The organism is Psychrobacter sp. SCQQ22 (assembly GCF_015864605.1).
Taxonomy (GTDB): Bacteria; Pseudomonadota; Gammaproteobacteria; order Pseudomonadales; family Moraxellaceae; genus Psychrobacter; species Psychrobacter fozii.
Genome location: NZ_JADYWZ010000002.1, coordinates 190,324 through 305,666 on the forward strand (window position 1 = coordinate 190,324; position 115,343 = coordinate 305,666).

The 115,343-nt window shown below is 42.7% G+C and carries 89 protein-coding genes (1 of these 89 running past the window's edge); 41 read left to right on the forward strand and 48 right to left on the reverse strand.

Going from position 1 to position 115,343, the window contains the following annotated elements:
* Positions 1–188: 188 nt before the first annotated feature.
* Positions 189–1,397 carry a transglycosylase SLT domain-containing protein gene (locus I6E84_RS03575; RefSeq protein ID WP_197216189.1) on the forward strand — a complete coding sequence of 403 codons (1,209 nt, stop codon included), beginning with the start codon at positions 189–191 and terminating at the stop codon, positions 1,395–1,397.
* Positions 1,398–1,559: 162 nt separating this feature from the next.
* On the opposite strand, the gene I6E84_RS03580 is transcribed toward I6E84_RS03575, so the two are convergent.
* From I6E84_RS03580 to I6E84_RS03590, 3 genes are all read right to left on the reverse strand, one after another.
* Positions 1,560–4,559 carry a LysM peptidoglycan-binding domain-containing protein gene (locus tag I6E84_RS03580; RefSeq protein ID WP_197216191.1) on the reverse strand — a complete coding sequence of 1,000 codons (3,000 nt, stop codon included), beginning with the start codon at positions 4,557–4,559 and terminating at the stop codon, positions 1,560–1,562.
* 558 nt (positions 4,560–5,117) lie between these two features.
* The gene (locus I6E84_RS03585; RefSeq protein ID WP_197216193.1) at positions 5,118–5,612 is read right to left on the reverse strand and encodes a nuclear transport factor 2 family protein; all 495 of its coding nucleotides are present in this window, start codon (positions 5,610–5,612) and stop codon (positions 5,118–5,120) included.
* A gap of 508 nt (positions 5,613–6,120) precedes the next feature.
* Positions 6,121–7,272: a hemolysin family protein gene (locus I6E84_RS03590; RefSeq protein WP_370463028.1), complete on the reverse strand. Its 1,152-nt coding sequence runs from the start codon at positions 7,270–7,272 to the stop codon at positions 6,121–6,123.
* 711 nt (positions 7,273–7,983) lie between these two features.
* Here I6E84_RS03590 and yajC point away from each other — a divergent pair.
* The 6 genes from yajC (at position 7,984) to I6E84_RS03620 (ending at position 14,585) form a co-directional block, all read left to right on the forward strand.
* Positions 7,984–8,310 (forward strand): preprotein translocase subunit YajC, encoded by a 327-nt coding sequence (gene yajC, locus I6E84_RS03595; protein WP_110922992.1) that lies wholly within the window; start codon positions 7,984–7,986, stop codon positions 8,308–8,310.
* A gap of 320 nt (positions 8,311–8,630) precedes the next feature.
* Positions 8,631–10,508 carry a protein translocase subunit SecD gene (gene secD, locus I6E84_RS03600; protein WP_197216195.1) on the forward strand — a complete coding sequence of 626 codons (1,878 nt, stop codon included), beginning with the start codon at positions 8,631–8,633 and terminating at the stop codon, positions 10,506–10,508.
* Between the two features lie 9 nt (positions 10,509–10,517).
* Entirely contained in the window at positions 10,518–11,777 is a 1,260-nt protein-coding gene (gene secF, locus I6E84_RS03605; RefSeq protein WP_197216197.1) for a protein translocase subunit SecF, read from the forward strand.
* Between the two features lie 197 nt (positions 11,778–11,974).
* Positions 11,975–13,384 carry an MATE family efflux transporter gene (locus I6E84_RS03610; RefSeq protein ID WP_197216199.1) on the forward strand — a complete coding sequence of 470 codons (1,410 nt, stop codon included), beginning with the start codon at positions 11,975–11,977 and terminating at the stop codon, positions 13,382–13,384.
* A 102-nt stretch (positions 13,385–13,486) separates the two neighbouring features.
* Entirely contained in the window at positions 13,487–14,236 is a 750-nt protein-coding gene (locus I6E84_RS03615; RefSeq protein WP_413786932.1) for an AzlC family ABC transporter permease, read from the forward strand.
* Positions 14,226–14,585: an AzlD domain-containing protein gene (locus I6E84_RS03620; protein WP_197216201.1), complete on the forward strand. Its 360-nt coding sequence runs from the start codon at positions 14,226–14,228 to the stop codon at positions 14,583–14,585. The genes I6E84_RS03615 and I6E84_RS03620 overlap by 11 nt, the downstream gene beginning before the upstream one ends.
* Before the next feature lie 134 nt (positions 14,586–14,719).
* Here I6E84_RS03620 and purF read toward each other — a convergent pair whose 3' ends face one another.
* From purF to I6E84_RS03665, 9 genes are all read right to left on the reverse strand, one after another.
* Positions 14,720–16,255 carry an amidophosphoribosyltransferase gene (gene purF, locus I6E84_RS03625; protein WP_197133593.1) on the reverse strand — a complete coding sequence of 512 codons (1,536 nt, stop codon included), beginning with the start codon at positions 16,253–16,255 and terminating at the stop codon, positions 14,720–14,722.
* Positions 16,256–16,580: 325 nt separating this feature from the next.
* Entirely contained in the window at positions 16,581–17,078 is a 498-nt protein-coding gene (locus tag I6E84_RS03630) for a CvpA family protein (RefSeq protein WP_197216203.1), read from the reverse strand.
* A 104-nt stretch (positions 17,079–17,182) separates the two neighbouring features.
* Positions 17,183–18,217, reverse strand: a complete 1,035-nt coding sequence (locus I6E84_RS03635) for a quinone-dependent dihydroorotate dehydrogenase (protein WP_197216205.1) — start codon at positions 18,215–18,217, stop codon at positions 17,183–17,185.
* A 162-nt stretch (positions 18,218–18,379) separates the two neighbouring features.
* Entirely contained in the window at positions 18,380–18,955 is a 576-nt protein-coding gene (locus I6E84_RS03640; protein WP_227681287.1) for a DUF4870 family protein, read from the reverse strand.
* Positions 18,956–19,298: 343 nt separating this feature from the next.
* Positions 19,299–19,757, reverse strand: a complete 459-nt coding sequence (locus I6E84_RS03645) for a SixA phosphatase family protein (RefSeq protein ID WP_197216207.1) — start codon at positions 19,755–19,757, stop codon at positions 19,299–19,301.
* Positions 19,758–19,840: 83 nt separating this feature from the next.
* A complete protein-coding gene (locus tag I6E84_RS03650) occupies positions 19,841–21,136 on the reverse strand; it encodes an NAD(P)H-dependent glycerol-3-phosphate dehydrogenase (protein WP_197216209.1) in 1,296 nt (431 codons plus the stop codon).
* A gap of 113 nt (positions 21,137–21,249) precedes the next feature.
* Positions 21,250–21,894: a nitroreductase gene (locus I6E84_RS03655; protein WP_197216211.1), complete on the reverse strand. Its 645-nt coding sequence runs from the start codon at positions 21,892–21,894 to the stop codon at positions 21,250–21,252.
* Between the two features lie 47 nt (positions 21,895–21,941).
* Positions 21,942–23,048 carry a cell division protein ZapE gene (gene zapE, locus I6E84_RS03660; RefSeq protein ID WP_197216213.1) on the reverse strand — a complete coding sequence of 369 codons (1,107 nt, stop codon included), beginning with the start codon at positions 23,046–23,048 and terminating at the stop codon, positions 21,942–21,944.
* A gap of 248 nt (positions 23,049–23,296) precedes the next feature.
* Complete coding sequence (locus I6E84_RS03665) at positions 23,297–23,944, reverse strand: alpha/beta hydrolase (RefSeq protein WP_110923004.1); 648 nt, start codon at positions 23,942–23,944, stop codon at positions 23,297–23,299.
* Between the two features lie 376 nt (positions 23,945–24,320).
* On the opposite strand from I6E84_RS03665, the gene I6E84_RS03670 reads away from it, so the two are divergent.
* The 3 genes from I6E84_RS03670 (at position 24,321) to xseB (ending at position 26,773) form a co-directional block, all read left to right on the forward strand.
* The gene (locus I6E84_RS03670; RefSeq protein ID WP_197216215.1) at positions 24,321–24,689 is read left to right on the forward strand and encodes a hypothetical protein; all 369 of its coding nucleotides are present in this window, start codon (positions 24,321–24,323) and stop codon (positions 24,687–24,689) included.
* A gap of 230 nt (positions 24,690–24,919) precedes the next feature.
* Positions 24,920–26,482 (forward strand): exodeoxyribonuclease VII large subunit, encoded by a 1,563-nt coding sequence (gene xseA, locus I6E84_RS03675; RefSeq protein WP_197216216.1) that lies wholly within the window; start codon positions 24,920–24,922, stop codon positions 26,480–26,482.
* Positions 26,483–26,527: 45 nt separating this feature from the next.
* Positions 26,528–26,773, forward strand: coding sequence for an exodeoxyribonuclease VII small subunit (gene xseB, locus I6E84_RS03680; RefSeq protein ID WP_197216217.1), 246 nt, complete (start codon positions 26,528–26,530; stop codon positions 26,771–26,773).
* Between the two features lie 7 nt (positions 26,774–26,780).
* On the opposite strand, the gene pncB is transcribed toward xseB, so the two are convergent.
* The 4 genes from pncB to I6E84_RS03700 form a co-directional block, all read right to left on the reverse strand.
* Positions 26,781–28,007: a nicotinate phosphoribosyltransferase gene (gene pncB, locus I6E84_RS03685; protein WP_197216218.1), complete on the reverse strand. Its 1,227-nt coding sequence runs from the start codon at positions 28,005–28,007 to the stop codon at positions 26,781–26,783.
* Between the two features lie 225 nt (positions 28,008–28,232).
* Complete coding sequence (locus I6E84_RS03690) at positions 28,233–29,114, reverse strand: ATP-binding cassette domain-containing protein (RefSeq protein WP_197216219.1); 882 nt, start codon at positions 29,112–29,114, stop codon at positions 28,233–28,235.
* 123 nt (positions 29,115–29,237) lie between these two features.
* Complete coding sequence (locus tag I6E84_RS03695) at positions 29,238–31,178, reverse strand: glycine betaine ABC transporter substrate-binding protein (protein ID WP_197216220.1); 1,941 nt, start codon at positions 31,176–31,178, stop codon at positions 29,238–29,240.
* 350 nt (positions 31,179–31,528) lie between these two features.
* Positions 31,529–33,013, reverse strand: coding sequence for a coniferyl aldehyde dehydrogenase (locus I6E84_RS03700; RefSeq protein ID WP_197216222.1), 1,485 nt, complete (start codon positions 33,011–33,013; stop codon positions 31,529–31,531).
* Between the two features lie 419 nt (positions 33,014–33,432).
* Here I6E84_RS03700 and lipB point away from each other — a divergent pair, with 419 nt between their 5' ends.
* From lipB to I6E84_RS03720, 4 genes are all read left to right on the forward strand, one after another.
* Positions 33,433–34,263 carry a lipoyl(octanoyl) transferase LipB gene (lipB, locus tag I6E84_RS03705; protein WP_197216224.1) on the forward strand — a complete coding sequence of 277 codons (831 nt, stop codon included), beginning with the start codon at positions 33,433–33,435 and terminating at the stop codon, positions 34,261–34,263.
* Positions 34,264–34,461: 198 nt separating this feature from the next.
* Positions 34,462–34,992: an inorganic diphosphatase gene (locus I6E84_RS03710; protein WP_010198287.1), complete on the forward strand. Its 531-nt coding sequence runs from the start codon at positions 34,462–34,464 to the stop codon at positions 34,990–34,992.
* A 159-nt stretch (positions 34,993–35,151) separates the two neighbouring features.
* Positions 35,152–35,619, forward strand: coding sequence for a hypothetical protein (locus tag I6E84_RS03715; protein ID WP_197216226.1), 468 nt, complete (start codon positions 35,152–35,154; stop codon positions 35,617–35,619).
* 211 nt (positions 35,620–35,830) lie between these two features.
* On the forward strand, positions 35,831–36,394 hold the full coding sequence (locus tag I6E84_RS03720; protein WP_197216228.1) for a peptide chain release factor family protein: 564 nt from the start codon (positions 35,831–35,833) through the stop codon (positions 36,392–36,394).
* Between the two features lie 231 nt (positions 36,395–36,625).
* Here the strand turns inward: I6E84_RS03720 and I6E84_RS03725 are convergent, their stop codons facing one another.
* Entirely contained in the window at positions 36,626–37,567 is a 942-nt protein-coding gene (locus I6E84_RS03725; protein ID WP_197216230.1) for a lantibiotic ABC transporter permease, read from the reverse strand.
* 279 nt (positions 37,568–37,846) lie between these two features.
* Between I6E84_RS03725 and I6E84_RS03730 the strand changes: the two genes are divergently transcribed.
* Positions 37,847–38,443 (forward strand): tetratricopeptide repeat protein, encoded by a 597-nt coding sequence (locus I6E84_RS03730; protein ID WP_197216231.1) that lies wholly within the window; start codon positions 37,847–37,849, stop codon positions 38,441–38,443.
* A gap of 66 nt (positions 38,444–38,509) precedes the next feature.
* Here I6E84_RS03730 and truC read toward each other — a convergent pair whose 3' ends face one another.
* The 7 genes from truC to I6E84_RS03765 form a co-directional block, all read right to left on the reverse strand.
* Positions 38,510–39,277, reverse strand: coding sequence for a tRNA pseudouridine(65) synthase TruC (gene truC / locus I6E84_RS03735; protein WP_197216495.1), 768 nt, complete (start codon positions 39,275–39,277; stop codon positions 38,510–38,512).
* Positions 39,278–39,346: 69 nt separating this feature from the next.
* A complete protein-coding gene (locus I6E84_RS03740; protein ID WP_197216232.1) occupies positions 39,347–39,712 on the reverse strand; it encodes a glutaredoxin domain-containing protein in 366 nt (121 codons plus the stop codon).
* A gap of 390 nt (positions 39,713–40,102) precedes the next feature.
* Positions 40,103–40,990 carry an SDR family NAD(P)-dependent oxidoreductase gene (locus I6E84_RS03745; RefSeq protein WP_197216233.1) on the reverse strand — a complete coding sequence of 296 codons (888 nt, stop codon included), beginning with the start codon at positions 40,988–40,990 and terminating at the stop codon, positions 40,103–40,105.
* Positions 40,991–41,202: 212 nt separating this feature from the next.
* On the reverse strand, positions 41,203–42,234 hold the full coding sequence (gene dusB, locus I6E84_RS03750; RefSeq protein WP_197216234.1) for a tRNA dihydrouridine synthase DusB: 1,032 nt from the start codon (positions 42,232–42,234) through the stop codon (positions 41,203–41,205).
* A gap of 118 nt (positions 42,235–42,352) precedes the next feature.
* Entirely contained in the window at positions 42,353–44,398 is a 2,046-nt protein-coding gene (locus I6E84_RS03755; protein ID WP_110923025.1) for a BCCT family transporter, read from the reverse strand.
* Between the two features lie 416 nt (positions 44,399–44,814).
* Positions 44,815–45,258: an HIT family protein gene (locus I6E84_RS03760; RefSeq protein ID WP_197100234.1), complete on the reverse strand. Its 444-nt coding sequence runs from the start codon at positions 45,256–45,258 to the stop codon at positions 44,815–44,817.
* Between the two features lie 127 nt (positions 45,259–45,385).
* Complete coding sequence (locus I6E84_RS03765; RefSeq protein ID WP_197216235.1) at positions 45,386–46,405, reverse strand: hypothetical protein; 1,020 nt, start codon at positions 46,403–46,405, stop codon at positions 45,386–45,388.
* A gap of 204 nt (positions 46,406–46,609) precedes the next feature.
* Here I6E84_RS03765 and I6E84_RS03770 point away from each other — a divergent pair, with 204 nt between their 5' ends.
* The 3 genes from I6E84_RS03770 to I6E84_RS03780 all read left to right on the forward strand — a co-directional run bounded on the left by I6E84_RS03770 (position 46,610) and on the right by I6E84_RS03780 (position 50,945).
* Complete coding sequence (locus I6E84_RS03770; protein ID WP_227681288.1) at positions 46,610–47,413, forward strand: hypothetical protein; 804 nt, start codon at positions 46,610–46,612, stop codon at positions 47,411–47,413.
* A gap of 180 nt (positions 47,414–47,593) precedes the next feature.
* On the forward strand, positions 47,594–49,480 hold the full coding sequence (gene ilvD / locus I6E84_RS03775; protein ID WP_197216236.1) for a dihydroxy-acid dehydratase: 1,887 nt from the start codon (positions 47,594–47,596) through the stop codon (positions 49,478–49,480).
* Between the two features lie 217 nt (positions 49,481–49,697).
* Positions 49,698–50,945, forward strand: a complete 1,248-nt coding sequence (locus I6E84_RS03780; protein ID WP_194197451.1) for a cation:proton antiporter — start codon at positions 49,698–49,700, stop codon at positions 50,943–50,945.
* A gap of 17 nt (positions 50,946–50,962) precedes the next feature.
* Here I6E84_RS03780 and I6E84_RS03785 read toward each other — a convergent pair whose 3' ends face one another.
* The 4 genes from I6E84_RS03785 to I6E84_RS03800 form a co-directional block, all read right to left on the reverse strand.
* Positions 50,963–52,360: a serine hydrolase domain-containing protein gene (locus I6E84_RS03785; protein WP_197216237.1), complete on the reverse strand. Its 1,398-nt coding sequence runs from the start codon at positions 52,358–52,360 to the stop codon at positions 50,963–50,965.
* 164 nt (positions 52,361–52,524) lie between these two features.
* A complete protein-coding gene (locus I6E84_RS03790) occupies positions 52,525–53,109 on the reverse strand; it encodes a beta-lactamase hydrolase domain-containing protein (protein ID WP_197216239.1) in 585 nt (194 codons plus the stop codon).
* An 86-nt stretch (positions 53,110–53,195) separates the two neighbouring features.
* Positions 53,196–54,110: a MaoC family dehydratase gene (locus tag I6E84_RS03795; protein ID WP_197216241.1), complete on the reverse strand. Its 915-nt coding sequence runs from the start codon at positions 54,108–54,110 to the stop codon at positions 53,196–53,198.
* A gap of 347 nt (positions 54,111–54,457) precedes the next feature.
* Positions 54,458–55,858 carry a 3-oxoacyl-ACP reductase gene (locus I6E84_RS03800; RefSeq protein WP_197216243.1) on the reverse strand — a complete coding sequence of 467 codons (1,401 nt, stop codon included), beginning with the start codon at positions 55,856–55,858 and terminating at the stop codon, positions 54,458–54,460.
* A gap of 569 nt (positions 55,859–56,427) precedes the next feature.
* Here I6E84_RS03800 and I6E84_RS03805 point away from each other — a divergent pair.
* Positions 56,428–57,969 carry an acetyl-CoA C-acetyltransferase gene (locus tag I6E84_RS03805; RefSeq protein WP_197216245.1) on the forward strand — a complete coding sequence of 514 codons (1,542 nt, stop codon included), beginning with the start codon at positions 56,428–56,430 and terminating at the stop codon, positions 57,967–57,969.
* 184 nt (positions 57,970–58,153) lie between these two features.
* Positions 58,154–59,233: a polyphosphate kinase 2 gene (gene ppk2 / locus I6E84_RS03810; RefSeq protein WP_265090846.1), complete on the forward strand. Its 1,080-nt coding sequence runs from the start codon at positions 58,154–58,156 to the stop codon at positions 59,231–59,233.
* A 137-nt stretch (positions 59,234–59,370) separates the two neighbouring features.
* Here the strand turns inward: ppk2 and I6E84_RS03815 are convergent, their stop codons facing one another.
* The 10 genes from I6E84_RS03815 to rsmG form a co-directional block, all read right to left on the reverse strand.
* Complete coding sequence (locus I6E84_RS03815) at positions 59,371–59,718, reverse strand: PilZ domain-containing protein (RefSeq protein WP_110923035.1); 348 nt, start codon at positions 59,716–59,718, stop codon at positions 59,371–59,373.
* Positions 59,719–59,831: 113 nt separating this feature from the next.
* The gene (locus I6E84_RS03820) at positions 59,832–60,965 is read right to left on the reverse strand and encodes a DNA polymerase III subunit delta' (protein ID WP_197216247.1); all 1,134 of its coding nucleotides are present in this window, start codon (positions 60,963–60,965) and stop codon (positions 59,832–59,834) included.
* Positions 60,966–61,059: 94 nt separating this feature from the next.
* The gene (kdsB, locus tag I6E84_RS03825; protein WP_197216250.1) at positions 61,060–61,878 is read right to left on the reverse strand and encodes a 3-deoxy-manno-octulosonate cytidylyltransferase; all 819 of its coding nucleotides are present in this window, start codon (positions 61,876–61,878) and stop codon (positions 61,060–61,062) included.
* A 51-nt stretch (positions 61,879–61,929) separates the two neighbouring features.
* Positions 61,930–63,066 (reverse strand): tetraacyldisaccharide 4'-kinase, encoded by a 1,137-nt coding sequence (gene lpxK, locus I6E84_RS03830; RefSeq protein ID WP_197216252.1) that lies wholly within the window; start codon positions 63,064–63,066, stop codon positions 61,930–61,932.
* A gap of 76 nt (positions 63,067–63,142) precedes the next feature.
* Positions 63,143–64,930 (reverse strand): lipid A export permease/ATP-binding protein MsbA, encoded by a 1,788-nt coding sequence (msbA, locus tag I6E84_RS03835; RefSeq protein WP_197216254.1) that lies wholly within the window; start codon positions 64,928–64,930, stop codon positions 63,143–63,145.
* 90 nt (positions 64,931–65,020) lie between these two features.
* Positions 65,021–65,452 carry an ExbD/TolR family protein gene (locus I6E84_RS03840; protein ID WP_110923039.1) on the reverse strand — a complete coding sequence of 144 codons (432 nt, stop codon included), beginning with the start codon at positions 65,450–65,452 and terminating at the stop codon, positions 65,021–65,023.
* Between the two features lie 118 nt (positions 65,453–65,570).
* On the reverse strand, positions 65,571–66,293 hold the full coding sequence (locus tag I6E84_RS03845; protein ID WP_197216256.1) for a MotA/TolQ/ExbB proton channel family protein: 723 nt from the start codon (positions 66,291–66,293) through the stop codon (positions 65,571–65,573).
* An 85-nt stretch (positions 66,294–66,378) separates the two neighbouring features.
* A complete protein-coding gene (locus I6E84_RS03850; RefSeq protein WP_197216258.1) occupies positions 66,379–67,542 on the reverse strand; it encodes a ParB/RepB/Spo0J family partition protein in 1,164 nt (387 codons plus the stop codon).
* Positions 67,543–67,683: 141 nt separating this feature from the next.
* Positions 67,684–68,463 carry a ParA family protein gene (locus tag I6E84_RS03855; protein ID WP_194197440.1) on the reverse strand — a complete coding sequence of 260 codons (780 nt, stop codon included), beginning with the start codon at positions 68,461–68,463 and terminating at the stop codon, positions 67,684–67,686.
* 215 nt (positions 68,464–68,678) lie between these two features.
* On the reverse strand, positions 68,679–69,395 hold the full coding sequence (gene rsmG / locus I6E84_RS03860; protein ID WP_197100222.1) for a 16S rRNA (guanine(527)-N(7))-methyltransferase RsmG: 717 nt from the start codon (positions 69,393–69,395) through the stop codon (positions 68,679–68,681).
* 388 nt (positions 69,396–69,783) lie between these two features.
* Between rsmG and I6E84_RS03865 the strand changes: the two genes are divergently transcribed.
* The 3 genes from I6E84_RS03865 to I6E84_RS03875 all read left to right on the forward strand — a co-directional run bounded on the left by I6E84_RS03865 (position 69,784) and on the right by I6E84_RS03875 (position 74,643).
* The gene (locus I6E84_RS03865) at positions 69,784–72,612 is read left to right on the forward strand and encodes an ATP-binding protein (RefSeq protein WP_197216260.1); all 2,829 of its coding nucleotides are present in this window, start codon (positions 69,784–69,786) and stop codon (positions 72,610–72,612) included.
* A gap of 167 nt (positions 72,613–72,779) precedes the next feature.
* On the forward strand, positions 72,780–73,898 hold the full coding sequence (locus I6E84_RS03870) for a helix-turn-helix transcriptional regulator (protein ID WP_197216262.1): 1,119 nt from the start codon (positions 72,780–72,782) through the stop codon (positions 73,896–73,898).
* A gap of 100 nt (positions 73,899–73,998) precedes the next feature.
* On the forward strand, positions 73,999–74,643 hold the full coding sequence (locus tag I6E84_RS03875) for a TerD family protein (protein ID WP_197100219.1): 645 nt from the start codon (positions 73,999–74,001) through the stop codon (positions 74,641–74,643).
* Between the two features lie 104 nt (positions 74,644–74,747).
* Here I6E84_RS03875 and I6E84_RS03880 read toward each other — a convergent pair whose 3' ends face one another.
* Entirely contained in the window at positions 74,748–75,731 is a 984-nt protein-coding gene (locus I6E84_RS03880) for an ion transporter (protein WP_197100218.1), read from the reverse strand.
* Positions 75,732–76,420: 689 nt separating this feature from the next.
* Between I6E84_RS03880 and I6E84_RS03885 the strand changes: the two genes are divergently transcribed.
* Complete coding sequence (locus tag I6E84_RS03885; RefSeq protein WP_197100216.1) at positions 76,421–77,053, forward strand: OmpW/AlkL family protein; 633 nt, start codon at positions 76,421–76,423, stop codon at positions 77,051–77,053.
* Positions 77,054–77,292: 239 nt separating this feature from the next.
* Here the strand turns inward: I6E84_RS03885 and I6E84_RS03890 are convergent, their stop codons facing one another.
* Both I6E84_RS03890 and aceE read right to left on the reverse strand, forming a co-directional pair.
* Positions 77,293–79,023 (reverse strand): 2-oxo acid dehydrogenase subunit E2, encoded by a 1,731-nt coding sequence (locus tag I6E84_RS03890; protein WP_197216264.1) that lies wholly within the window; start codon positions 79,021–79,023, stop codon positions 77,293–77,295.
* A gap of 25 nt (positions 79,024–79,048) precedes the next feature.
* On the reverse strand, positions 79,049–81,862 hold the full coding sequence (aceE, locus tag I6E84_RS03895; protein ID WP_197216266.1) for a pyruvate dehydrogenase (acetyl-transferring), homodimeric type: 2,814 nt from the start codon (positions 81,860–81,862) through the stop codon (positions 79,049–79,051).
* Between the two features lie 609 nt (positions 81,863–82,471).
* On the opposite strand from aceE, the gene I6E84_RS03900 reads away from it, so the two are divergent.
* The 5 genes from I6E84_RS03900 (at position 82,472) to I6E84_RS03920 (ending at position 93,780) form a co-directional block, all read left to right on the forward strand.
* Positions 82,472–84,448, forward strand: coding sequence for a hypothetical protein (locus I6E84_RS03900; protein WP_197216268.1), 1,977 nt, complete (start codon positions 82,472–82,474; stop codon positions 84,446–84,448).
* Positions 84,449–84,756: 308 nt separating this feature from the next.
* Positions 84,757–85,224, forward strand: coding sequence for a hypothetical protein (locus I6E84_RS03905; RefSeq protein WP_197216270.1), 468 nt, complete (start codon positions 84,757–84,759; stop codon positions 85,222–85,224).
* A gap of 49 nt (positions 85,225–85,273) precedes the next feature.
* Entirely contained in the window at positions 85,274–87,421 is a 2,148-nt protein-coding gene (locus I6E84_RS03910) for a beta strand repeat-containing protein (protein WP_197216272.1), read from the forward strand.
* A gap of 131 nt (positions 87,422–87,552) precedes the next feature.
* Entirely contained in the window at positions 87,553–92,871 is a 5,319-nt protein-coding gene (locus I6E84_RS03915) for an SdrD B-like domain-containing protein (protein ID WP_197216274.1), read from the forward strand.
* 135 nt (positions 92,872–93,006) lie between these two features.
* The gene (locus I6E84_RS03920; RefSeq protein ID WP_197216276.1) at positions 93,007–93,780 is read left to right on the forward strand and encodes a hypothetical protein; all 774 of its coding nucleotides are present in this window, start codon (positions 93,007–93,009) and stop codon (positions 93,778–93,780) included.
* 105 nt (positions 93,781–93,885) lie between these two features.
* On the opposite strand, the gene I6E84_RS03925 is transcribed toward I6E84_RS03920, so the two are convergent.
* The 4 genes from I6E84_RS03925 to glpK form a co-directional block, all read right to left on the reverse strand.
* On the reverse strand, positions 93,886–94,584 hold the full coding sequence (locus I6E84_RS03925) for a TetR/AcrR family transcriptional regulator (protein ID WP_197216278.1): 699 nt from the start codon (positions 94,582–94,584) through the stop codon (positions 93,886–93,888).
* Positions 94,585–94,832: 248 nt separating this feature from the next.
* Positions 94,833–95,861 (reverse strand): endonuclease/exonuclease/phosphatase family protein, encoded by a 1,029-nt coding sequence (locus tag I6E84_RS03930; RefSeq protein ID WP_197216280.1) that lies wholly within the window; start codon positions 95,859–95,861, stop codon positions 94,833–94,835.
* A 295-nt stretch (positions 95,862–96,156) separates the two neighbouring features.
* A complete protein-coding gene (locus I6E84_RS03935) occupies positions 96,157–96,669 on the reverse strand; it encodes a hypothetical protein (protein WP_194197425.1) in 513 nt (170 codons plus the stop codon).
* A gap of 311 nt (positions 96,670–96,980) precedes the next feature.
* Entirely contained in the window at positions 96,981–98,564 is a 1,584-nt protein-coding gene (glpK, locus tag I6E84_RS03940) for a glycerol kinase GlpK (protein WP_197216282.1), read from the reverse strand.
* A gap of 453 nt (positions 98,565–99,017) precedes the next feature.
* Between glpK and I6E84_RS03945 the strand changes: the two genes are divergently transcribed.
* From I6E84_RS03945 to I6E84_RS03965, 5 genes are all read left to right on the forward strand, one after another.
* Positions 99,018–100,655: a TolC family protein gene (locus I6E84_RS03945; RefSeq protein WP_197216284.1), complete on the forward strand. Its 1,638-nt coding sequence runs from the start codon at positions 99,018–99,020 to the stop codon at positions 100,653–100,655.
* Between the two features lie 50 nt (positions 100,656–100,705).
* Positions 100,706–101,572 carry a YihY/virulence factor BrkB family protein gene (locus I6E84_RS03950; protein ID WP_197216286.1) on the forward strand — a complete coding sequence of 289 codons (867 nt, stop codon included), beginning with the start codon at positions 100,706–100,708 and terminating at the stop codon, positions 101,570–101,572.
* A 226-nt stretch (positions 101,573–101,798) separates the two neighbouring features.
* The gene (locus I6E84_RS03955) at positions 101,799–102,998 is read left to right on the forward strand and encodes an HlyD family secretion protein (protein WP_197216288.1); all 1,200 of its coding nucleotides are present in this window, start codon (positions 101,799–101,801) and stop codon (positions 102,996–102,998) included.
* 3 nt (positions 102,999–103,001) lie between these two features.
* Positions 103,002–104,288: an ABC transporter permease gene (locus tag I6E84_RS03960; RefSeq protein ID WP_197216290.1), complete on the forward strand. Its 1,287-nt coding sequence runs from the start codon at positions 103,002–103,004 to the stop codon at positions 104,286–104,288.
* Complete coding sequence (locus tag I6E84_RS03965) at positions 104,288–105,484, forward strand: ABC transporter permease (protein WP_197216292.1); 1,197 nt, start codon at positions 104,288–104,290, stop codon at positions 105,482–105,484. The genes I6E84_RS03960 and I6E84_RS03965 overlap by 1 nt, the downstream gene beginning before the upstream one ends.
* A 156-nt stretch (positions 105,485–105,640) precedes the next feature.
* On the opposite strand, the gene sthA is transcribed toward I6E84_RS03965, so the two are convergent.
* The 3 genes from sthA to I6E84_RS03980 form a co-directional block, all read right to left on the reverse strand.
* Positions 105,641–107,290: a Si-specific NAD(P)(+) transhydrogenase gene (sthA, locus tag I6E84_RS03970; protein WP_227681289.1), complete on the reverse strand. Its 1,650-nt coding sequence runs from the start codon at positions 107,288–107,290 to the stop codon at positions 105,641–105,643.
* 78 nt (positions 107,291–107,368) lie between these two features.
* On the reverse strand, positions 107,369–107,764 hold the full coding sequence (locus I6E84_RS03975; RefSeq protein WP_197216294.1) for a DUF4377 domain-containing protein: 396 nt from the start codon (positions 107,762–107,764) through the stop codon (positions 107,369–107,371).
* An 81-nt stretch (positions 107,765–107,845) separates the two neighbouring features.
* Positions 107,846–108,742: a pyruvate, water dikinase regulatory protein gene (locus tag I6E84_RS03980; RefSeq protein WP_110923067.1), complete on the reverse strand. Its 897-nt coding sequence runs from the start codon at positions 108,740–108,742 to the stop codon at positions 107,846–107,848.
* 579 nt (positions 108,743–109,321) lie between these two features.
* On the opposite strand from I6E84_RS03980, the gene ppsA reads away from it, so the two are divergent.
* The 7 genes from ppsA to I6E84_RS04015 all read left to right on the forward strand — a co-directional run.
* Positions 109,322–111,706 carry a phosphoenolpyruvate synthase gene (gene ppsA, locus I6E84_RS03985; RefSeq protein ID WP_197216296.1) on the forward strand — a complete coding sequence of 795 codons (2,385 nt, stop codon included), beginning with the start codon at positions 109,322–109,324 and terminating at the stop codon, positions 111,704–111,706.
* A gap of 126 nt (positions 111,707–111,832) precedes the next feature.
* Positions 111,833–112,816 (forward strand): RDD family protein, encoded by a 984-nt coding sequence (locus tag I6E84_RS03990; protein ID WP_227681290.1) that lies wholly within the window; start codon positions 111,833–111,835, stop codon positions 112,814–112,816.
* Positions 112,817–113,107: 291 nt separating this feature from the next.
* Positions 113,108–113,512 carry a 30S ribosomal protein S6 gene (rpsF, locus tag I6E84_RS03995; protein ID WP_045446907.1) on the forward strand — a complete coding sequence of 135 codons (405 nt, stop codon included), beginning with the start codon at positions 113,108–113,110 and terminating at the stop codon, positions 113,510–113,512.
* A 16-nt stretch (positions 113,513–113,528) separates the two neighbouring features.
* Positions 113,529–113,759 (forward strand): 30S ribosomal protein S18, encoded by a 231-nt coding sequence (gene rpsR / locus I6E84_RS04000; protein WP_010198808.1) that lies wholly within the window; start codon positions 113,529–113,531, stop codon positions 113,757–113,759.
* Positions 113,760–113,783: 24 nt separating this feature from the next.
* Positions 113,784–114,290 (forward strand): 50S ribosomal protein L9, encoded by a 507-nt coding sequence (rplI, locus tag I6E84_RS04005; protein ID WP_197216300.1) that lies wholly within the window; start codon positions 113,784–113,786, stop codon positions 114,288–114,290.
* A gap of 337 nt (positions 114,291–114,627) precedes the next feature.
* The gene (locus tag I6E84_RS04010; protein WP_197216302.1) at positions 114,628–114,852 is read left to right on the forward strand and encodes a hypothetical protein; all 225 of its coding nucleotides are present in this window, start codon (positions 114,628–114,630) and stop codon (positions 114,850–114,852) included.
* Between the two features lie 317 nt (positions 114,853–115,169).
* On the forward strand, positions 115,170–115,343 hold the beginning of the coding sequence (locus I6E84_RS04015) for a GntP family permease (RefSeq protein ID WP_197216303.1). The gene runs 1,185 nt beyond the window's last position; only the first 174 of its 1,359 coding nucleotides appear in the window; the start codon lies at positions 115,170–115,172; its stop codon lies beyond the right edge, outside the window.

The following is a 115,343-nucleotide window of genomic DNA, read 5'->3' on the forward strand; positions in this document are numbered from 1 at the left end:
CTCATGCTAATAAAGCAGCGATTAGCGGCATTGTTATTAAAGGCACTGTTATTAAACAAGTAATCTCACGCTTATACTATTAAAAAGCGTGAGATTGTTTAAATGTGACATCGATGTATGCCTTTATTATTAGCATGCATCCATGAACGTTTTACGGTAAGCAGGATGGCTAAAATCAGGAGACATCCATGCAGCGTATTACTTATCGTGTAAAAGTATCTGCGCAAGGGGCCAAACGCCGTATTTCTTATTTACTGCGTCCATCTAAACGCCTACTAAACACTAAAAGTAACATCGTTTCATCCGTTACCCCAATGACATCGGCCCATTTTGCCAAAACAAAAAAATTGGTGCAGTTGTCTAGTATTGCCCTTCTCTCTTTACCTGCTGAGAGTTTGACTATCATGGGTTCGCCAGTGCCAGCCTATGACAATGTCATGTTACAGAACACTTTAACCATTGCTGCTGTCCCAGGCGACAGCACTTATTTTGCAACCGATGGCTTTCAACATGGCTTCGGCTTTGACTTGGTACGTACCTATGCTGACGAGCTGGGCGTCGATGTCAATCTAAAAGCTTACGCCAACGAAGAATCGGCATTAAAAGCGCTAAGATCAGGCGAAGCAGACATGGCGCTGACAACGGCCAGCACCAAGCTAAAAAGCAGCTTTAATCTGTCATCGATTAACGTGAGCTGTGGTTATGATGCCAGCTTGACTAAAAACGGCTTACACCCAAAGGTCAGCTGGACGTTTAACTCGTCTAATGACCCGCTATCAGAAAAAGCCAGTTACTTCTTATGTGACAGTATTAAGCTGCAAAACACGCAAAAGCTTGCGGCCTTTTACAATCAAAACCTGCTAAAAGATGCCTACAGTCAGGACCATTTCCAAAAGACGCTAACTGAAAAGTTACCAGACTACCAGTCTTCGTTTGAAGAGCAAGCACGCAACTATAATCACGATTGGGAGCTGTTGGTAGCCATGGGCTATCAAGAGTCACATCTAGATGCGGATGCAGTGTCGCCAACAGGTGTACGTGGCCTAATGATGCTGACCAATAACACGGCCAAAGCAATGGGCGTATCAGATCGTGTTGATCCATACCAAAGTATCGGTGGCGGCGCACGTTATCTAGAGCAAATGAAAGATGACTTCGCCGATGTACCAAAATCGGATCGAATTTGGTTCGCGCTGGCGGGCTATAACATGGGGCCTAATGCCGTCAAAAGTATTCAGCGTACTTTACAAGCTCAAGGTGTTAATGATAAAAGCTGGGCCAATGTCTATGCATACCTCGCTGAAAACAGAGCGTCTAATAGCCGCTACGGTCAAGCGATGCACTATGTCAGTAACATCAGAAGCTACCTTGAGACAATTAAGACGCAAACGGTCTAGTTATCTCTGCTGGCTTAGACAACCATACAAACCTTGCAATAAAAAAGCTGCTCTTATTATAAGAGCAGCTTTTTTGTGGCTAACAATCTACTTTCAAGCAACTTGCTTTCAAGCGACACACTTTCAAGATGCTTGTGCTTATTTTTAGTAATAAGCTATTGCTTAGCGGTTAGGAACTGTCAAACGCTGACCACGTTGTAGCATGGTATCTGCTGCGATATTGTTCATATCTGCCAACTCCTGCGTAGATACGCCATATTTGCGTGCTAAGCCAATCAAGCTATCTCCTGACCCAACGGTATAGCTCACTGTGGCTTTTGGTACTTTGAGTGTCTGTCCACGCTGTAACTGCGCATTGGTCGCCAGACTGTTGGTCGCAGCCAAGTCTTCTACCGAAACACCAAATTGACGTGCTAAAGCAATCAGACCATCACCTGATTTTACTTTGTAGCTTTCCGTGTTGCTCAGCGTCTTACCACTGCTGCTCGCGGTGCTAGTGCTACTACTCGTAGCGCTACTGCTTTGACTACTACTAGACGCACTGGCGACACTTCCGCTAGCAGGAATGGTAATAGTGCGACCGAGTATGAGATTAGAGCTGGTATTCAAATTGTTCGCTGATGCCAAATCACTCAAACCAATATTGTAACGTTTAGCCACACCCGTCAAGGTATCACCTGACTTTACTTTGTAGCTGACGGCTTTATCATTTAGCTGACGATCAACCAACTCTTTAGAAGCGGGTACTTTGATGGTTTGGCCGCGTTGTAAGCGAGCTTTTGCATCGAAGTTGCTGTTTACTGCAGCAAGATCCGCCGCACTAACCCCAAGGTCGTTAGCAATCCCGATTAAGGTTTCACCAGATTTAACTTTATAGTTAGTAGTCGCCACTGAGCTTGAACTGCTTTGGCTACTAGCGCTGCTGCTAGTGCTGCTGCTAGTGCTAGTAGACGCCGAGCTAAAGTCAACGCTCGCTGGTACTTTAAGTGTCTGACCAACATACAATGAGCTTGTGGTACTGATGCCATTAAGACTGGCTAAGGTATCAGTAGACACATTAAATTGACGCGACAATGCAATCAGGCCATCGCCTGCTTTTACTTTATAGTTTTTAGTCGCAGTGCTTGATTTGGTCGGTTTGGTAGAAGGCGCTGCAGATGTGGTTGCAGGCGCAGTCACTTTACCTGGTATCAGCCATAGCTTTTGGCCTCTACGCAGATCCGAACGGCTGCTCAGGTTGTTATAGGTTGCTAGCTGAGTGACCGATAAACCAAAGCGATTGGCCGTACCAATCAGCGTATCACCACTTTGTACTGTATAACTTTCTGGCTGGCTATCTGTTGTACTACTCGCACTGCTTATTGGCTCGATGCTTTTTGCATTGTATAGGTACAAAGTGCTACCCGATAGCAAACTAGCGCTAGCATCTATTTGGTTCCATTCTGCGATATCACGCCAGCTCACGCCAGCACGACTGGCAATGTTAGATAACGTATCACCACGTTTGACGGTATAAGTGGTACGTGTGCCTTGTGGCTTCGGTTTACTTGCCGACGTCTGTGCAAAACTCAGCTTTTTCTCTGTGCCACTGGCTTCTAGAATCGATTGCTGCGTTTGAACTGCTGATAGATTGATATTGCCATCAGCATTGATGACGTTGGTTTCCGATGTGCTACTACGGATTTGATTGGCAATAAAATCACGCTCTGCATTACTTAGCGGTGGCTCTTGGACAATCGTATTGTTTTGCGTAATCTGCGCAGAGGTGGTTGGTAGACTGTTGCTGCTCTTAAGCTCAGCATTGATTTTATTGGTCTCTGCGGCACTTAATGGTGGCTCAGTACGTGCTGGCGTATTACCATACGAAGAGCTGCTGGTTGGTGTGACTGACGGCGAGATATAACTGGTCGTCTGCTGTGGCACACTCGCGCTAGCCGCATAATCAGCCAATGCGCTTCCCGTAGATGGCAATGAAGAACCACTGTACGGCTTATTGTTATAGCTTGGTGTGGTAGTCGTCGTACTTGGCGTGTTTGCTGCGGCCAGTACGTTGCCGGTACCGTTACCTCTTAGCGTGCTCAATTTGGCATCAGTCGTTAGGCTAACATCATTAGGAATGATAACGCGCTGCGGACCTGAAGAATCAACTCGTCCAGAGGTAAGTGCTGTATTTAACTTTTCTAGCTCGTCGTAAGTCACACCTGTCAATTGTGCTACTTCAGATAAGCTGACACCATAATTCACTGGCACACTACGGAAATGCTGACGGTTAGCAATAGCTGGTAGGTATACGCCATACTGTTCAGGCTTAGCGACGATTTCGGCCACTGCCAAAAATCGTGGCACATAGTTCATCGTTTCAGTAGGCAGTCTAAGCGACCAGTAGTCCGTAGGTAAGCCTTGAGCTCTATTGGCATCAATGGCTTTTTGAATACGACCAGGGCCAGCGTTATAGGCGGCCAATGCCAATTCCCAACTGCCAAACTGGTTATGTAGCGCGGTTAAGAAATCATAAGCAGCACGAGTCGATTCGATAACATCACGGCGGCCATCATAAGTACTGCTTTGGTTTAGACCGTAAATACGACCCGTACTTGGAATAAACTGCCACAAGCCTGCAGCCGCTGCACTACTGGTACCGCTTGGATCGTAGGAGCTTTCGATGACTGGTAGCAATGCAAGCTCAGTTGGAATATTGCGGCGCTCAGCTTCTCTTACCGTATGATAAATATAACGACTGGCACGCGCAGTTAAGCGGTTTAAATAATCCTGTCTACTGGTAAACCAGCTTTTTTGTCCTTCAATACGCTGATTATAAATCGGTTGGCCGCCATTCATACGGTAACCAGCACGCAGACGATTCCACAAATCACCATATTGCTGAATAGCAAGCTGATTGCCTTCTACCATTGTCATGTCAGAGGCTTCTAATAAGTCTGCCAATTCGTCTAAGCTATCTGCATCCAAATACGCAGTTGAGTAATCAGTACTCGTGGCAGCAGTCTGATTGGTGGCAGGCTTAGTAATAACCGATGAGCTATTGGTCGCACCATTGTTTTTTACCGTCGACGTATTGCTACACGCACTGATAAGCAAAGTCGAGACGGCAAGCGTTAATGGCAACGCAATAAATGAGCGAGAGGTTGATAGCACAGTAGACATGATATTAAGAGTTTCCTAACGACAAGAAGTGATGAGATAGAATTGCTTGATAGTATAATATGCAATATAAAGCAAAGACCAGTTAATATAAAAAGATAATAGTCATAAGTTGAGTCGACATCTAGATTGGTCTACTAAGGCGCCAGATTATTACGTCCATGCAGACAATCATGCAAACAACCAACATCGTACAGAATTAGCAGGCTTCAATAGATAATGATTGTCTTTTTAGTAGATAGTAACTGTCTTTTTGAATAAAGCAGATTTCTAAATAAACCCGTTCAATACCAAATTGGTGTTAATGACTGAATGGTTCATATAGCGTGCAATCGATGCTGAATCGCAAGAGCATGTCCTTAATTTTAGAACACGCTCTAGGGTGTGTCCGCATTTTAAAAATGGTGATAAAAATGAGATAAATTGCAGTCAAACAAGGAAAATAGCGCAAGTAATATCGAGATATTAGTTAGCTATTTGACACCGTTTGGCAAGATTTAGCCATTTTTAACCCATTTAGATTACTATCGATTAAATTGAGAACACGCCCTAATAAGCTGGCTAGTTAATCGTTATTTGTGATACCGCACGCAGCAGCACTGCATTGCCAGTTGATAGCGCCAAAGTCACTCTAGATGTGGTGACGAACGAGACCGTTTGACCGTCTTTTACCCAACTTTCGTTAGTGGTGACATTGGCTTTGGCCTGCTCGCCCGTAATGACAATGTTGTCTACAGAGATGTCATAGCGATAGTTAGAGGTGTCATTCCAGCTATTTTGTAGCAGTTTCAAATAAGCATCTTTGTCCAAGCTAGTAGACTTACCCTTTCTAGACAACGAAATCAGCGCATCATCAGAGACGAGACGAGCAACCTGACTGACATTTCGGCTATTTGCTGATGACTTCATTGCTGAGGCATAGTTCTGCACCAACGCTTCGGTCATGGGCGCCGCTTGCGCACTGATACTTACGGTACTTGCAATAGCTACCACAGCAGCCACGCCTGCGCCTTTGATTAACAACGCCAAAAGCCTTTTTCCCCATAATCGTTTCATGATAATCCTTAGCAATACAGTTTCCGTTGTTGTCATATATTGACGACTAACGTGTTTCTATCATTTGATTCAACATACTACCTAGTTATGTAATCATAAACTAAGCCAATGCTGTTGGCTCTCATGCTTTGGTTCAATAGCGATACTTCTTATTAGCTAATGAGACTTCTTAAATAGTGATACTTTTTATACAGTAATAATCTTCAGCTAGCTAGTGATACCTTGCAATAGCTGTCTTATCATAACCATATTTTTAATAGTCGTGACAGCGTTGTTGTATCATAGAGTGAGCCTATCATTTAATTCTCACAGCTATGTGACACCCTGTGTAATTATTGCGAATATCAAAACAGGCACAGTCATCGCCTTTAAAGTACGAGCAATATCATGATCTTATAATAAGTATGCATCAGCGCAGACTAAGTCACCTCTTTCGAACTACAACTCAATCTTCGCTTCAGCTTTAACGCCCTACCTATCAATCGATAACAACTCTGACGATGCTATTTTAAAGCCTGGTGTCTGTACTATTATTATCATAGCGCTCATCATCACTGAGCTTCATACCCAAACGCTCTACTCGTCTGTCCATCATTTGTCGAGCCAATGCCTGCATATCTTCAACGCGATCTATCTCATCAACAATCTCTAGACCCAATAAAGTCTCAAACACGTCTTCTAAAGTAACTAGACCTTTGACCTCGCCATATTCACCGACAGTAATCGCGATATGGATGCGGTTTTTTAGCATGAGTTCTAATAAATCAAACAGTTTCATTTTGGAGAATACAAAAGTGATTTCACGTTTGAACTGAGTCAATGGCTTATCTACAGCGTGGTTCACTTTTGCTAACAACATATCTGTTTTTAATACAAAACCAGTAACATTGTCCAAGTCACCATCGTAAATAGGTAATCGTGAAAACGTCAGCTTTGGGCGATCAACCAATAATTCGGCGACTGTTTTATTTTCCTCAAACGCGAGCATTACCGAACGCGGCGTCATAATATCTTCAACTTTAATGGCGCCAAATGCCAGTAAGTTACGGATGATCCGCGACTCTAAAGGATCAATTTGTCCTGACTCTTCACCAATACTTGCAAGTGCTGCAAACTCACGACGACTAAATGCCTGAGGTTCTTTGCCACGCACCAATAGTTTTGTCAAACGCTCTGATACCCAAATGAGTGGGTACAACAGCAGGATAATACCACGAACAAAATAAGCGACAATGCCACTCAACTGACGCCAATATACCGTACCTAGTGTTTTTGGAATAATCTCAGACAAGAATAATATGGCCAATGTCATAATGGCAGAGAATAGACCAAACCATGCACTACCAAAGACAATCGTTGCCTGAGCACCAGCACCGATAGAACCTAATGTATGAGCGACTGTATTCAATGTCAAAATAGCTGCCAACGACTGGTCGATATTATCAACCTTTAACCGTCTGAGCATATTTGCTTTTTTTGGATTGGTTTCTTGAACGTCAGCAATATAAGACGGTGTCATACTGAGTAATGCGGATTCTGCTAAAGAGCAAACAAACGAGATACCGATGGCCACAACCACAAAGAATATCAATAACAGAATATTGAGAGCTGTGGGATCTGCTGAAGCATCAGCAGCAAATGCCGGATAAGGTAGTAGCATTGCGAGTAACGCTAGTAGCCCAAAAATAGGCTTCATGCTTCTAAGACGCTTAAAATAGTGCAGCGTCGGAGGAGGTTTGGCTGACGCTTCTTTAAAAGCGCGCGGACGACATAAACGAGGTACAAACATAAAAGTGGTGAACAAGTTGGGTAACCTAAACAGAAAAGAGAAAAAGGAATTTTAAGCAAACAGCAACAGATATAGAGAGCAAATAACAGCACCAAAATAAAAATACATAACGGTATCTGCCAACACTTTCTAGATAGCTACTTAAAGCTAACTTTATACTGTCTATTAGGCTTAATGACATTCCAATAGATAGTAGGCTAAACACAGCCAATTATTGCCATTTGATAGTAGCACTGATGCTGATATTTCACAATAAGTCGCTTTTTTTAAGTCTTTGCTTTTTGATACCTTGTATTACGCTACTATTGCCTAATATCCACTGATATATCTGAAATTTGCTATAATTGCAGCACTTTGTCATCACTTATCGTATTACAACAAACACAACTTACGTATTGCATTAGAAATACTGTCGTCAGAAATACTGTTATCAAAAATACGGCCACTAGAAGTAATGACCGCTGGCTTGATGAAGACAGGAAGAAAAACGTGCTCAGGCTATGATTAACAGTTACCAAGTCTGGTATTTTTTGTTACTATGCGTTTAATTTTATTATTATCCATGACTTATTGAGAGAAACTATGTTCTTATTTATTCAAGCTGCTCATGCTGCCGAAACTGCAGGTGCTGCGTCACTATTTGGTCAGATTCTACTGCCTGTTGCTTTTTTTGCGATTTTTTACTTCTTGGTTATTCGCCCGCAGTCTAAGCGTACCAAAGAGCATCGTGCGATGGTCAATGCTTTGAGCGTTGGTAGTGAAATCATTTTTGCTGGTGGCTTAATGGGTCGCATTAAAAACCTAGAAGGCGACTACGCAGTGGTTAGCTTAAATAATAATACTGATATCAAAGTACAACGTGCTTCTGTTATCTCAGTATTGCCTGCTGGCACTATCGAAAGCATTTAAGCATCAATCATTGCTATGAATGATTGTTTGATGGTCGTATCATCAGTAGATGCCACGACTAAAAATGACCGTACATTATTTACGGTCATTTTTCGCTATAAAGAAATGAGACAAAGTAGTCTTATAGACTGCTGGATAGTCTATATTTACTCTTATTGAGTAGGTTGTTTTTATTTTTTGTTTTACTATCACCGCGGATGATCGCAACGGTACATAATGATGGCTTTTATACGCAGCATTAGACCTTTGCTATCGCTAACTTCCCATCTGCTAACTTGTGGCCTACGTCGCCAGTTGTTTATCAACTTAAAGAAGTGATTATGCAATATCCCGCTTGGAAATACTTACTTATTACCGTCGTGATACTCATTGCCGGTCTATATGCTGCCCCTAACCTCTATCCTGACGAGCCCGCTGTGCAGATTACGAGTGCTGCTGCAGGTACACAGCTGTCTGAAGAGATCTTAACGCAGTCTCAAAGCTTACTCAAAGACGCTGGTCTGGATAACCATGACGGCACATTTGAGGGCAATAGTGCGCTGGTTCGTCTTGATAATTCAGTCGATCAGCTAAAGGCGCAAGAAGTGCTACGTCAAAATTTGGGCGAAAACTATGTGGTCGCTCTTAACTTAGCACAGACAACACCGCAGTGGCTACGCGACATCGGCGCAAAACCGATGAAACTTGGTCTTGATTTACGTGGTGGTGTGCGCTTTGTACTCGAAGTCGATATGGACAAAGCACTTGAGCAGCGTCTGACCGGTGCTAGTAGCGACATGCGTCGCGAGCTACGTGCTGAACGCATTGCAGTCAAAGGCATCAAGACCGAAGATCAAAGCGTGGTATTGCATTTCGCTGATACAGACACTCGCAATCGTGCACAAAACATCCTACAAGGATCGATGGGCACCACGTTTAGCTTGCAATCTTCTATTGACGATCAAGGTCCTGCATTACTCTTATCGTATAACGATGCGACACTTGACGAAATCAATAGCTATGCCGTCAACCAAAACTTGACAACGCTACGCAACCGTATTGCCGAGCTGGGTGTTACTGAAGCCCTAGTGCAATCACAAGGTGCCAATCGTATCGTCGTAGAATTGCCAGGTGTACAGGATACTGCAGAAGCAAAACGTGTCCTTGGACGTACCGCAAACCTTGAATTCCGTATGGTGGCAGAAGATGCCGACAACTATACAGGTGGTATTCCTCCAGCGGGCACTGAAGCGTTCCCGTTTGAAACACTGGATGGCCCGCCTGTATTGCTCGAACGTCAAGCTATTGTCAGCGGCGATAAAGTGACCAATGCTCAAACTGGCTTGGATGAAAGCGGTCTACCTGAAGTAAGTATTACATTGGACAGTGCTGGCGGCAAGCTCATGCAAAACGCCACTCGTACCGCTGTTGGTAAACAGATGGCGGTATTGTTCATTGAAAACAAGCAAAGAATCACCTATGAAGAAGACCCAGTAACTGGCGAGACTGAAGAAATACGTACGCCTTATGCTGAAACCAAAGTCATCAACCGTGCCAATATTCAAGCGGTTCTAGGATCCTCTTTCCGTATTACTGGGCTAGACAGCAGTGCTGAAGCTGCTGAGCTTGCACTACTACTGCGTTCAGGAGCACTTGCGGCACCGATGTACTTTGTAGAAGAACGCACCATTGGTCCATCACTGGGCCAAGAGAACATTGAAAAAGGTCTATTCTCTACACAGGTCGGCTATCTACTAGTCTTTGCGTTTATGATTATCTTCTATCGTCTGTTTGGTGTCATCGCTAACGTAGCACTAGCAGTCAACGTGATTATCATCATCTCTATCATGTCAATCCTAGGCTCATCGCTTACCCTACCCGGTATCGCTGGTATTGTTTTGACCATCGGTATGGCAGTTGATGCAAACGTACTAATCTTTGAGCGAATACGTGAAGAGATTGCAAATGGAGTAAGGCCGAAGTCCGCTATCGTGGCAGGTTTTGACCGAGCTTTTAGTAGTATTTTCGATGCCAACATTACAACTTTATTGGTCGCATTTATCTTATTTGCGATTGGTACTGGTCCGATTAAAGGCTTTGCGATCACGCTAGCTATTGGTATTATCAGCTCGCTGTTTACGGCTATTCTGGTCACACGTGCGCTGGTACAAGTTGCTTATGGCAAGCGTAAATCCATCAAACGTCTGAGCATCGGTTAGGAGAACATTATGGCTATCGAGAATAAAAATCCTCTAGAACAGCAGAATAGTCCAGATCGAAATGGTTCAGGCGGCTCAAATGGCGATGGAAACAATGCAAGCACGCGCCGCCGCAACAAACCACGCCGTGATGGCAAAGGTAGCAATACTAAAACCAATAACCCTGTCACAGCGCAGCCGAGTAACAGTAAAGCTCGTCGCAGTGGTAAGGGTGCTGGTAAAGACAGTCAAGCACTGGCTACTCAAGCAACTGAGCCTAACCTAGCAACAGGTGATGCGGCAGATGATGCAGCGGCACAAGCTGAAGGTGGTATCAAAGCCATTGGCAACCAGCGTATCATTCCTTTTATGAAGATAGAAAAGCCCATGGCCATTTTATCTTTATTAATGGTTATTGGTAGTATCATTGCTATCGCCGTAAACGGTCTGAATTTGGGACTTGATTTCACAGGTGGTGTCTCAGCAGATGTGCGTTATGAGCAGTCTGTTGAACAAGTTGATGTTGTCAATGCCTTGTCAGACAATGGTTTTGATGATGCCGTCGTACAGTACCTAGGAACATCACAAGAGCTACTGATTCGCCTACCACCTCAGTCTGATAATGTTGATGGACTCAATACCAGTCTGACCAAAGCATTGACCTTAGCTGATAATAATGTTGAAATCAGTAACGTCAATATTATCGGTAGTCAAGTCGGTAGTGAAGTCTACTTAAACTCAGTGATGTCGTTAGCGCTAGCACTAGCCTGTATGCTTGGTTATGTCGCTTTACGTTTCCAATTCAAATTATCCCTTGGTGCAGTCATGTCGCTGTTTCATGATGCAGTAGTCACTATTGGTGTGTTTGCCTTATTTGGCTTTCCATTCGACTTAACTGTGTTGGCAGCTATTTTGGCCTTGATTGGTTACTCATTGAACGATACGATTGTTGTCTATGACCGCATCCGTGAGAATTTCCGTCGCGTCCGTGGTATCACGCCGCGCCAGACTATCGACTTATCTTTAACAGAGACGCTGCGCCGTACGATTATGACCATTTCAACGGTATTGTTAGTGGTATTAGCAATGCTATTCTTAGGTGGTGATGGTCTATACTGGTTCTCAGTTGCCCTCTTCATCGGTCTAATTGCTGGTACTTATTCATCAACTTATATCGCAAGTTCGATTCCATTACGTATGGGTCTATCTCGTGATGACTTTATTGTAAAAGTAAAACCAGAGTTTGAAGAAGAAATCGTTACTTTTAACGATCCAAAAATGTTTGAATAAATGTTTAATGGTATTATTTAATTTATATAAATTTGACTATAAAGTCTGCCATAAATAACAGTAGTAACGTTTAAATCAAAGCACCTGACTCATGAATAATGAGTCTAGGTGCTTTTGTCTTTGTAGCTGTGTTTGTCATAAATAGCAAATATGCTACGCTCAATCCTTGTTGGGTTTTAAGTATAAACGAGCCAAAAATGACTACTCCCATATCTAGTCCAATGCCGCCCATCGATACCCGTTATACGCGTATTATTGCCATCGCTTTGCCAGTATTATTGGCCAATCTGGCCATGCCTTTACAAAGCGTAATCGATACAGCGATCGTCGGTAATATGAATGATACCGCTAAACTGGCTGGTATGGGACTCGCGATACAGTTATTGTCATTGTTGCTCGTCAGTTTTAACTTCTTACAATATGCATCGTCCGGACTGTCAGCACAAGCAATGGGACAACTGGCCAATCATGCTACAGATGGTACGGCAACGTCAGTTAATACAGCCCCTTCGCCCCTACTGTCTATCTTACAACGTGCTTTACTACTGGCATTTGGTATCGGTGCTATTTTGCTATTAGCAAAGCCTTGGTTGATAGATTTTGGTTTGCAAGCGCTATCAGCCAATCCAGATAGTGGTCGTGCTGCACAGACTTATTTAGATGTTAGGTTTTGGGGCGTAATTGCTGAGCTGATGAACTTTGCATTTATCGGTTGGTTTGCTGGGCAAGGTAAAACCCGCTATATGCTATATCAACAAGGTTTTATTGCCATACTCAATATCGTCCTAACCTTGTTTTTTGTCTTTACGATGAAAATGGGTTTGGCCGGTGTGGCATTAGGTACGACCATTGCTTTCTGGTTTGGTGTGTTATTAGCACTGTGGTTAAGTCGTCATCATCTGCAAATATCTTGGCAGGCTTTGTTTACTGCCGATAAGCAATATTTCACTAAAGAGCGAATACTTAGGCTGTTCTCATTAAATAAAGACATCTTCATTCGCACACTCATCTTAACCTTGAGTTTTGCTTGGATTACTCGTCTTTCTGCTCAAAGCGGTGATGTCATACTGGCGGCCAATGCTATCTTACTTCAAGTCCTGAGTATCTCAGCCTTTGCACTTGATGGTGTTGCGGTATCTGCTGAAACGTTAAGTGGTCAAGCGGCTGGGCGCCGAGACTGGCCACGTTTTCGCATTATTATCAAGCGCACAGGTATTGTCAGTTACGGACTCGCCATCGCCTTGAGTGCTATATGGTGGCTTGCAATGCCAACATATTTAGGGTTTATGACCAATATCGAAACGGTTTTTACATTGGCATATAATTACCACCTTTATGCCGTATTACTACCCCTCGTCGGGGTCGGTGCCTATTGGTTAGATGGTATATTTTTTGGCTTAACAGCTGGTCATGTTATCCGTAATGCAGCCCTGATACTCGCCGCTATATTTTTCCCACTCAGTTGGTTTCTCTATCAGCAATGGGACATGACTGGTATTTGGTTGAGTGTGTGGTGTTTATTATTACTTAGGCTAATTATTTTAAGTGGCTTCTTGTACCACGCGCATCAAACCGGCAGCTACGAAAAACTACAGCCGGAAGCTTAATACCACTCTCAGCTACATGGTGTTGAATAACGTATTTTTATAAAGTGTTTGTAATATAGTTGGTTCAATTTAATTTGAACACAAAAACCATTAGGATATTCTGTGACTACTCGTTCAAAAGAATTACATCAGCCATATAAAATGCGCTATGACTGGGCTGAAGGCTTCAAAAAAAGCTTACCCGTGGCAATGGGCTACTTACCTGCAGGTATTGCCTTTGGTGTACTCGCGCAAGTTGCTGGTATCCCTGTGTGGGCTATCATTATGCTCAGTATCGTATTATATGCTGGCGCTGCGCAATATGCTTGTTTGCCCATGCTGAGTGCTGGTTTGCCGATTGGTAATATCGCGACGAATATTGCGGCTATTAATTTACGTCATGTATTCTATGGTATGCCTTTATTACAATATCTACCAAAGAACAAACTTGCTAAAATCTATTGTCTATTTGCGCTGACTGACGAGACATTTTCAGTCATGACCAGCTTGCCCAATGAGTCGCGACAGTCCCTGATACTACCAATCAGCCTCTTTAACCAAAGTTGGTGGGTACTGGCCAGTACGATTGGTATTATGATTGGCAGCACGCTCAGCGATTTGGTACCTCACTTGGATTTCGCCTTGGTTTGCTTGTTTGCGATTTTGGCTTATGAGCAGTTTCAAAGTATCAAACGCTATTTTCCAATTGGCATTGCCGTAGTCTCTCTAGCAGCAGCCTCGTTATTTACGAGTAACTGGTTACTATTGGTTGCGATTACCATTTGTATGTTGCTGATTTTAGCACGTGGATTTTGGGTACAGCGAGGCATGGAAGAAAAAAGTAACATGGCAGGAGAAACTGATGACCAGTAGTTATCTTATTTTCGCGACTTTTGCGATGGCCGCTGTTACCTTTATCACGCGTGCCCTACCTTCCTTAATACCCAGAAAACTATTAGACACACCTTGGTTGCATCGATTAAATGAAAGCTTACCGCTGTCCGTGATGGTGTTGCTCATTTTGACCAGTCTCTCTTATCAAGACCTGTCTGCGACCACGGCTCTGGATAGTGCCGAATTGCATCTATTGATGGCACAAATTGGTGCTCTACTTTTAGTCTTACTTGTCTACCATATCAGCCGTCAATTATTAGTCAGCATGATTGTCGGTATTGCTGCTATTAATGGTTTACTATGGCTATTAAATAACTTTCTAGGCTAAAAGCACTAGCTAGAATTCAGTGCCAAACAAAACGTTAAACAATATTTCAAACATAAAAAAGGCTGGATTCTATTAAGAATCCAGCCTTTTTCTAAGCGTACTGTTGTATAGAGCTAGTTAAGAAGAGTTGCTTCTTAAAGCTCCTCAACACCCATCATATCGACTGGGGTATCAGCCACGATTTGTACGCCTTTTTTACCTGTTTTAGCCGTGTCATTACGCTGCTCTTGTAGATGATCAAGATAGGCTTCATTGATCTGACCAGTGATATAGCAACCATTGAATACGGCACAATCAAAGCCTTCAACTTTGCTGTGTTTGGTATCTTTTACTGCATCAATCAAGTCATCCAAGTCCTGGAAAATCAAACGATCAGCACCGATGATTTCACGCACTTCTTCGACTGTATGACCTGAAGCAATTAGCTCGCTACGTACTGGCATATCGATACCATACACGTTTGGGTACTTAACCGGTGGCGCAGCACTGGCGAAAAATACTTTATTGGCGCCAGCGTCTCGAGCCATTTGAATGATTTCATGACATGTCGTACCGCGAACGATAGAGTCATCGACCAACAGTACGTTTTTACCTTTGAATTCTAACGGCACAGCGCTGAGTTTCTGACGGACAGATTTTTTGCGTTGTTGCTGACCTGGCATGATGAAGGTACGACCGATATAGCGGTTTTTCATAAACCCTTCACGGTACTTAACATTCATCTTAAGCGCCAACTCCATCGCAGAAGTACGCGAGGTATCTGGAATAGGAATAACCACATCGATATCGTGATCTTCGCCCCATTCATTCATGATCTTATCTGCCAGTTTTTCACCCATACGTAAGCGGGCTTTATAAACTGAGATATTGTCCATGATTGAATCTGGACGAGCGAAATAGACATATTCAAAGATACATGGTGTATATTCTTTTTGCTCTACGCACTGATGGGTGTGTATTTTATGATCGAGATCAATAAAGATAGCTTCGCCTGGTTTGACATCACGAATAATCGTAAATCCAGACCCCGTTAAGGCTACTGACTCTGAAGCGACCATATACTCAGTGCCGCCGTTTGGAGCCATACGCTTACCATAGATAAGCGGACGGATACCGTTCGGGTCACGAAAGGCAAGTAAACCATGGCCAGTAATAAGGGCGACAACACCATAAGCACCTTCAACACGACCATATACAGCCGTGACTGCTTCAAATATATCAGCAGGCGTTGCTTTGGTTTTACCCAAATTCTGCATTTCATGGGCCAGTACGTTCAAGAGTACTTCAGAATCTGAATCGGTATTAAGATGGCGGCGATCTTCGATGTACAAAGACTTGGCCAAGCTCTCAGCATTGGTCAAGTTACCATTATGCGCAAGGGTAATACCATAAGGTGAGTTGACATAAAATGGTTGAGCTTCAGCACTGCTTGACGTGCCTGCCGTTGGGTAACGAACGTGACCGATACCGAATTTACCAACCAGTTTCATCATATGACGATTCATAAACACGTCACGTACCATGCCATTTTCTTTACGTAGATAGAGTCGTCCATCTTGCAAAGTGACAATACCTGCTGCATCTTGCCCGCGATGCTGTAGCATCGTCAAACCGTCATAAAGTATCTGATTGACTGGTTCGTGAGCTGCAACTCCAATGACTCCACACATAATAGCTATATCCTATTTTGACCCATACATTAGTACTACAATAACGGCAAAAAATTAGACGGCACGCTATCTAAAATGCGTGCTGCCACTCACCGTCGACCTGATGATATTTGCGAAACATTAAACAAGCATTTATCTTTTTGGTTTTCAAAAAATCAGCATCCATCATTAATTGATGCTGATTTATGAGCCTTAACTGCTATCAAAAATTATTTTTTCAAGAATGAATTTTGAATACGATGTTATTGATGCTATAAAAGCTTGAGTGGTAAAAAAGACATGATAAAAATCATAGCGTTAATACTTAGAAATATGACGAGTTAGCTTATGATTGATTGATTTTATCCCAAGCCATACCAAGCACATCTGACACCAACGCTTTACCCATCGGTGCATAAGGCATTAGCTCTGGCGCTAGCACTGAGGTTTGCCATTGCGGCATCTGTACCAATAGTGGCGCACTGACACTCAGAACCACTAAAACCATTAATACGTTTTTGGCTGCACCAAGGACGCCACCTGCCATCTTATCAACGATATCCAGACGTAAGGTTTTGAGCACCCCTGAAAATACAAACGCAACTGTGTGCATGATGGCTAATATTACGATCACCACTAATAGAAATGCCATTGCCATTTGTAAGACAGGGTTTTCTACGATACCTGCTAATTGAGGCGACACAACACCCGCCAGACGCGTAGCAGCGACTAGCGCAATCAACCAACCGACCAAACCAATGGCTGTTTTAATCAACCCTACTTGAAAGCCGCGCCACAAGCCAACCAAGACAACAATAGCAATCACAATATCCAGACCACTCATTTTCTATGCCTCATACCCTATGGTATTTTTATCAAGTATTTACTTAAGTGTTTATGACAAGGTTAATCTTTGAGCATTCAATTTATAATAGGTTTATGGACAGTCTAGCTTTCCATGGCATCATAATAACCACCGATTGCCTGAATACAAGACTGTACCAATCCAGGTCCACGATAGATAAGCCCTGTATAGAGCTGTACCATGTCTGCACCGGCCTGAATCTTCTTGACGGCTTTCGCACCACTGTCGATACCACCGACACCGATCAAGGCGACTTTGCCCTCTAGCTGATCAGAAAACTGTTGTAAAATCTGAGTGCTAATATGGCTCACTGGACGACCAGATAGACCACCCATTTGATCACCATCACGTAAGTCTTCTACGCCGACACGGCTCAAAGTCGTATTGGTCGCAATCAAACCATCAATTTCAAAATCTATCAGCTGCTGTGAGATATAGTCTACTTGTAGAGGCTCTAAATCAGGAGCAACTTTCAGTACCAATGGCACATAAAAACCATATTCGGTCGCCAATTGGCTATGACGGTTTTTAATGGTATCTAAAAGCTGAGTCAATGCTTCACCGCTTTGCAGATCACGTAAGTTTTTGGTGTTTGGCGAAGAGATATTAACGGTAATATAAGAGGCATGCGGATAAGCACGCTCTAAACAATAGACGTAATCATCTGCTGCCTGCTCTACTGGCGTATCGGCATTTTTACCGATATTAATGCCAATATTGCCTTTGTATTTGCAACGTTTGACATTTTCGATCAGATAATCGACACCTTGGTTATTAAAGCCCATACGGTTAATAATGGCATCTGCTTGCTTTATTCTAAACAATCTTGGCTTGTCATTACCTATCTGTGGCCTCGGTGTGACCGTTCCGACTTCTATAAAACCAAATCCTAACTCAGCCAAGGCATCAATATAGTCACCGTTCTTATCCAATCCTGCGGCTAAGCCTACTGGATTAGAAAACTGTAAACCCATACAGTCTGTTGGCTGCATCGACTGACCGTACACCAAACCTAAAACACGCGCTTTATGAGCTTTATCCAATAAGGACAAGGTCATCTCGTGGGCGTGCTCGGGATCCATCTTAAAGAAAAAAGGACGAAGTAAGGCATAAGACATAGTAATGACAGACCCTGCTAAAAAGAAATAGTGAATAAAAAGTGCGAATGAAATCAGGCGCTGCGATTATATCAGCTTAACAGAAATAAGAGCAAAGTTTCCTGCGGTAAATTTCTATATTAAAACCACAGCCTATATAGATAAATAGCGATTAACTGGCTATCAAGGCACAGGACGACCATCCGTCAGAGCTATCCAACCACGTACGATACGGTATAGATGCCAGACAAAGGTAAATATCATAATTAAGAAGCCAAATCCAGCCAAGAGTAACGAGCCAATAGCGATATGATCACTATCAGCCAATATGCTGACACCAAAGCCGCCCAAGGCAAACGTTATAATAACGATGCCGATTAGAAACAAAACAATGCTGTACCAAAAAGTCTTAATCTGCCAATCAAAATGTGTGGCCAGCCATGAGCCATTTGCATCGTGGCGCTTGGCATAGTTCATCACAATCGGCACAATCCACAATAACCCAGCAGTGAAATAGCTAATCACGTATAGAAAATAAGTAATGTGGTTATAAGTGGTGAGAGAACGGCGCTTGTCGTTATTCATATTATCGTTATTCATACTGTCGCTCATCGTATTATCTTGTCGTTGCTGAGAGATACCATAATCAGACCGCTCATCATTAAAACTAGCCCCACCTGATTCATGATGACTGTTATCAGCAGTTTTTGTCTGTTTTTGCAAACGATCATCAGAATTGTGATTAGGAGAATGGTTCATAGTAAAGTTCCATAACTGATAGTAGCTAGTTATTATTTGATGGGAGCAGATGAGCTGCTTTTCAATGAGTCTCATGATAAACAGTGATTTGAAAGCAATGTATTAATAATACTGTGTTGGAAGATAGCGCATGCTTATAGAACACACAGGCATGAAATGGATTATTTACTCTGAATTCCTTTAAGAGTCTCTGGTAGATATTGTTTTGCGTATCGGTTTTATAATTATCATGGACAACTGCCATAAACAGCCAGTTTTTCGATCTTTCATATGGTACGGTCTGGCCGGAAATCAATCATTAATAATTGACTTATAACTGTAAAAAGATATATGAGTAAAGAGCTTAGTATGGTTGCTCAGGTACAAAACGCCCTATTTCATTTGCCATACCAGTCATCACAAACTCCATCTCAAATACTCTGGCTTCTGCCAAAGAAAACGATTCAGGATAATCACCCGTTAATAGACCAGCGATATAAGCAACGATAGACATATGACACACGACGACCAGACACTCAGCTTCGATATTAGCCAAATCCATAAGGGCCTGACGAGCATCATCAGAAGGTGTAATGTTTTTTAATATGACCGATGGTACTGTCGGTGCTCTCGACTGAAATTCTGCTAGTGTCTGCTGTGCTCTGTCATAAGGGCTGACGACAAAGTAATCGGGATTGTAGTGAGTCGTCACATACTCTGCCGTTTGTATGGCTTGCTGTTGACCAAAATCTGTTAACTGGCGCGCGCTGTCTGGGCGCGATTCATCTTCTGCTTGACCATGACGAACGAGTATAATTTTCATAACCTTCCTTTATACGTTGTCATGATGGCGTTGTTTGCAGAATAACCATTCTTAAAACAACGTCATCATTTAACATTGGAGTTTTACTTACTGTCAGTATCGCCACTTTCATCATCAGTGCTGTCGCTTGACGTTTTCATTTGCGCGGTAAGTGCCGCATTGCTGTGGTCATGCGCCATAACAAATTCGACATCACTGCGGAACCCTGCTTCCATAAGATGCAAAGCCACACCCAATGCTGCTTTATCTTCATAAATAACAGCATAAAGCGCATGCGTAATAGGCATATAAATGCCTTCTTTGGTGGCTTTCTCATGCACTTGCTGAATGGTGTTGACCCCTTCAGCCGTCTGGCCTAGCTTCTTCACCGCTGCATCGATGCTCATACCACGGCCAAGCATATTACCGATACGGTAATTACGACTCAACTCTGAGCTACAAGTGGCGTATAAATCACCAACGCCAGACAATCCTAAAAACGTTAGTGGATTCGCACCCGCTTCCACGCCAAAACGACTCATTTCTGCCAAGGCACGGGTCAGTATCATCGCTTTGGTGTTTTCGCCGACATCGTAAGCCGCCGCCATACCCATTGCAATCGCATAGATGTTTTTAAGCGCACCGCCCAGCTCCACACCTTTGACATCATCACTGGCAAACACTCGAAAGAATGCACTGTGTAGCGCTGCTTGTACTGCATGACGCAGTGGCTCAGACTCACTAGCGATGACTGTAGCAGACGGCATGTTTTTCATGATTTCTATTGCAAGGTTTGGCCCTGACATGACACCAAAATTCACTTCTGGCAAAACCTCTTTAATAATGTCGCTCATCATTGCAAAGGTGTCTTTTTCCATCCCTTTGGTCAATGACACAATAGACTGTCCACTGATAAATGGCGCAATATTTTTTAAGGTCTCTCGAAATGCCAAACCCGGCACAGCAATAAAAATAATATCTTTGTCTTTGACGCTTGCTGCCAAATCATGGCTGTATTTGAGACGATCATCAAGCTTATAACCTGGCAAGTATTTTTTATTGGTTTGGGTTTTTACCATCGCTTTTACGGTGCGTTTATTACGTACCCATAACGTGGTATCACAGCCATTGCGGGCCGCCAAATTTGCCATTGCCGTACCAAAACTACCACCACCTAAAAATGCCAAACGCAGCTTGGTAGGATTACTGTGAATATCCGCCATGTTTTTTGCCACTGCGGACTCTACCGCACTAGGATTCAGCTTTTTACGGCCAATACCTGATTTGGTTGCACGCTCGATGATACCTGCCAGCAGACTGTTTTGCTTTTCTGGCGTATTCTTATCTGTTTCGCCATTTTCGTGACTGGTTTTTTTATGGCTATTATTGGGGCTGGTCATATTCTTTTATCCATGTTGACTGACTTATTATTAATAGAACGTATCATGACTTAGGCATTTTGGGTGCTGAGGCTATCTGGCTTTTTTGGCTAAATAGGTGAGGCTCAGAGTCACTATGACTCAAACCGCACCAGCGACTCGATATCAATGGCTTTACGGAGTGCCTCGTCTTTAGGACTGGTCCCAGTATAAACAAAAGCCGTGACATAATCATCTGGACCAACATTAAAATATGCTTTGACAGCTGGTTCGTTACATAACAATCCAGTACGCCACACGGTACTAAACCCTTGCGCTTTTAGTGCCAAAATAAGATTTTGAACAGCCGCACCAGCACTTAGCATTTGCTCAAAAGGTGGGACTTTTTTATGCGCTTGTATTTTGGTGACGACAGTAATAATCATAGGCGCACGTAAAGGCATATTATGAGCTTTTTCGAGGTCTTTTTTATACAGCTCTTCTCCTTCTTGCACTGCTTTCACTTGGGCAGCTTCTGCTAAAGCATTGCCTAGCTCATGACGAGCATCGCCTTCAGTGACGATAAAACGCCATGGTTGTAGTTTCTTGTGGTCTGGTGCTGTTGCCGCACATCCGATCGCTGTTTCAACCTGTGCATGAGTGGGTGCTGGTGCATCCAGATTCCCCATGCTACGTCTTGAGTTGATCCAGCCAATCATCTCTTCACTGGTAATCGGCATACTGTCAGTGGTTACGTCTTTGATAGACAGTTTTTTATCATTGTTGTTAGATGTGGTCATTATCGTTCCTTATTTCTTATTATTTTTTATCCAAAAAACTGCTACCTTTATGCTGGAGCAACTTCGACACGATGCTCCATGCGCAAATAATCTTCTGACTGCATTTCAAGCAAGCGCGAACGTGTACGCTCAATCTCAAACGCTAGCTTCTCTCCTTGATACAACTCCAAAATGGATTGCTCTGCTCGCACCAACAGTTTTACGCGGCGATCATAAAACTCATCGACCAGATAAATAAAACGACGCGTTGGATCACGGTAAGTATCATCCTCTAATGCAGGCACAGCATTGACCAACACAGTACTGAACTGCTTAGCGATTTCAATAAAATCAGATGCTGAGCGTGGTTCCATGCACAAATGACGGAAGTCGCAAAATAGAATATCTTCGGTGCGAGCATTGATTTTTATTTCTCGTCCATTAATAGTGATTGGCTCATTACTAATTTTCTGATTATTAGACAAACTGGCAAAACGGTTGGCTAACCAATGGTGGTTGGCTTTGGTCATCGGCGACTCATATAACTCAGCCTGTTGTAACACGCGCAGACGATAGTCAATACCGGAGTCGATATTCATCACCGCCGTATGGCGTTCAACTTCAGCAATAGCCGGCATAAAACGGTCACGATGCAAACCATCTTTATATAACCCCGACGGCTCAATATTCGAGGTGGCGACCAACGTGATACCACGATTGAACAGCATGGTAAACAAGTCGCCCAAAATCATGGCATCAGAGACGTTAGAGACAAAAAACTCATCAAAACAAATGATGACTGCCTCTTCATAGATAATATCCGCCACTTTCTCTAATGGGTCACTCTCGCCTTGTAGCTTGTGTAGCTCTTGATGCACACGCTGCATAAAGTGATGGAAATGCAGGCGCATCTTGCGATCAATGGCCAATGAATCATAGAACATGTCCATCATCCATGTTTTACCGCGACCTACGCCGCCCCACATATATAGGCCTGTTGGTGCTACGGGCTTGGCTTTCAAAAAGCTAAAAAAACTTTTCTTTTGTGGCACACTATTGACGAGCTGATGATGTATCTCATCAAGATAGCTCATGGCCTTGAATTGTTGCTCATCTTGAGTAAACTCATCTGTACTGACGGCTTGCTCGTAACGTTGCAATGGAGATAAACTCATAATACGACTCATCATTAGGCTAGGGCGTGTCATCAATTAGTACATGAATACATTTAGTGGTCTTAAAATGGCTAAATTTTGCTAAACATCGTTAGAATTTTTGTCAATACGTGCATATTAACGGCAATTTCTTCCTTGTTTAGCTACAACTTTTCTCATTTTAAGCCTCACAATCTAATTGATGACACACCCTAAATAAATATTAAAATAATAGATAAATTTTACCTGACCACATTCAAGTAAAACCTTTAAATGCTGTGTTTTTCTAGCAAACCTTTCAATTCTGACAAACGCCCATGAAAAAAGTGACCTGCCCCGTCTACGATGCTCACAGGAATACCCAATCTATCAGCAAATTCCTGCATATTATTAGGGTCGATGACTTCATCCGCATTGCCATAAATCTCAAAGGTTTTATCAGCAGGTAAGCTAATATCGCTGCTATCATTTTTTTCAACTGATGGTGCGATCAGCGCAATGTTTGACACCTCAAAGTCACTCAGTCCCCATATATGGGAAGCCTCGATCACTTGCTCAGCCACACGCGCTGTCACATAACCGCCAAAAGAAAAACCACCTAGCCATAACTTGCGTGCATTAGTCTGTTCAGCAATCCATTGTAGCACGGTCATTGCATCCACCACTTCCCCTTCAGCATAATCATGCTCGCCAGTGGACTGCCCCACGCCGCGAAAGTTAAAACGCACCACATGCATCCCATTGTCACGGGCAAAACGATACATGGTCGTAACGACTTTATTATTCATCGTACCGTCAAATAACGGATTTGGATGGCAAAGTAGTGCCACGGTATCAGTATTTGGATCGTTAGGGTTGTCTTGTTGCCATAGTGCGTCAACTTCTAGCACGCCAGCAGGAGCAGGAATCAATTGCATACAATTACTTATTAATTAAGAGTGAATGGCTCAATTATCCTAGATATGGTTTTTATTTCAAGTGATTTGCTGTGACCAAGGACCGCTTTTTTTATTTTTGACCATGGTGAATGGCTGAAATTGGCTATATCTATAATATTAGGGTGTATGCTCATTTTGAAAGTAGCGATAGAAATGAGATAAACAATAGCCAAACAAGCAAAGCAGCTATGAAATGTCCCTGCAATATAGAACACAAGAACCGCCTAGACAGCCAAGAGTCGAATAGGTTAAATTCTTAAGCGTTACTGGACGACACATTAGTTGATATATTGCTCACATAATATCTGCTTAACATTGATATTTATGTTCGACTGACAGGGAATAAAAACTACTTATGAATACTTTTAATAAAACTGCCACCTTAACCGTGACTATGGCCGCCGCACTTGCTTTAAGTGCTTGCCAAAGTACACCTTCATCACCCGTTATCCAGCGCGCCAACTCTATTTATGAGACAACTGGCATCGCAGAGACCAAAGTAAAAGCACAGCAAAATGCGATAGACAGCGCGCAAAAAACCTGCCAAAGCAAGCAAGTCATTATCGTTGATGATACAGTAACTTATAACGGCATTTTAGATGAACGCACTGGCCGTATGGTTGGACAAGTGGGTGCAGTCGTCGGCTCAATTTTTGGTACAGGCTCGCCAGAGTTGTCACGTGATGACGATTATGAATACATGATTAATTTCCGCTGCCAATAATATCAATATCCTTCAGAAAAAGATTACTGTTTAGCATTTAGCCAACAAGTCTGCGGTTAATATATTATTCTTATCGCAGACTTGTTGGCTTCTCTTTTTGTGTGTACGCTTTTGGGTTAAACTACCCTATTCAATACTCAATAGCTTCTAGCCAATCTATAAGTTATCGGTCTATAGAAAACCAATAAACAACTCGCTTTTAAGCTTTCATCATCTTCGGTCTACTATTTATGCGCAAACCCAATCTTTCAAGTATCAAACAAGCGAAGGTAATAACGCCTGCTAAAGATTTGGCGACTTTAGAGGCTGAGTTAGCTGAGCAAGAAAACAACCTTGAGGTCAACTTAGAAGATACCGTATTGCGTCTGAGTGACTACTTATCAGCGGTTGATATGGTTATCAAACAAACCTTTAATCACCGCGTATGGGTAAAAGCAGAAATTCGTAACCTGTCTAGCAAAGGCGGACATTATTATTTTGAACTGGCAGAGAAAGATGACGACGGCAAGGTCATTGCTAGCTGCCGTGGTAATCTTTGGCGATTTAAAGCGGCACGTGTCTTAGCAAAGTTTGAGCGCGCAACGGGCATGCCACTCGATCGCGATTTGACCGTTTTATTAAAAGTATCGGCAGGTTTTCATGCGCAATATGGCTTCTCGCTCACCATTGAAGACATCGATCCTAGCTATACGCTAGGTGATCTGGCACGACAATATGCGGAAATGGTCGACCGTTTGACAGGCGAAGGGTTATTACATCTTAATCAGCAACTGCCTATCCCGTTTGATATAGAGCATGTGCTGGTGATTGCACCTGAAAAAGCCGCTGGACTAGGAGATTTTCAAGCAGATGCTGATCGCTTAGCCAGTACAGGTGCTTGTCATTTCCATTACCATAACGCCACTTTTCAAGGCAATCATGCGCCTGCTGAAATCCGCCAAGCTATCGTCAGCGCTCAACAGCAATTTTACGACACATATCAGCGACTACCAGATTTATTAGTCATTATTCGCGGTGGCGGTGCCGTTGGTGATTTGGCCTATCTCAATGATTATGAACTGGCCGCTTTGGTTGCTGAACAGCCTGTCCCTGTGTGGGTCGGCATTGGGCATGAACGTGACAAAGTTATCTTAGATGAAGTCGCGCATACTAGCTTTGACACACCCTCAAAAGTTATCGCTGCGATTAGCAGTCATTTGGCGCAACTCGTCTCTCAGACACTACAATATCAAGCGCAAATCAAGCAAGCTGCTCAGCGCCAACTGAATACTGCCGAGCAACAAACATCACGACAATTGAGCCAAATACAGTCGCAAACGATTGGACAGCTAACGTCCCTGAGAAAAGATAGCGATTATGCATGGCGTAATATCCAGCAAAGCGCACAGCGCCAAGTAAAGCAAGCCATCAGACTGACAGACGAACTACGTGTACAAACACAAACCTCTGCAAATCAGCAATTAGTCACGGCTGCTACTTATAGTCAGAATCATCAGAAATCTGTCATTCAAAATGCTCAGCAACAAGTCATACAAGCACAACGTGACAGTGAGCATCTACGTGACATTGTGCTACTGCATCGACCATCTCGTGTGCTTAAGCAAGGCTACACCATGCTGACTGACACAAAAGGGGAAAAGATACTGACCAGTAGCACCCAGCTATCTCCTGAGCAAACTGTGCATATCATCCTAAAAGACGGTAAGGCAAAAGCGCAGATTATTGATGTCAGTACGGATCAAAAAGCGACGGAAACCTCAGATATGCCAACTCAACCACATAATAATATTTAACGATTACCCATCTACTTATCTTACCTTTTAAAATTAGGAAACTTTATGACTACCCCTACTCGTCGACGTAAAAAATCCGCCCCAAAAACCTTTAAGGCGGCTTATGATATTTTAAAAACCAATGCCGCTGAATTACAGCAGCAAGACGAGCCTGACATTGACAACTTGATGACAACGGTTGAAGAGTCGATTGCGGCTTATCGCGTTTGCGAGACCCGCATCAATGCGGTACAACAAGCACTAGATGCCGCCTTTGCTGAAGACGTTAAATCTGATGAAGTAGACAGCTAAGTTACACTTACTCTGGTTCATCCACTTCAAAGACTTGGCGAAGATAGGCAAGATATGTGTCATTATTGATCATGGTCTTGCCTGGGCTATCAGAGAGTTTGGCCACTGGTTGCCCGTTACACTCAACCAATTTGAGCACAATATTAATCGGTGTGATACCCATATCATTGGTGAGATTGGTACCAATACCAAAGCTGGTTCTAATGCGATCCTTAAAGTATTGATGCAGCTCCCAAGCCTTGTTAAGATTCAAACCATCACTAAAGGTGAGTATTTTAGTCTTAGGATCTATCTTCAATTTCTCATAATGAGCAATCGCCTTATCACCCCAAATATAGGGATCACCACTATCATGACGTAAGCCGTCAAATAGCTTAGCAAAATACAAATCAAAATCACGTAAGAATGCATCCATTCCGACCACATCCGTCAATGCAATACCCAAATCACCACGATACTCATGTACCCATGCTTCAAGCGCTGCTTTTTGTGAATCACGCAAACGCACATCCAAGGCCTGAAATGCCTGCATGAACTCGTGCGCCATGGTGCCGATTGGCGTCATACCTAATTTTTTTGCTAGATACACGTTAGATGTGCCGCTGACGATTTTTGGTTCAGCGTGATGTAATGTCTGTACCACATGCGCTTGCCACGCTTTGCTAAATCGTCTACGAGTACCAAAATCAGCGACAATAAATGGTGGTGTATCACCGTTTTCTTTCGTCTGTTCTGCTGCATATTGATGCAATAAAACAACTTTTTCATCGAGCCTACGCTGACCTTCTTCAATCACAATGTCACTTGATAACGCATCAAAATACAGCTCATTTACAATGGCTAAGACGAATACTTCAAAAAACATCGCTTGAATCATCGGCCCTTCAATATCGATAAACAAGCGACCTTCTTCATCAGTACTGACAGTAATAAAGCGACGCTTTAGCTTAAACAGTTCTAGATAATCGACGAAATCTGAACGCATAAAGCGTAAGCCGCGCAAGTATTCCAACTCATCTTCTAAAAATCGTAGCTCGCACAAACTGTCTAGCTGCCTCTCTAACTGTTCTTTAATATCAGCCAATGGATAGAGAGCATCTTTATTATTACGGCAGCGAAAACGATAGACACCATGCGTCTGTGGAAACTGATGCAGCATAGCTTGTAACATCGTAAATTTATATAAGTCGTTATCGAGTAACGAGGTAATAATAGGTGCATAGGTAGCAGTCATGCTATGGCCTTAAAAAACACAAAAATAAGAAATAAACGCCACCTAATACTCAAAGCGACATCATATGCGAATAAGAAAAGATGAAGAATCATTAACAAGCCGTCAAGTATAACGAAGTTTGCCGTTCATTTCAGAGTTCACGATTAATTGCAGCAGAATTACTACGATTACTCACACCTTCCATAAATATACCGCACAAATCTATCAATAAATACTGAACAGGCTTTATGCTTTAGCACGCATAAACTGTGCAACATAATCATCCGCTGGGTTGTTGCGTAAATCGCTAGGTGTGCCCGTTTGCACTAAGCGTCCACCATTTAATATGCTGATACGCTGACCGACTTTGACCGCTTCATCTATGTCATGAGTGATAAAAACAATGGTCTTGTGTAGCCGCTCTTGTAGCTCAAGTAGTTGGTCTTGCAATTGAGCACGAATGAGTGGGTCAAGTGCAGAGAACGCCTCATCCATCAGTAAGATTGGATTATCAGTTGCCAAAGCACGTGCCAGACCCACACGCTGCTGCATGCCTCCTGACAACTCGTCCGGATAGCTATGCTCTAAATTAGGTAGCCCTACCTCATTTAGCCAATACCGCGCGACCTCGTGGCGCTGTTTGGTACTCATTTTTCGCACACGCAAACCGTAAGCGACGTTTTGCATAACCGTCATATGCGGCACGAGGCCAAAGTGCTGAAAGACCATACTGACAGTTTGCTGGCGATAATGCTGCAATTGTTTATCATTCAGCTCTAATACATTGATAGCCGCAGATGGTTTTTGATTAGCTGCAAGTACGTCATCTGTGATAGTGGTCTGCGCATCGATACTCGTATCGACCCATATCTTGCCACTGGTTGGATCAATTAGACGGTTGATATGCCGTATCAAGGTTGATTTACCAGAGCCTGACAGCCCCATAATACAGTGTAGCTCGCCCGCTTTAACGTCTAAATTAATATCATATAGCCCAACCGAATAGCCTGTTTGCTCTTTTACCGCAACACTATCCATACCTTCAGCCAATAATGCCATCACAGACTTTGCTTGCGTACTACTGGCATTATAAATCTTACTGATGTTTTCTAGCCGGATGTGATTCATTGCGGTTCTCGCTATTGGTATTTTTTATTGAGGCCTGTCTGCATTGTTAGCCCATTCAAATGTTCATCTTCAAACTCTCATATTCAAATGCCAGCTTAATTTCTTTTATAGTCGACCAAGACATTAACCAATCGAGTGTTTGCTCGCGTCAATCGTTTTTTGACGGGCACGCTTGCCTTGACCAAACGCCTGAGTAATACGGTCAATTATAATAGCAACGATGACAATCGCCGTACCGGCTTGTAAGCCTTGACCGATATTAAGGGTTTGAATAGATTGTAAGACATCTTCGCCAAGGCCAGGCGCACCAATCATAGAAGCAAGCACCACCATGGACAGCGACATCATCACCGCTTGGTTGACGCCCGCCATGATACTAGGCAATGCTTGAGGCAATTTAATCCAAATAAGTAACTGCAAATGTGTGCTACCAAATGAGCGCCCCGCCTCTACCATCTCATGATTGACTTGTGTAATGCCTAATGTCGTCAGACGAATTAATGGCGGCAGTGCATAAATAATGGTGGCAAACAATGCAGGCACTTTACCAATCCCAAATAACATGAGCACTGGTATGAGATAAACAAAGCTTGGCATGGTCTGCATAACATCTAGTATCGGTGTCACAATCTTGCGGAGCAGCTTACTGCCAGCCATCGCAATACCAATAGGAATCCCAATCACCACTGTGACCAATACTGATACGATGAGCAAGGCAAAAGTATCAATCAATGCGCCCCATAGTCCAAATGCACCAATGAGGAACAATCCTGCTCCACATGCCAGTGCAAACCAAACCTTACGCACGCCAAACCAACCCAATACCGTGACAAGCGCAATAATCAGCCATGGTGGAATTACCGTTAATAGGCGCTCAATGGGTAGCAATAAATAGGTTAATGCCATCGTACTGATGCTGCGAAAGACGTCGCCGTAATTTTGAACAACGCTTGCCAATGTATTATTAAGCGGTGTCTCCAGTGACCATGAGGGGAAGCTTGATGCGAGGCCGAGCTGGTTATCGTTGGCGGAATTATTATTAACAGCCGTACTGTCGATAGCATCGCCTGTTAAGCTGATACCTAACTTCGCCGCAAGATTGGTAGCAGCCTCGTCAGATAACCACGCTTGCCAAACATTTGGGTTCTCACGCAAAAACACCAATGCTTGCTCGTCTCCGCTACGTTTGCTTTCGCTCATCTCTAAGATAGCGCCATTGATATCATCAGAAGTGAATTGTATTTTTTTGAAGACATCTGCCAGCTCAGGATTAGACTCAATAAACGGCGTAGAGACTGCAATCCCTAAAGGCGATACAGGGAACCCAGAGACACAATCGACAGTACCATCAGCTCGTAATAAATCCTGCCAACAGGCAGCGTTATGAGCAGGAAACGCCAATGGCGCAAAGTCGTATTTTGCCATCAGACCCGTAGGTTGCCAGTAATAAAACAATAGTGGCTTATGCTGCTCAAAGGCAGAAGAGATTTCGGCATCAAGCGCAGCACCTGTACCAGGATGAGCATTGTTAAAGGTACTGTCTAGACCTGTGGTTTTTAGCAAACGGGTATTGAATATCTCACACGTCCAACCAGAGGGACAGTTCATAAAACGAGACTTTCTAGGGTCTTCAGGATCTTTAAACAGCTCAGCGTATTTGGGCAGATCCTGATAACTGCGTAGACCTGGATTTTCTTCTAATACATAGTCAGGAACATACCAACCTTGAGTTGCACCGCCCTTGAGCGTATCGCCAATGATTGCTACCTTATTCTGCTCAATGGCTTGCTCCATGATCGGTGAGCGACCAACCCACTGCTCCCCAATGACTTGGATATCATTTTGTGACAACGCCGTATCAAGCGCAGGGCCTGCCCCTGGTACCTCTTCAACTGTACAACCATAACCATCTTCAGCGATGTACTTGAGCACCCCTGAGGTAAACTGACCACTCTCCCATGTCAGCGCGCCAAATTTAATCGGCGACTCGCAAGCTGCTGACGCCGACACTGGCACTAACAGCACGCTCATACAGAGTAAACTTAACGCAATCCATTGGCGCATGGGGTGTCCTATTAATAATTGATACGGCACTAGAGCGATGACACGATACTTCTGTCTAGACTTATAACAAAGTGTAGCGACTTATCAGACTGATGACAAATGCTTATTTTTCGCTTAGTCAGCACCATTATCACGCTGCTAATAATATTGAAAATAGTGATTAAACCTTATCAATCTACTCATATTTTTGACAAAAAAATAGCACTTACCTAAGTAAATGCTATTTCTTATCATATTGTCTGTTTAGCATATCAATGATATGACCCTGATATAGTCAAAACAGCTGCTTAAACACAGTAATATTAAAAGCATCGCTATTTCAAACTTGAATATATCAATACTTCAAAATACTATTTTAAAAACAGTGCCATAGCCTTTTTGAACAATCCACCATAAGGTGGCAACAACAAATTCAGACCGTTGAGCTTCGATTGAACAAACACTGGTTTCATATGACTTAAACGCTCAAACCCTGCCTTACCATGGTAAACACCCGTACCTGACTCACCGACACCGCCAAACGGTAAATCATGCTGGGCCACATGTATCAATACTTCATTAATACATAGACCACCAGAGACCGTATTGTTACGCACTTTTTCGATACCACCATAGTTATTACCAAAAATGTATAAGGCTAACGGTCGTGGACGTGCATTCACAAACGCAATCGCATCATCAAGCGTCTCGTAATGCATCAATGGCAGTATCGGTGCAAAAATCTCATTTTGCATAACGGCACTATCAGGCGCAGGCTCACTCACAATCACTGGCGGCATTAGACGCGTTTCGATATTGGCCTCAACAGCAGTAAGCGGATGTATCTCACCGCCTGTCAACGAATCTAGGTAGCCTTTGACTCGTTTAAACTGGTCACCATTGATGATTCGCGAATAATCTGGATTGTTTTCAATATTAGGATAGTGTTTTTCCATCCATGCTTTTGCCAAACTGATGAACTGCTCATGATATTGACGTTGAATCAACACATAGTCAGGGGCAATGCAGGTTTGACCAGCATTTAATGTCTTGCCCATCATCACACGATTAACCACCGACTCTAGATTGGCATCATCCAATACAACCACGGGAGACTTACCACCAAGCTCAAGCGTGACTGGCGTCAAATTAGGCGCCGCCGCTGCCATGACTTTTTTGCCCACTGCCGTCGAACCGGTATAAAGCAGGTGATCAAACGGTAACGAGCTAAATGCCGCAGCGATATCGACCTCGCCTAGTACCACACAGACCATGTCTGGAGAAAAATAACGCGCAACCGCATCCGCAAATGCTTGGGCAAATTGCGGTGCTGCTTCACTCATTTTAATCATCACCCTATTGCCCGCAGTCAACGCATCAATCAACGGCCCTACTGCCAAAAACAACGGGTAGTTCCAAGGCACCATAATACCGACGACACCTAGTGGCTGCGGCTGGATTTCGTTGTGGGCAGGCATATACAATGCTGAAATAGAAGCACGTTGGGTTTTCATCCATTTTTTGCCGTGTTTTTTGGCATGGCTGATACCCGTAAAGCTCGGAAATAGCTCGGCAAACTGCGTCTCTGACTCACTGCGATAACCAAAATCTGCATTGATTGCCTTAGCAAAACTGACTTGATTATCGCTGAGCATGATCTCTAAGTTGTCGAGTTGCGTCTCACGCGTTGCCCAATCATTGTTTGGCTTCGTCCGGCTGAGTCCTTGCAGATGTGCAAACTGTGCTCGCATCTCATCAATAGTATTGGCGGTACTAAGCATTTTAGGCGCTCCTTGTGCTACTAGACTGGCATCCATTGAAGTCTGCTCACTGGTATTTTGGTTATTATCTGTCATTTAGCTTCCTTGTTATATGTATTGGCGTCACTATACTATGTTGGGTCATAGCTTCTATATTGGGTTAAAGACTCTATATTTCTAGTCAAGGGATTGCTGCAATGGCAACCTCTAAACGATAAATAATCGTGAGCTTCCATTCATTACATTCTAATGTAGCCTAGTCAATAGCCAATGAACAGCAGATTCAGTTGACTACTGCGTCTGTACACAGCTGGTCTTTATGAGTTTTACAGAAGCGAAATTTATAGAGTCTCAATTTATAGAGATACAGTTTACACAAGCACTTTTTACACAGGCACAAAATATAACCTTGGGTGGCAATCTGAAAAACTGCTACACTTCATATCAAGAAACGACACCTCCAAAATATTAATAATTCAAACTTTTAAACCAGAAACAATAAGACTGCTACTCTCATGGAAAATATCACGCAACCGCTCAATGAAACGCTGATCACTAAATATCTATCAGCAGCCGACTATAATCCAACCCATGATGCAATGCTTGAGCGTACGCTTGAGCGGATTGCCTTAAAAAAAGAGCAAGATATACGCACACCTGATGAATTATGGATTGTCGATCACAATGACGTTTACACACTTGGACAAGCAGGCAAAGAAGAGCACATATTACAGCGCACTGACACCCCAATTATCAAGACTGATCGCGGTGGTCAAGTCACTTGGCACGGCCATGGACAACTGGTTGTTTATTGGTTATTCGACTTGCACAGCTTAGGCTGGAGTGTGCGCAACTTGGTATCACATGCAGAACAAGCTATCGAAGATGTGATTAATGAATGCTTACAGGATTCAGAGGCCTCTAGTAATAATATCAGCGCCCACGCACGCCGTGATGCACCCGGTGTTTACTTATATGCGGATATGCCTGAACCAGATAGCAATACCGATATGCAAACCAACGACACACCTGATGATGATAAAATCATGCTAGGCAAAATGGCCTCGCTAGGCTTTAAGATTAAGCATGGCTTTAGTTACCATGGTATTGCTGTCAATTTAAATTGTGATTTGTCAGCATTCAATGCCATCAATCCTTGCGGTTATGCAGGGATGCAAATGCTACGACTGTCTGACTTTGTGACCATGCAGAAAGCGCCAAGTGCACAAGTAACTCAACAGATCAGCAACGCTTTAAGCTATGAGCAAGTGACTCAGAAGCTGATTGATAATATTGCCAAACGTCATGCTGGACTGATTGAGTTACGAGCACTCGCACCCAAATAGATGCTTTGAGTCCATTTTTGCATAATCTTTTTTTGCATAATCTCTTGCGCCCTTAGACTTAAGCAATATGAGAAAATTTGTAGCAAACTTGCTATAATCGCTGTCGGTACAATTGGTGCAGCGATGATATGACAATATCGCAGCCCAACCCTTATATATTATTCAAATATTTAAAACAAAATAAAACTGGAGCACCTTATGGCTGATTTTAATAAAATTCTAGATGCAGGCGACGTAGATGGCGGCATCATCAACGTAGTAGTAGAAATTCCAGCTGGTAGCAGCCACAAAATCGAATGGAATCGCGAACTAGCCGTATTTGAGCTTGATCGTATTGACCCACAGATTTTTGCTAAGCCTTGCAACTATGGCTTTATCCCACAAACACTTGACGAAGATGGCGATGAGTTAGATGTGTTATTGCTGACTGAGCAACCATTACCGACAGGTATTTTCTTAAAAGCCAAAGTAATCGGTGTCATGAAGTTCGTTGATGATGGCGAAGTGGATGACAAAATCGTTGTCGTACCTGCTGACGACCGTGACACAGGCAATGCTTATAACAGTCTAGCTGATTTGCCAAAACAGCTAATCAACCAATTAGAGTTCCATTTCAGCCATTATAAAGACCTGAAAAAACCAGGTACTACGGTTGTTGAATCTTGGGGTGATGTTGCAGAAGCCAAAGAAGTCATCAAAGAGTCAATCCAACGTTGGAAAGATTTATAATTTATCAAAGATTGGCAGAAATGCTGATAAAGATAGATATTAAAATACCGCAGTCATGATTATGATTGCGGTATTTTTTTGCTTGAATATTATGTCTGTAAAGCAGCTATAATAAACGCAACACCATATTTATATTTTTACGTCGCAATAAGGACAACCATGTTTAACGCCGACCCTAGCTCAAAACCAGTCAATACAAAGCTGCCAAAAGATATCACCATCATGATTGAAAAAAACAATCTGGTGATGGCCATCAAAACATTGGCATCTGACGAAAACATCAGCATGGATGAAGCCAAGGTACGGATTGACGCTTATGAGATGCAGTTAAAGGTAAAGCAGCAGCAGAAACTCAATACTATCGCAAACAAGCAAGGCATACCCAGTCAGGCTATTAGTTTTGATAGAGAACCAGAAACGGAAGATAAATCTGATAAATTGGTCAAAAATCGTCTCAAAGCCAATAAGACAGGTAAATCGTTTAAGAACCTGCAAGATGGTGTAGAGAGTCAGCTTGATGATTTAGGATATAAAAAACCACTACTGCCTTATTGGATGAAACGGTTGCTGGTTATCGCTGTCGTTATGGCAGGGTTGTTTTGGATATTATGGCAAGTTTTCGGTTAAAATTTTGTACCGAGGCATTACAGCTAATAAACGTGATTGTTTAAATAGTTGGTACTAAAACCTAACGAGGTCTGCTAGTTTAGACGGTCTATTATAAGTAGTTCCACAAATACAGTCTGTTTTAAGTGGTCTATTAATGGATTTGAAGGGTGAAATAGCTAGTTTCCTTGGGGTATACTCTACGCTAACTATAACTTCATAAGGATTTTAAATGCCAGATGCCTATATGGAAATTTACACCGAACATCAAAGTGAGACTTGCTTAGAATGGGTAAATAGCATGGTTAAAATGCTGATGGACTTCTACGAAAACACAAGAGGATTAAAATGGTCAGGGGTATATTCAGAAACTTACCAAGGTAAAGGGTACACTTTCGTCCATCTTTCTACTTTACTCAAACACAGTGAAAATGATGCTTATAAATTACTTTTTGATTTTATTCAAGAACGATGCCTGTTACTCATTAAAGATCGCCCTGATAACTGTCATATCTTATTAACTCCGCAGTCCTCAACAGATTACAAAGATGGTTTGGGTCTAGGTAATAGCCAGACTACTCAAAAATTCATCCAATTTCCTAATGTTGGAGTAACTACTTCAAGGTTTGCAGGTTATAGACGAATAGAGGTCATCATGGCACATAAAAAAACTGGGTTTAGTGTCATTGCTAACGATCATAGAAGTCAGATTGCCAATACAGAAATAGCAGGTCAGTATCTGTATTCTAGAATACAGTTTTATAAATATTTACCTAAGGAGGCTATTTGGCATTAGAACATTTTGATATTCAATAATTATACACTATCAATTCACACGACGAGTATCACTTGAAGTACACTGCCATTATTTAGATAACTCTAACCATTGCTATCACTAGCCTACAACCGAAGATTCAAGTCCTCACTAGGGAACCGAACCAGTGAAAGCACTTGATTGGTTCGCCATAGGCATACCCAAAACATACATTCTATACACGATAACTCATCTATTAATAGTCGGGGCAGTTCAGAAACCTGACTTTAAACCCATAGGTTGAGTTGTATGGCGTTTTGCCATATATTTGCCCAGTAAGGGTAAGCAAAATGCTGGTAATTGAAAAGCACCCAGTAAAGGTAAAAACACCGCACCCATAAAAGGTGCCGTTATGGTGTAAGCAAGTAATACATTGCGTCCACCACACACCAACGCAGCGATAATGGCATTTTCATAGCCAAAACGCCGATATATTACATAAGCTGTAAAATAAAACACCAATGCCAATACAGAACTTAGCGCCAGTAATAACAATGCTTGCCACGGATTATGGTCAAAGGTGTCACGAAATCCTGCCATCAACCCCAGTGGAAACAACATCAGCAGTAAAATATTAAACTGTCCAATTTTGGGATAATAACGTGACAAAATAGCAGGTGAAACGAGCCGACGTACCCCTAAAGCTAGCACCATTGGCATAACAATATAAACCAACAAGCGATTGATATAAGTGCCAATGTCTACATTCGCATTTTTATCGCCTAATAGCCACAATACGCCTAATAATGTACATGGCATAATGAGTGTAGCAGCGATGGTTTTTGCCGTCGCTAGTTGTGCATCAAACCCCACCGCATTGACCAATGCACCACTACCAAATAACGGGGCAGTGGCACCAAGACCTGCAATAGCCAACAGCCAATCGCCACGTACGCCGAGCGCATAAGCAATCAGTATTAAAACCAGACTCATACCCCCACTTTGCAACAAGGCAAAAACCCACACATAGCTTGTCGCTATACGCTTTAATAGCGCATATTGGTCGATACCCAGTAAAGTAAAAAACATTAAGAAAAACAGCATTTGGGGTAAATATACCAATACCGCGTTGGATACGTTTGGAAAAACAAAGCCAAAAATTGCGCAAACTGGCATAATTAATGTGCTATGACGCGCAATAAAACGAAGAAACATGACCTTTCCTAATAAAAAATATTCATATAAAAAAGGATATTACTCCCCTTTTTTACCATCCATTATGCAAATAATCCCCACATGATACTCTTTTAGTATTTTAATTACCTAATCATGCCATTGTTACGGTTTACTGCCTTTTTAGTCCAGTTAGATAACTATCGCTTGAATTAAGGACATGCCCTAGAGAGACGCTACCCCGAACGCTCGAAAATATATCTGCTATTATAGCAATAACCTACAAATGTATATCCTAAAGCAACTCTCTTGAGACTCACCATGATCTTTCTGAATACCTCGCTCACCAGCAAGATAACCCTCTTTTTAACAGCAGCAATTTTATCCGTGTCGGCACTGGCTGCTGATTTTAACCAAACCCAACATTTGGCTTATCAAGGGGATGCTAAGGCTCAATTTAATCTTGGAGTGATGTACAAGAAAGGTGAAGGTGTGCATCAAGATTATGCCAAAGCGGCTGAGTGGTATAAAAAATCTGCTAACCAAGGATTAGCTGATGCTCAATATAGCCTTGGAATACTGTACAACAACGGCCAAGGCATGCATCAGGATTATGCTAAAGCAGCTGCGTGGTATAAAAAAGCGGCTGATCAAGATAATGCTAAGGCTCAATACAATCTTGGAGTGATGTATCTCAAAGGCGAGGGCTTACGCCAGGATTATGCGAAAGCGGCTGTGTGGTATGAAAAAGTAGCGAATCAGGGCGATGCTAAGGCTCAATACAATCTTGGGTTGATGTATGACGCAGGCTTAGGCGTGCGTCAGAATTCTGAAACTGCTAAAGAATGGTTTGGTAAATCTTGCGACAATGGGAATCAAGATGGTTGTAATAAGTATCAACAATTAAATGCAAGATAGAGAATATTAAACCTTTTCAGACAAGATAAAGGGATTATCAAAAATAACCTCTCAACTTTATGTTGCTCAATCTTCAGCACTACTTACCCAACCAAACTCTTCCATGATACGCATCCACTGATCGTCTAATCCCGCTTTTAGCAACAACGGTTCACCAGTAACCGGATGGCTAAGCGCTAACGTTTGAGCATGTAGCAGCATGCGCGTACAGTCATATTGAGTACGAAAAAATCGTGTGTGACGTATATCACCGTGGCTGGTATCACCTACAATGTGATGGAATAAATGTCTCATGTGCCGACGCAGCTGATGTTTACGCCCAGTCTCTGGTGTCAAGCGCATGAGACTATAGCGGCTAGTATCATGCTTTTTTGACACTGCAAACGGCAACTCAATCTGTGCCAAACTCTGCCAATGGGTCACTGCTTCTTGAGCAGGTTTGTCCAAATTGGCAAACTTATCAGCGATGGCATCGGGCTTAAAGCTTAACGCATAATCAACACTGCCCTGCTCTGACATAAAGCCACGCACCACAGCTAAATATTGCTTGGTCACCTTGTGTGCAGTAAACGCTTCAGTAAGGCTGCGCGCCACGGCTGGACTCTTAGCAAATAACAACACGCCTGATGTAGGCTTATCTAACCGATGCACCGGAAATACATGACAACCGACCGCATCACGGGTGAGTTGCATGGCAAAGCGTGTCTCGCCTTTATCCAGCCAGCTGCGATGCACCAGTAGACCAGCCTCTTTATTAATCGCCACTAGATACTCATCTTCATAGATAATTTCTATTTGGTTAGCTTGGTTAGCGGTTTCGCTTTCGATATCCATGTTTTCAGTGCTCATACTTTAGCCGTTTTTAGCCCATTTAACAGTTTTTGTTCGAATTTTGGACATGCCCTAACCAAAACGCTGTTGCAAGTAAGCGTTGATATCATTAGATTCATACATCCATTGGACATCGTTGTTTTCTTGAATACGTAAACAAGGCACTTTTATTCGCCCACCGTTTTCAGCAAGCTCATTGCGAAATTGCTCATTGTTTTTTGCATCTCGAAGCTCAATAGGCACATTTAACTTATGAATTTGACGACGTACTTTTACGCAAAAAGGACAAGATTGAAATTGATACAACGATAAATCTTCACCAGCCTTATTAACAAGAGCTTGTTCTTCTTCAGTGCGTTTCATAGCATTACCTTGGGTCATGACACTTATACCAGCAATAATTCGTCCTAGACCTTCTCGTAGCAATTTAACTAACATTCTTACCTCTTCAAATTATCTTATGTGGATTTTTTAACACTCAGAGAATGAGTGCTTAATGTGCATTTGTGTGGCTGTTAGGATTTTTCGGATGTGCAAAGCTTAATTGGTAATCTCGTTGAGCATAGAAGTCGAGATGATTAAATCATGGCAAATCTATTCTACTATACTCTCAACCGCCTTGGTTAGCATCGTAAACGAGGCATCTATGCTGAGGTGCTAAAAACAAAATCTTAAAGCATCTAATAGTCTCGTGGTTCTGGTCATCGAATAGCTAAAAAGCACCGCTGTTCTACCCATTCATATAAGTATTAATATCTCTTCAGGTACTAAAAAAGGATACCGCAGTATCCTCTTTGATCTTATATCAGAGCCAATCAATCTACTGTTTTAATGATACTCACCAGGAAGGATTCTGGCAAAAGCACGCTGAGCAAGGTTTAACTTCTTATCAGTAGTCATTCCAGCGCGAGTACTTGGGAAAATACGATAACCTATCGATTGAATACCAACATTGATCGCTGGTGCCAATGAATAAGTAGCTGACGCAAACTTGCCCATATTACTGGCAATACTATTTGGCTTATCGACGATAGCTCTTGCGACCATCAACGCGGCTTCATCAGGCATTAACGCAGGCATGTAGCGGTATAGCTTGGTTGGGGCAATCATAGGCGTACGAACCAATGGCATAAAGATATTGGTAATCGTCACATTGTCCCCTTTTACTTCAGCAGCTAAGCAACGACTAAAAGCATCTAATGCTGACTTGGATGCGACATAAGCGGCAAAGCGCGGACTGTTTGCCAGTACACCAATCGAGGATATATTGACAATTTGGCCCGTCTGACGTTCAATCATCGTCGGCAAAAATCCAAGAACTATTTTAACGGCACCAAAGTAATTGATATCCATCGTACGCTCAAAATCATGGAAACGATCGACCGATTCATGAACTGAACGACGAATCGAGCGACCTGCGTTATTGACCAAGACATCAACATGGCCAAAATCTATCAAAATTTGCTCACTAACTTTTTCAATAGTATCCATATCAGTCAAATCACAAGGGTAATAACTGGCCTTGCCGCCCAGCTCCTCAATACTTTCTTTAACGGCTTTCAGTTTGTCTTCAGTACGTGCCAATAGGATAACATGAGCACCGCATTCGCTAAGCAAAAAAGCAGTACGTTCGCCAATACCACTTGAAGCGCCTGTAATAATAATGTTCTTACCTGTTACTGCTTTGGTTATCGCTTGTTTCGAGGGATTGGCCATAAAAATTCCTTTTTGTTTGTCCTATGCCTATGATCATCTCAATTATAGAATAGCAAGAAAGCATGGACTAAAGTGAATAAAACAGCCATCGCATCCAGATAATTTGACGACTTTGGGAATTCAAAAACTTATAATAGTGTGATTACTGCATTTGCGATTTCACCGATTCAATAACCCAATATTCCTTTGGCAGTAAACGCTTGCGCTATTTATCACTCATGGGCTTTTAAAAAACTCTCTACAACCCGAAACTGCCCAGCGGTACTCTCTTCACCATACATCGCTTGCCTAAAGGCATTAGAGTTTGGAATGCCTGTCGTATACCAAGCAATATGCTTTCGCGCGATACGGCAGCCAGAGTACTCACCATAAAAGCCATATAATTCTTGCAAGTGCGCCAACACAATCTCTTTTATCTCGCTCACACTAGGTGCTTCCAGAGTCTCACCAGTCCGTAAAAAATGCCCAATATCACGAAATATCCATGGTTGACCTTGAGCCGCACGCCCTATCATCACGGCATCACAGCCTGTTAGTTCATAAACACGTTGGGCTTTTTGTGCGCTATCAATATCACCATTGGCGATGACTGGAATACTGATGCTTTCTTTAACTTCACGTATCAGCTCATAGCGTGCTTCGCCCGTATACATATCCTCGCGCGTACGCCCGTGAATGGCAATAGCGGCAATGCCTGCTTGCTCTGCCCGCTTGGCCACTCGCAAGATATTTTCACGGCCATTTTCATAACCCAGTCGTGTCTTTAATGTCACAGGGGCATCGACTGCATTGACAGCTGCATCGAGCAAACGTGCAACCAAATCTTCATCTTGCAGCAACGCAGATCCTGCCAGCTTACGGCAAACTTTTTTGGCAGGGCAGCCCATATTAATATCGATAATCTGCGCACCATTATCAATTTGATAACGAGCAGCTTCAGCCAACTTATCCGGTTCCGCTCCTGCTATCTGCGCAGAAATAGGCGCAATTTCATTATCGAAATTGGCACGATAGAGTGATTTTTTGCGTGCATAAAGAGCAGTATCAGCGATAATCATCTCGCTGACTGCGTGACCTGCGCCAAATGACTTACACAGTCGGCGAAAAGGATTGTCTGTCACACCCGCCATAGGAGCCACCATCAGACGATTTTCAATCGTCAGACCACCGATAGTCAACGGCTGTAATAATGGATGCTCAGACACTGGCAAAGGAGAAGGTAAAACAGAAGAATCTATAGACATAAAAAAACGGCTTGATCTGCGGAGAAAACAAGCCGTTATTCTAAGGAATCCTGCATTTATTGCAAGCTATTAACGTGAATAACTTGCATCAATAAACACTAATTCATCATCAAGCCGATTATTTATCGAACACACTGCCCTGCTCTAATGTGATGTCTTCATCGTGCTCTTGCATACGCCATGGTAGGCTATCTGGAGACACGTTTAAAAAGTGCAGGTATTTTTCGAACTGGTCGATGATATCATTGATGACAGAGTCTGACTTATAACCATACAAATCATAGGTTTGACCGCCACGGCGCAGATATACTTCTGCACGGTGATGATGCTCTTGTGGCAAATCATTGGCCATTTTTTCAGTGTAATAATCAGGGGCATCATGCTCTGACAAGCGCACCTCATACCAGAATTCGACATCGTCACCGCGCTGTAGTTCCAGTATCGCGCGATTATTAATAGCATCATAATTCACAGATGGCTTCCAACCTGTTTCAGCGAACTTCTCTGAAACCTCAGTCATCGATGGCATGACTACGTTTTTGATATAGCTTAAAACTTTGTCTCGTGTAGGCTGATCGGTGATGTAATCAATACGATCGCGCCATGCTGATGAATTTAATAGATGCGGTGGTAGCTTGCTATTATTATCCAAACTTTGGTTACGATGACCTTCGATACGTAACGCACGCCACATACCAAACATCGCAATCAACATAATAACGGCAAATGGCAAGGCACTCACAATAGCGGCTGTTTGCAAGGCTTCTAGTCCACCAGCCAGTAACAGTGCTGACGCGACCGCACCTTCTGTAACGACCCAAAACGTCCGCTGCCACCATGGCGTATCACTACGGCCACCAGCTGCTAGCGCATCAATAACCAGTGAGCCAGAATCCGATGAGGTCACAAAAAAGGTAATAATTAATAAAACCGTCAATGAAGAGACGAATTGAGTAAATGGTAAGTTCTCTAATAGCTTAAACAAAGCAATCGCTTGGTTATTTTGCACGTCACCGATTAATGAGTTATAGCCATCAATCATAATCATGTTCAGCGCGGTGTCACCGAATACCGCAAACCAGAAAAAGGTAAAGAAAGTCGGTACTAACATCACCCCTAACACGAACTCACGAATCGTACGACCACGGCTAATTTTGGCGATAAACAAGCCGACAAACGGTGCCCATGCAATCGTCCATGCAAAGATAAATAACGTCCAGTTACCAATCCAGTCATTATGCTCATAAGCTTGCAGACTAAAGGTACGCTCAACAATATTACCCAAGTAGCTACCTGTATTTTCCATAAAGGCATTAAGGATAAATATTGTCGGTCCCACGATAAATACAAATAGCATCAAGGCGGTTGCCAATAGCATATTTAAGATAGACAGTCGCTTTACGCCTTTATCCATACCTGCCAGCACTGATGCCAGTGCAGCAGCGGTAATCACTGCAATGGCAATGACCTGAACGCCCGTACTAACGGGAACCAGATCTGGCATGAGATAATTCAGACCCGCGTTGATTTGCGATACTGATAGACCCAAACTGGTCGCGATACCAAACATGGTACCGACAATCGCAAACACATCGACCGCATGACCGATAGGGCCATGTATCTTATCGCCAATCAGAGGATATAGCGTGGATCGCATCGACAGCGGCAAACCATGGCGAAAGGAAAAATACGCCAGCGATAACCCTACTACTGCATAAATCGCCCAAATGTGAAAACCCCAATGGAAGTAAGCAATTTGCATCGCTTCTTTTGCAGCGGCAATGGTCTCTGGCGCAGACATGGGCGGACTGGCAAAATGCATGACAGGCTCTGCCACACCAAAGAAGAGCAGCGCAATCCCGTAGCCTGCCGAAAACAGCATGGCAAACCACTCTAGGAATTTATACTCAGCCTCTGCATGATCAGGTCCAAGCTTAATCCCGCCATAAGGCGAAAATGCTAATGCGATAATAAATAATAAGAACAATGCTACTGCCAGCATATAAAACCAACCAAACGTTTCAGTGGTAAAGTTCAGCACATCACTGAACAGCGCTCCCGCTGCATCAGGGTTGATAGCCGTACCAACCACCAATAACAGCATAATAATCGCTGCTGGTACAAACACTGGCAGTAAAATAGTCGAACGAGGTAATTTACTCATAAAAAATAATGTCCTCAAAATGAATCAAACGAACGTAGATAGGTATGATTTTTATCACACTCCTTTCAGAAACCCTAGGTAAGCACTGAATTCGTAACATTACTTCAAAGATTGTTACATGACTATTACCAAGCAATAAAAAAGGCAGCTTGTTAGCTGCCTTTTTATTGATATAGGCTTATTCGAGATTTATAACTGACATCTCAAGCGAGATTAATGCTTCTAGGGCGTGTCTTCATTTCAAAAATGGTGATAAAAATGAGATAAATTGGCGTCAAACAAGAAAAATAGCGCAGATAATATCGGGATATTAACCAGCTATTTGACGATGTTTGGCAAGATTTAGCCATTTTTAGCCCATTTAGATGACTATCGAGTGCATTGAAGACACGCCCTAATCTCTAATTGTATTTTATTTATTCAGCATCAATCACCGCCGCCAACTGCTTAGCCAAATTGGCCAACTGCTCTTGGTCAGCCATCACAGCAGCATGGCGACCCAGCTCATGAATACTGCTAGGAATCAAATGTATATGATAATGAAACACGGTCTGCCCTGCCTGCGCACCATTTAATTGCATTTGAATAATTCCTTCTCGCGCAAACACTTGGCGCTGGGCTTGCATGACTTTCTTAGACGTCATCAAAACAGCCGAGGCATACTCTGGCTCAAGATCTGCCAAATCAACAGCCTTTTGCTTCGGTATGACCAAAACGTGGCCTTCTGCTTGTGGCATGATATCCATAAAGGCAAGGGTTTTATCATCTTCATATACTTTATGATAGGGAATATCACCGTCTAGCATTTTGGCAAAAATGTTGTTGTTATCATAAGTAGTTTGTTGATTCAATTCAGTCATTATTTTTCCTTTGATTACATGATTATTAGATATTTCATTATATTTATAATGGTGCTGATCACTTTTTATATAGTGGACGAAATCCAAACTGAGTACAAGCCAACAATGTGAGATCAAGATTATTAAATCAATTATAACTGGCTTTATTAACGAGCTTTAAAAAAACACTTTTCCAAAAAACGAACCAGCCATAAAAAAATCGGATACCAAAAACGATAAACAGATATAAACCGTTGATATATAGATTATCGAACCATGCTTCTTGATCTATCAAGCCCAACGTAAACCAAGTGGTATTGGTCAAGAACCCCCACATACCAATCGCCATAAAAAATGCAAAAATAAGCGACCAAGCACAACTGCGTAAAAAAGACATGACACTGTGAATATTTCTAGGATCAATCTGCTGCATTCCCAGCCATTTCAGCGGCTTCCACAATACAATCGACAATGCCGCTAAGATAGGAACAAACATCATCACTCGGATAAAGTGGTAAAACATTGCGGCATCACCAAATGGAGAAGCCAAAAATGCCCATTCATCTCCAAAATATTTTTTCAGTATCTTTTCTTGTCCATTGTAATCACCAAATGACAAACTAAAGAGCTTCCTATTTTCGTTAAGTGGTGGTAGCGTCAAGTTATTATGTATCCAACCAATGCAGGCATTGACCCAGTCAGGCTGCCACACTAGGCTCAGATCTCTTATCCAGCAGCGGGTATACAATATATCGAAGAGTATGAATGCAAATAAAAATGCCAGTGATAGCGTTTCTAGTCGGTTAGGTGGCAACTTGCCATTGCTAGTAATCTGCTTATGTACCTGCTCTCTTTGCTCAATATCCTCTATGCTGTCTAACGTTTCATACACTTTGGCAGTAGCTTGAAACAGGTACGCATTTTTGCCTTTTATCAGCCGATACCAAAACTTAGGAACACTTAAGGCCACACATAAGAGCAAGAACCATACTGAGTTGAGGATTAGGTTTTGAATATCGTTGAATACTGGTATGCGTATACCAATAGAAAACAAACCAACGAAAAACCAAAATAGGCAGATGAGTAAGTAGTAGAAGAGATACTCTTCATAGAGACGGTCTGATGTCATCCATTCTTGGATAGATTCGTTATTGGAAGGGGTTTTCATTAGTTACTCTATCTGTGTGCTTATCTAGAAATTCGGTTGTATTCTACATTTTTTTAATAGACAAAATACGACTAGTTCATAATTAACTATTTACCCAATGATATTCTTTTATCAGCATACATCACTTCCTCAGATCACCAATTTATTAGCGAATCGCATCCTTAAAATGTTATATTAACACTCTATTTTAATAACATGATGTTTATGGACTCGCCTACCTTGACGACTCAATCAGATGACAATCACGCTCATTCCACACTCAATGACACGCCATCAATCTCTGTGTCCGATAACATAGTGTCAGCGAGCGATACGGAACAAACCAATGCTAATAATGGCGTGCAAACCAATGCTAATAATGGCGTGCAAACCCTTGCACCCAATACCATTATTTTGGCAGATGCTTTAACTGATAAAACAATCGCTTGGCGAATTCATAACTGTAAAATCAGCAAAAAAACCATTACTCAAGACTTGCCGCTGCCCTTTTTATATCACTATGACAGCTTAGACGATGTCATTAAACAGACGCATCCACTAACACCTGCTCTGTTGGCACAGTTCAATACCCCCATGACAGCACAAGCCGCTGCCAAGCTCATAGGAATTGATGCTGCACTACTCACTAGCCCTTGGCATGTCAAAGTCATTGGATCACTGGTTGTCTTCAGCGAAGCCTTACAACTAGCCATACGGCTACATTGGACCAACACAGGCAAAGACACTCAGCAGGTTTATACTAAAGACGACGCAGACGCGCTTACTACTGCGTTTAAAGAATGGCAGTTTTTTGGTCGTGTGGATGTGCTATATAAAAACACTCAGCAGACACTGGTCAGTATTGATGAACAAGCACTAGTCGCTAACGATCGAATCCTGAACATCGAGGTGAGTAGCGACTATCAGCTTTTGCCATCGACCCATGCGTTAGTGATTATCGCCAAACTGGAAGCTGATAAATCTGCCCTTCCTTGGTTTGAGACAGCGATATTAGAGCGTCTTGAATAGCACTTTTTTGATTCATCATTTATCATAAGCAACGAATTGTTTTTAGGTATTCATATCTAATGGTATGGTAACGACCTAGAATTATTCACTAGTCCTCACGCATCATAAAAAGCACACTATCAATATCACAGCTGAGGCTGCACATTTTCACAAACCTCGCCTATTTGTAAGGAATATCACATGGATTATCGCTCAAAAACCTCTACTGGTGGTCGTAATATGGCAGGCGCGCGCGCACTATGGCGTGCAACTGGCATGACTGACGGCGACTTTGGCAAGCCAATTATTGCCATTGCCAACTCATTTACCCAGTTTGTACCCGGTCACGTGCATCTAAAAGATCTTGGACAACTGGTCGCACGTGAGATTGAGCAAGCAGGCGGCGTTGCCAAAGAGTTCAATACTATTGCAGTCGATGATGGTATTGCCATGGGTCATAGCGGTATGTTGTACTCGCTACCTAGCCGCGACCTGATTGCTGACTCTGTCGAGTACATGGTCAATGCTCACTGCGCGGATGCGCTAGTGTGTATTTCTAACTGCGATAAAATCACACCGGGTATGTTGATGGCCGCCATGCGCCTTAATATCCCAGTGGTATTTATTTCAGGTGGCCCAATGGAAGCGGGCAAAATCTTAGCCAGTACCGTTGGTAAGAGTCACAATACTGATAGCAGTGACAGCAGCGCGGTTCGTAAACTCGACCTCGTCGATGCAATGATGGATGCCGCTGATGACAGTATTAGTGATGAAGATGTGGCCGCTATCGAAGCCTCAGCTTGTCCAACTTGTGGTTCATGCTCTGGTATGTTTACTGCTAACTCAATGAACTGCTTGACCGAAGCTTTAGGCTTGGCATTACCGGGTAATGGCTCACTACTTGCCACTCACTCACTACGTCGCGAGCTATTCTTAGAAGCGGGTCGTACCATTGTGTCATTGGCCAAACGTCGCTATGAGCAAGATGATGATTCAGTCTTACCACGCTCAATCGCTAGCAAAGCTGCTTTTGAAAACGCGATGACCTTGGATATCGCCATGGGTGGCTCGACCAATACTATCTTGCATCTGTTAGCGGCTGCTAATGAAGCAGAAATCGACTTTAAAATGCATGATATTGACCGTCTAAGCCGTGGTGTTCCTTGCCTTGCAAAAGTAGCCCCTGCCTCACAGAAATACCATATGGAAGATGTGCATCGTGCTGGTGGTGTCTTTGCGTTATTGGCTGAGCTTGATCGTGCCGGTCTCTTGAGCACTGACGTACCGACCATTCATAGTCCAACGATGAAAGCTGCGATTGATAAATGGGATATTATGAATCCTGATAACCTTGAGGCACGCGCACGCTTCCTGGCAGCGCCTGGTGGCGTACGTACCACTGAAGCATTTTCACAATCAAAAGAATGGTCAAATCTAGACGTCAACCGCGAGTCTGGTTGTATCCGTAGTGCCCAACATGCCTATTCTACAGATGGTGGTTTGGCCGTACTGTATGGCAATATCGCCGAGCGTGGCTGTGTGGTTAAAACCGCAGGCGTTGACGAAAGCATCTTAGTATTTACTGGTCGCGCGCGTCTATTTGAGTCACAAGATGATGCCGTCGCTGCGGTATTGGCTGATGATATCGTTGCCGGTGATGTGGTTATCATTCGCTACGAAGGCCCTAAAGGCGGCCCTGGTATGCAAGAAATGCTTTACCCAACGACTTACCTAAAGTCAAAAGGCTTAGGTAAAGAGTGTGCCCTACTCACCGATGGTCGCTTCTCTGGTGGGACATCAGGCCTATCAATCGGTCATGCCAGCCCTGAAGCAGCCGAAGGTGGTGCCATCGGTCTGGTTGAAGAAGGCGATACCATCCATATCGACATTCCTAACCGTACCATCAACATGCAAGTCAGTGATGCCGACTTGGCCGCACGCCGAGATGCGATGGAAGCACGCGGACGCGATGCATGGAAGCCTGTGAGCCGTGATCGTCATGTGACCCCTGCGCTACGTGCCTATGCTGCTATGACGACCAGTGCCGATACTGGTGCTGTCCGTGATGTGAGCCAAGTAGAACGCTAAAACGTGCAGACTGTGTTTTAAGGTAAATAAATTATCTTAAAACACATCAATCTACAGACCCATGAAAAGCCTGCATATCTTATGCAGGCTTTTTTTCACCAAAAAACAACGTAGCAGACGTTTTAATAACGATTTTTTGCGGTAATTGATTTTTTTTGGCGTCATGATAAGGGTTATCAAAACTGCCCCCTTAAAAACCACGACGTGCCTACTCCTTATGATCGAAAACTATAATTTATTCTTATTGATTTGCGGTGTCGCTTTCTTACTAGGAGCGTTGTTTCCTATTATGTTTAAACGCACGCCCGTCTCCTTACCTATGCTACAGGTCAGCTTTGGTCTAATCATGGGCTATTGGTGGACGAGCTTATCATTTTTAGATCCGATGGATAACGGTTTAATCATCGAAAAATTAACCGAAATCGTGGTGCTCGTGTCATTGGTAGGTGCTGGTATCAAGATTGATACCAAGCTGTCTTGGCGATTGTGGAGGCCGACAGTACGCCTATTACTGATTACCATGCCGATTGGTATCTTTGCGATGGCCATTTTGGGGTATTATGCGTTTGGTTTGAGCCTTGGAGCAGCTATTTTGTTAGGGGCTGTGCTAGCCCCAACCGATCCGGTATTGGCATCTAGCATTCAGGTAGGACCGCCTAATACGGGCGGCGAAGATACACCGAGATTTACCCTCACCTCAGAGGCAGGGCTTAACGACGGACTGGCGTTTCCCTTCGTTTATTTAGCAATAAAAATAGCGGAAGCATTTAGTGAAGGCAATCGTTTCACCAGTGAAATGCTCTGGTCATGGTTCACCCATGATGTACTGTGGAAAATTGGCGCAGGTTTGGTGGTGGGTATTGTCGTGGGTAAAGTCATGGCAAAGCTGGTATTTTCGAAATATAGCCAAGACACTACTATTTCTCAAGGTTATGTGGTCATCGCCCTGACACTCGTGGCATATGGATTAGCAGAGTTTGTACACAGTTATGGTTTTATCGCTGTCTTTATTGCGGCATTTGCCTTCCGGCGTTCAGAGCATGAGCACAGCTACCATCACAAACTCCATGATTTCGCAGAGCAATCCGAAGGTTTGCTTATGTCGCTCGTACTGGTTATGTTTGGCATTTTTCTAGGTCAAGGATTACAGTCAGGTGTGGAGCTGACGTGGCGTGTTTACATCGTCAGCTTCACCTTCTTATTATTGATACGTCCTATTGGTGGGTTTATCGCTTTATCAGGGCTGAATCTTCCTCGCACTGAAAAATACGCCATCTCAGCATTGGGCATCCGTGGTATTGGTACGTTGTACTATCTATCTTATGCGCTGAACCAAGGGTTCTTCGGTGATGAAGATGCACTCAAGTTATGGATTGTCTGCTCAATTGTGATTCTAGCCTCAATCTTCATTCATGGCTTGAGTGCAACTAGGCTACTTAAAATGACACCGAATAAGCCTCATTGAACTTATCAATAAGGTTTTTAAAGCGCTGCATCAATCATACTCAACACAGATTCCGTTAGCGCAAACTGACGGATATCATTGAGCATCGTTGAATCAAAATTATGGACAAAGGCAAATGACAACTGGCGCGCAGGGTCACACCAAGCAACTGAACCGTTGTAACCCATGTGTCCAAATCCTTGCTTGCTTGCATCCACCCCTTCACTAGCTTCGTTTTGACAAATATCAAACCGGCGATGATAACCCAAACGCCAATGCATCGCTGCTGGCATGACAGCATCTAGCCCTGTGACTTGCGGTGTAGATAGCTTCTCAAAGGTTGTGCTATCAATAAGTGTCTGTCCTTGCCACTCGCCGCCACTGGCAAGCATAGCATAAATGGTTGCCAAGGCCTGAGCTGAGGCGACACCATTGGCGGCTGGAATCACGGCCTGTAGCGTTTCACGACTATGATAATCGATCGCTTGTTTTCCAACTGGTATGAGCGCTGCCTTATAATTTTTTAGATTGAGCTTGCTCGTGTCAAAGTACAAACGATTAATATAAGCTGTGTCCAACTTAGGCAAGTTGGTTCGCTCATCAGCTTGACCAATATCTGCTGATGTTATATTCGCTAAGGCTTGCTGCTGCCAACATGCATAACTAGGCAGGTTTTCATAAGCACGCAAGACACTTTGCGAATCTACTTTTAAGGTTGGTTTTTGACGTTTACTACGCAGTTGTGCGTTTTCTTCATTTGATGACTCAAAATCTTTGGCCAGCTTTGCCACTTGGTTAACTTTGCTTGCTGGTACGCCAAAGTAACAGCTATCAGCAATACCTAAAGGCTCAGTGAGATAACGGAGCAGCGCTTCAGCTAAAGACAGTTCAGTAACGGCTTCTATGACACCGCCCAATACCCAACCATAGACTAAAGCACTATAGGCGCTGTCATATAGCTCGGCATGGTCTGGTGCAGTGATCGGCATTGCAGCAACCGTCTTGAGCATGTATTCCCAATCAAGCAAGGCTTCACTGTCTACCTCGATACTTTGAATGGAAAATAAATTGGCTTGGTGTGACATCACATGGCGTAGCGTAAGCTTACCTTTACCCTGTGCCGCAAATGCTGGCCAATAGTGTGCAATAGGCGTGTCATAATCAAGCACCTGCTGCGAAACCAATACATGTACCAACGTCGCCAATATACCTTTACCTGTCGAAAAGTTAATTGCTAAAGTGTAAGGCTGCCATGACATGTCTAAACGTGCCAACCCCGTACTTGCCTGAGCAACACACTTACCAGCCTGATAGACAACCACCGCACCACCTGCTGGGGCATCATCAAGCTGTAAATCGGTGAGCAGTTGCTGTAAGTGCTGCTGAAGTTGTGTATTAATCTGATTATTATGATCAGTTTTATTATTATCGGTCATAGTTTTCCTGCTTTGTTTTGTAGAATAGCTAAGTATAAAAAACCTTAGCGCTTAATATTATACCAATCCCAAAAAGTACGATTAGCGGTTTAAACTTGTTTTTATTTACTCAAAAAAAAGGCCACCTATCGGTCGCCTTTTTACTCGTCAAACATGCTTATACTTTAACGTGGTACCAATAGACGATTATGGACTTCTTCGGCAAGCTTAGTCAAACCATGACTGCGCCCACGTTCCATAGCAGTATCCATCTTACGCCCACGCAACCAACCTGCACGCAGGGCAATGGCCGCGCCTACTCTGTTACCAGTTCCGCAATGTACGGCGATTTTCTTGCCATGATTTTGGCGTAAAATGTTGTCAAACGCCAATATTTTCAGCTGTTTTAAATCCGCCGCGCCGCTAATAGGCAGATGCTCATAGTGCATACCTGCCTGCTCGACCGCTGATGATTCATCAAAGCTCAATTCATCATCAGGCTGCAAATTAATCACTAGCTCGACACCCGCTTTCGCTAAAGCTACCACCTTTTCGTCATCGAGTGCACCGCATACAATGGTGTTGTCATCAGGACGAAAATAAGGCTCAAAAATAGCAGCTAGATCGACACCATTATCAGGAGCGTCTTGGTCAGGTGTGACGTTTGTAGTCTCAGCCTCATTGTTAGCAACGTCGTTGTTAGCGACATCGTCATTGGCAGCTGAATTATCAAGTTGTTCTGGGCTTTTTGCTTCCGTATGTGCAGTCATAAGTATAAAGTTGTTCGTTAAGTTTGCTATTGAAATAGTTGTTAGTTAAACGGCAGTCATGTTACTGACTGTTATGCTAGCTTTTGTTAACTATCACTCTGTAATTTAACAATACCTGCCAAATGCGGCTTGTCATTCTTAGAGCTATATAGGCCAAACTCACAAGTGCCATCTGCGCTCTCAAGCTGCGCTACCGGATCAGCAATGAGTTCGACTTCTGCTGGCAAAAATATAGGCAGTTTGAACGATACATCAACGGTACAAGCGTCTGGCAACTCATCCATCATGGCAAGACACTTGGCCTTTGACCACATACCATGGGCGATGGCTTTAGGGAAGCCAAAAGCGCGCGCAGATAATGGATGTAAGTGGATAAGGTTAAAGTCGCCTGACACAAAGGCATAACGACGACCGATATCTTCTGGTACTTCAAAGATACTGTGTACGCCTTTTGGATTGACTGAGGGTTTGACCACGACTGGACGCGGTGTGCTTTTTTTGTCTTTGCTACGGCTTGGTTGTTTGCTACGTGACAGATAAGTCGATGTCCCTTCCCAAATCACCTTGTCTTCTGATTTTACCGTTGTCACAAAATCAAACTGCTGACCTTGAGCATGGTCACGCAAGTTATCAAAGGTGACAGACATAGCGACCGTTTCACGTTCACCAATTGGACGATACTGGGTCACACTGTTATCGACGTGTACCAACCCCAGCATAGCAAATGGGAACGGCTCTTTGACCATCATGTTCATTTGCAGCGTTTGAGACAGCACCGAAAAATACGTAATCGGGATATTGCCATTATCAGCAAAACCGCAAATTTTACGATAATCGTTTAAATTACCCTGATCGATGTGCAGATCGTCCACATAATAGGTCGATTGCGGCAACTGATCTCTACTAACTTTACCATTATTGACGATAGGCAATAAACTTTTGACGATATTGGCGTAGGTCGTATGCGCTTTTGGCAGCGCATCATAATGCTTGTCTGACATAATAAATCCTAAGTGGGGCTTGAGCAAATTTTCTTGGTGCATACAGAGATGCTATAAAGTCGTTCGTTAAGGCTTACCAGTAAACAGTATCTTAAGCGCTATACTCAATCCAAAGTATAAGTAATCTACGTGATTTTTAATACAAGTTACAAGCACTTATTATAACGAAACATAATTTGGCTGATGGTTTCTATGTTTTTATCATAAAAAAGCCACCCTCGGGCAGCTTTATTACGATTTATCAGCAATTTTTTCGTAAGCATACGTGAGGTAAATAATAAATAATTCACTATATTATATATTTATAATAGGCTTAATCATTACCTCTGTCTACTTAGAAATAGGTGTTAGGCCCCTAGTAAGCTCTGACCACAAACACGAACAACGTTACCGTTCAAGCCGCCAGAAGCAGGTGATGCAAACCATGCGATGGTCTCAGCAACATCTACTGGCAAGCCGCCTTGGCTCATTGAGTTCATGCGACGACCAGCTTCACGAATAGCAAATGGAATCGCTTCAGTCATTTGAGTTTCGATGAATCCTGGTGCCACTGCATTTATGGTCATACCTTTAGCATTGTTTTCTAGTTGCTTAGCAGTCGCATCAACCAGACCAATAACACCCGCTTTCGAGGTCGCATAGTTGGTTTGACCCAAGTTGCCAGCGATACCTGAAATTGACGACACACAGACGATACGTGCATTTTCTTTTAGCACGTCATTGTCTAGTAAGTAACGATTTAGCCTAGCAATACTGCCTAGGTTGATATCGATAACCATGTCCCATTTTTTCTCGTCCATGTTTGCCAATGTCTTATCACGTGTGACACCAGCATTATGGATAATAGAATCTAGACCGCCACGCTTTTGTGCTGCTTCAGCGATTTCTTTGCCTGCGTCATCACTAGTGATGTCAACGGTCACGACTGAACCACTGATTTCACTCGCGACTTTTTGTAGATCAGCTTGCTGCTGCGGCACATCGAGACAGATAACGTGAGCGCCTTCACGAGCCAACACACGAGCGATTGCTTCACCGATACCGCGACTTGCGCCAGTCACTAGCATGGTTTTGCCACCTAGAGGCTGCGTCCAATCTACTTCAACTGATTCGCCTTTGTTAACACGCACAACTTGTCCTGAGACATACGCTGAACGAGCTGAGGTGAAAAAGCGTAACGTCGAATCTAGATTTTGCTCTGCACCTTCTTCAACATAAACAAGCTGTGCCGTAACACCGCGCTTAAATTCTTTACCGACAGACTTTACAAAGCCTTCAAGTGAGCGCTGAGCCATTGCTGCTTCGATGTCAGTGATGTTTTCTGGTGTACGACCAACGATAATGACTCGACCAGACTTATCGACACGGCGAGCAACAGCATGGAAGAATTCATACACTTCTTTGAGCTGCTCAGCATTGACAATATTACTGGCATCAAACAATAGAACTTTGAATTTGTCATCGCCACCAGTATTGGCTTTTGCTTCGATGCTCGCATCAGCCAATTCATCTTTGATATCGTCACTGCTGTTCACATAAACGTCAGCATGTACATCTGACAAAATACGTGAGATCGATGCGCTAACGCTTTTATCCTCGCCCTTAGCACGACCAACCAACACACTACCGCGTACTAAATTCTCACCACTCTCGAAACGATCAAGAGTCACTGGTAATGGCAAACCCAAATTTTTGGCCACTTTTTTGCCAAGAGAAGACTGAACAAAATCACCGTAACGGTCTGACATAATATAATCCTTATAAAAATGATTAAAATAAAAAATGCAATGTGCCTATCATATAGACTCGGCAACATTATAATTATTGATATTTAGTAAGTGCGTACAAAACTGGCCTAACTATACACTGCCATCATAAACAAGTCCAAAAACTGACAATGTCCACAAAAATCTGTAAACAAGCAAGTACACAAGACGGCCGCTTTTTCTAGATTTAAAAACCATAACATTATGCTAAAATCAGACCTATAAGTTATGGTAAATAGAATTATCGATAACAATATATTATCAAAACAGCTTTTATGCAATGTTAATAGTCAATACCAGCCAGTCTACAAAAGTTATATTATTAACTGTTTTCAAAGCCAGTATCAACCTTATATATAAGTGTCACATAGTTTGCTAAAGATATACAGTAAGGTCGTAAAAACACTTTATCCTAAACAGCCATAACGCATAATAAATGATAATATTTACCTCTTATCTATTTTGAATCTCTTAACTGTATTTTTTAATTCAATTGAATTTTTTATTATTACCCTCTTTTTCTTCTACCCATATTTTTTAAGGATAATATTATGAGTAATAAAAATAACCACCCTGATAGCCCTGTTATCGAAAGCACTGTCGTAAAAACCAGTGATACAAAAAATGAAAACTCACAAGCAACCTCTACTGATAGCACTAAAAAAGAAACAGCTGTCAAAAGAACTGCAAGTGCTTCGGCTAAAGAAGCTGAAACGGTTGAGGACAAAAAAGTAACTGAGGATAAATCAGCAACGACTGTTGTCAAAACTTCTGCCACTGCTAAAAAGACCAGCAAAGCGAAGCCTGCTTCAAATCTAAACCGAGTGGCTATTCTAGGGGGCAACCGTATCCCGTTTGCTCGCTCAAACGGCTCATACGCTGATGTCAGCAACACAGACATGCTAACGGCTGCTTTAGATGGTTTGGTTGAGCGTTACAACCTACAAGGCGAGACATTAGGTGAAGTGGTATCTGGCGCTGTCATGAAACTGAGCCGCGATATCAACCTAACTCGTGAAGCAACATTAAACACAGCATTGAACCCGCACACGCCAACTTATGACATCTCACAAGCTTGTGGTACTGGCTTACAAGCGACCTTTGCCTCTGCAAACAAAATTGCACTTGGTCTGATTGATTCAGCCATCACTGGCGGCGTAGACACGACCTCTGATGCGCCTATCGCAGTTGGCGATGGCCTACGTAAAGTACTTATCAAACTGGGTGCCGCAAAAGACAACAAGCAACGCCTAAAAGCATTGATGGGTCTAAACCCAAAAGACTTGATTGATTCACCGCAAAACGGCGAGCCACGCACTGGTTTGTCAATGGGTGAGCACCAAGCGATCACGACGCTTGAGTGGAACATCAGCCGCGAAGCCCAAGATGAGCTGGCTTTTAATAGCCATCAAAACCTAGCACGCGCTTATGACGACGGTTTCTTTGACGACTTGATCACGCCTTACAAAGGTCTGACTCGCGACAACAACTTGCGTCCAGACACCACTTTAGAAAAACTGGCGAAGCTAAAACCAGTATTTGGCAAAAGAAACGCCAACCCAACGATGACTGCCGCCAACTCTACACCGCTAACTGACGGTGCTTCTTGTGTGCTATTGGGTACGGATGAGTGGGCAAAAGAGCATGGTCTAAAGCCATTGGCTTATATCGTACATCAAGAAACGGCTGCGGTTGACTTCATTGGTAAATCTGGCACAACGGAAGGCCTGCTAATGGCACCAGCATACGCCGTACCGCGTATGCTTGAGCGTGCTGGTCTGACGCTGCAAGATTTTGACTTTTATGAGATTCATGAAGCCTTTGCTTCACAAGTATTGTCAACACTTGCGTCGTGGGAAGATGAGAAATTCTGTGAAGAGCGCCTAGGATTAGAGGCACCACTAGGATCTATCGATCGTAGCAAACTGAACGTTAATGGCTCATCATTGGCTGCAGGTCATCCATTTGCTGCTACTGGTGGTCGTATCTTAGCAACTGCTGCTAAATTACTAGATCAAAAAGGCTCAGGCCGTGCACTTATCTCTATCTGCGCAGCAGGTGGTCAAGGTGTGACTTGCATTCTAGAAAAATAATCTGGATTGCATTTAGTTTAAAAAAAGAGATATGCTGATCTATTATTTTAATCAGTATCTGTCTGTAAAAAATGCCCTTTAAGTTAATTAAAGGGCATTTTTTATTGCCTATAGTTTGTTATTATAAAAGTGAACCAGGAGTAGTATCTTACAAAATCCAATATGCCAACCAAAGGTAATATTTATGGGTAAGACAAAATATTTATTAGAAAAACTAAGGGAAGTCATTTTTGGTTCTGAAAAATTTGTGATGTCAGAACCACGTACAACGACTGATTTTGAATCTTTAGCAACTAAAGAGCATGTAGATCAATACAATCGAGAACAAGCTATTCTTTCAGAGCGTATCGAGAAAGAAGTTCTGGATGATGAGTTGCGTCGAAAAATGCATCAAGATTTAATCGATACCTATGATGAAGAATTAGAAAATGAAATAGATGACTGTGCACGTGATTTTCGTTTTGATGGCCGCGAGATGAGCGAGCAGGAAAAGCTAGACCGACGAACATACTTTCATGAATTAGTCCGGCTACAACGCGAGCTTATAAAGCTACAAGATTGGGTTGTGGATCGCGGTGAGCGCATCGTCGTCATCTTTGAAGGGCGTGATTCTGCTGGTAAAGGTGGTGCCATCAAGCGTATTACTCAGCGTTTAAACCCTAGAGTGTGCCGTGTTGCCGCATTACCTGCTCCCACGGAACGCGAGCAGACGCAGTGGTATTTTCAGCGCTATGTCGCCCACTTACCAGCAGCTGGTGAAATTGTACTGTTTGACCGTAGTTGGTATAACCGCGGCGGTGTTGAGCACGTGATGGGCTTCTGTACAGATGCACAGTATGAAGAGTTTTTTCAATCAGTACCTGAGTTTGAACGTATGCTCGTACGCTCAGGTATTCGCCTAGTAAAATACTGGTTTTCTATTACCGATGACGAGCAACATGCGCGATTTATGAGCCGGATATATGATCCGCTTAAGCAGTGGAAACTCTCACCGATGGACTTACAGTCGCGCCGACGTTGGGAAGATTACACCAAAGCAAAAGAAACCATGTTTGAGCGCACTCACATTCCTGAAGCGCCGTGGTGGGTGGTCGAGGGCAATAATAAAAAACGTGCTAGGCTGAACTGCATTGCCCATTTACTCGAACAAATTCCTTATAAAGAAGTGCCACGTGACGAGGTCGAATTACCCAATCGAAAACGCGATGATGAATATTACCGTGAACCTATCCCAAACGACATGTATGTGCCACCGCGCTATTAGAACACTCTCACATTCCGCCAGTTTTTTATATTTTTGCTAAAAAGCAGCCTTATACCAAGTATAAGGCTGCTTTTCTATAGTGGCATTTGTTCAAAACTAATTATCGTAATGGATAAAAATATTAATGGTTGTAAAGACTACATCGTATAAGTCGCCTGCAAACCATCTACTTTACCAGCCAATAGTCGCTCAACTTCGTTTTTGATTCGCTGACCAGAAATATCTGTCCCAATCTGTACGGCAAAACCTGCTGGACGACCACCTTGTGTTTTAGAGTTTATCCAAACCACCTTACCGTTCATAGGTAAGCGCTCGCTAGAGTTCGGTAAGGTAACCGCGATAAACACTTCATCACCTAGCTGTTGATCTTGAGTCGAAGGTACAAACAATGCACCATTACTCACAAAGGATAAGTAGCTAGCATATAGCATTTCGATATTTTCAATATGGCAGGTTAATACCCCACCGCGTCCTGGCATCGCCATAGTTAGCTTCCTTTATTAATTGGGTTAAGTATATTTTTATGAGTGACTAACGGTATGTAGAGCAAAGCATTGCGTCAATTACCAAACGATAATAAAATGCCATAAAAATTGCTTTATAAATATGCCAGTTCTTGCATCAGCTTATCATAGGCAAATTTTTCTTGCACATTTTGTTGTAGTGCAATTTTGGTTTGCTGCAAGCTATTAGCGAATGCTTCCAACCCACTATCAGTCGGTTGATAACTCTCTAACAATGCTGATAAGTTGACGTCTTTTTGTAGCTCATCCAGTCCTAGACAAACACGGCGCATATCGAGCAGCATCAGCTCAGACAGTTGGATAAACTCTACGATGTTAAGCTGATTTTGCCAATAATCACTGGCTGCGATACTACTACGTTTGCCACTACGTAATGCTTGCCACGTCGTCAACCACAGTGAACGCTTACTATACCAAGGCACTTGTGCCAGTGCTATCGCTGCTAAAGGTGCGCCATTTGCCAGCTGAATAAGTTGATGAATAGCCGCGGTACTGACTGCTTCACGATTGATAGTATGGCCTAGCTCACCTGTTACATAGTCAACAGCTATCGCAGGCTCAATCGTTTGTAATGCCAGCTGTTGTACGCGGCTTTTAATGGTTGGTAGCAATTGGGCAGGCGTATCACTGATCAGAAACAGATGAACTTGTGCTTGTGGCTCTTCTAAGGTTTTTAGTAGGGCATTGGCTGCAGCAATGGTCATTTTCTCAGCATGGTCTAACACGCAAATCCGCATTCCTTGTCCACCTTGATAAATAAAAGGTTGTAAGGCACGGATATCATCAATTTTGGTCTTGAGAGCACTATTGCTAGCAGTTTTACTAGATTTTTTGTCTTTAGCGGTGCTGCTTGATTTTTCCTTATTATCTGCCTGCTCTGCACTGATAGGCATACTGACCAGTGGCAATACTTGCAAGCTCGGATGGGTGCCCGATCTCAACCATTGGCAGCTCTCACACGTGCCGCAAGCACCTGTTGGATGACTGTCACGGCTGCGACATAGCAACCAAGCGACCAGTCGCCATACAAAAGCACGCTTGCCCATTCCTTGCATACCTGCGGCTAGTAGCGCATGAGGTAAAGACTGCTGCTGTAATACTCGCTCTGTCAGTTGCGACCATAACGACTGCTGCCATGGCAATAAGGGTGCAAAATAAATGCCGTCGTTGATAGCTGCTGCACCCGTATTTCCTGTCACATCACTCATAGCTGTCGCCCTATAACATTGCTCGATTATTCAGGATATAGCGCGTTAATGACGCTTTAAATGAAAGGTATAAAATTTGAATTGGATTACTAACCTATAGACTACCGATAGGATTTAAAAAGTCAGCTAGGTTCATGCCATTTAAACGATCTAAATCTTCTTGCGTATCGACACCTGCTGGTAAATGACAAGCAGCGGCAGCAATGGCGATATATCCACCATTTTCTAACACACGTAACTGCTCTAAGCTTTCTAGCATTTCGAGCGGTGTCTGTGGCCAATGCACAAACTGCTGTAAGAGACGCACGCGATAAGCATATAAGCCCAAGTGACGATACGCATTTTTTGGTGGTTGTCTTTGATTATCCTCAGCCAACACGACATCACGATCACAAGGAATGGGCGCACGACTAAAATAAAGCGCACGCTGTAAATCATTGGATTGTTGACTGACAACCTTGACCACTGATGGGCGCATAAAAGTCTCATAGTCATCGATAGGCTCACATAAAGTGGCCATCACACTCTCATCATCTGCGACTAGAAGTGCTTTTACTTGCTCTAATAATAGCGGAGGTACCAACGGCTCATCGCCTTGCATATTGACCACAATATCATGGTCAGCCCAACCTTTTATAGCAGCCACTTCTGCTAAACGATCTGTGCCTGAGGCATGATCAGGGCTAGTCATTACGACATCGAATCCTGCATCCGTGCATACTTTAGCGATATCCGCATCATCAGTCGCAATACACATATCATCTGCAAAGTGTGCTGTCTGAGCCTTTTCAGCCACCCAAAGAATCATCGGCTTACCATGTATTTGTAGCAATGGTTTGCCGGGTAGTCGTGTGCTTTTGAAGCGAGCAGGAATGACAATATGTGTTTTGGCAGGTATGGCGACTGATGACATGGCTTGTTCCTATAAAATTTTGCGGCAATGTAAAATATTAGCGATTATCTATCACGTAGTTTTTATACTGATATCAGGATCAGACTGAATACCTAATATCTTTAGTTGCTCGTCTAGATTGTCATAACAACTATCAGAAAGTACGGCTGTCACTGGTAACACCCATAGTCTACTTGCCAGCTCCTCATACTCATCACTCAGTGCTTGCTTACTTGTATATTCGACTAGCAATGCTCTAATTTTCACTGCATCTTTGCTAGTGATAACAATGGGATAATCGCGATACTGCAGGAGCTCAGCCAAGCTAAAATCATAATGGTCAGAATAAGGATGACCGATTACCTCAAAGCCAATAGAATCCAAGGTACCGAAGAAACGCTGCGGATAACCAATCCCGCTGACGGCGTGTACCTGACTACCCTTTTCTGGCATGTCAATTTTCACTTTGGAGTCAGTAGCTTTAGCATCAGTTAATTTAAGTTGCCACAGGCGCTGCAACTTGTCAGGCATTAAATGCATAGTCGAACGACTGGCTAGAGGCAGAGTATTATTATCTTGATAAACTGCTCCTGTTTCTAACTTTTCATGATAAATGACATTTGCGCCTTCTAATCGTGACATTGGCTCACGTAAAAAGCCAGTGGGTAGTAGTTGCTCATTGCCAAAACCGCGTGCTGCATCAACGACAATCCACTCGATATCACGTTGCAATGCATAATGCTGCAAACCGTCATCTGCAATAATTAACTGTAAATCTGGATAAGCATCTAATAAGGTGGTCACTGCTTGCTGACGATTGGGACAAACTGCCATCGCGGCACCTGTCATGCTAACGATTAAACACGGCTCATCGCCAACTATATTAGGTAAGCTATCTATATTAACCAATGCTGGCATCTGACTGGTATCACCACCATAACCGCGACTAACAACCCCCACCTTGACGCCTCGTGATTGTAGCTCATTGACCAAAGCAATAATCAATGGTGTTTTACCGCTACCACCAACACTGATGTTTCCGATTACCATGATAGGAATGGGTGCGCGATAACTGGCTAACAAGCCAATTTTATAAGCTTGACGACGAAGTATAGTAATGAACCCATACAACCAACTAATGGGTAGTAATAGCCACAACCAAAGAGCTTGGCGTTGCCATGCACGTGTCACTATCGTTTCAATGCTCATGATTATGGACCACTTATTCTATAATATTCAGTACCGAAATATCATCCAATGTATATTGGAATAAAATCATATCAACCTATTCAAAATCGCGGTCATACATCTGTGCATAATAGCCTTGTAACTGCATCAACTCTGTATGTGTGCCTAGCTCGACAATCTGCCCTGCATCCAACACAGCGATACGATCAGCAGACTCAATAGTAGTCAATCGATGTGCAATCACCAATGTCGTGCGGTTTTTCATCACATTATCTAGCGCTTGCTGAATATAATGCTCTGATTCATTGTCTAGCGCACTGGTCGCTTCATCTAAAATTAGAATTGGCGCATCTTTTAATAGCGCACGAGCGATAGACAAGCGCTGACGCTGCCCACCTGACAATTGCAAACCTTCGGCACCGATTTCGCTTTGGTAGCCATTTGGCATCTTCATTATGAAGTCATGAGCAAAGGCATCTTTTGCGGCACGCTCAACGTCGGACTGACTTTTATTCGCTAAGCTACCATAAGCAATGTTGTTAAACACCGTCGTATTGAACAGCACCACTTGCTGATTGACCATCGCAATTTGAGCACGTAGGCTCTCTAGTTTGATATCTTCGATTGGTATACCATCTAAAGTAATTTGCCCTGCAGAAGTTGATAAGGTGCGTGTCAATAGATTTACTAAAGATGATTTACCAGCACCACTACGCCCTACCAGTGCAACGGTTTCTCCTGCACGTATATCTAACGTAAAGTCGCGCAGTGCCACTGTCGAATCCGGATAGATCAGACTGACATTATCAAGCTTCATCTCACCCGTTAAGGCTGAGCTGATCACGCCAGTGTCTTTTTCTTCTGGCTCATCTAGTAGAGCAAAAATTGACTCACCAGCCGCGATACCTTTTTGCAGTTTCTGATTAATATCCGTCAGTGAACGCACTGGTTTACTGAGTAATCCAGCAGCTGCAATATATGAGATAAACTCACCGGCCGAGATATTATTGATGACTGAAGGACGCAGTGCGAGCCACACCACAACCGACATGGCTATTGCCATCAGTAGCTGTACTGCTGGCGTATTGATACTATTAGTAACGACTACCTTCATACCTTGGAGCAAGTTCTTTTTTGACGTTTTGTCAAAACGTTCGGCTTCGTATGCTTGTCCGCCATAGTTTTTGACCACCTGATAGCCACCGATGACCTCATTGGTAATATGACTAACATCACCCATCGTCTCTTGAATACCCTTAGATAACCTGAGATAACGCTTAGATGCTATACGAATGAGCCATAATATCGGTGGTAGTACGAGGAATAAAATTAAAGTTAGACGCCAATTACTGTAGAGCAAAAATCCGATCAATGCTAATACCGTCAAGCCATCGCGCAATAAGGTCTTCATTGACTCTGTACTGGCTGCTGTGACCTGTTCAACGTCAAATATCAACTTTGATGAGATAGTACCTGCTGGGTTGGCAAGATAAAATGAGCTTGGCAAACGCAGCAATTTATTGAAGACTTCTACTCGCAACTCATATACCAAGTTACGTGAAACTAAAGCAGAATAGTAATTACCCAAAAAGCTACCCAAACCACGCACAAAGAACAATGTGATGATAAGCAAGGGAAACAAATTCTGTTTGCTTTGATCACCTTGATTGATAGCATCAGTGATGTACTGTAGAAGTTTGGCCACCCATATCTCTGTCCCAGCATTGATAGCGAAACCTAAAACCACTAATGCTAACGCCCACCAATATGGCTTAAGATAGCGTAACAGGCGCAATAATGTCGTACGCTTAGGTACATCTGATGGCTCTGCTGACAATTTTTTAGCAGATTTTTTTGTAGAGTCGGATTGATATGTTTGGCTCATAAAAGCCTCAATTTGGGTATCATGATATGAATAAACTGTACTCAAAGCACAGTTTTATAGGAGTATTTATGACACTAATATAGCCATACATTATTGCGGTAACGGTTGGCCAAGTGGTACAACCGTACTGATATTAAGGTTCAAAAACCCTAGTTTTCCTGCGACATCCATCACCCGTACCACAGATTGATGGGTAGCGTTAGCATCAGCAGCGATCACAAATAGCATATCACGATTACTACCCGCCTCTTGCTGTAGCATGCTGATCAATTCAGCCTCATTGCTACTGCCAAGGGTGATACCATTTACCAAATAGCTGCCGTCTTCTTGTACTGCCACTTCAATGCTGTTGTTTTGTTCTGTCAGTGCGACACCTTCAGCTTCAGGAAGAATAATATTCAAGCGACTAAAATGATTAAATGAGGTCGCAAGCAGCAAAAATACAATTAAAAATAATAAGCAATCAATCATTGGTGTTAGATTGATTTCAAGTGGTTCAACGGTTGGTTTTCTAAAGCGCATATCACTCTCTTTAATATTTTTACTATGCTTAAGGCGTGTTTAAAATGCAAATAGGATGACTAGATAATTCATCTGACCCTTAGTACTAAAAATAATACCAATAATATTAAAAATAGTGCTAAGAAGTCACTGTGACTCCGTCGCTTAAACTTACCGAATCATTACGTATAGTGCTATGTAATGAAGCATCAGGATTAAGCGTATCAAAACCAGAAGTATGCACATTTCCTAGCAACTGGTAGTCATACAACTCTTGAATCATCAATCCTGCTTGAGTTTCAAACTGGGCATTGATATCAATGATCCGGCGCTGAAAATAACGATAGCCAACCAATGCAGGAATCGCAACAATCATACCAGCAGCAGTTGTAATCAATGCCTGTGATACGCCAGCGGCAAGCATCGTTGGGTCTTGCATCGCGCCATCAGTAATCGCTAAAAACGAAGAGATAATACCCAATACCGTGCCCAACAAACCAAGCAACGGTGCAATCGCACCTATAGTACCAAGCATATTGATATTTTTTTCTAACTGATGAACTTGTACGCTCGCACGATTTTGCATATGCATCGTCATCGACTCTAAACCATACTGACGATAAAGCAAACCCGTTGCCAAAATATCACCCAAAGGTGTTTTTTCTTTCACGTTCATTAATTGTGTACGGCCGATACCGCCGTTTTCGCGTAGGCGCGTTATCAATTGTTCGCGCAATCTGTTAGGTACAATTTTGTTAAATTGTAAAGTATGGCTACGCTCAATGATGATAACCAATGCCAGTATTGAGCACACCACGATAGGCGTCATCAACCAACCACCCGCTTTTACCAACTCCCACATACTCGCTCTCTTTTATATTTTTATAAAAATAGTGGTAACCAAGATAGTTTAGACTTGTGCAGTCATTACAAACTGGATGAATACCTTAAGCCTGTGCTTCTATGTGCTTAATCAAGGCGGCCAACTGATCTTGATTTTGGAAAAATATCTCAACACTACCCTGTCCGTCTTTTTTATGCTTCAACTTTACTTCGGCCCCAAGCATATCCGTTAACCTTTGTGTCAAACGTTCCGCGTCATGAGACTGTGCTTGTTCAGTACGATTGGCTTTGGGAGCTGGCTGCAAAATTGACTTCACGAGCTTTTCAGCTTCGCGCACGGTCATGCCACCATCGATGATTTTTTGTGCAATAATCGGCTGCTGTTCAGAAGATAGAGCCAACAGCGTGCGGGCATGACCCATATCTAGCGCACTAGTGGCTAAATGATCTTTTACGGTATCGTGTAGCTGGTTCAATCGCAGTAGATTCGATACCGTCGTACGTGCCTTGCCCACAACTTCCGCAATCATCGCATGACTCATACCAAACTCAGTATGAAAGCGTTGTAATGCTGCTGCCTGCTCAATCACAGACAAGTCTTCACGTTGGATGTTCTCAATTAGTGCCAGTGCAATAGCCAACTCATCTGACAATGCGCGCTCAATCGCAGGTATTACTGCTTTACCCGCCATTTTTGCAGCACGCCAACGGCGCTCGCCAGCGATAATTTCATGAGTAACAAATGCTTCACTCTTGTCTTCATTTGCCAATAATGGACGGATAACAATAGGTTGCATGACCCCATGCTGTTCAATCGAAGAGGCCAATTCGGCAAGCGCAGTTTCACTCATATCACGGCGTGGTTGATATTTACCTGCTTGTAAACGTGTCACATCAATTTGTACCAGACTGATTTGATCTTCAGAGGCACTGTTATCTGTTCCACTAACACGATTTTTATTAGCACCAGTTTTGTGAATGCTGCTCTTATTCATCGTACGCGGCGCACGCGCCTTACGATTACCAGAATCAGCAGCTTCCACAGACGTTGGCTTTGCAGTCAGCTTTTCGTTGTCTTTTGCACGACCTGTTTGAGCGGGCGTGCTATCGTTTGGCATATCAGTATCTGGCGTTACAGCTGGCAAAGTATTATCACGCGCTGCCATATCATCTTGTAAGGCAGACGCAGTGATTTGCTTTTCTTTTTTGATTGACCCCAATAAGGCATCTAAGCCTCGATTGGCAGCCAATCCTCTTTTCTTCGCCATGATTACCTATCCTATAACGCTAAAATAAAAGCCAAATGATTGTGAATACGGCTTACTCATTACTCATAAATACGATATTTAGTGCTTTGTTATTTAATCTGGTTGATGCTTTTATCACCAAATTTTTATCTATAACCAAAACTAGCTGCTCTGCTTCATCACTTCAGCGGCCAGCTTTTGATAGGCACGTGCCCCTTTTGACCATCTCTCATATGCGATAACTGGCAAACCATGCGCAGGTGCTTCTGCTAAGCGAATATTTCTTGGAATATGAGTCTTATACATGATATCGCCAAAATGTGCTTCCAATTCAGCGGATACATCGCGAGCCAATGTATTACGCGCATCAAATAGCGTTCTCACCACACCGCGAATATAGAGCTTCGGATTCAGCTCCGTGAGTCGCTCAATCGTCTGCGACAAATCTGCTAGGCCTTCTAGTGCATAGTACTCACATTGCATCGGGATAATGACGCTGTCTGTGGCAACCAATGCATTGATCGTCAATAAATTCAAGCTGGGCGCACAGTCTATCACGACATAATCGTAAGCAGGTTTTTTAGCCGCTATCTGATCGTTAACCAAAGCCACCATCGCTGTTTTAAACAATTCATGGCTATTGGTCTTGTTCATCAAGGTGATGTCCATCCCAGCCAAATCGCGATTGGCACCGATGACATCGAACCCTGCTGGACTGGTAACAATAGCATCCGACAGTGATACACCATCGAGTAAAACATCAGCGATGGTCAGCGCGAGTTCATTTTTATCCACGCCCGTACCGCTGGTCGCATTGCCTTGTGGGTCTAAGTCAATCAGTAGTACATGCTTACGCTTTGCAGCCAAGCTAGCGGTCAAATTTACCGCCGTCGTGGTTTTGCCCACTCCGCCTTTTTGATTCGCAATCGCTATGATTTCCATACACTCACTCAGTTTAATTAGAATTTATTACTGTTATTTTTTTAGCTATACATTTAAAAAGCGAGGCATATTCAGTCATTCGTTGTACAAACGACTCGCTTTGTCTCGACACCATTTAAATATTATGTCATTTAATTAAAGACGTAAACTATGTTTCACAATCGGGCAGTCACTGTTTCATAGTTGCGATTTCATGACTGAAAGGTGCTCATAGCTTAGACATTTTTACGAGACAATTCAATTAAATGACGACTATCATGCAAACGTGGTACTTTTAGCTTGATTGTTTTTATGTGCCAATCACTATCCAATGCTTGCAGTTCTTCTTCACTCGGCGCCTTACCTTTCATAGCACATAAGTGACCATTATCTGCTAGTCTTGGCTGCGCCACATCGACGAAATCTATCAAACTGGCAAACGCTCTAGAAGTAACCACCTCATAGCTTGCTTCGTGCGCTTCGATACGAGAAGCAATCGGCTGCATATTACTCAAACCAAGTTCACTACTGATTTGCTTAATAAAACGTATTTTTTTCTGGTTACTATCAAGTGCCGTACATTGGCGCTCAGGCTGACAAATAGCAATAATTACGGCAGGCAATCCTGCACCCGTACCAATATCAAGCAATGACCCTGATGGCAAATGCGTTATAATAGCCAAACAATCAATCACATGCTTGATTAAAGCTTCTTCAGGATCAGTAATAGCGGTCAGATTATACGCTTTATTCCACAACAAAAGCTGGTCTAAGTACAATAATAGTGTGCGCTGCTGCGTCTCACTTAAGGATAGACCGAGCTCATGAATGGCTTTCGTCAGAGTATTGGCCAGCACTGGCAATTGTGATCCAAGCTTTACAAATCCAGTAGGATCAATATGGATAGTACCTGTACTAGCAGATGATGACGTGATTTTATCGGAAGCTGACATACAACGAGTTATCCAGTTTTAACATGTGAACCGTCTATTTTATCATGCACTCTGTCTATTGAATAGTTGCAGATTGCGCCAATGTGAGACATCTTATACTATCTAGGCCTGTATTGAGGTGTTATTCTCCTTTGATAGCAATAAACTCACTGTTAATTTGTCTCTCACTTATTCATCATACACACTGGTATATCTCATAATGATACAAAACTGCGTTTAATGATTTAGCTAAAACGTTGCTGCATCTTGTAAAATACCTTATAAAATATCTTGGTTAGCTATTCAATATAAAGTATAAAAAGTTCAGCATGAATGTGAATACCTGATAGCATAAAACCAATTATAGAGATCAACACTCCACCTTTTTAAGAAGATATCTCCTACGCCTATGACCGAACAGCCACACGCCCCTATCTCTAAAATATCAAGAGACGCTAATAAAAAAGACACCAATAATATGGCAACACCCATCGCTGAATTGACAGACACATTGACGAATGACAAAAAAGTAAAAGTACCGCACCCACTCTTTATTGAGGTAAAGCAGCGCTGCCTTATTAGCGCTGAGCAATTAAAGCGTTATAGTGAGCTAAGCGAGCTGCCAACAGACACACGTACGGCACCAGATTTAGATGTTGGGTTTGGTCAGGAGCGCGCGCTCAAAGCCTTAAACACAGCTTTAGACATCAAAGCCAGTGGCTACCATGTATTTGCAGCAGGTGAAAATGGCTTAGGTAAACGTACCGTAATCAGCCGCTTGCTGAAACGCATCGCAGCCGATGCGCCGACGCCTGATGATTGGGTCTATGTGCATAATTTTACCGATCCGCGCACCCCGTTGGCATTACGTCTGCCTGCCGGTCAAGCTTCGCTATTGCAGCAACAAGTCAATAACTTGTGGCAACAAGCCAAAAAGCGACTGAGTCAACGCTTTCGTAGTGACCAATACCAAAGTAAAATCGAAGCCATAAAAAATGACACGCATCAAAAAGAAAGTCATGCTTATGAAGTGCTCAATGCTGAAGGTAAACAGTATGACTTAGCGCTGACGTTCCGCTCTTTCGATAACAAAGCCATGTTTGTGCACCCAAGCAAGCTACCTACAGAAAATAGCGATGCTGATGTCAAACATGAAAAATCCTCTAACAATGATGAAGCTCCTTCGACGATAGAGGACAGTAGCACCGCTGATATTTCTAATATCAATACCAGTATTGACAACAATGACGATGACAGCACTAACGCATATGGCAACAGTGAATACGAAGCTGAGCTAAATAACTTTGTCCAAAAAAACCACATGCAAAAACGCTTGAGTCAGCTGACCATCGCGTTAGAGCAGTTAGAGGACGAAGCCAATGATGCGATAGAAGCATTACATCGCAATATTGCACGCCGCGCGCTACAACCTTTATTTACACCTGTTTATGAGCAATTTGCCAATCACCCGCTGATTATGGATTATCTCAAAGCGATATTTGCCGATATGGTCACTCATGTAGAGCGTATCGTTAATGGCGATGATGAAGAGTTTGTGACGGCTGTCCTGACCACAACACCTAGTCGTTATGCGGTCAATGTCATTGTCAGTCATACGCCTGACAGTGGCGCACCCGTTATCTTTGAAGATTTACCGACGCATTTAAACTTATTAGGGCATGTCGAGCAAATCACGCAACTGGGGACTGTCACCACTGACGTCAGTATGATTAGAGCAGGGGCTTTACACCGTGCCAATGGCGGCTATCTGTTATTAGAAGCCAGTCACTTACTAGAGCACCCATATGCTTGGCAGGGTCTCAAGCGAGCATTACAATCCCGTAAAATTAAACTCTCAAGTCTTGAGCAGATGCTCACACTCACAGGAAGCTTATCGCTAGCGCCTGCCCCTATTGACCTTGATATTAAAGTCATTTTACTTGGCGAAGCAGATTTATATTATGAACTGTTAGAGCTTGAGCCTGAATTTGATGCGGTTTTCAAAGTTCGTGCCGATTTCCACGATGATGTGGTTCGCACCAGTGAACACGAACTGGCATTGGTCGCGAAAATGGCTGACATTATTGATTATGCCAACCTCTATCCGTTCGATCGTAGTGCGCAAGCCACTCTACTTGAGCATTTGAGCTTACAAGCAGAAGACCAAGATCGACTCAGCTTGCACAGTGATTTATTGATTAAGCTGTTGCATGAGTCGAACCGCCATGCACGTTTGAGCGGTAAAAACATCGTCAATGCCAATCACGTCACCCAAGCCATCGAAGATATGGACGAGCGCTCAGGGTATTTACGTGATCTCTATTGGGATGAGCTCAAAAATGGTCAGCAACTCATACAAACACAAGGCAATGCCGTTGGACAAGTCAATGCGTTAACGGTGGTCAGCTATGCCGATAGTGAATTCGGCATGCCAGCACGTCTTACGGCCGTTATTCAGCCAAATATTGGTACTGGTGAGATTCTCGATATCGAGCGCGATGTGGACTTAGGTGGTAGCTTACACGCCAAAGGCATGCTAATTATGACCAGCTACTTGCGGGCCCTATTTAGTCAGCATCATGCCTTAAACTTTAGCGCGTCACTCGCTTTTGAGCAGAGCTATGCCCATATCGATGGTGATAGCGCCACCGTTAGCGAAGGTTGTGCGTTGTTATCTGCCTTAGCAAATGTACCGATTGATCAGTCATTTGCGATTACTGGCTCTATGAACCAGTTGGGTGAAGTGCAGGCAGTAGGCGGTATCAACTCTAAAATTGCAGGGTTCTTCGATGCCTGCCGAGAGCAAGAGTTAACGGGCCAGCAAGGTGTTGTCATTCCGATGGCCAACGTCAAACAACTCATGCTACGCGACGATATTATTGCTGCCGTCAGTGCCGATGAATTTCACATCTATGGTGTCCATACCTTGAGTGAAGCACTGACGCTGATGACTGGCCTACCTATCGATACCATGAACAAGAAAAGTCGCTATCGCAAAGAAACATTATTTGGAAAAGTCTTAAGCCGTCTGATGCTGTGGGACGAGAACCAAAATAGCGATGATGATATTGATGATAAAAAATCGAAAAAGAAAGACAAAAAGCAGAAAAAAGAAAAACGTCAAAAGAAAGCAGATAAGAGAAAAAAAGAAAAACGTAAAGAGAATGACAGCACGATAATCATTGATAGCGAAGCAGATACCCATAACGAACCAAGTACTCAGGATAGTGACACTTAGTGAGGTATTGACGCTATATAAGTTAATATACAGCAGAATCATTGAATAATCTCCGTTGCTAGACGCTACGGGGATTTTCTGCGATGATATAGGGTCACTGACCCGCCGCTAGCATTTAAAATTGCTCTATAAAAACTGACTCGATACTTCATAAAGGCTACTTCCTAATGACTGTACATCCGACTGACGCCGATCACATTCAAACTCAGACAGACGCTAACGAGCAAACCAAAGCGCTAGCGGCTGAGAGCAGTAGTACCTCGGAAGTGAGCAACGATAATCGACATGGCGCAGCGACGACTGCTCGCCAATGGCAAGTACTGTCGCAGCTACAACGCAATCGTTGGGTAGGCACCACGCATATCTACGAGCAGCTGATGATGGCAGGTTTTGATATCAGTCTACGCACGGTTCAACGTGATTTAAATGCGCTGGCAAAACGTTTCCCTATTGAAAAAAACAATGCCAATCCACAAGGCTGGCGCTGGTGCGATGACGCGCCGCTACAAAGCTTGCCGCATATGAACTTATCACAAGCGGTGGCCTTTAATATGGTGGAGGCTAATCTCACCCAATTACTACCCCCTGTTATTTTGGATGAACTGTTTCCTTGGTTTGACTTAGCACGGCGCCAACTTAAAAACAGCAAAGTCACCCATTCATGGATCGATAGAGTACGCATCGAACCTGCCACGCAGCCATTGATTGCCCCGCATATCGATTTGGATAGCAAAGACAATATTTATCATGCGCTATTTTATCAATTACAAATTAAAGCCTGCTATACACGCAGTGATAAATCGCAATCTAGTGAATATATCCTAAACCCTATTGCCATTATTCAACGTGGTGTCATTATTTACCTACTGGCAACTCGTACCGATGACCCAGAAACTGTCATTCGCACCTTTGCGCTACATCGATTTGCCAGTGTTGAGATACTCGAAAGCGCAGCAAAAACGCCTGACAATTTTCAACTCGATACTTACTTAGATGCAGGTGGCATGGGCTTTAGTCATCCATTATTCAGTGAACTGCCTGACCATGGTAAAAATACCACTATCGAGCTACAATTCACCACACAAGCAGGCAAAAGCCTCACTGAAAGCAAGCTCAGCGACGATCAAACAGTTACGTTAGATGGTGACAAATTGACTATACAGGCAACAGTCAATTTAACTTCACAGCTGGTTTGGTGGTTGCGCGGTTTTGGCAGTGGTCTATTAGATGCAAAACCTCAGCTGCTATATCAAGCGGTATTAGACAAGTCTTTAGATGATGAATAGCGACTGGATAGATAACAACTAATAGCTATGACGTTAAACGTATTCAAACTTCTAAACTCAATATACCTCTATTAAAATTTAAGAACGAATAAGGAACACTATGTCAATCACTGCCCCATCGCCATTACTGTCAGACAGTTTAAGAGGACTGGGCCTAGATGCAGGAACCTTGTTTTTTTCACTAAACTATGAATTTACTAAGATTGAACCCAAAGGGTTGTTCAAACGCTTTAAAAAAAATCAAAGCGCGATTGATATTGATTTGGCCTGTGTGCTGTATGACAAAAACTGTACTATTAGTGACATCGTTTGGTTCAAGCAATTGCGTGACAAAGCTGAATCGGTTAAGCATCAAGGTGATAGCTTAAACGGTAAAGATCGCGGTGAGCAAGCGATGTATTTGGCCCCTCTTGATCAAGAGCAGATCAGACTATACTTAGATAAGATTCCAACACATATCACTCATATTGCGATGATTGCCAACTCTTACCATGGTCATCCATTTTCTAGAGTGAAAACAGGCGAGATTCACTTAAGTGATGATGAGGGTAACCATTGTTTTGAAGTCAATCTCAAAAAGTTACCACGTGATTGTACAACGCTTTGGGTCGCTCATTTACGTCGAGAAGTGGATGACTGGCATCTAACATTGCAAAACTTACCGCTGCCTGCCGAAGATTTGGCCAGTGCCGCGCAAGAGGTGGCTCACGAGCTGGCACGCGCACTCCCTTTACAAGGGATATAGTATTCGTACGATACTCACCAAGTAATAATGTATAAAAAGGGTGCGACGTTATAAAAACGCTGCACCCTTTTTTGAACACACTTCATAGTGAAAAAAGCACTTCTCTACAATCGCTCACCACAATGTGAGCAAAAATTCTTCTGCCCTATTTCTACCTCTTTTTCTCGGCGCTCAAGCTCTTGCTCACGCAGTACTTGCAGTACAATATTTTGTGCCTGCTCTTTATCTAACCCTAGCTCGCGGCGAATCTTATCGATCATCATCTGATTCTGTACTAAATCAAAATCACTATCGATCAGTTGCTCTCGAAAGTGCTGCTCAAGCCCTTCACGACGCTGAGCAAGCTCATTGGCCAGACCTGTCGCGAGAATACCTGCAGGTAATGCTGCCAGCCCCACACCCAATATCGTAATTACTGCACCCAATATTTTACCAGCATTGGTAATCGGCGTGACATCACCATAACCCACTGTCGTGAGTGTAACCACAGCCCACCACATCGCCTTGGGAATAGACTCAAACTCTTCTGGCTGTGCATGATTCTCAACCAAATAAATCCCACTAGAGGCCGTTACAATCATAATAATCAAGATAAAGATAACCGCTTGGAACGATCCTTTTTCTTTACTGATGACTACTAGCAGAATACGCATCGAAGCAAAATAGCGTGTAAGTTTGAGGATGCGAAATAAACGTAGGATACGTAAAAAACGCAAATCGATAGAGACAAAGAAGTTCAAGAATGCAGGAATGATAGCGATCAGGTCAATCAACGCAGATGGGCTTTTTAGCCAGTTCCAACGCTGTCGCCAAGTCGTGCCATCTGGTTTTACTTCAGCCACGCTCCACAACCGCAGCATATACTCGATAGAAAATATCACAATAGAGAAATTTTCAAACCACGTAAAATAATCTTGATAAGGGTAATACCAACTATCGACTGACTCTGCAATCACGGCAGCCACATTCGTCATGATCAAAAATATTAAAAAATAGTCGATATAACGACTGAAGAGCGTGTCATGCTCATCATTTTGTAGAATATTATAAACAAAAATACGCAGGCGCCGTATAGATTGGAATAGCATACCGTCCCTATGCGGTGAAACACCGATCTTATATTAGTAGATACTTAACAGTATAGTACTATAAGCGTGCTGCCAGTCGCGAAAATAGAAATTTATGAGAAGTCACGGTAAAGTACTATAAAAATAGTAAATATAGACTACCGTAAATAACGTACAGATAATCACCATAATAGAAAATCTTAGGAACTGCTCGTCGGCAGTTAATTGCTGACTGACATCCTGCGCAGGTAGTAGAAACAAGCAGCATTCAGGACAGCAAGAGTCCATCCGATTCAATATCTTTATAGAATAGGCATTGTCACAGCGCAGAGGAGAGTTACTACAGTAGCCAAGCATAATATATTACGCCTATTTTTATACCATAATTATTCATTCAAGAAATGAAACACTAAATATCTTAGAACCTTAAAGCAAATAGTCACATATGTACCTACTACATATTAGCATCACAATAGTTGGTTATTTAAAAAAAATGCCAAACATATCAATGTAAATAACTTTATATTGTAATTTATGGGATAAAAATCTTTAATATACATTTAAAACCTTACAGATAAAACGGTTTTGTACTATAATAGAGTCATAATGTTACAGTTTAATCAACAATCATAACATTGTGTATCAGTAACTAATGCTATCCCTTATTAGAAACTGGCCCATAATCATCTATCACATTGAGGAACTAAACGATGAAACTACAATCCCTAGTTTTAGCCACTGCTACTGCACTTACTATGACAACTGCTTTTGCAGTACCTGCTGGTACTTGGTCAGTTGCTGCCGGTGCACATTATGTTGACCCTAAGAGTGATAACGGTACTCTTGCAGATGGCGCACTCTCTGTAGATGTTGGTGGCGATGCGCGTCCAACACTTACTGGCGAATACTTCGTTGCTAATAACGTTGGTATTGAATTGCTAGCAGCGATTCCATTCAATCATGACATCACATTGACAACTGCTGATGGCGATACAATTAAAGGTGAAACTCAACATTTACCACCTACTTTGTCTGTCCAGTATCACTTTGATGGTTACAACATCCCTTTAAACATCAAGCCTTTCATTGGTGTTGGTGTGAACTACACGACGTTCTTTAAAGAAAAACTATACACTGGTAGCTCAGCTAACTTAGATATCGACGATAGTGTTGGCGTTGCTGGCCATGTCGGTGTTGATTTCCCATTCACTCCAACGGATGCTTTCCGTATTGATGCACGCTATATCGACATCAAATCAGACGTAAGCCTAAATGGCGATGATCTTGGTGAAGTAGATATCAGCCCTTGGGTATATGGTGTTGCTTACGTAAAAAGCTTCTAATTAGAAGTCTATTTTATTAAGTCGTACTTATAGTAATAAAAAAGCCGGTATCTACCGGCTTTTTTGTGCCTGTTGTTTAGCGACAATATAAGCAGTCATTATCCAAGTGTACTGCAAATGCGCTAATGGAACCTGTTTGTGCATACTCGATATATCTTAATTACGCTCAAACTTTAACGCATAAAAAAGACCGTCCGTAGACAGTCTTTTTTCAAACCAACACTATTATATATTTAGATTTATAGCAAAATGCGACGTGGATCAGCCAGTAGCGTTGCAATATAACGGGTAAATACTGCAGCGTCTGCTCCATTAATCACACGATGGTCATAAGACAGCGACAACGGTAGCATCAGACGTGGCTCAAAGCTTTGCTTTTTGGCATCCCAACGTGGCTGCATACTTGCCTCAGACACACCTAAGATACCAACTTGTGGCCAGTTCACCAGTGGTGTAAATGCTGTACCACCTAGGTTGCCTTGGCTTGAGATAGTAAAGCTCGCCCCTTGCAAATCTTTGGTGCTGAGCTTCTTATCACGCGCTTTAACAGCAAGCTCACCGATTTCGATAGCAATCTGCTTCAGACCTTTATCTTGCACGTTTTTGATAACTGGTACGATCAGGCCGTCATCAGTTGCCACTGCAATACCCATATTGACACTTTTACGCAAGATAACTTGAGTATTATCATCGCTTAAATGACTATTAAAGCGTGGATGCTGAGTCAATGCATAGGCAGTCGCTTTGACCACAAATGCCAAGATGGTGAAGCCAATACCTTCTGCTTTCATGCCACCTTTTAGCTCGCCACGTAGTTTTTCTGTCTCAGTGATATCTGATAAGTCAAACTGCGTCACTTGTGGTAGTAATGTATTGTAATTGAGCTGTGGTATCGATACTTTCTGTAGACGGCTAAGGTCTAATGTCGATGTTTCACCCCAAATTTCAGCATTACTCATGTCAGGCAAGCTCGGTAAGCCTGAACTCGCCACACCGCTGCTAGCAGGTGCTGCTTTTTGAGTGGTCAAACTCTCTTTCACATGCGCAAACAAGTCTTCTTTTAGAATACGATCATTCAGTGCCGAACCGCTCACTTGTGTAATATCTACACCCAATTGACGTGCAAGCTTACGTACGGCTGGACCTGCATAAACATCGACCAGCTTTTCATTTACTTGCGTTTCTGTCAACTTTTCAGCTTTCTTACTAGTGGCCACATTAGGCGTTGTAGATTTTTCTGCCTGTTTTGGCTCACCAGTTGTTTTAGCAGCAGCTTTCTCTTCTGATTTGACTGGTGCTGACTCTTTCGACTCAGAACTACCCGATGCAGATTCACTATCATCAGCAGCGTCTGTACCACTGCTCATAATAACGATAAAGTCTTGACCATTGGCGACCATGTCACCTGTCTGGACTAAGATTTTTTCAATCTTGCCAGCTTCTGGTGCTGGTACTTCGACAGAGGCTTTGTCAGATTCAATCAATAAAATCGACTGATCAGCAGTCACTACATCGCCCACACTGACCATAATTTCAGAAACTTGCGCTTCATCAACACCTAAATCAGGTAGTGCATGAGTCGTTGACTTACTAGCATTAGTAGCTGGCTTGGCACTGGACTTTGATGGCTTTGATTCAGTCTCAGCTGGCTCAGCTTTTGATTCTGACTTAGCAGCAGATTCTGCACCACTCGCTTCTTGATTGTCATCAGCAGCGCTATCGTCATCACTATCCGCGCTATCTTCTGCACTCTCAAGCTCAATCAGTACCATGCCTTCGCTAACTTGATCACCAATAGCAATATTAATTTTGGTGACTTTACCAGCAGCAGAGCTTGGCACTTCAACTGAGGCTTTGTCAGATTCTAATAATACGATGTTGTCATCTTTTGCGATGACGTCACCGATTTCTACCATAATTTCGCTGACTTCGGCGCTATCAACACCCAAATCGGGGGCTTTAATGTCCATGATTTATCTCCTAGTCTTATGGTTATTATTCTTTGACATCGCCATCATTGAGTACATTTGCATCTGCTTGATCTTCAGCACGACCTTCACTACTGATTTCTTCATCGTCTTCAGCAACGAACTCAGGTACAGGATTTGGATTTACGTTACCTGGTGCTGGCGCATCTGGAGAATGATCCGAGTAAGACTGCTGTTGCCATGCTGGTGGCTGATCCACATCAATGCCTAGGCTAGAAATAGCGTCTTTAACCAAACGCATCTCAACTTCACCTTCATCCGCTAGACGTTTAAGCGTTGCAACAACGATATGCGCAGCATCAACGTTGAAGAAACTGCGTAAGTTTTCACGCGTATCAGAGCGGCCATAACCATCAGTACCCAACGTGGTATAAGGACGATTGTCTGGTAACCAAGCACGGATTTGCTCTGAGTAATTGCGCATATAATCTGTCGCTGCGACCACAATACCTTCGTGCGGTGCTAACTGCTCAGTAACCCAAGGCACTTTCTCTTCATCCATTGGATGCAGACGGTTGTAGTCGTCACATACCATACCATCACGAGTCAACTCGTTGAAGCTGGTCACGCTCCATACGTTAGACGTAATATTGAACTCGTCTTTTAGGATCTGTGAGGCTTTTTGCACTTCACGTAAGATAACACCTGAGCCTAATAGCTGTACTTGTGCTGAGCCATTGTCCTCTAACAAGTACATACCACGTTTGATACCTTCTTCAGCACCTTCTGGCATTTCAGGTTGCTCGTAGTTCTCATTCATTAGTGTTAGGTAATAATATACACGCTCGCCTTCACCATACATGCGGCGTAAACCATCATGCATAACCACTGCTAATTCATAACCAAAGCATGGATCATAGGTCACACAGTTAGGTACGACATTGAACAAGATTTGTGAATGTCCATCTTGATGCTGCAAGCCTTCACCGTTCAAGGTAGTACGGCCAGCCGTTGCACCCAATAAGAAGCCTTGTGCCTGACAGTCACCTGCCGCCCAAGCCAAATCGCCCACACGTTGGAAACCAAACATCGAGTAGTAGATATACATTGGAATCATCGGCAATGCGTTTACAGAATAGCTGGTTGCCAAAGCAATCCAAGTACTCATTGCGCCTGCTTCGTTGATACCTTCTTCTAACATGTGACCATCGATGGCTTCTTTATAGCCCATCAATGCTTCACTATCTTCTGGCGTATATTTCTGACCAACAGCCGAGTAAATACCCAATTGACGGAACATACCTTCTAGACCGAAAGTACGTGCTTCATCTGGCACGATTGGTACGACACGATCTTGGATATCTTTGTTCTTTAGCATCGCAGATAGCAAGCGTACAAATACCATGGTCGTAGATTGCTCTTTACCATTACTTCCTTTTAGCACTCGATCAAACATCGATAACTCAGGGATATTCAGTGGAATATGACCACTGCGACGGTTTGGTAAATGACCACCCAACGCTTCACGACGGCCTTTGAGATACTTCATCTCCGCTGAACCTTCTTCAGGGCGGTAGAATGGTAGGGTCTCTAGCTGCGCGTCGGTAAATGGCAAATCAAAACGATCACGGAAATACATCAACGCTTCTTGATCAAGCTTCTTGATCTGATGCGACTTATTGACCGCTTGCGTTTGAGCAGATAAGCCATAACCTTTAACGGTTTTAACCAAAATAACCGTTGGCTGACCTTTGGTTTTCATGGCTTCACTAAATGCGGCATAAACCTTAACTGGATCATGTCCACCACGGTTCAGACGTGAAATTTCTTCATCAGTCAACGCATCTGCCATTTCTTCTAACTCTGGATATTTACCGAAGAATTCTTTACGGGTAAATTCAGGCGTGCGCGCTTCGTACAACTGATACTCGCCATCAACCACTTCTTCCATGCGCTGCTTAAGCACACCCGTTTCATCATTGGCCAGTAGACTGTCCCAGTTACCGCCCCAAATCACTTTGATGACTCGCCAGCCTGCACCGCGGAATACTGACTCTAGCTCTTGAATGATTTTACCGTTACCACGGACTGGACCATCAAGACGCTGCAAGTTACAGTTGACTACCCATATGAGGTTGTCCAACTTCTCACGACCTGCAAGAGAAATGGCACCTAAACTTTCTGGCTCATCCGTTTCACCATCACCTAAGAATGTCCAAATCTTACGACCTTCTTTTTCTAGCAGTCCACGGTTTTCCATATAGCGATGTACGTGGGCATGATAGATAGACATGATTGGGCCAAGTCCCATCGATACCGTTGGGAACTGCCAGTAATCCGGCATGAGATAGGGATGTGGATAGCTTGATAGACCTTTACCACCCACTTCACGGCGGAAATTATCGAGCTGATCTTCGGTCAAACGACCTTCTAAATAAGAGCGGGCATAAATACCTGGCGCTGAGTGACCTTGATAATAAATCATGTCACCACCGAAGTGATCGCTAGCCGCGCGGAAGAAATGGTTAAAACCAGTTTCATAAAGCGTCGCACTAGAGGCGAATGTCGCTAAGTGACCACCTAGATCATCGTCGTTTTTATTAGCACGCATAACCATAGCAAGTGCGTTATAACGAATCAAAGCACGTATCTTACGTTCCATGCCTAGATCGCCTGGGTACATTGGCTCATCTTCGACAGCAATACTATTAACGTAAGCGGTGTCTAGTCTATTGAACGGCAGTCCTTCTTGAACTGCCATGTTGTACAAAGCTTTTAGCAAAAACTGAGCACGATCTTTGTCTGCATGTTTGAGTACAGACTCAAAAGCTTGCAGCCATTCCTGTGTTTCGGTGCTATCAGCATCCTTATAATAATTCATCTTTGTTGTCCTTTTTTGTCAGTCAATCCTACTCAATAGCAGGAAGTTATTAAATCAAAGTATTACTTAATACTGTCTTACATACATGATGTGCTCAATGACTTCCTTGTTAATTTTAAGAAGTTACGTTTCATATCGAAGCTGTATGACTGTACTTCACCGTTCCACAATGTCGAACCGTTCAATATAATGATTCTAAAAGCAGCAGTACTATCCATTACATATGAATGGAATAGTTAGGCAGTCAGGACAAAGTCATCACTCAACGCCTACAGCCAATTATCAAACGATAATAACTCTCTATTATAGGCGCTTATGACATAGATGTTTATAGCTGTAAAGAAATGACGATATGACAAGTATTTTTAAAATAAATAATGATTAGTTTTTTTAAAAATGACTAATATAGCGATAGCTTAAAGTCAAGTATATAAAAGGTAACAGGTTAATGATCAAGACGTCTTGATGTGATTGGTCATAACAAAACTACCATTCATCAACTTCCTATGATTTTTACGAAATTATTACCTAATATACGTATTATGTAACATATAGAGCGGTTTGGTAGGTAGACATTTATACCGAGTTTTCGTTTATAGGAACAGCAGCATGCAGCAAACTCAACGACTTTTAGACTCAATTAGCACATATTTATTCAGTAAATATATATGTCGAATGATGGCATTGATAGCCGCTGTTCCTATGCTTTTAGTCAGTAATTTGGCCTTTGCTGAAGCCAACCCTACATGCCCAAGCGATCATGCGATGTACTATCTGGGCTCCAAGAGCACTACTCCTGCACCCAAAGCAACGCTCAGCTGGTCAGCAGCAGGAAATGCTAGTACTACCTATAGCTTTGATAGCGGTCTTAAGTTAGTACTATCATTTTCTGATATTAACTTTGTTAGAACTGGCTATCCAGAGGTCAGCAGTTTTAGCGGTGTGACAACGAATGCTCTTAATATTCGCCATAGTAGCGAGAAAATCGACATCAATCATAGGCTGACAGCTACTATTAATAAACCAGTATCAAAATATGGATTTGTTGTTCAGGATTTAGATGCAAACCTAAGTGGAAAATATACTGAGTCAGTCTCACTTGTCACTGCTGGTGGCGCTTTTAGCAATTATACTACATCAGGCACTACAACCAACTTCACATTATCTAATTCAAGCAAAACGATTACTGCTAACCAATGGACGAACTGTAATCCCACTAGCCCATGTAACTTTAATATTGAATGGGGAGCACAGTCAGCAAACACACCATTTGTTACCACTCATGGTAATACCTATACGGGGGCTTCTGCAACCGCATCCACTGGTGACCATGTAGTGGGCTACTCAGACTTCTACTTTTGTCTTGCACCACCTAAATTGACTGTAAAAAAACAATTAGAAGGTACTCGTTTTAACGACAGTGATACTAAACGTGACCAGTTCAATATCAAAGTAGCTGGTGGAAAGTTGACTCCTGATACTCAAGGCTCTACAGCTTCTTTTACGACAACAGGGACAGGTTCAACCATAACTAACGGAAACACTGTTACCCCATTGGAATTAGCTCCAAGTACTATCTATACCATATCTGAAAGTATAATAAATGGTAATGCTAGTAACTACAGCACTAGCTATGCTTGTACCAATGCGACAACTGGTAGCACGACTGTGATGCCTACTGGCACAGCCGGCTCATTTACGTTGTCCAATTTAAATTATGGTGATGAAATCACATGTACTATCACAAACAGCCCTAATTATGTGTTCTCAGGCACTGTCTTTAATGACAATGGTGGCATTACCGACGCCCAAGCTGATGCTACCAATAGCACCATCACGAGTGGCGTGTATAACAACTCTAATTATTTCAACGGCATATTGAACGCCCCTTCTGAAACAGGTATCTCTGGCAGTACAATTACATTAGTAGATAAATGTGAGAATCCAACCAAAACCTACGCCACACAAACCTTAACCTCGACAAACGCAAGCGATATTGGTACTTACCAATTTAACATCGCTAGCAGTGTCATCGGTACTCAAAGCTCTGTTTGTCTCATCGAAACTTACAGTGGGAGCGCCTACCCTGTACGCACAACGATTGATAAACGTAGCATCAGCTTAATAACCAATACCTATAGTTACTCAAATAATAATTTTGGCCGAGTGATTACCAAAAACTCAGCCATCGTACTTGAAAAAGAGCAAGCAGCAAATACGTGTACTATTACAGATCTGACCAAAGTCACTACATATAGTAAAAACGCATTATCTAGCTCAACGAATGGCGCTGATGTGCAGCCAGGTCAATGTATTGCTTACAGAATTACAGCCACAAATCGCGCAAATATGGATATTAGCAATTTTATTATGCAAGATGTACTACAAAAAAATGACGCTAGTAATCCAGCAGACACTACAGTTACTTCTGTATTGGCAGATCCAACACGAGCCTCTGGCATTTACAGCGATGGTCTCGTTAAAGGTCAAAATGGAACTATTACTACCATAGCTACTGTGTTGACAAAAAGGAGCATTCGCAGCTTTTATTTCAACACTCAATATGGATCAACGCAGTCCAAATAATCTTTCCGTACAATCGTCTACAGCCCTTACCACCTATGAACAACAGTCGATATCATAAATTGATCGACTGTTGTTTTTTTTTACCTATTTGACGAGTCAGTTTTACCATTCAGCTGTTTTATAACTCCCTCCATCTGCTTTTTCTGAGCTTAAATAATAAACGATATATAATTACCTTAAGAATACTAAAAACGTATTTTACTTACATCAAACATACAGAATATTCTGAAAACACGTTGGAAAAATTCACGAAATGAATTGGTTTGTTGAAGTGAAATAAATATTTTTTACTGAAAGAGAGACGAATTATGAAATTTTCTGCCATAACAACCAAATTAGTCATGACATCTATATTATGTGCCAGCTTTCTTGGTAATGCACATGCAGCAGATGCTCTAAAAATGGAACTAACAGCCAATCAAGTTACCAAAAATGCAGACGGTAAGACAGTATATTCTCCAGTACGTACCGCACCAGTAGGTACTGTCATTCAATACAAGGCAACTTACACCAATACTATTAGTAAAGATATCAACGACTTGATGGTCACTCTACCTATTCCTATAAATATGACATTTACTGGTGAGGCACAACCTACAAGCGCACAAGCCAGTACTGATGGTAAGAATTATGCCGATATGCCTTTAATGAAAAAGGTAGATGGCAAGATGGTAAAAGTTCCATATTCTGAATATCGTACTCTACGCTGGAATATCAAATTATTACCGGCGAAGAAGACAGCTGTTGTTGCTATCAATACTACCGTTGACCGATAAACCTATTGACTCTTAACACCTCTAATTAAACCCCTAGGAAATTTACCGTATGAAACCTAATTCATTTAAATACTCAGTGTTGGCTGTTGGTCTAGCCGCAGCAATGAGCATCACTACTGCCAATGCTGCTACCCCGACGGGCGGTACTTCTGGTTCATTTAATGTAACGAACAAAGCAACTGCTTCTTATACGGTTGCCGGTAATACCACTTCACAGACTGCAGAGTCGAATGTAGTTACGGTGAATGTTACTGAAACTGGTTCGTTCTCTTTAATATCAACAGTAGTTGATGATGTAAAGGATGATGATTTTGGTAAAGACCGTACTATTAATGCGCAAGCGAGCTCAACAGTAGATTTCACTCATACATTGACTAACGGTGGTAACGTTAACGACACTTACAAGATCACTCTTGCTAATGTAACTGGCGATAATTTTGACTACAACCTTGGCAATAGTGTTATTAAGTATCAAAAAACCAATGCAGCTGGCACTAACATTGGTAGTGAAGTAACTATTGCTAATAACGATTCAATTGCATTGGCACCAGGTGAAAAAGCGCTCATTACCGTTACTGCTCAGTCTGATACTAAGCGTGTTGCGGACGCTAACGGTATCTTGACGGTTACTGCTGAAAGTACTTACTTAAAATCGAAATCTGCAAACACAGCTCCTGCTACTTATACAGCAGTCAACACTGATAATGCTAAGACAACAACTCCAATATACAAAATCGTAAAATCAGCTCAAACCAATCTTTTAAACAAAAATTTTGATTTGAACAATGCTAATGCTTATGTTGATTACACTGTAACCGTTAAAAACGAAGGCAATATTGATGGTACTGCCATTGTTATTTCTGATGACTTACCTACAGGCTTAGTTGCCATAAAGTCTACTGAGGCTAACTACACTGCACCGACCACTATATCTTCTAACGGTAGCGCAGCAGTTACACCTGTTATATCTAGTGATGGTAAAACCATCTCAGTGACAGGTCAAAACGTTAAAGTAGGCGAAACTATTACGCTTACTTTCCGTGCTAAGAAAGCAACTGGCGCAACAACTAGTAGCTTATTTACCAACTATGCAGTTGTTAAAGATAATACTAAGAGCGATGTAAACGCTAACACCCCGGATATCATTGATAGGTCTGATGATGGTGCTACTGCAGGTGGCCTAACAGAGAGCACTTATGAAAATACAGCTACGCCTACAATAGGTAAAGATGACAATACTAATGCAACCGTGACAACGACTAATCAGACTCGTGCTATTGCTATTACTCCAGGTGTAAACAAAGAAGTAGCTTTAGTTACTCCTTCAACTAACAACGAAGTTACCAATACTTATACTTATACCATCACCAACAACGGTACTGATGTCACAGAAGCAGCAGGAACAGGCGATAATGATAGTTCTGTAAAACTGTCTATAAAGCCGACTGCTACTAGAAATAATGGCATTATCGATGATCCTAATATCAGTATCACACGTGTATACGTGGATGCTAACAACAATGGTAAATTTGACTCAGGTGAAACTGAACTCGTCGGTGTGAACGGTATTTATGAGCTGAACGCTGCCACTCCTTTCATAACAGGAAGTACTACTAATCGTAAAGGCCTAGCTCCTGGCGAAAGTGTCAAAATTGGCGTGCAAGTTGCCTCGGCAGGTGAAGGTAGTAACGATCCAAACTCTACACAAGCTAATGTAAATAACATAGGCGACTTTGAGACTTTGACAATAGCCATTCAGCCTAAAGGTCCAGTTAACGGTACTGCTGCACCTACTAGTACTGGCGATAATCCATTGTCCACAACGTCTACTACGACTATGCAAGGTGTTAATCTGACAAAATACCAAATAGTAGATAGTTGTGGTGCGAATCCTGCTGTTAGCTCTGCTGCTTGGTCAACTGGAAATGTAACAGCGACTGCTGCTCAGTGTATCTTCTATAAGTTAGAATCTAAGAACACTTTTACTGATAGCGCTAGAGTAATTAACAACCTTGTCGTATCAGATACTTTGGCATCTACGCTTACTTATCAAGCTAACAGCTTTTCAGCTTCGCCAACAGCAACCGATCAATCTCTTGGTCAGGTGATAAAAGTTACGTTTGCAACTGTAGCAGCTAATACAACCGCTAACGTTGTATTTTCTGCGAAACCTTCACAGACCGGTACCAATCAATAATTAATTCAATAAATCTATGAGTAGCGAATGCTGCTTATAGAACACCCTTCTAGCTTGACCTAATCGATTTTTATTAGCCAAGCTAGAAGGCTCTTACCCTACCCCTTTATGTTTTATTGGATAAGCGACATATGACTCTATCTATCATGACACCGTCTAATCGTATCACATTGTGTACAGCGAAGATTTCTGCGCTGTCATTAGCGATGTTGCTTATGCAATCAAATATGGCGTTTGCTGCGCCTATTACTCTCGTGCAAACTATCAATAATATTGCTAATGTGACTTATGACGTTGAGTCTATCAAACAAAATGGTATTTCAAATCAGGTACAGGCTAAAGTCTCAGACCTACCTGCATACGGTATCAGCTTAACTCAGCAGCCTCTACGTACTGTCATACCTAACACAGAGGTAAGTTGGGTTAACGTACTGAGTAATACAAGTTATAGCGAGCAAACGGTTGAGCTAACACTTGCTATCTCGCCAACAGTTTCTAATTTAAAGGTATATCAAGACCTTAATAACAATGGAAAAGTTGATTCAGCAGATAGACAAATCATGCTCGATAACTTGAGTGCTCAAATCAAACTTGGTCAGAGTGAAAGCATTCAGCTTATCGTACAAGCGCTATCAGATATCAATGGTGAAGATGGCGATACTGCTGATGTAAAAATTGGCGCTATCATACTAGAAGACCCATCAATAGCAGCGGTTGAAGCGATAGACAGACTTGTTATCATCGAGCCTGAGATAAAATACACCACGCCTCAATTTGATGGAACCCAAGCTACCTCACAAATCGGCGAAAACGTTTATATTGATGCAAGCTATGCTCAGTGCAACGTGCAAACTGATAAGCCCGATCAAGTATGGATCACGGTTAAGTCTCCACTAACGGGTGACACCTACTCTCTCAAAGGCATCGAAACAGGCAACAACACCGGTAAATACCGTCTATCTGCCCCGACACAAAATAATGCCAATGCTATTGACGATAAGTTTATTCAGACCTTAGTCAACGATACCTTGACTGCCAGTTTAGATGCTTGTATCGACCCTTCTGTCGGTACAGGTACTGATCAGTTACCAACTGCTAGCGACTTTACTGTCCGTATCGATGATCTAAATACGCAAATCAATATCATTGATGATAATGCAAGCTTAGTCGTGACCAAAGAAAGTGACGTCAAAAGCGCTGATCTTGGAGATTATGTCAGCTATACCATCAATGTTACGAATAACGGTAATGCTACGGCTTACGATGTACAGCTAAAAGATGCCCTACCACGTGGTTTTGATTACGTTGATAACAGTGTGCGTGTCAGTCCAACGACCAATGTAGATATCAACCAAGCACAGACCACTGAGTTTAAGGCTGATGGTAAATATCAGGTGTTAAGCTTAGGTAATATGGCAACTGGCGAAAGTAAAAAAATAACTTATCGTGTGTTGATTGGTGCCTCATCATTAGGTGGTGACGGTATCAACCGCGCGACTGCGGTGGCTAGCAATGACCAAGGTCAAAGTGTTGCCTCAAGAGAAGCACAATGGAAAATTGATGTAGAACGCGGCGTCATGAATACGGATGGCATTATCATTGGTAAGGTCTATCACGATATCAACCGTGACGGTATTCAACAAAAAGAAGACGGCGAGCTCGGTGTCGCAGGCGTCCGTATCTACATGGAAAACGGTAACTTTGTGATTACTGATCCTGAAGGTAAGTATAATTTCTATGGGATCAGTGCAAAGACACACGTCCTGAAAGTAGACCGCACCACCATCCCTCATGCAACCGAGATGGTCACCCAAAGCAATCGAAATGCTGGTGATGCTGGTAGCCGTTTTGTCGATTTAAAGTATGGCGAACTCCATCGTGCTGACTTTGCTATCGTTGGTGGCATGGGTGATAGCACTGAACGCTTGAATACTGAGCTAGTCGCTCGCAGCAAATCAGTAGGTACTAAAAATGATACCTTAGAGCAAGCTATCAAAACGGAGCTGACTCTAGAGCCTGACTATAATCGTGACTACGAAGATAATGTCGATGCTAGTGGCTGTAATATCAATGGCGATTTAGATCTTGGTAATAATTGCGACTCTGCAATCGTCAATGATATGGTTGGCGAAGCAAGCAAACGCGTTGACATGGCTGTGACGACAGTAGCACCACCCGTCGAACAAGAATTAGAGCTATACCTAAAAGAAGTCGCTAATAATGATGTTGCCTTTATCAACTTAAACGAAGATCAACAGCTTAGTTCTTATAAGCAAATAGTACAGGTACAAGCACCGCTCGGATCAATATTCACACTATATGCCAACGGCAAAGCAGTATCAGAGCAAAAAATAGGTAAAACAGCTGAGCAAGAAAAGCAAAACGTCACTGCTTTCGATTATTATGCAGTGGATTTACAACGCGGCAAGAATACCTTGCGCGGTGTGGCTACCGATATCAATGGTAAAGTCATCTCTGAACAAACGATCAAAGTGTTAACGCCAGATAGCCTTCAAGCGATTGACTATCGTACTCAAACCCAGCTAGTAGCTGCCGACGGTATCAGCGAATACCAAGTCGTCATCAGCCTAAAAGATCGTGATGGTCGTCCATACATCGCCTCGACCCCGATTACTATCGATACCAATATCGGTCGTATCAATCTAAAAGATGGCAGTAAAGACACGGCCGGTACCCAAGTTATCGTATCAGGCGGCGAGCTATTGATTCCTGTGACCGCGCCTAGCGCACCGGGTAAAGGCGAGCTGGTTATCGACACTGGCAGTAGCAAACAGGTTATCCCTCTACAGTTTACCGCTCAGCTGCGTCCACTGATTGCTGTGGGTATCGTAGAAGGCGCTATCTCGCTCAAAGATTTTGATGGCGGCAGCATCACTGATGCTCAAGGCGCATTTGAGCAAGAGCTAAATGAAATTTCTGGCGATGATAACTATTCAGCGACTGGTCGTGCTGCTATGTTCCTCAAAGGCAAAGTACGCGGCGACTATCTGCTGACATTAGCATATGACAGTGATAAAAAAGGCGAACGTTTATTCCGTGATATCGATCCTGGCGAATACTATCCTGTTTATGGTGACTCATCAGCTAAAGGCTTTGATGCCCAATCTACTAGCAAGCTGTACGTACGCCTTGATAAAGGTCGCTCGTTCGCTATGTATGGCGATCTAAAGACTCAGATTGATAATGATGAAGGTATCAAGCTCGGTCAATACAACCGTACTTTGACAGGCCTAAAAGCTCAGTTTGAAGACAGCAATACTCGTGTTACCACTTTTTTAGCAGAGACCAGTACAAGCCAGCGTGTCAATGAGACTCGTGGTCTTGGTATCTCAGGCCCTTACCCGTTGGCTGAAAATTTTGATGCCGTACTAGAAAACTCTGAAACCATCGAAATCATCACTCGTGACGCAAACAATTCTGGACTGATCGTCAGCCGTGAGACACTGACACGTTTTGCTGATTACGAAATTGACCCTATTAGCCGTAGCCTATATTTAAAGAGTCCTATTGCCAGCCAAGATATTGATGGCAACCCTGTCTATATCCGTGTCACGGTAGAAGTAGATGAAGGTGGTGAAGATTACTTGGTTGGTGGTATCGCAGCCAAGCAACAGTTAAATGAGAAAATTTCTATTGGCGGTAGTTATATCAATAGTGATGATCCACTTAACAAAGAAGAGCTTGCTAGCCTGAATAGCGTCATTAAATTCAATGACAAGCTAAAGCTAGTCGCTGAATATGCCATGAACAAAGCTGAAAATCCAAACTTCCAGCCAAGCAACCAGATTAACACCACAGAGTTGAACGACAGTAATGTCGAAGGCAACGCATTCCGTATCGAGCTTGATTTTGATAACAAGAAAAACACACGTGCCAAAGCTTATTACAACGATGCTGACGAAGGTTTTGTCACTGGTTCATCGCCACTGACTGCTGGGCGTACCGAATCTGGTGTAGAAATCAACCGTACTTTAAATAGCAAGCAAACTGCATTAACGTTAGAAGGTATACGTACAGAAGATCATACTACTGATGCTAGCAGTGAAGGTGTACAAGCCAGTATCGAGCATCGCTTGACTGAAAACGTCGTTGGTGAAATTGGTGTGCGCTACTACAAACAAGACGCAACCGCTGCCTCACGTAACACTCAAGCTGCAACAGATGTTTTGGACATCACAAACGACACCTTGTTCAATGACGACATCATCAATCAGTCAGCGTTAAGCAGTATCAGCAGTGCGGACGAGGACATCGAAGGCACCACTGCTCGCGCCCGTATCACAGCGCATTTGCCAAAGCTAAATAACTCATTGGTATTTGCAGAATATGAGCAAGATATTGAACACAGCTCACGCAATGCAACGTCTATTGGTGGTGAAACGCCAATGGGAAGCTTGGGCCGACTATATGCCCGTCATGACTTGATCAACAGCTTATCTGGTACTTATGGCCTTGATGACACTGATGAACGTCAGCGTACGGTTTTCGGTTTTGATGCCGCTTATATGAAAGATGGCAAAGTCTATAGCGAATACCGCATGAGTGATGCCATTAGTGCTCGCGAAGCTGAAGCTGCTATCGGTCTAAAAAACAAGTGGTATGTTCAAGAAGGTCTGACTTTAAATACCTTATTTGAGCGCGTTGAATCTCTTGAAGGTGAAGAAGATAACACGGCAACGGCGGCAGGTATCGGCGTTGAGTATCTTGCAAAAGAAGACTACAAAGCATCAGGACGTTTTGAGAAACGTTGGGGCGAGACGAGCGATACATTACTCGGTAGCGCAGGTATTGCGTACCGCTATACCGACGATATTACTTTACTGGCTAAAGACATTTATTCACGTATTGACTATGACGATGGTGATCGTACGATCAACCGTTTTCAGCTAGGTGCAGCATACCGTGATTACGATAGCAACCAGCTAGACATGCTTGCAAAGTTTGAATATCGTTTAGATGACAATAATACTGGCGATGATATTTATCAGAAAGATACCATGGTGTGGTCATGGAACGGTAACTACCATCCTACGCGTGCTATGACATGGTCTGGTCGCTATGCAGGTAAATATACAGAATACAAAGCAGATGGGTTGACGAGTGATAACACTGCTCATGCCGTCTATGGTCGCGGTCTTTATGACATCAGTGAGCGCTGGGATATCGGCATGCAAGCGGGTACTTACTGGAACGAGCAAGCAAATGACTTGGCTTATATGCTTGGTGCTGAAGTAGGCTATAGCCCAATGACCAATCTTTGGTTATCCATTGGCTATAACTTCATGGGCTTTGAAGATGAAGATATTGCCTATGATGACAGTACGCAAGAAGGCGCTTACTTCAGATTGCGCTTTAAGTTTGATGAAGACTTATTCAAACGTGAAGATCCACGCAAGAATAACCGCCTAGCCAGTGACTCTACCTTATAGTTTGACAACATTGTTCTCAGTTACTGAGAACAATGTTGCACTTACTCTGTTATTTAGCATCAACCGATAGGTCATAGTTCTAGCCATAATGATGCTAAATATCAATACTTATTACCTTAATATAAGGTTTGCACCATGTTTACATCTGTAATTAAAACCATTTCTCGCAAACAGCCGATATATGCTGCACTGTCGGCAACAGTACTGCTAACAACTGTCTCACCTGTTTTGGCAGACAGTGCTACTGTACAGATCACAGATAAACATAGCATTACTGACTGTCGTAGTAATGCTCACTACCAAGAGCCTTCTTATAGATACCAAAGTAATGAGCAACGCGTCCTGAACTGTATGGTAGATCAGCTAAAATTTTACCAACAAGCTGATAAAACTGTGCAGCAACAGTATTTTGCTTACCAGGCACAAGGATGGCTAAACTACGCTATTCATCAAGACAGTATGAATAGCAAATCATCTGCTGGTCGTATAGCGACAGAAATGGCCGAGTCGATACTGCAAGCGCTAGAGACTGATACGATACAAAACATCGCACTACATCAAGACATACCTTCAAACTCTGCTCTTATGCGACCTGATTTATGGGCAACTTTAAATGCTCTTAAAGATAGTGATGGTATCGCCTCAGCACCACGTGAGATAGCATTTAGCGAAGTGGCTCTCATTTGGGCAGCCACCAATCAATGTGAGCGCGGCTGGCGAGAGTCAAGTATGCATTTTCGTATGGCAGACCGCTGGCTTGAACAAGCACGTGAGGCTTATGTAAACGCGCACGACTCACAAACCAATGTAAATTTAGAACAGCTAATCGTCCGCTATTATAAGCAATATGCGCCTTTGGACACGGGTGATGATGTTTGCCAAGGGCAAGTGTTGACCCCAGTTTCATAAAGCAATCATAGCCATATTCATTGATAATGGAATTATTAAAATCTTAAACACAAAAAAGCCGACATATTATGTCGGCTTTTTCTATACATTCTTAAGGCGATGGGTCTACACTGATACTTTTTTACGTGGTAGCTTCTCTGGTAAGTAGCAACGTAAATAGGCAATAAATGCAGTGTTCGCTTCTTGGATATACTCATCAGTGATTTTCTGATGACGGCGATAAGACAATGTAAATATAGAATTGACAATACTATAAGCAATCAACAACGTATCTTGGATATCGTGGAAACCTGGCATCTCATAGCGTTCTGATAGACGTTTGTAAACCAAATCAACGATTTGATGATTAATGTCTTCACCAAAACTATCACCTTCAAAATCAGGCGTGTTGGTGTCATAAATGAGCTTTGCTTTTGTTTCATCATTATGAAATATCGTCACACACTGGTCAATCAGTGCGGTTAGATAGCCCTGCCATCTATCATAATTACCAACATCAACCGTCTCTACGATTTCTAATATTTCAATAGCATTCAAAAAGCGCAATGCTAAAAATATGGCTTCAATATTAGGGAAGAAATGATAAGCAGATGCTCTTGGTATACCCGCTTCTTCACAGACAGCAGCCAAGGTAATATCATTAATTGGTAGCGTTTCGCTCAACTTTTTGGCACCAGCCAACAATTTTTGACGGCGCGCACGGCCTTGCTGACTCGTAAACTTAAACTTATTCGGTACAAGTTTTTTTGCCAGTTCCGAGTCTACCAACACATCTTCAATCTTTTCGTCTTTATTTTCGCTCATTATAAGTCTCTTAAGGTTACACCCTGTTTTATAAATACAATTTTCATTGGATAATACTTATCCGAAATGAAAGAATTACATCCTATTAGTGAGTAATATAGCGTCAATGCGAGCGCTACTACATCTAACGGAGACGCATCATAAACGCTTGTACACCATCAAGCAAGGGAGATAAATGGGTTAAAAAATAATGTGTAAATCAACAATCTAATAGAGTTGACCATTTAGTGCAATTTAATATAATAAAACTAATTATTAAGTTTTATTTTCGCTCTTATAATACCATGATCGATGACTCTATCTGCATAATCCCATTTTAAATGGTCATTAAAATAGTCCACCCGTTCAACCTGACCAAGTGAAAACTTACTGTCAGGTAAAAACTCTTCTGAAACAAATAGTTGATCAATCACTTCTGGCATGCCTTGATAGATATGGGTATATGCCACATCTTTCATCCAGCCATAACGTGATTGAATTCGAGCAGCATCAAACAATGCGATATCGCGCATGCTTTTGTCATAGTTGACTTCACCCGTTTCCGCCATTAATTGAGTGGTGACGCTACCAGTGACATCATTCATATCACCCAATAAAATCAATGGCTCATGAGTATGCTGCAAGCGCTCTATAATAGACATACGAATAGAAGCGGCTTCTGCAGCACGCATACATAGACTGCGCAGCTTGGCACGGACTCTAATATTAGGATCATCCATATCTTCTAACAAACTGCCATTTTCATCGCGTAAGAAAAAAGCACGCTTACTCTTAAGATGAGCAGTGATAATCGTTATTGGTTGACCATAGGCATTAACACGTACCACCAACGGCGGACGATTAAATCGCTGATAAGGACCTATATCAGGAACCTCAATCACCGCTTCAGGTAAAATCTCTTCTAACAAGCTGCTTTCCAGCTGTTCAAAACGGCTGATAATGCCAACAGCAGGCGTGTTCTGTGCCCCTTTGCCTTGGGTATAAGGGCTCGACATATCATTACTGGCCAATGGAATGACCACATGCTCCGCCTTAAACCCTAACGATACTGCCAATGCTTCGAGCGCTTTACTATCCCATACTTCTTGCACAGCGATGATATCAGCATGTGCTTTTGATAATAAATCACTAATACCCTGTAGTTTGTGCTCATACTCATCACTATTATAAGCGGGGGCATTCTCGTAATAAATACGATCTGGATTAGCAAAATTTAGCAAATTAGCCGTGGCTATATAAAACTGCTTTGAATTATTCTCTTTTATATTATTAGTCATGGATTACCTACTATTATTATTCTTAACATTTGTTTTTAATAGTGTTTTTTGGAAATAACATGCATATATAACAAACAATATACAGCAAAAAAGCCCCCAAAGAAATCTTTGAGAGCTTCGAAAATGCATAAATTCAAGTTATTATGTATGTTAATAGAGCAATATCTACAACTTTACTCAATCTGGTCATAAGAGTGCAAGCTTACACACTGTGTGCTTACTTACACTTAATATGCTGTTAGTTTCACCTAGTTGATTTTAGTTCACTAATTAATACGAATAGCTATATTGTTCATTATGATACACGGTTCCATGCGTCACGTGATGCTCTACGTGCATCGTTCCATTCCATACGCGACTCGCCTTTTACTTCATGCCATGAACGCTCTAACTCTGATTCATGATCTTCGAAACGAGCATCTACGGGATAGTTAGCACGATTAGCATAGCCTACTGCATAAGCTGGATGTAAGTCACGGTCGAAGTCATAGCCTTCTTTGTAATAATCCGCATTGGCATGCTCTGCGCGCCAGTAAGCTTCTTCATGGGTAGGATCGATAGCTTCTGCTGCTGCATGTCCAGCGCCGCCGCCAACGATAGCACCAATAGCGCCGCCGATTAAGGTACCCAGTGGACCTGCCATTGTACCAATAGCTGCACCTGCCGCTGCACCGCCTACACCACCAATACCTGTTCCTAGTGGATGTGAGCCTGGCTCACCAGTGATGATGTCAGCATTTAGGTCTTGCTTTGCCTCTTTTGACATATGCTTTACTTCACTGCGATCAATACTGTCATGGTTACTCATATTATTATCCTTAATTGTTTATTATATATTCGATTTATTAAGTGCCTATTTCTTAAGTACTTATCTATTAAGTTATGAATCTTGAAATTGTAATTTTACCAATTTCTGAAGAATCAGCACGTTTGCTTAATTCGACTAAAGTATAATAATTTATAGATAACAACAGATAGATAGGTTATGTAAACTGTGTCCAAGTTGCGATTGCGTTGCGTTACAGCCTGTATCTTTATAATGTTTTTGTAGAACACTCGACAACGTTAAGTAATCTTCCGTTAAATAACTATAGGGCTTTGATGATACTACTCAACCGTTTATATCGTTCTTAATGCTCGATTAATAGCTTGTCGCCATTTATTAAGGTGTTGCTCACGAATATCGTTGGACATTGTAGGTTCAAAAATCCGCTCAACTTGCCATGATGCTCGCATCGTTGCTTCGTCATATAGTCCAGTTTTTAGACCTGCCAGTAACGCAGCGCCTTTGGCAGTAATTTCTGTGTCTCTCGGGCGTAGTACTGGTACATTAAGTAAGTCAGCCTGAAACTGCATCAGCAAGTCATTGTTGGCAGCGCCGCCATCTACTCTTAGCTCAGTCAGCGGATGAGGACTGTCTTTTTGCATAGCAATAAGGACATCGTAAGTTTGATAAGCCACTGCTTCTAGAGCTGCACGCGCAATATGAGATTTAGTAGTGCCACGGCTCATGCCCGTGATACTCGCGCTGATATCAGAGCGCCAATAAGGTGCGCCTAGTCCGGTAAATGCTGGCAGCAAAACCACATCCTCACTACTGTCTACCTGCCTTGCCAAATCTTCAACATCGCTACTTTTTTGAATCATACCCAAATTATCGCGCAGCCATTGGACGATCGCGCCCGCCATAAACACACTACCCTCTAACGCATAGGTCACTTCTTTTTTGGGTGGCTGTAGCATACGCTTGCCTGATTGCACGATTTGATCAAACGATAAATTTTCTGGACGAATTGGCACAGCTTTTCTCTGCCACGCGATGGTTGTCAATAATTTATGCTCACTGAGTTTTGGTTTTTGGCCAATATTCATCAGCATAAAACACCCTGTGCCATAAGTATTTTTTGCCATGCCAGCATCGAGGCAGCCTTGCCCGAATAGCGCTGCTTGCTGGTCACCCAGTACAGCCTGAATGGGTATTTGCTTGGCAAACAATCCTTTTTTAGTTTTGCCAAAATCACCGTCGGATGGTAGGACTTTAGGCAAGATATTCATGGGTATGGCAAACCGCGCACACAACTCTTGTGACCACGCCAGTTTATGAATGTCATATAGTAACGTACGAGAAGCATTGGTCACATCAATGACATGCTCTCCGCCAGTCAGTTTATAGATAAGCCAACTGTCTATCGTACCGACCGCGATTTCACCCCTATTAGCACGCACGCTCAATTTGGGATTGTTTTCGAGCAACCAAGCAATTTTACTGGCACTAAAATAAGGATCTAGACGTAAGCCTGTGATACGTTGTACTTCACTTGCCATGTCTTCATCGCTATCATTAGTAACCTTTTCCACAGCCAATGTTTGACAATAGCGCTCCGTACGGCGATCTTGCCAAATAATAGCAGGCGCTAAGGGCTTACCCGTTTGCTTATCCCAAATAACAATCGACTCACGCTGATTGGTAATCGCAATACTGGCGACATCGGTAGCAAGTAGGCCTGCCCGATTGATCACATCATGTGCACAGCTAATCTGAGTCTGCCAAATTTGTTGGGCATCTTGCTCGACATATCCAGCTTTGGGTGTTTGCAGCGTTGTCGGCTGCTGTACCATTTTTATCGGACGTGCATGGTCATCGTACAATATCGCGCGACTCGATGTTGTCCCTTGATCTAAAGCCAAAATGTATCCTGCCATGCCACCCACCTTCTACTGGTATTGTTTATACGATTCATTAATTGGTGCAATGATTCAATCATTCATTACGTATTACTGCTTACATTACCTAATAATGTCATTTAAAAATAATAATTATTGAATACTAATCCGCTCAAACCTAAAAATACGCCACCCATGGTATTCGCTATCACATTACTTATAAACGAATATTTTAAAACTAAATCAGCTCTCTATCATACTGCTATTGACTATACAATAGAAAACAGGAGAATATTGAGCATTGACCCGTCACCATTGTGGCACTACAGTGTACGCTTTGTTATTGATAACAAAGTTCTGGTCTCTGTAATAGACTGGTATTTCGGCTTTTCTCCATCAGTAAATAGCTACAATGGTTCATACTTTCGCTATAGTTAAGACGTTATCTGACACCAAAACACCTTGCACTCTAATTAATGGCTTATGTGACTTATGAAATTTGCTTTATCGACTCTATCTAATTCGGTGATGATGGTTGCGCTTATAGCTTCAGCGGCATCCAATGTCGCAAGCGCAAACGAGAGTAATACTGAGCTCCAGAATAATGTGACACAAATTACTGATGCCGACTATCCAAGCGATATTCAAAAAACCCGTGCCCAAGACAGCTCAATTACTACAAACCAAGAACTGAATAAAGCTCAGCAACCAATTGGTCTATCTACGGTTATCGACCCAATTACTCATAAAAGTATCGATGATAGTTATTCTTTAGAAGTACCTAGCTTATTGAGTCTCGAACAAGCCCAAAATATTTTATTACAAGTATCGCCGAAAATCGCTGCCAATCAAGCAGCAATCGCCGCCAGTGATTATCAGACTGATGCGCTAAGCACCTTAGACAACCCATTGGTATTTGCACGAGTATCAGCGACTGCTTACCATCTGGACACTGATGTTGATTTATCATCACTCAAAAGTGGTGTTGTCAGCGAAATAGACAGCATCGTCCCAGCTATACCAAACTTGCCCGATTTTGATGGATTGGTTGATGAGCGTATCCCAGATTCTTATAATATAAAACGCTCGGGCTCAACATCGGGTGCAGGACTTGGTGTCTTATGGCCTATCTATACCGCTGGACGCACAACTGCCTTAATAGGCGCTTCTGATGCTCGTACTCAAGAAGCCGTCGCAGACAGCTTGTTGGATAAAAATGAGCTATATAACACGTTGATTGAGCGGTATTTCAAAGCGCAGTTGGCTATCATTGCGGCCTACTTACGCGAAGATGCTTATGATACTCTGCAACAGACTGACCATATGGCTCAGCGACTGTTTGAAGAAGGCTTCATCTCTCGTGTTGATCGGTTAGAAGCACAGTCTGCACTGGCCGATGCAAAAAGCGAATCCGTCAATGCCAACAATGATGCACGCCTTGCGATGATGGCCTTGCAACGCCTATTGCGTACCGAATATCGCATCAAACCTACCACACCACTATTTGTCTCTAGTCGTCCCTTACCAGATGTAAATTACTTTCAAGATTTGGCACTGACCAATCATCCAGGTTTACAAAAAGTAGCGGCCAAGCGTGCGCAAGCACAGCAGTTACACGCACTGTCCGATACGGGTTACAAGCCTACTGTCATGCTGTATGGCTATAGTCAAGTTGAAAAAGACCCTAGTTGGGTTACTGGTATTTCGGCAAGCTGGAAATTATGGGGCGGACTAGATAAAACGGCATCGCTGGCATCGAGCAATGCCCAAATCCGCCAAGCAGATTTGTCTGAAATTGAAGTCAGTGACAATCTATTATTATTAGTAGAAAAAAACTGGCACGATGTCAACAATGCTCAATCACGTTATCAAGCATTACAAAGCAATGTTGATCTGGCTGCAGAAGTACTGCGTTTACGCCGATTGGGGCTGCAAGAAGGCGTGAATACCCCTATCGAAGTGGTGCAGGCTCAGACACAGTCACTCAAAGCACGTACGGAACAAGCACAAGCAGCAAACAGCTACGTACAGTCGCTGGCGGCGCTCATGCAAAGCTGCGGCACGCCTCTCGCGTTTAACGCTTATCTGAATGCTGCCGACATTCAATTGCCGACTTTATATAACGAATAATAATTTGATATGAGTAATTAATTAATCAGCCTATTGCGAATACCTGTCTTATGAAAGAACCAACTTCTACATCAACAAATAGCTGGCTACAGACTTTACTAGAAACCTGGCGTATCGCGAACAGCTCTAATGTTTGGGCACATTGCGCGAGCGTGGGGTTTTTTGGTTTTCTCTCCATTTTTCCAGTAATGGCGGTATTTGTACTGCTTTATGGTCTCGCATTTTCACCCGCTGAGATGCAAGAACAGATTGCGCTTTTACAGCCATTTATACCTGATACAGTATATGAAATCCTAAATTCACGTCTGAGCGACTTGGTCTCTAGCACCACGTCTACACTAACGCTCAGCCTTGTTTTATCGAGCTTACTCGCTCTTTATGCTGGCTCTAAAGGTATCAAGTTTTTAATTATTCTGATCAATCTTGCCTTTCATATCACTCAAGAGCGCGGCTTTATACAAGGCACCATCAGAGCCGTTGGTTTGACCCTTGCAGCAGTAGTTGTGTTGATTATCGCGGTTTCCTCTATTGCTATCATACCTTTGGGGGCGGCCTATTTTCCTTTCCCTCAGATAGCTAAGACCATTGCGCTTTGGAGCCGATGGCCGATATTGGCAGGTATCATATTTTTAAGCTTTTTAGGCTTGTATCGCCTAGCACCAAACCGTGATGCCGTAGCGCTAAAGAAATTGGTGCCAGGAGCAGCGCTGGCCACCGTTCTTTGGATTTTATTGTCTGTCATATTTTCAATTTATGTACAGAACTTTAATAACTATAGTGCTGAGTTTGGCGCGCTTTCAGCGGCTGTGGTCATTATGCTGTGGCTTTATTATTCAGCATTTATCGTGGCCTTTGGTGCGATTTTTAATTCTGAAGCCATAGAAAGTGCCAAACCTTATGCTACCCGTGTTTACTAGGCCGTGTCATCAATTAGATTCTGATTCTGAGGCTAAAAATGAGAAAAACTGTAGATAAACAAGGAAGGAATTGCCATTAATATGAATATATTGACAAAATTACTGACGATGTTTAGCAAAATTTAGCCATTTTAAGGCTACTAAATGTATTAATGTGCTAATTGATGACACGCCCGAATTATAAACCCTTTATTTTCAACTTTGTTGCTTTAGGAATCTCACCGTCATGACTGAATTTCCAAACGAATCAGACCACTCACAAAAATCAGCTGATTCAACCGAGCCAGTAGTCTCTCAAGATGGCCAAACTTCAGTTGATGCTGCAGAAGATATACCTGAATCTCAACAAGAGCAGACAGTGCCTCACTATAAGCGCGATGCAGCAAAAGCTGATAAATCTGCCATGATAAAAAAGGGGCTTCTAGCACTATTTATTTTGATTGTATTAGGCATGGTGGCTTACGGTCTATATAAGAGCAACCAGCACAGTGAACCTGAAGTGATCACCTTACAAGGACAGATGCAAATGCAGCAAACGTCCATCGCTGCAAAAGTACCGGGGCGTATTTCTAAGATTTTGGTCACCGAGGGTGATGCTGTCACCGCTGGTCAACAGCTTATTGAAATGGACTCGCCTGAGATTAATGCCAAAATTGATCAAGCACGTGCTGGCAAGCAAATGGCACAAAGCCAGTTAGATAAAGCAGAGAATGGCGCCCGCCCACAAGAAATCGCTCAAGCAAAAGCGGCATGGCAAGCCAATAAAGCGGCATCGGACTTGGCAGAAAACACCTATCAACGTGTCAACCGTTTGTATGAAGAAGGACTAATGGCACGACAAAAACGCGATGAAGCCTATGCTCAATATCTCGCTACCCAAGACCAAACGGAAGCAGCACGCTTGCAATACGACTTAGCGATGGAAGGCGCACGTAGTGAAGACAAATCAGCTGCCACCGCACAAGTGGCACAAGTCGATGCAAAACTCGATGAAGCCCTAGTCGCAAAAGATGAAGCCAATTTACGAAGCCCAATAGCAGGTATCGTGGACAATGTCATTGTGAATGCTGGCGAAGTCATCGGTCAAGGTGTGCCACTGCTCACGTTGGTCGATACCAGTGATCAGTGGGTCGTGCTCAACGTCACTGAGACGTATTTGAACCAGTTGGCAATTGGCCAGCAGTTTACGGGGACGATTCCAGCGCTATCCTCGGCAAATAAACCTTATACAAAGCAGTTTACGGTCTACGCCACTTCGACATTGTCTGACTTTGCCACTTGGCGTCCGACCAATAATGATGATGGGTTTGATGTACGTACTTTTGAGGTAAAAGCACGCCCAACGACGCCTGATGCACGGATTCGCTCAGGTATGAGTGTCGTTGTGCGCATCAACCCTACTCTTACTAATAAAAGCCCAGAGTAGCCCATGCGCCTGACCAAGCTAAGTGGGGCTTTTTTACGTAGTGCGGCCTATGAGCAACGGTTTTTAGCCAAAAATCCGTGGGATTTAGCCATGGTAGTTTGGATACCATTAGCAACGGTGCTGCTGATTTGGTGGATATTTTCACAAACTCAAATTACGGATTTGCCCATTGGAGTCATTGACCGAGACAACAGCCCAGTTGCCAATACGGCTGTACGATACTTAGAAGCCAGTCCGACGCTGATGGTAAAACAGCTTTATGCCTCAGAATCTGATGCAGAGGCCGCTATCTTGCAACGCGATATCTATGCAGTCCTCATTATTCCTGAAGACTTCTCTCGTAATATTTTATCTGGCAAGCCCGCCCCGTTGGTGTTGCAAGTAAACGCGCAGTACGGTACGCATTCGGGCATTATTCAAACCAGCGTGCAAACGGTTGCTAGCACATTGTCAGCAGGTGTCGAGATACAGCGTTTGGTTAAGCAAGGTATGGCACCCTCACAAGCGGCAATTGCCTACTCGCCGATTAGCATACAACGTATCAGCCTGTTCAATGCTGCGACCAACTATCAACAGTTTTTGGCCTCAACTGTCATTCCTGCCCTGCTGCATATCTTGGCAATGGTGATTGGTGCAACGACGATAGGCCGTGAGCTACGTGATAAGAAAATCGGTCACTGGTACGATGTTATTACTAATAGCAATGTTGATGAAAACCAGCATGACAATCAGTATGACATTACTAATGAAAAAACAGGCTTTTCTGAGAATGGCACTCAGTCCAGACAAGTGTGTATTTCAATATTGTTGTTTGGATTATTGGGCAAGTATTTTTGGCCATTATTGGCTTATAGTATCTGGTCGATGTTGGCAATCTGGTTCGCTGCACCGCAAGCGTCCGTTGCTATTAGCTCGATTGTTGCCACTTATATTGGTCTCTTACTATTGATGATGCTCTCGTTCTTTCTCGGTGCTATCTTAACGTTGAATTCGTTTTCACTGCGCATGGGCTTGTCTTCTACCGGTTTTATTTCCGCACCGTCTTACGCATTTGCGGGTGTGACTTTTCCGTATATCGCCATCAGTGACAATGCTCAGCATTGGTCAGATGTGCTCCCGCTTACCCATTACTTAAAATTGCATATTGCACAGTTACAAATGCATGCGCCTGCTGCGGTGTCATTACCGATTGTCTATGGACTTACCCTAGCCACGACGATTGCGATGCTCCTGACCACATTATTGACCAAACGTGCGTTGGCACATCCTGAACGCTGGGGAGCACGCTAATGCCAGTTTCACCGAAAGAGAATGCGTCCACGACTGATGCAAAATTACACGCACAGACGCAGAATTTTCTTGGTGGGTTTTTGCAAACCCTAAAAGATATCTTTACTGACAAAGGTGTTCTTTTACTGTTGATGATTGCTCCTATGATTTACGGTTTCTTTTATCCTTGGCCCTACTCAACCGAAGTCATCAATCATGTGCCCGTTGGCATTATTGATTATGACAATAGCAATATGTCACGGACTATCGTTCGTTATGCGAGCGCTAGCCCGCAATTAGATACAGAGCGTTTTCTAAATGAGCAAGATGCTAAAGACGCCATATGGTCAGATGAAATCGCTGGATATATGGTCATTCCAAGCGGACTTGAGCAACAAGTCATGTCTGGCAAAAAGGCCAGCGTCAGTGTATTGGGCAATGGTGGTTATTTTTTATTAAATAAAAATGTCCAGATGGGATTTTTGAAAGCCATTAGTACGGTGTCAGCAGGTATCGAGGTTAAGAAAAGCGTGGCTCAAGGCATTTATCCAACGACCGCGACGGCCAATACCCAAGCCGTACCATTGCAAATTATACCTTTATACAACCAAACTGAAGGATATGGTGCATACGTCGTGCCAGCCGTTTCTATTCTGATTTTGCAACAAACGCTTTTGATGTCAACGACGATGTTGATTGGCACATGGTATGAGAAACGTCGTCATAGGACTACTATCCGTGGATGGCTGGGTCGTATTGCAGCGCTTAGTATGTGCAGCTTTATCATCGGCTGCTTTTATTATGGCTGGGCATTTGAGCTGCATCACTATCCGCGCGGACAGAACATGCTCGGTAGTCTATTGTTTCTACTGTTATTTTGTCCAACCGTGGCAACACTTGGCTGTGTATTGGGGTTATGGTTTCGCCAACGTGAACGTGGTATGCAGATTCTCATCTTCAGCTCTTTGCCCATGTTTTTTATCAGTGGCTATCCGTGGCCGGCTGACCAATTACCCGCGTTTTTACAAGCTATACGCTGGCTGATACCCACGACACCTGGCGTCAACACATCGGTACAGCTTAACCAAATGGGTGCAAGCGTCTCACAGGTCGCTATTGGGTTTTATGCACTTGCCGCTCTATGGCTATTTTACTTTATGCTGCTTATGCTTATTCTTTGGTATCACACTGATAAACAAAGTCAGACAGTCGCATAAAACATAGCTCTATTAAAAGTTCTGCATATATGCTTGGATTACAGACTCTGAGCTATGCTTAGATTAATAAATAAGCCACAAAAAAGCGCCTGCACTATTAATAATATAGTAGCAGGCGCTTTTTTATTGATATGACTTTATTTGAATAAGCTTGTTTTAAAAGACGCGATTCAAACCGTTCAATGCCGCAACACGATAGGCTTCCGCCATCGTTGGATAGTTGAATGTCGTATTCACAAAGTACTCAAGCGTGTTATTGCTCTTACACTTCATGACGGCTTGACCAATATGAATAATTTCTGACGCATGATTACCATAACAATGGATACCCAAGATTTCTAGCGTATCACGATGGAACAAAATCTTTAGGACACCCGAACGTTCACCGATGATTTGTGCACGTGCCAGATGTTTAAAGAATGCCTGACCCACTTCATAAGGGACTTTTTCATCCGTCAGTTCTTGCTCTGTTTTACCAATACAAGAGATTTCTGGAATCGTATAAATACCAGTCGGTACGCTAGATACTGGCTCAGCATCATCGTCGCCTACCATAAAGGCAGCGGCACATCGCCCTTGGTCATAGGCAGCAGATGCCAAAGACGGCCAACCAATCACATCACCAGCGGCATAGATATTTTCGATACCTGTGCAATAAGTATCATCGACTTTCAGCTGACCACGGCTATTGGCTTTTAGACCAATGGCTTCTAGATTTAAGCCTTCTGTATTACCTGAGCGACCATTTGACCAAAGAATGGCATCAGATTTGATGCGCTTACCACTCTTTAAGTGCAAGACTACATAATCATCGTGTGTCTCAAGGTAATCAATCTCTTCATTACTACGGATGAGCACGCCAAATTGTCTAAAGTCATGCGCGATGGCATCACTAATTTCGCTATCCAAATAATTGAGCAACTGATCTTGGTTATTGATTAAGTCAACTTTATAGCCGAGACCGGTAAAGATAGACGCATACTCACAACCGATCACGCCTGCACCATAAATGATGATTTTTTTGACGACATAATCCATTTGCAGGATTTTGTCAGAATCAAAAACGCGTGGATGATCAAAGTCTAGAATGTCAGGACGGTAAGGACGGCTACCGACGGTAATGATGGCTTTATTAAAAGTAATGGTTTCAAAAACATTGTCATCGGTTTCAATGCGTAGCGTGTGCTCATCAACGAAACTTGCCCACCCTTGAATCACTTCAATACGGTTGCGCTCATAGAATCGTGTGTGAGTACTGACTTGACGACGTATTACTTGACGGGCTTTGGCCAGCACTTCATTTAGTGGTACTTGCTTATATTCCATCGCCTTGGTAAACATCGGATCACGGCGAAAGTTGATCAAGTTAAATACTGATTGGCGCAGCGCTTTACTCGGGATGGTACCCACATGAGTAGAGTTACCGCCCACTTGGTCACGCGGATCAACAACTACGACTCTTTTGCCAGACTTAGTCAGCTTCATGGCAGCAGCTTCACCAGCAGGGCCTGCTCCTAAAATAACTGCGTCATATTCATATGCATGATCATCGCTTTTTAGGCGGCGAGAGTCTTTGGCAAAACCAGATTTGACATCGATTCGTGTGTCATCAAGTGGATTCACAAGATCAGGATGATGTATAAAATCATCAGTGACTTGCTCGTGAGTCTGTTCAATGTTTTGTTGTTTATTTTTGCCTTCAGTGTGCTCAGGATTAGGTATGTGACCATCCGCTTTATTAGATACTTCGGTATGGGTATCTTCACCGATATCATTAGTCGCGTCGCTTGGTTTTTTACTTCCCATCGTATCCTCTTTATATTTACTGGTTTATTTGATATCTAGACCGTGAGTGAGTCAATAGTTAAATGAGTCAGAGTCACATTATTGAGGGTTGCTCACCATACGTTGTGACACAATATTTTGTAATGTCCAATACCCAGTGAGACTCTGCTTTCCCTCATCGATCTGCGGGCGAGCACTGATCACATATTCAGTACCGAGCGCTGGCTGAAAATCTTCAATCCAATCGTAAGGAATCTGAAACACACTACCATCTTTGGACTTGGCCAGCAGACACTGCATCGGTAATGCAGAGGCACAGGCCACCCGATTTGGCATAATCGTTAACGTTTGTGCATCACCCAATACGATAGACGGCACATAACGTGGCTCAGGTACTGGCTCACGCGACGTCTGACAAGCCGTCAGTAATGTCGCTACACTCAGTAAGCTCGCCAATAATAAAGGGGTTTTGCTAGATTTGTAAGCTGAACTCATAATGTTCTCTATATGATAATGAGATTATATTGAACCGACTATGGTCAAATCGATTAACATTTGATTTGATTAAACGAACCCTTAACCAATACGACGTTTAAGGCCTGTCTTCTGTAAAATACGAGTCGCAATTTCTTCAACGGACATCTCAGACACATCCAAACTTGGAATGCCATGAGTGATATAAATGCCTTGTATCGCGCGCTGCTCTTGCTGACATTGCTGATAGCTCGAATAACGACTGCCTGCACGGCGCTCTTGGCGGATTTTTACCAAGCGATCGGTATCGATGAGCAAGCCAAACAGTTTGTCTTTATGTTCACGCAATGCTTTTGGTAATTGATTGTCGTACAAATCATCTTCGGTCAAAGGATAGTTGGCTGCTCGAATACCGAACTGTAATGCTAAGTATAAAGATGTTGGCGTTTTGCCCGAGCGAGAGACCCCAACCAAAATAATATCGGCTGCATTATAGTGACGTGTACGTGCACCATCATCATTGTCTAAGGCAAAATGGACCGCGTCAATACGTTCTTTATAGGTCTCAGAATCGACATTATCGTGGGCATGACCTGAATGTCCATCTGGCTCTACCCCTGTCTCTTCTGCGACACGCCCAATCAAACCCTCATACATATCCAAATTACAGCTTTGTGCTGCGTTAATTTTTTCACGAATATCAGGGTTAACAATCGTATCAAACACTAAAGGCAAAAATCCGTCTCGTTGATAAGCCATATTGATTTGCTCAACGGCATCCTCTGCACGCTCAATACTGTCCACATAGGGCAATACGCGTGTCTCAAAGGGTATCGAAGCAAACTGACTCAAGATAGCACGGCCAAGTGTCTCAGCTGTAATCGCCGTACCATCTGAGATAAAAAATGCCGTTCTAACCGTTTGAGAGCTGTCCAAATTCAGTGCATGATGATTTTGGATAGTGGACTTGACTGGTTCAGATGGATTGCTTGAGTACATAACGTTGACACCTCAATTAGAAACACACATGGTAATCTTTATCTGGTTTTTATTTTCAATCTACTTTAGACTCATCTAACTCTCGATATAAGCACTAAAAGTCGACACATATATAATGGCAGGCCTACATTCTTGATGCCCTACATTATACGCATAATAGCCACCTAATAGAAATCAATGTTACAGGCGCACACTTAGAAACCCACACTACTTTTGATGTCCTAATTGCTGTCCATAGGTCTGCTCACTTCACCTTCTTACTTGTATCGCTTTAGTACTTTCTACTATATATAGGTATTTATTATGAGTAGCTGCTAACCCACTTTTTCCTCACTCCCAAACCCTCTATTTATAAACCCATAAATGATTATCAAATGGCATTTATATCAGCTTTTACTTATATTTCATAAAAACTCTAAAAAGTAAAATCTGTGATACTTGCCATAAATTATGTAGCAAATGCCATAATTTGTGTGTTTTTAACAATTTTTTTGATTTAAGCCCTCGAAATTCTCAAAATATAGCGGTATAATCCACCGTTATAATCTTTACTAAATAACCTTATTTTCTGGAGTTATCATGGCAGCGCAATCTACAGCACTTGTAATCAATCTTGATCAGCTAGGAAAAGACGACATTGAAATGGTCGGCGGTAAGAACGCTTCATTAGGTGAAATGATCAGCCATTTGTCTGATTTGGGTGTTAGTGTACCAGGCGGCTTTGCCACCACATCAAATGCGTTTAACCGCTTTTTGAATGAAACTGGCCTGCTTGACAAAATCAACAGCGAACTAAAGACGTTAGATGTTGATGATGTAAAAAAACTTGCAGAAACTGGTAAAAAGATTCGTACTTGGATTATTGAGCAAGAGCTGCCAAAAGATCTTGAGCAAGAAGTGCGTCAGTCATTTGAAGCCATGAGTGGCGGCGAAGACATCGCTGTTGCTGTACGTTCTTCTGCGACTGCCGAAGATTTACCAGATGCTTCATTTGCTGGTCAGCAAGAGACATTCCTAAACATTCGCGGTATTGATAACGTTCTAATCGCTATTAAAGAAGTATTTGCCTCTTTATACAATGACCGTGCTATCTCTTATCGTGTACACAAAGGTTTTGAGCACGAAGGTGTTGCACTATCTGCAGCCGTACAACGTATGGTACGTTCAGAAACTGGCGCAGCCGGTGTGATGTTCACGCTAGATACTGAAAGTGGCTTTGATCAAGTGGTATTTATCACGTCAAGCTATGGCCTAGGTGAAATGGTCGTACAGGGCGCGGTTAACCCAGATGAATTCTATATCTCAAAACAATTGCTAGCCAACGGTAAACCTTCGGTTATTCGCCGTAACCTAGGCAGCAAGCATAAGAAAATGATTTATGGTGATGAAGGCAGTACTGCCAAATCAGTCAAAACTGTCGATGTTGAAAAACAAGATCGCATGCAGTTCTCCCTCTCTACTGAAGAGCTAACCTCTCTTGCCAAACAAGCCGTAACGATCGAAAAGCATTACGGTCAAGCAATGGATATCGAGTGGGCAAAAGACGGCGATACTAACGAAATCTTTATCGTTCAGGCACGTCCAGAGACGGTTAAGAGCCGCCAAGACAGCAATGTCATGGAACGCTATATCATCAACACGACTGATGCAAAAATCTTATGCGAAGGCCGCTCAATCGGTCAACGTATCGGTTCAGGTAAAGTACGTATCGTTAGCAACTTAAACGAGATGGACAAAGTACAAGAAGGCGACGTACTCGTATCAGACATGACCGATCCTGATTGGGAACCAGTCATGAAGCGCGCTTCTGCCATCATCACTAACCGTGGTGGCCGTACGTGTCACGCAGCTATCATCGCGCGTGAGCTAGGTGTTCCAGCTATCGTTGGTTGTGGTAATGCGACTGAGCTGTTGGTTGACGGTCAAGATGTGACTGCTTCTTGTGCTGAAGGCGATACTGGTTTCATTTATGAGAGCCAAATTGACTTTGAAGTACAAACCAACTCTGTTGAAACGATGCCAGAGCTAGCATTCAAAGTAATGATGAACGTTGGTAACCCAGATCGCGCATTCTCATTCACGCAAATGCCAAACGAAGGTATTGGTCTTGCGCGTCTAGAGTTCATCATCAACCGTATGATTGGTGTGCATCCAAAAGCGTTGCTAAACATGAACAGCTTGCCACGTGAAATATCACAAGCTATCCAAGAGCGTATCGCTGGTTATGCCTCACCTGTTGACTTCTATGTTGATAAATTGGTCGAAGGCGTTTCAACGCTAGCCGTTGCCTTTATGGATCAGCCAGTCATCGTTCGTATGTCAGATTTTAAATCTAACGAATATGCTAACTTGCTTGGTGGTAAGTTATACGAGCCATCAGAAGAAAACCCAATGCTTGGTTTCCGCGGTGCCAGTCGTTATGTGTCTGACAACTTCCGTGACTGCTTCGAGCTTGAGTGTAAAGCACTGAAGCGCGTACGTGATGAGATGGGCTTGACCAACGTCGAGATTATGATTCCTTTCGTACGTACCGTTGGCGAAGCAGCACAAGTCATCGAGTTACTTGAGAAGAACGGTCTGAAACGTGGTGAAAACGGTTTGCGCATCATCATGATGTGTGAGCTACCGACCAACGCGCTATTGGCAGAAGAGTTCTTAGAATACTTCGATGGTTTCTCAATCGGCTCTAACGATTTGACTCAGTTGACACTTGGTCTAGATCGTGACTCAGGCATCGTCTCACATCTATTCGATGAGCGTGATCCTGCGGTTAAGAAGCTGTTGACTATGGCTATCGATGCTTGCCGTAAGCAAAACAAATATGTCGGTATCTGTGGCCAAGGCCCATCAGATCATCCAGATCTTGCTTACTGGTTGATGGAACAAGGTATCAGCTCAGTATCATTGAACCCAGATTCAGTACTAGATACTTGGTTATTCTTGGCTGGTGAAGACTCAAAGTAAGCCCTTACGTTCATTCGTAGCGGTCATTTACACAGTCACTAAGAGTACCACCATTAGGGTCTATTTGATTTTTTCAAATAGACCCTAATATAATGTACGAAGACATGACTAACTATGCAGGCAATTATGCAGATTTTCCTTGCTCGAAATAACGTACAAGCTGGGCCATATAGTTTGGATCAGCTCAATATCATGCTAACCTCTGGTGAAGTATTGCTAGACGATTTGATATGGCATGACGGCCTAGACCAATGGCAGCGCGTCGGTAACTTAACCAATAACCAAACGGTTTATCGACCGACCAACGTTAATAGCCCTCAGGCCAATGACTCTATCATCAATAACGTTACCGTTTTTCCTGAAGATAACGTCAATGATGCACAGGACGGCAAGTCAGTATCGTTAGATAGATTATATGGTAAGCCTGAACGTCCAAAAGACACCAGTAAAGACGCGAAAGCAGACATGACAACCAATCGTCATCATACGCCGCACAACAATGTGTCATTGAATAAATCTACTAACAGTAAAGCTACCTCGAGCAAAGACAAAGTCGTTGGTAATGTTGTCCTTGCCCCCATCATGTCACGAGTCTTGGCAACTGCACTTAATGGTTTGCTTTATATCTTGGCCATTTTTCCGCTAGTCATGGCATTGACTAAAATGGATGTGGATTACACTAAATTCCAAAACATCCAAGATATGGACGCGGCTTATCAATACTCAATGACACTGATGGAGAGCCTTCCTAGCAGCACATTGATGATATCGCAAGTCATGGTTTTTGGCTTGTTTGCGTTACAGTTAGTATTCATCACCATGCGTGGTCAATCACTGGGCAAGCTGATTACAGGTATTCGCGTCGTGGATCAAACCACGCATCGTCTGCCTTCTTTTATCAAGCTCATCGGCATGCGTACATTGCTGCTATTTATTATCTATAATTTGCTATTCTCATTCACAAGCTTTTTAGGTTTTGTGATTATTGCTATTCACTATTACATGGCATCGAAAAGCCCTGAAAATATTGGTTGGCATGACAAACTTGCTAAAACCTTAGTCGTAAAAGCAGATAGCAGTCAGATAGTGAAAGAGCCAAAAATAAAATAACCGTCTTGTTAGTTTGGTTATTATTGATATGTCTTATATATAATAAAAAAGCAGCGTACGATCGTTGCTTTTTTTATTGGTAAAGACATATTCATCATTTTTATATTTTATTGACAGTACCGTAGAGATTAACCTTTGTGTTAATGGCTAAGTACTGTTATAATACGGCGCTTTATAAACTAAGCTTATTCCTCATTATTTTTTATAAAATTTGATAGGATTCGGGCTTACCTTATAAATCTCCTTGCTATTAACATAGGGTTAATAGCTACTAATCCGTAAGGAGTCATAATGCGACATTACGAACTGGTGTTACTTGTACACCCAGACCAAAGCGACCAAGTGGTCGGCATGGTTGAGCGCTATATCAAGTTAGTTCAAGACAACAACGGTGTTATCCATCGTTTAGAAGATTGGGGCCGCCGTCAATTGGCATATCCAATCAACAAGATTCACAAAGCTCATTACGTTCTTTTCAACATTGAAACTGACGGTGAAACTTTAGCTGAACTTGAAGAATTATTCCGTTATAACGACGCGATCATTCGTAGTCTAGTTATGCGCCGTGACGACGCTGTCACTGAAGAGTCGCAGTTAGCCAAGAATGCCGATGAAAAACGCGCACGCAAAGCAACTACTCGTCGTCCAGACAGTCGTGAAAACGATAACGACGACAACGACAACAGTGAAGACTAATTAAAGGAGAATACTCATGGCACGTTTCTATCGCCGTCGCAAATTCTGCCGTTTCACTGCTGAAGGCATCACTCACATCGATTATAAAGATGTTGAATTGCTAAAACAGTATATCAGTGATAATGGTAAAATCGTACCAAGCCGCATTACCGGTACATCTACTAAATATCAGCGTCAACTAGCTACTGCTATCAAGCAAGCTCGTTATTTATCGCTACTTCCATACACTGATAACCATCAGGGTTAACCGTTAATTAACTAGGAATGACTCATGCAAATTATTTTGTTACAGCGTATCGTCAACCTTGGTAAACTCGGTGAAACCGTCGATGTGAAACCAGGTTACGGACGTAACTTTCTTATCCCTTTGGGTAAAGCACTACCTGCTACTAAAACTAACATTGAAAAGTTCGAAGCACGTCGTGCTGAACTTGAAGCTGAAGAAGCGAAAGAAGTAGCTGTTGCTCAAGAACGTGCTGATGCACTAACTGACGTTAATGTCATCATGCGTGCTAAATCAGGCGACGAAGGCAAGCTATTCGGCTCTATCGGTACTCGCGATATTGCTGAAGCATTGACTAACTCAGGTCTAGAAGTAGACCGTGCTGAAATCAAGCTTCCTGAAGGCACTTTACGTCAAGTTGGCGAATATAATGTTGATATTCAGCTACATCATGACGTTACTGCTAGCATCTTAGTTACTATTCTTTCTGAAGAAGGTAACAATGATGACGAAGACGACGTTGCAGATGAAAGCGAAGACTATTCTGAAGAGTAATCTTTAGCATATCTAGTTTCAGTCTACATAAAAAACCAGTGATGTTATGTCACTGGTTTTTTTACGTCTGCACTTTACGATAGTAGTCTACTATTAATTGAAATTGAGGTTTAAACAAACAATATTTTCCTTTCAAACACCGTGATAACTGTCCTTTTATTAATGATTTCTGCAATGACATAATCCAGTAACTAGCCGTAATAAATATCCAAAAAAACTTATACTTAACAACAAGATACCATATATAAAGCATCTATATTATCGTGCAGTGAATTGCTATTATAGCCATATCTAATCTACTGGTTCCGAGTTGTAGATAATAATAAGGTACGATAATATGATAAACACTAACGACAAATTAATATGTATCAAAGGTAATGACGTGTACTCAGAAGGTGAGATATATACCGTGGGTAGAATCGTCAACGATAAGTATTTTCAACTAATGACAGGTAGTAATGACGACCATTGGTACGCAACATTAGATAAAGAAGGTATCTGTGTGAGTTTCGACTCAATAGTAGCAGAAGGTAATAAAGCACGATTCGATAAAATCGCGTAATTACCAACTAAATACTGCTTTGAACATGCTGTGCACAACGACTGGTCATTTAAAATGGCCAGTTTTTTTGGTTAAAATTCAATAATCACTGTTCTATAAGCTAATAACCCTCATAAAAGTATCTTAAGATATATGTATTACCTCTTCGCTATACCTAGTAAATCGTAAAAACCTTATCGACAACCCCATATATTTCACGAATGTATTTCCTAGTCGCGTCTATTTACTATAAAATGTGCCCCTTTAAAATTTCGTATCGTTATTGATGCCTGTTCGCGTGAATAATCCATTAAGATATAAACCATATTGAGACAGTAATGATTGTATTTTGGCTTGTGCTGACCATTCTTTTTATTATTTTCGCTACCGCAAAATTAAAGTGGCATCCTTTTTTAGTGTTGATTTTGTCCGCATTTTTGGTAGCACTATTCTACCAAGTACCACTTAATACTGTCGCTAAGACAATCTCTGATGGCTTTGGTGGTATCTTA

Excerpts from the sequence above, each read along its gene's own strand:
- I6E84_RS03575 (WP_197216189.1), top strand. The coding sequence starts at position 189 with ATGCAGCGTATTACTTATCGTGTAAAAGTATCTGCGCAAGGGGCCAAA.
- I6E84_RS03580 (WP_197216191.1), bottom strand. The coding sequence starts at position 4,559 with ATGTCTACTGTGCTATCAACCTCTCGCTCATTTATTGCGTTGCCATTA.
- I6E84_RS03585 (WP_197216193.1), bottom strand. The coding sequence starts at position 5,612 with ATGAAACGATTATGGGGAAAAAGGCTTTTGGCGTTGTTAATCAAAGGC.
- I6E84_RS03590 (WP_370463028.1), bottom strand. The coding sequence starts at position 7,272 with ATGCTACTACCTTATCCGGCATTTGCTGCTGATGCTTCAGCAGATCCC.
- yajC (WP_110922992.1), top strand. The coding sequence starts at position 7,984 with ATGTTCTTATTTATTCAAGCTGCTCATGCTGCCGAAACTGCAGGTGCT.
- secD (WP_197216195.1), top strand. The coding sequence starts at position 8,631 with ATGCAATATCCCGCTTGGAAATACTTACTTATTACCGTCGTGATACTC.
- secF (WP_197216197.1), top strand. The coding sequence starts at position 10,518 with ATGGCTATCGAGAATAAAAATCCTCTAGAACAGCAGAATAGTCCAGAT.
- I6E84_RS03610 (WP_197216199.1), top strand. The coding sequence starts at position 11,975 with ATGACTACTCCCATATCTAGTCCAATGCCGCCCATCGATACCCGTTAT.
- I6E84_RS03620 (WP_197216201.1), top strand. The coding sequence starts at position 14,226 with ATGACCAGTAGTTATCTTATTTTCGCGACTTTTGCGATGGCCGCTGTT.
- purF (WP_197133593.1), bottom strand. The coding sequence starts at position 16,255 with ATGTGTGGAGTCATTGGAGTTGCAGCTCACGAACCAGTCAATCAGATA.
- I6E84_RS03630 (WP_197216203.1), bottom strand. The coding sequence starts at position 17,078 with ATGAGTGGTCTGGATATTGTGATTGCTATTGTTGTCTTGGTTGGCTTG.
- I6E84_RS03635 (WP_197216205.1), bottom strand. The coding sequence starts at position 18,217 with ATGTCTTATGCCTTACTTCGTCCTTTTTTCTTTAAGATGGATCCCGAG.
- I6E84_RS03640 (WP_227681287.1), bottom strand. The coding sequence starts at position 18,955 with ATGAACCATTCTCCTAATCACAATTCTGATGATCGTTTGCAAAAACAG.
- I6E84_RS03645 (WP_197216207.1), bottom strand. The coding sequence starts at position 19,757 with ATGAAAATTATACTCGTTCGTCATGGTCAAGCAGAAGATGAATCGCGC.
- I6E84_RS03650 (WP_197216209.1), bottom strand. The coding sequence starts at position 21,136 with ATGACCAGCCCCAATAATAGCCATAAAAAAACCAGTCACGAAAATGGC.
- I6E84_RS03655 (WP_197216211.1), bottom strand. The coding sequence starts at position 21,894 with ATGACCACATCTAACAACAATGATAAAAAACTGTCTATCAAAGACGTA.
- zapE (WP_197216213.1), bottom strand. The coding sequence starts at position 23,048 with ATGAGTTTATCTCCATTGCAACGTTACGAGCAAGCCGTCAGTACAGAT.
- I6E84_RS03665 (WP_110923004.1), bottom strand. The coding sequence starts at position 23,944 with ATGCAATTGATTCCTGCTCCTGCTGGCGTGCTAGAAGTTGACGCACTA.
- I6E84_RS03670 (WP_197216215.1), top strand. The coding sequence starts at position 24,321 with ATGAATACTTTTAATAAAACTGCCACCTTAACCGTGACTATGGCCGCC.
- xseA (WP_197216216.1), top strand. The coding sequence starts at position 24,920 with ATGCGCAAACCCAATCTTTCAAGTATCAAACAAGCGAAGGTAATAACG.
- xseB (WP_197216217.1), top strand. The coding sequence starts at position 26,528 with ATGACTACCCCTACTCGTCGACGTAAAAAATCCGCCCCAAAAACCTTT.
- pncB (WP_197216218.1), bottom strand. The coding sequence starts at position 28,007 with ATGACTGCTACCTATGCACCTATTATTACCTCGTTACTCGATAACGAC.
- I6E84_RS03690 (WP_197216219.1), bottom strand. The coding sequence starts at position 29,114 with ATGAATCACATCCGGCTAGAAAACATCAGTAAGATTTATAATGCCAGT.
- I6E84_RS03695 (WP_197216220.1), bottom strand. The coding sequence starts at position 31,178 with ATGCGCCAATGGATTGCGTTAAGTTTACTCTGTATGAGCGTGCTGTTA.
- I6E84_RS03700 (WP_197216222.1), bottom strand. The coding sequence starts at position 33,013 with ATGACAGATAATAACCAAAATACCAGTGAGCAGACTTCAATGGATGCC.
- lipB (WP_197216224.1), top strand. The coding sequence starts at position 33,433 with ATGGAAAATATCACGCAACCGCTCAATGAAACGCTGATCACTAAATAT.
- I6E84_RS03710 (WP_010198287.1), top strand. The coding sequence starts at position 34,462 with ATGGCTGATTTTAATAAAATTCTAGATGCAGGCGACGTAGATGGCGGC.
- I6E84_RS03715 (WP_197216226.1), top strand. The coding sequence starts at position 35,152 with ATGTTTAACGCCGACCCTAGCTCAAAACCAGTCAATACAAAGCTGCCA.
- I6E84_RS03720 (WP_197216228.1), top strand. The coding sequence starts at position 35,831 with ATGCCAGATGCCTATATGGAAATTTACACCGAACATCAAAGTGAGACT.
- I6E84_RS03725 (WP_197216230.1), bottom strand. The coding sequence starts at position 37,567 with ATGTTTCTTCGTTTTATTGCGCGTCATAGCACATTAATTATGCCAGTT.
- I6E84_RS03730 (WP_197216231.1), top strand. The coding sequence starts at position 37,847 with ATGATCTTTCTGAATACCTCGCTCACCAGCAAGATAACCCTCTTTTTA.
- truC (WP_197216495.1), bottom strand. The coding sequence starts at position 39,277 with ATGGATATCGAAAGCGAAACCGCTAACCAAGCTAACCAAATAGAAATT.
- I6E84_RS03740 (WP_197216232.1), bottom strand. The coding sequence starts at position 39,712 with ATGTTAGTTAAATTGCTACGAGAAGGTCTAGGACGAATTATTGCTGGT.
- I6E84_RS03745 (WP_197216233.1), bottom strand. The coding sequence starts at position 40,990 with ATGGCCAATCCCTCGAAACAAGCGATAACCAAAGCAGTAACAGGTAAG.
- dusB (WP_197216234.1), bottom strand. The coding sequence starts at position 42,234 with ATGTCTATAGATTCTTCTGTTTTACCTTCTCCTTTGCCAGTGTCTGAG.
- I6E84_RS03755 (WP_110923025.1), bottom strand. The coding sequence starts at position 44,398 with ATGAGTAAATTACCTCGTTCGACTATTTTACTGCCAGTGTTTGTACCA.
- I6E84_RS03760 (WP_197100234.1), bottom strand. The coding sequence starts at position 45,258 with ATGACTGAATTGAATCAACAAACTACTTATGATAACAACAACATTTTT.
- I6E84_RS03765 (WP_197216235.1), bottom strand. The coding sequence starts at position 46,405 with ATGAAAACCCCTTCCAATAACGAATCTATCCAAGAATGGATGACATCA.
- I6E84_RS03770 (WP_227681288.1), top strand. The coding sequence starts at position 46,610 with ATGGACTCGCCTACCTTGACGACTCAATCAGATGACAATCACGCTCAT.
- ilvD (WP_197216236.1), top strand. The coding sequence starts at position 47,594 with ATGGATTATCGCTCAAAAACCTCTACTGGTGGTCGTAATATGGCAGGC.
- I6E84_RS03780 (WP_194197451.1), top strand. The coding sequence starts at position 49,698 with ATGATCGAAAACTATAATTTATTCTTATTGATTTGCGGTGTCGCTTTC.
- I6E84_RS03785 (WP_197216237.1), bottom strand. The coding sequence starts at position 52,360 with ATGACCGATAATAATAAAACTGATCATAATAATCAGATTAATACACAA.
- I6E84_RS03790 (WP_197216239.1), bottom strand. The coding sequence starts at position 53,109 with ATGACTGCACATACGGAAGCAAAAAGCCCAGAACAACTTGATAATTCA.
- I6E84_RS03795 (WP_197216241.1), bottom strand. The coding sequence starts at position 54,110 with ATGTCAGACAAGCATTATGATGCGCTGCCAAAAGCGCATACGACCTAC.
- I6E84_RS03800 (WP_197216243.1), bottom strand. The coding sequence starts at position 55,858 with ATGTCAGACCGTTACGGTGATTTTGTTCAGTCTTCTCTTGGCAAAAAA.
- I6E84_RS03805 (WP_197216245.1), top strand. The coding sequence starts at position 56,428 with ATGAGTAATAAAAATAACCACCCTGATAGCCCTGTTATCGAAAGCACT.
- ppk2 (WP_265090846.1), top strand. The coding sequence starts at position 58,154 with ATGGGTAAGACAAAATATTTATTAGAAAAACTAAGGGAAGTCATTTTT.
- I6E84_RS03815 (WP_110923035.1), bottom strand. The coding sequence starts at position 59,718 with ATGGCGATGCCAGGACGCGGTGGGGTATTAACCTGCCATATTGAAAAT.
- I6E84_RS03820 (WP_197216247.1), bottom strand. The coding sequence starts at position 60,965 with ATGAGTGATGTGACAGGAAATACGGGTGCAGCAGCTATCAACGACGGC.
- kdsB (WP_197216250.1), bottom strand. The coding sequence starts at position 61,878 with ATGTCATCAGTCGCCATACCTGCCAAAACACATATTGTCATTCCTGCT.
- lpxK (WP_197216252.1), bottom strand. The coding sequence starts at position 63,066 with ATGAGCATTGAAACGATAGTGACACGTGCATGGCAACGCCAAGCTCTT.
- msbA (WP_197216254.1), bottom strand. The coding sequence starts at position 64,930 with ATGAGCCAAACATATCAATCCGACTCTACAAAAAAATCTGCTAAAAAA.
- I6E84_RS03840 (WP_110923039.1), bottom strand. The coding sequence starts at position 65,452 with ATGCGCTTTAGAAAACCAACCGTTGAACCACTTGAAATCAATCTAACA.
- I6E84_RS03845 (WP_197216256.1), bottom strand. The coding sequence starts at position 66,293 with ATGTGGGAGTTGGTAAAAGCGGGTGGTTGGTTGATGACGCCTATCGTG.
- I6E84_RS03850 (WP_197216258.1), bottom strand. The coding sequence starts at position 67,542 with ATGGCGAAGAAAAGAGGATTGGCTGCCAATCGAGGCTTAGATGCCTTA.
- I6E84_RS03855 (WP_194197440.1), bottom strand. The coding sequence starts at position 68,463 with ATGGAAATCATAGCGATTGCGAATCAAAAAGGCGGAGTGGGCAAAACC.
- rsmG (WP_197100222.1), bottom strand. The coding sequence starts at position 69,395 with ATGTCAGCTTCCGATAAAATCACGTCATCATCTGCTAGTACAGGTACT.
- I6E84_RS03865 (WP_197216260.1), top strand. The coding sequence starts at position 69,784 with ATGACCGAACAGCCACACGCCCCTATCTCTAAAATATCAAGAGACGCT.
- I6E84_RS03870 (WP_197216262.1), top strand. The coding sequence starts at position 72,780 with ATGACTGTACATCCGACTGACGCCGATCACATTCAAACTCAGACAGAC.
- I6E84_RS03875 (WP_197100219.1), top strand. The coding sequence starts at position 73,999 with ATGTCAATCACTGCCCCATCGCCATTACTGTCAGACAGTTTAAGAGGA.
- I6E84_RS03880 (WP_197100218.1), bottom strand. The coding sequence starts at position 75,731 with ATGCTATTCCAATCTATACGGCGCCTGCGTATTTTTGTTTATAATATT.
- I6E84_RS03885 (WP_197100216.1), top strand. The coding sequence starts at position 76,421 with ATGAAACTACAATCCCTAGTTTTAGCCACTGCTACTGCACTTACTATG.
- I6E84_RS03890 (WP_197216264.1), bottom strand. The coding sequence starts at position 79,023 with ATGGACATTAAAGCCCCCGATTTGGGTGTTGATAGCGCCGAAGTCAGC.
- aceE (WP_197216266.1), bottom strand. The coding sequence starts at position 81,862 with ATGAATTATTATAAGGATGCTGATAGCACCGAAACACAGGAATGGCTG.
- I6E84_RS03900 (WP_197216268.1), top strand. The coding sequence starts at position 82,472 with ATGCAGCAAACTCAACGACTTTTAGACTCAATTAGCACATATTTATTC.
- I6E84_RS03905 (WP_197216270.1), top strand. The coding sequence starts at position 84,757 with ATGAAATTTTCTGCCATAACAACCAAATTAGTCATGACATCTATATTA.
- I6E84_RS03910 (WP_197216272.1), top strand. The coding sequence starts at position 85,274 with ATGAAACCTAATTCATTTAAATACTCAGTGTTGGCTGTTGGTCTAGCC.
- I6E84_RS03915 (WP_197216274.1), top strand. The coding sequence starts at position 87,553 with ATGACTCTATCTATCATGACACCGTCTAATCGTATCACATTGTGTACA.
- I6E84_RS03920 (WP_197216276.1), top strand. The coding sequence starts at position 93,007 with ATGTTTACATCTGTAATTAAAACCATTTCTCGCAAACAGCCGATATAT.
- I6E84_RS03925 (WP_197216278.1), bottom strand. The coding sequence starts at position 94,584 with ATGAGCGAAAATAAAGACGAAAAGATTGAAGATGTGTTGGTAGACTCG.
- I6E84_RS03930 (WP_197216280.1), bottom strand. The coding sequence starts at position 95,861 with ATGACTAATAATATAAAAGAGAATAATTCAAAGCAGTTTTATATAGCC.
- I6E84_RS03935 (WP_194197425.1), bottom strand. The coding sequence starts at position 96,669 with ATGAGTAACCATGACAGTATTGATCGCAGTGAAGTAAAGCATATGTCA.
- glpK (WP_197216282.1), bottom strand. The coding sequence starts at position 98,564 with ATGGCAGGATACATTTTGGCTTTAGATCAAGGGACAACATCGAGTCGC.
- I6E84_RS03945 (WP_197216284.1), top strand. The coding sequence starts at position 99,018 with ATGAAATTTGCTTTATCGACTCTATCTAATTCGGTGATGATGGTTGCG.
- I6E84_RS03950 (WP_197216286.1), top strand. The coding sequence starts at position 100,706 with ATGAAAGAACCAACTTCTACATCAACAAATAGCTGGCTACAGACTTTA.
- I6E84_RS03955 (WP_197216288.1), top strand. The coding sequence starts at position 101,799 with ATGACTGAATTTCCAAACGAATCAGACCACTCACAAAAATCAGCTGAT.
- I6E84_RS03960 (WP_197216290.1), top strand. The coding sequence starts at position 103,002 with ATGCGCCTGACCAAGCTAAGTGGGGCTTTTTTACGTAGTGCGGCCTAT.
- I6E84_RS03965 (WP_197216292.1), top strand. The coding sequence starts at position 104,288 with ATGCCAGTTTCACCGAAAGAGAATGCGTCCACGACTGATGCAAAATTA.
- sthA (WP_227681289.1), bottom strand. The coding sequence starts at position 107,290 with ATGGGAAGTAAAAAACCAAGCGACGCGACTAATGATATCGGTGAAGAT.
- I6E84_RS03975 (WP_197216294.1), bottom strand. The coding sequence starts at position 107,764 with ATGAGTTCAGCTTACAAATCTAGCAAAACCCCTTTATTATTGGCGAGC.
- I6E84_RS03980 (WP_110923067.1), bottom strand. The coding sequence starts at position 108,742 with ATGTACTCAAGCAATCCATCTGAACCAGTCAAGTCCACTATCCAAAAT.
- ppsA (WP_197216296.1), top strand. The coding sequence starts at position 109,322 with ATGGCAGCGCAATCTACAGCACTTGTAATCAATCTTGATCAGCTAGGA.
- I6E84_RS03990 (WP_227681290.1), top strand. The coding sequence starts at position 111,833 with ATGCAGATTTTCCTTGCTCGAAATAACGTACAAGCTGGGCCATATAGT.
- rpsF (WP_045446907.1), top strand. The coding sequence starts at position 113,108 with ATGCGACATTACGAACTGGTGTTACTTGTACACCCAGACCAAAGCGAC.
- rpsR (WP_010198808.1), top strand. The coding sequence starts at position 113,529 with ATGGCACGTTTCTATCGCCGTCGCAAATTCTGCCGTTTCACTGCTGAA.
- rplI (WP_197216300.1), top strand. The coding sequence starts at position 113,784 with ATGCAAATTATTTTGTTACAGCGTATCGTCAACCTTGGTAAACTCGGT.
- I6E84_RS04010 (WP_197216302.1), top strand. The coding sequence starts at position 114,628 with ATGATAAACACTAACGACAAATTAATATGTATCAAAGGTAATGACGTG.